At 60.2% G+C, this 102,200-nt stretch carries 95 protein-coding genes (1 of these 95 only partly in view); 45 read left to right on the forward strand and 50 right to left on the reverse strand.

Annotated elements, in window-relative coordinates:
* Together ACFX4T_RS13615 and ACFX4T_RS13620 are read right to left on the reverse strand one after the other, a co-directional pair.
* A protein-coding gene (locus ACFX4T_RS13615) for a hypothetical protein (RefSeq protein WP_377652347.1) crosses the window boundary here: on the reverse strand, nucleotides 1-1,622 show its 5' portion. The gene continues 277 nt to the left of window position 1, outside the view; only the first 1,622 of its 1,899 coding nucleotides appear in the window; it begins with the start codon at nucleotides 1,620-1,622; its stop codon lies beyond the left edge, outside the window.
* On the reverse strand, nucleotides 1,622-3,646 hold the full coding sequence (locus ACFX4T_RS13620) for a CDP-glycerol glycerophosphotransferase family protein (RefSeq protein WP_377652348.1): 2,025 nt from the start codon (nucleotides 3,644-3,646) through the stop codon (nucleotides 1,622-1,624). The genes ACFX4T_RS13615 and ACFX4T_RS13620 overlap by 1 nt, the downstream gene beginning before the upstream one ends.
* 429 nt (nucleotides 3,647-4,075) lie before the next feature.
* On the opposite strand from ACFX4T_RS13620, the gene ACFX4T_RS13625 reads away from it, so the two are divergent.
* A complete protein-coding gene (locus tag ACFX4T_RS13625) occupies nucleotides 4,076-4,234 on the forward strand; it encodes a hypothetical protein (protein WP_377652349.1) in 159 nt (52 codons plus the stop codon).
* 116 nt (nucleotides 4,235-4,350) lie between these two features.
* Nucleotides 4,351-4,527, forward strand: a complete 177-nt coding sequence (locus ACFX4T_RS13630) for a hypothetical protein (RefSeq protein ID WP_377652350.1) — start codon at nucleotides 4,351-4,353, stop codon at nucleotides 4,525-4,527.
* Nucleotides 4,528-4,865: 338 nt separating this feature from the next.
* Here ACFX4T_RS13630 and ACFX4T_RS13635 read toward each other — a convergent pair whose 3' ends face one another.
* Nucleotides 4,866-5,009, reverse strand: coding sequence for a hypothetical protein (locus tag ACFX4T_RS13635; RefSeq protein ID WP_377652351.1), 144 nt, complete (start codon nucleotides 5,007-5,009; stop codon nucleotides 4,866-4,868).
* Between the two features lie 642 nt (nucleotides 5,010-5,651).
* On the opposite strand from ACFX4T_RS13635, the gene ACFX4T_RS13640 reads away from it, so the two are divergent.
* The 7 genes from ACFX4T_RS13640 to ACFX4T_RS13670 all read left to right on the forward strand — a co-directional run bounded on the left by ACFX4T_RS13640 (nucleotide 5,652) and on the right by ACFX4T_RS13670 (nucleotide 14,298).
* Nucleotides 5,652-7,115 carry a polysaccharide biosynthesis tyrosine autokinase gene (locus tag ACFX4T_RS13640; protein WP_377652352.1) on the forward strand — a complete coding sequence of 488 codons (1,464 nt, stop codon included), beginning with the start codon at nucleotides 5,652-5,654 and terminating at the stop codon, nucleotides 7,113-7,115.
* Between the two features lie 327 nt (nucleotides 7,116-7,442).
* Nucleotides 7,443-8,327: a glycosyltransferase family 4 protein gene (locus ACFX4T_RS13645; RefSeq protein ID WP_377652426.1), complete on the forward strand. Its 885-nt coding sequence runs from the start codon at nucleotides 7,443-7,445 to the stop codon at nucleotides 8,325-8,327.
* Nucleotides 8,324-9,370 (forward strand): polysaccharide pyruvyl transferase family protein, encoded by a 1,047-nt coding sequence (locus ACFX4T_RS13650; protein WP_377652353.1) that lies wholly within the window; start codon nucleotides 8,324-8,326, stop codon nucleotides 9,368-9,370. The genes ACFX4T_RS13645 and ACFX4T_RS13650 overlap by 4 nt, the downstream gene beginning before the upstream one ends.
* A gap of 8 nt (nucleotides 9,371-9,378) precedes the next feature.
* The gene (locus tag ACFX4T_RS13655; protein WP_377652354.1) at nucleotides 9,379-10,281 is read left to right on the forward strand and encodes a glycosyltransferase family 2 protein; all 903 of its coding nucleotides are present in this window, start codon (nucleotides 9,379-9,381) and stop codon (nucleotides 10,279-10,281) included.
* A gap of 302 nt (nucleotides 10,282-10,583) precedes the next feature.
* Nucleotides 10,584-11,423 (forward strand): polysaccharide pyruvyl transferase family protein, encoded by an 840-nt coding sequence (locus tag ACFX4T_RS13660; RefSeq protein ID WP_377652427.1) that lies wholly within the window; start codon nucleotides 10,584-10,586, stop codon nucleotides 11,421-11,423.
* Between the two features lie 32 nt (nucleotides 11,424-11,455).
* Nucleotides 11,456-12,943, forward strand: coding sequence for a lipopolysaccharide biosynthesis protein (locus ACFX4T_RS13665; protein ID WP_377652355.1), 1,488 nt, complete (start codon nucleotides 11,456-11,458; stop codon nucleotides 12,941-12,943).
* 668 nt (nucleotides 12,944-13,611) lie between these two features.
* Nucleotides 13,612-14,298: an O-antigen ligase family protein gene (locus ACFX4T_RS13670; protein WP_377652356.1), complete on the forward strand. Its 687-nt coding sequence runs from the start codon at nucleotides 13,612-13,614 to the stop codon at nucleotides 14,296-14,298.
* A gap of 343 nt (nucleotides 14,299-14,641) precedes the next feature.
* On the opposite strand, the gene ACFX4T_RS13675 is transcribed toward ACFX4T_RS13670, so the two are convergent.
* The 3 genes from ACFX4T_RS13675 to ACFX4T_RS13685 all read right to left on the reverse strand — a co-directional run bounded on the left by ACFX4T_RS13675 (nucleotide 14,642) and on the right by ACFX4T_RS13685 (nucleotide 17,877).
* Nucleotides 14,642-15,568, reverse strand: a complete 927-nt coding sequence (locus tag ACFX4T_RS13675) for a hypothetical protein (RefSeq protein ID WP_377652357.1) — start codon at nucleotides 15,566-15,568, stop codon at nucleotides 14,642-14,644.
* A gap of 442 nt (nucleotides 15,569-16,010) precedes the next feature.
* A complete protein-coding gene (locus tag ACFX4T_RS13680) occupies nucleotides 16,011-16,394 on the reverse strand; it encodes a thiol-disulfide oxidoreductase DCC family protein (protein ID WP_377652358.1) in 384 nt (127 codons plus the stop codon).
* Between the two features lie 313 nt (nucleotides 16,395-16,707).
* The gene (locus ACFX4T_RS13685; RefSeq protein ID WP_377652359.1) at nucleotides 16,708-17,877 is read right to left on the reverse strand and encodes a glycosyltransferase; all 1,170 of its coding nucleotides are present in this window, start codon (nucleotides 17,875-17,877) and stop codon (nucleotides 16,708-16,710) included.
* A 226-nt stretch (nucleotides 17,878-18,103) separates the two neighbouring features.
* Here ACFX4T_RS13685 and ACFX4T_RS13690 point away from each other — a divergent pair, with 226 nt between their 5' ends.
* From ACFX4T_RS13690 to ACFX4T_RS13710, 5 genes are all read left to right on the forward strand, one after another.
* Entirely contained in the window at nucleotides 18,104-19,546 is a 1,443-nt protein-coding gene (locus tag ACFX4T_RS13690; protein ID WP_377652360.1) for a sugar transferase, read from the forward strand.
* Between the two features lie 43 nt (nucleotides 19,547-19,589).
* The gene (locus ACFX4T_RS13695; protein WP_377652361.1) at nucleotides 19,590-20,903 is read left to right on the forward strand and encodes a UDP-glucose dehydrogenase family protein; all 1,314 of its coding nucleotides are present in this window, start codon (nucleotides 19,590-19,592) and stop codon (nucleotides 20,901-20,903) included.
* A gap of 69 nt (nucleotides 20,904-20,972) precedes the next feature.
* Nucleotides 20,973-22,766 (forward strand): DUF4012 domain-containing protein, encoded by a 1,794-nt coding sequence (locus tag ACFX4T_RS13700; protein WP_377652362.1) that lies wholly within the window; start codon nucleotides 20,973-20,975, stop codon nucleotides 22,764-22,766.
* A 176-nt stretch (nucleotides 22,767-22,942) separates the two neighbouring features.
* Entirely contained in the window at nucleotides 22,943-23,563 is a 621-nt protein-coding gene (locus tag ACFX4T_RS13705; RefSeq protein WP_377652363.1) for an LPXTG cell wall anchor domain-containing protein, read from the forward strand.
* A gap of 276 nt (nucleotides 23,564-23,839) precedes the next feature.
* Nucleotides 23,840-24,286, forward strand: a complete 447-nt coding sequence (locus tag ACFX4T_RS13710; protein ID WP_377652364.1) for a VanZ family protein — start codon at nucleotides 23,840-23,842, stop codon at nucleotides 24,284-24,286.
* Here ACFX4T_RS13710 and galU read toward each other — a convergent pair.
* The 7 genes from galU to ACFX4T_RS13745 all read right to left on the reverse strand — a co-directional run bounded on the left by galU (nucleotide 24,283) and on the right by ACFX4T_RS13745 (nucleotide 31,151).
* Complete coding sequence (galU, locus tag ACFX4T_RS13715) at nucleotides 24,283-25,176, reverse strand: UTP--glucose-1-phosphate uridylyltransferase GalU (protein WP_377652365.1); 894 nt, start codon at nucleotides 25,174-25,176, stop codon at nucleotides 24,283-24,285. The two genes, ACFX4T_RS13710 and galU, sit on opposite strands and share 4 nt — an antisense overlap.
* A gap of 185 nt (nucleotides 25,177-25,361) precedes the next feature.
* On the reverse strand, nucleotides 25,362-25,946 hold the full coding sequence (locus ACFX4T_RS13720; protein ID WP_377652366.1) for a hypothetical protein: 585 nt from the start codon (nucleotides 25,944-25,946) through the stop codon (nucleotides 25,362-25,364).
* A gap of 417 nt (nucleotides 25,947-26,363) precedes the next feature.
* Nucleotides 26,364-27,179 (reverse strand): alpha/beta fold hydrolase, encoded by an 816-nt coding sequence (locus ACFX4T_RS13725; protein ID WP_377652367.1) that lies wholly within the window; start codon nucleotides 27,177-27,179, stop codon nucleotides 26,364-26,366.
* Nucleotides 27,180-27,203: 24 nt separating this feature from the next.
* On the reverse strand, nucleotides 27,204-27,920 hold the full coding sequence (locus ACFX4T_RS13730; RefSeq protein WP_377652368.1) for a cation transporter: 717 nt from the start codon (nucleotides 27,918-27,920) through the stop codon (nucleotides 27,204-27,206).
* The gene (locus ACFX4T_RS13735) at nucleotides 27,917-28,243 is read right to left on the reverse strand and encodes an ArsR/SmtB family transcription factor (protein WP_377652369.1); all 327 of its coding nucleotides are present in this window, start codon (nucleotides 28,241-28,243) and stop codon (nucleotides 27,917-27,919) included. Before ACFX4T_RS13735 ends, ACFX4T_RS13730 begins: the two co-directional genes overlap by 4 nt.
* Nucleotides 28,244-28,526: 283 nt before the next feature.
* Nucleotides 28,527-29,975 (reverse strand): SLC13 family permease, encoded by a 1,449-nt coding sequence (locus tag ACFX4T_RS13740; protein WP_377652370.1) that lies wholly within the window; start codon nucleotides 29,973-29,975, stop codon nucleotides 28,527-28,529.
* Between the two features lie 30 nt (nucleotides 29,976-30,005).
* Nucleotides 30,006-31,151, reverse strand: coding sequence for a PrpF domain-containing protein (locus tag ACFX4T_RS13745; protein ID WP_377652371.1), 1,146 nt, complete (start codon nucleotides 31,149-31,151; stop codon nucleotides 30,006-30,008).
* 240 nt (nucleotides 31,152-31,391) lie between these two features.
* On the opposite strand from ACFX4T_RS13745, the gene ACFX4T_RS13750 reads away from it, so the two are divergent.
* From ACFX4T_RS13750 to ACFX4T_RS13760, 3 genes are all read left to right on the forward strand, one after another.
* A complete protein-coding gene (locus ACFX4T_RS13750; RefSeq protein WP_223946737.1) occupies nucleotides 31,392-32,330 on the forward strand; it encodes a LysR family transcriptional regulator in 939 nt (312 codons plus the stop codon).
* Nucleotides 32,331-32,390: 60 nt separating this feature from the next.
* Nucleotides 32,391-33,179 (forward strand): phosphatase PAP2 family protein, encoded by a 789-nt coding sequence (locus ACFX4T_RS13755; protein ID WP_377652372.1) that lies wholly within the window; start codon nucleotides 32,391-32,393, stop codon nucleotides 33,177-33,179.
* A 106-nt stretch (nucleotides 33,180-33,285) separates the two neighbouring features.
* On the forward strand, nucleotides 33,286-33,729 hold the full coding sequence (locus tag ACFX4T_RS13760) for an SRPBCC family protein (RefSeq protein WP_377652373.1): 444 nt from the start codon (nucleotides 33,286-33,288) through the stop codon (nucleotides 33,727-33,729).
* 49 nt (nucleotides 33,730-33,778) lie between these two features.
* Here ACFX4T_RS13760 and ACFX4T_RS13765 read toward each other — a convergent pair whose 3' ends face one another.
* Together ACFX4T_RS13765 and ACFX4T_RS13770 are read right to left on the reverse strand one after the other, a co-directional pair.
* Nucleotides 33,779-34,609: a hypothetical protein gene (locus ACFX4T_RS13765; protein WP_377652374.1), complete on the reverse strand. Its 831-nt coding sequence runs from the start codon at nucleotides 34,607-34,609 to the stop codon at nucleotides 33,779-33,781.
* Between the two features lie 378 nt (nucleotides 34,610-34,987).
* Entirely contained in the window at nucleotides 34,988-36,670 is a 1,683-nt protein-coding gene (locus ACFX4T_RS13770) for a sensor histidine kinase (RefSeq protein WP_377652375.1), read from the reverse strand.
* A 213-nt stretch (nucleotides 36,671-36,883) separates the two neighbouring features.
* On the opposite strand from ACFX4T_RS13770, the gene ACFX4T_RS13775 reads away from it, so the two are divergent.
* Entirely contained in the window at nucleotides 36,884-37,654 is a 771-nt protein-coding gene (locus tag ACFX4T_RS13775) for a response regulator transcription factor (RefSeq protein WP_377652376.1), read from the forward strand.
* On the opposite strand, the gene ACFX4T_RS13780 is transcribed toward ACFX4T_RS13775, so the two are convergent.
* The 10 genes from ACFX4T_RS13780 to ACFX4T_RS13825 form a co-directional block, all read right to left on the reverse strand.
* Entirely contained in the window at nucleotides 37,651-38,130 is a 480-nt protein-coding gene (locus tag ACFX4T_RS13780) for an Hpt domain-containing protein (RefSeq protein WP_377652377.1), read from the reverse strand. The genes ACFX4T_RS13775 and ACFX4T_RS13780 overlap by 4 nt on opposite strands.
* A 120-nt stretch (nucleotides 38,131-38,250) precedes the next feature.
* Nucleotides 38,251-39,132 carry a type II secretion system F family protein gene (locus ACFX4T_RS13785; RefSeq protein ID WP_377652378.1) on the reverse strand — a complete coding sequence of 294 codons (882 nt, stop codon included), beginning with the start codon at nucleotides 39,130-39,132 and terminating at the stop codon, nucleotides 38,251-38,253.
* Between the two features lie 8 nt (nucleotides 39,133-39,140).
* Nucleotides 39,141-40,073 carry a type II secretion system F family protein gene (locus tag ACFX4T_RS13790; RefSeq protein WP_377652379.1) on the reverse strand — a complete coding sequence of 311 codons (933 nt, stop codon included), beginning with the start codon at nucleotides 40,071-40,073 and terminating at the stop codon, nucleotides 39,141-39,143.
* 7 nt (nucleotides 40,074-40,080) lie between these two features.
* Nucleotides 40,081-41,586, reverse strand: coding sequence for a CpaF family protein (locus ACFX4T_RS13795; protein WP_377652380.1), 1,506 nt, complete (start codon nucleotides 41,584-41,586; stop codon nucleotides 40,081-40,083).
* Nucleotides 41,583-42,779, reverse strand: a complete 1,197-nt coding sequence (locus ACFX4T_RS13800; RefSeq protein WP_377652381.1) for a CpaE family protein — start codon at nucleotides 42,777-42,779, stop codon at nucleotides 41,583-41,585. Before ACFX4T_RS13800 ends, ACFX4T_RS13795 begins: the two co-directional genes overlap by 4 nt.
* Nucleotides 42,776-43,552: a Flp pilus assembly protein CpaB gene (locus tag ACFX4T_RS13805; RefSeq protein WP_377652382.1), complete on the reverse strand. Its 777-nt coding sequence runs from the start codon at nucleotides 43,550-43,552 to the stop codon at nucleotides 42,776-42,778. Before ACFX4T_RS13805 ends, ACFX4T_RS13800 begins: the two co-directional genes overlap by 4 nt.
* Before the next feature lie 31 nt (nucleotides 43,553-43,583).
* A complete protein-coding gene (locus ACFX4T_RS13810; RefSeq protein WP_377652383.1) occupies nucleotides 43,584-44,630 on the reverse strand; it encodes a pilus assembly protein TadG-related protein in 1,047 nt (348 codons plus the stop codon).
* Nucleotides 44,618-44,992, reverse strand: coding sequence for a TadE/TadG family type IV pilus assembly protein (locus ACFX4T_RS13815; RefSeq protein ID WP_377652384.1), 375 nt, complete (start codon nucleotides 44,990-44,992; stop codon nucleotides 44,618-44,620). Before ACFX4T_RS13815 ends, ACFX4T_RS13810 begins: the two co-directional genes overlap by 13 nt.
* Before the next feature lie 127 nt (nucleotides 44,993-45,119).
* Nucleotides 45,120-45,335 (reverse strand): Flp family type IVb pilin, encoded by a 216-nt coding sequence (locus ACFX4T_RS13820; RefSeq protein WP_377652385.1) that lies wholly within the window; start codon nucleotides 45,333-45,335, stop codon nucleotides 45,120-45,122.
* A 218-nt stretch (nucleotides 45,336-45,553) separates the two neighbouring features.
* Nucleotides 45,554-45,940: a hypothetical protein gene (locus ACFX4T_RS13825; RefSeq protein ID WP_377652386.1), complete on the reverse strand. Its 387-nt coding sequence runs from the start codon at nucleotides 45,938-45,940 to the stop codon at nucleotides 45,554-45,556.
* Between the two features lie 277 nt (nucleotides 45,941-46,217).
* On the opposite strand from ACFX4T_RS13825, the gene ACFX4T_RS13830 reads away from it, so the two are divergent.
* Nucleotides 46,218-47,822, forward strand: coding sequence for a cell wall metabolism sensor histidine kinase WalK (locus ACFX4T_RS13830; RefSeq protein ID WP_377652387.1), 1,605 nt, complete (start codon nucleotides 46,218-46,220; stop codon nucleotides 47,820-47,822).
* A 59-nt stretch (nucleotides 47,823-47,881) separates the two neighbouring features.
* On the forward strand, nucleotides 47,882-48,190 hold the full coding sequence (locus ACFX4T_RS13835) for a hypothetical protein (RefSeq protein WP_377652388.1): 309 nt from the start codon (nucleotides 47,882-47,884) through the stop codon (nucleotides 48,188-48,190).
* Between the two features lies 1 nt (nucleotide 48,191).
* On the opposite strand, the gene ACFX4T_RS13840 is transcribed toward ACFX4T_RS13835, so the two are convergent.
* The 4 genes from ACFX4T_RS13840 to ACFX4T_RS13855 all read right to left on the reverse strand — a co-directional run bounded on the left by ACFX4T_RS13840 (nucleotide 48,192) and on the right by ACFX4T_RS13855 (nucleotide 51,733).
* Nucleotides 48,192-49,190 carry an aldo/keto reductase family protein gene (locus ACFX4T_RS13840; protein WP_377652389.1) on the reverse strand — a complete coding sequence of 333 codons (999 nt, stop codon included), beginning with the start codon at nucleotides 49,188-49,190 and terminating at the stop codon, nucleotides 48,192-48,194.
* A 39-nt stretch (nucleotides 49,191-49,229) separates the two neighbouring features.
* Nucleotides 49,230-50,276 (reverse strand): LacI family DNA-binding transcriptional regulator, encoded by a 1,047-nt coding sequence (locus ACFX4T_RS13845; RefSeq protein WP_377652390.1) that lies wholly within the window; start codon nucleotides 50,274-50,276, stop codon nucleotides 49,230-49,232.
* Between the two features lie 67 nt (nucleotides 50,277-50,343).
* Nucleotides 50,344-51,222, reverse strand: a complete 879-nt coding sequence (locus tag ACFX4T_RS13850) for a hypothetical protein (protein ID WP_377652391.1) — start codon at nucleotides 51,220-51,222, stop codon at nucleotides 50,344-50,346.
* Nucleotides 51,223-51,259: 37 nt separating this feature from the next.
* Nucleotides 51,260-51,733, reverse strand: coding sequence for an SRPBCC family protein (locus ACFX4T_RS13855; protein WP_377652392.1), 474 nt, complete (start codon nucleotides 51,731-51,733; stop codon nucleotides 51,260-51,262).
* Nucleotides 51,734-52,169: 436 nt separating this feature from the next.
* On the opposite strand from ACFX4T_RS13855, the gene ACFX4T_RS13860 reads away from it, so the two are divergent.
* Entirely contained in the window at nucleotides 52,170-52,736 is a 567-nt protein-coding gene (locus tag ACFX4T_RS13860; RefSeq protein ID WP_377652428.1) for an NADPH-dependent FMN reductase, read from the forward strand.
* 31 nt (nucleotides 52,737-52,767) lie between these two features.
* Here ACFX4T_RS13860 and ACFX4T_RS13865 read toward each other — a convergent pair whose 3' ends face one another.
* From ACFX4T_RS13865 to paaA, 7 genes are all read right to left on the reverse strand, one after another.
* Nucleotides 52,768-54,231, reverse strand: coding sequence for a YdiU family protein (locus tag ACFX4T_RS13865; RefSeq protein WP_377652429.1), 1,464 nt, complete (start codon nucleotides 54,229-54,231; stop codon nucleotides 52,768-52,770).
* A gap of 104 nt (nucleotides 54,232-54,335) precedes the next feature.
* Nucleotides 54,336-55,115 carry an enoyl-CoA hydratase/isomerase family protein gene (locus ACFX4T_RS13870; protein ID WP_377652393.1) on the reverse strand — a complete coding sequence of 260 codons (780 nt, stop codon included), beginning with the start codon at nucleotides 55,113-55,115 and terminating at the stop codon, nucleotides 54,336-54,338.
* Between the two features lie 8 nt (nucleotides 55,116-55,123).
* Entirely contained in the window at nucleotides 55,124-56,329 is a 1,206-nt protein-coding gene (paaE, locus tag ACFX4T_RS13875; protein WP_377652394.1) for a 1,2-phenylacetyl-CoA epoxidase subunit PaaE, read from the reverse strand.
* Nucleotides 56,330-56,337: 8 nt separating this feature from the next.
* Entirely contained in the window at nucleotides 56,338-56,916 is a 579-nt protein-coding gene (gene paaD, locus ACFX4T_RS13880) for a 1,2-phenylacetyl-CoA epoxidase subunit PaaD (protein WP_377652395.1), read from the reverse strand.
* 5 nt (nucleotides 56,917-56,921) lie between these two features.
* The gene (paaC, locus tag ACFX4T_RS13885) at nucleotides 56,922-57,839 is read right to left on the reverse strand and encodes a 1,2-phenylacetyl-CoA epoxidase subunit PaaC (protein ID WP_377652396.1); all 918 of its coding nucleotides are present in this window, start codon (nucleotides 57,837-57,839) and stop codon (nucleotides 56,922-56,924) included.
* The gene (gene paaB / locus ACFX4T_RS13890; protein ID WP_377652397.1) at nucleotides 57,839-58,225 is read right to left on the reverse strand and encodes a 1,2-phenylacetyl-CoA epoxidase subunit PaaB; all 387 of its coding nucleotides are present in this window, start codon (nucleotides 58,223-58,225) and stop codon (nucleotides 57,839-57,841) included. The genes paaC and paaB overlap by 1 nt, the downstream gene beginning before the upstream one ends.
* Nucleotides 58,222-59,217, reverse strand: coding sequence for a 1,2-phenylacetyl-CoA epoxidase subunit PaaA (gene paaA, locus ACFX4T_RS13895; RefSeq protein ID WP_216926377.1), 996 nt, complete (start codon nucleotides 59,215-59,217; stop codon nucleotides 58,222-58,224). Before paaA ends, paaB begins: the two co-directional genes overlap by 4 nt.
* 200 nt (nucleotides 59,218-59,417) lie before the next feature.
* On the opposite strand from paaA, the gene ACFX4T_RS13900 reads away from it, so the two are divergent.
* A complete protein-coding gene (locus ACFX4T_RS13900; RefSeq protein WP_223946764.1) occupies nucleotides 59,418-60,014 on the forward strand; it encodes a low molecular weight phosphatase family protein in 597 nt (198 codons plus the stop codon).
* 12 nt (nucleotides 60,015-60,026) lie between these two features.
* Here the strand turns inward: ACFX4T_RS13900 and ACFX4T_RS13905 are convergent, their stop codons facing one another.
* Complete coding sequence (locus tag ACFX4T_RS13905) at nucleotides 60,027-60,971, reverse strand: LysM domain-containing protein (protein WP_223946765.1); 945 nt, start codon at nucleotides 60,969-60,971, stop codon at nucleotides 60,027-60,029.
* Nucleotides 60,972-61,324: 353 nt separating this feature from the next.
* On the opposite strand from ACFX4T_RS13905, the gene ACFX4T_RS13910 reads away from it, so the two are divergent.
* The 5 genes from ACFX4T_RS13910 (at nucleotide 61,325) to ACFX4T_RS13930 (ending at nucleotide 70,139) form a co-directional block, all read left to right on the forward strand.
* Nucleotides 61,325-62,974 carry an alkaline phosphatase gene (locus tag ACFX4T_RS13910; RefSeq protein ID WP_223946766.1) on the forward strand — a complete coding sequence of 550 codons (1,650 nt, stop codon included), beginning with the start codon at nucleotides 61,325-61,327 and terminating at the stop codon, nucleotides 62,972-62,974.
* A gap of 249 nt (nucleotides 62,975-63,223) precedes the next feature.
* Complete coding sequence (locus ACFX4T_RS13915; protein WP_377652398.1) at nucleotides 63,224-66,595, forward strand: response regulator; 3,372 nt, start codon at nucleotides 63,224-63,226, stop codon at nucleotides 66,593-66,595.
* Nucleotides 66,592-67,521, forward strand: a complete 930-nt coding sequence (locus ACFX4T_RS13920; RefSeq protein ID WP_377652399.1) for a GGDEF domain-containing protein — start codon at nucleotides 66,592-66,594, stop codon at nucleotides 67,519-67,521. Before ACFX4T_RS13915 ends, ACFX4T_RS13920 begins: the two co-directional genes overlap by 4 nt.
* 63 nt (nucleotides 67,522-67,584) lie before the next feature.
* Nucleotides 67,585-69,810, forward strand: coding sequence for a S9 family peptidase (locus tag ACFX4T_RS13925; RefSeq protein WP_377652400.1), 2,226 nt, complete (start codon nucleotides 67,585-67,587; stop codon nucleotides 69,808-69,810).
* Between the two features lie 2 nt (nucleotides 69,811-69,812).
* A complete protein-coding gene (locus ACFX4T_RS13930; RefSeq protein WP_377652401.1) occupies nucleotides 69,813-70,139 on the forward strand; it encodes a hypothetical protein in 327 nt (108 codons plus the stop codon).
* A 77-nt stretch (nucleotides 70,140-70,216) separates the two neighbouring features.
* On the opposite strand, the gene ACFX4T_RS13935 is transcribed toward ACFX4T_RS13930, so the two are convergent.
* Entirely contained in the window at nucleotides 70,217-70,855 is a 639-nt protein-coding gene (locus ACFX4T_RS13935; protein WP_377652402.1) for a TetR/AcrR family transcriptional regulator, read from the reverse strand.
* Between the two features lie 51 nt (nucleotides 70,856-70,906).
* Here ACFX4T_RS13935 and ACFX4T_RS13940 point away from each other — a divergent pair, with 51 nt between their 5' ends.
* Nucleotides 70,907-71,779: a nuclear transport factor 2 family protein gene (locus ACFX4T_RS13940; RefSeq protein ID WP_377652403.1), complete on the forward strand. Its 873-nt coding sequence runs from the start codon at nucleotides 70,907-70,909 to the stop codon at nucleotides 71,777-71,779.
* Between the two features lie 77 nt (nucleotides 71,780-71,856).
* Here the strand turns inward: ACFX4T_RS13940 and ACFX4T_RS13945 are convergent, their stop codons facing one another.
* Both ACFX4T_RS13945 and ACFX4T_RS13950 read right to left on the reverse strand, forming a co-directional pair.
* Nucleotides 71,857-72,660, reverse strand: coding sequence for a class I SAM-dependent methyltransferase (locus ACFX4T_RS13945; RefSeq protein WP_377652404.1), 804 nt, complete (start codon nucleotides 72,658-72,660; stop codon nucleotides 71,857-71,859).
* Between the two features lie 19 nt (nucleotides 72,661-72,679).
* The gene (locus ACFX4T_RS13950) at nucleotides 72,680-73,063 is read right to left on the reverse strand and encodes an STAS/SEC14 domain-containing protein (protein WP_216926369.1); all 384 of its coding nucleotides are present in this window, start codon (nucleotides 73,061-73,063) and stop codon (nucleotides 72,680-72,682) included.
* 239 nt (nucleotides 73,064-73,302) lie between these two features.
* Between ACFX4T_RS13950 and ACFX4T_RS13955 the strand changes: the two genes are divergently transcribed.
* On the forward strand, nucleotides 73,303-74,946 hold the full coding sequence (locus ACFX4T_RS13955) for an ATP-binding protein (RefSeq protein WP_377652405.1): 1,644 nt from the start codon (nucleotides 73,303-73,305) through the stop codon (nucleotides 74,944-74,946).
* 244 nt (nucleotides 74,947-75,190) lie between these two features.
* On the opposite strand, the gene ACFX4T_RS13960 is transcribed toward ACFX4T_RS13955, so the two are convergent.
* Nucleotides 75,191-75,364 carry a hypothetical protein gene (locus tag ACFX4T_RS13960; protein ID WP_216926367.1) on the reverse strand — a complete coding sequence of 58 codons (174 nt, stop codon included), beginning with the start codon at nucleotides 75,362-75,364 and terminating at the stop codon, nucleotides 75,191-75,193.
* 104 nt (nucleotides 75,365-75,468) lie between these two features.
* On the opposite strand from ACFX4T_RS13960, the gene ACFX4T_RS13965 reads away from it, so the two are divergent.
* Nucleotides 75,469-76,521 carry a hypothetical protein gene (locus ACFX4T_RS13965; RefSeq protein WP_377652406.1) on the forward strand — a complete coding sequence of 351 codons (1,053 nt, stop codon included), beginning with the start codon at nucleotides 75,469-75,471 and terminating at the stop codon, nucleotides 76,519-76,521.
* Nucleotides 76,522-76,523: 2 nt separating this feature from the next.
* Nucleotides 76,524-78,080: a putative bifunctional diguanylate cyclase/phosphodiesterase gene (locus tag ACFX4T_RS13970; protein ID WP_377652407.1), complete on the forward strand. Its 1,557-nt coding sequence runs from the start codon at nucleotides 76,524-76,526 to the stop codon at nucleotides 78,078-78,080.
* A 56-nt stretch (nucleotides 78,081-78,136) separates the two neighbouring features.
* Here ACFX4T_RS13970 and ACFX4T_RS13975 read toward each other — a convergent pair whose 3' ends face one another.
* Nucleotides 78,137-78,700, reverse strand: coding sequence for a GNAT family N-acetyltransferase (locus ACFX4T_RS13975; RefSeq protein WP_377652408.1), 564 nt, complete (start codon nucleotides 78,698-78,700; stop codon nucleotides 78,137-78,139).
* 119 nt (nucleotides 78,701-78,819) lie between these two features.
* Between ACFX4T_RS13975 and ACFX4T_RS13980 the strand changes: the two genes are divergently transcribed.
* From ACFX4T_RS13980 to ACFX4T_RS13990, 3 genes are read left to right on the forward strand one after another with little or no spacing between them, the layout of a single operon-like run.
* Nucleotides 78,820-79,287 carry a hotdog fold thioesterase gene (locus tag ACFX4T_RS13980; RefSeq protein WP_216926363.1) on the forward strand — a complete coding sequence of 156 codons (468 nt, stop codon included), beginning with the start codon at nucleotides 78,820-78,822 and terminating at the stop codon, nucleotides 79,285-79,287.
* A gap of 9 nt (nucleotides 79,288-79,296) precedes the next feature.
* Entirely contained in the window at nucleotides 79,297-80,637 is a 1,341-nt protein-coding gene (gene paaK / locus ACFX4T_RS13985; RefSeq protein ID WP_377652409.1) for a phenylacetate--CoA ligase PaaK, read from the forward strand.
* Nucleotides 80,638-80,690: 53 nt separating this feature from the next.
* Nucleotides 80,691-81,293 (forward strand): TetR/AcrR family transcriptional regulator, encoded by a 603-nt coding sequence (locus ACFX4T_RS13990; protein ID WP_377652410.1) that lies wholly within the window; start codon nucleotides 80,691-80,693, stop codon nucleotides 81,291-81,293.
* Nucleotides 81,294-81,549: 256 nt separating this feature from the next.
* On the opposite strand, the gene ACFX4T_RS13995 is transcribed toward ACFX4T_RS13990, so the two are convergent.
* Nucleotides 81,550-81,957: a VOC family protein gene (locus ACFX4T_RS13995; RefSeq protein WP_216926360.1), complete on the reverse strand. Its 408-nt coding sequence runs from the start codon at nucleotides 81,955-81,957 to the stop codon at nucleotides 81,550-81,552.
* A 318-nt stretch (nucleotides 81,958-82,275) separates the two neighbouring features.
* Here ACFX4T_RS13995 and ACFX4T_RS14000 point away from each other — a divergent pair, with 318 nt between their 5' ends.
* From ACFX4T_RS14000 to ACFX4T_RS14015, 4 genes are read left to right on the forward strand one after another with little or no spacing between them, the layout of a single operon-like run.
* Entirely contained in the window at nucleotides 82,276-83,631 is a 1,356-nt protein-coding gene (locus ACFX4T_RS14000) for an MFS transporter (protein WP_223946779.1), read from the forward strand.
* A gap of 36 nt (nucleotides 83,632-83,667) precedes the next feature.
* Nucleotides 83,668-85,884 carry an arylsulfatase gene (locus tag ACFX4T_RS14005; protein WP_377652411.1) on the forward strand — a complete coding sequence of 739 codons (2,217 nt, stop codon included), beginning with the start codon at nucleotides 83,668-83,670 and terminating at the stop codon, nucleotides 85,882-85,884.
* Nucleotides 85,885-85,888: 4 nt separating this feature from the next.
* Nucleotides 85,889-86,860 (forward strand): nucleoside hydrolase, encoded by a 972-nt coding sequence (locus ACFX4T_RS14010; RefSeq protein ID WP_377652412.1) that lies wholly within the window; start codon nucleotides 85,889-85,891, stop codon nucleotides 86,858-86,860.
* Complete coding sequence (locus ACFX4T_RS14015; RefSeq protein WP_377652413.1) at nucleotides 86,847-87,872, forward strand: LacI family DNA-binding transcriptional regulator; 1,026 nt, start codon at nucleotides 86,847-86,849, stop codon at nucleotides 87,870-87,872. Before ACFX4T_RS14010 ends, ACFX4T_RS14015 begins: the two co-directional genes overlap by 14 nt.
* An 81-nt stretch (nucleotides 87,873-87,953) precedes the next feature.
* Here the strand turns inward: ACFX4T_RS14015 and paaZ are convergent, their stop codons facing one another.
* The gene (gene paaZ / locus ACFX4T_RS14020) at nucleotides 87,954-90,053 is read right to left on the reverse strand and encodes a phenylacetic acid degradation bifunctional protein PaaZ (RefSeq protein ID WP_377652414.1); all 2,100 of its coding nucleotides are present in this window, start codon (nucleotides 90,051-90,053) and stop codon (nucleotides 87,954-87,956) included.
* Nucleotides 90,054-90,267: 214 nt separating this feature from the next.
* Nucleotides 90,268-90,972: a tyrosine-protein phosphatase gene (locus ACFX4T_RS14025; RefSeq protein WP_377652415.1), complete on the reverse strand. Its 705-nt coding sequence runs from the start codon at nucleotides 90,970-90,972 to the stop codon at nucleotides 90,268-90,270.
* Between the two features lie 229 nt (nucleotides 90,973-91,201).
* Here ACFX4T_RS14025 and ACFX4T_RS14030 point away from each other — a divergent pair, with 229 nt between their 5' ends.
* From ACFX4T_RS14030 to ACFX4T_RS14060, 7 genes are all read left to right on the forward strand, one after another.
* The gene (locus ACFX4T_RS14030; RefSeq protein WP_216926874.1) at nucleotides 91,202-92,224 is read left to right on the forward strand and encodes a LacI family DNA-binding transcriptional regulator; all 1,023 of its coding nucleotides are present in this window, start codon (nucleotides 91,202-91,204) and stop codon (nucleotides 92,222-92,224) included.
* Nucleotides 92,225-92,331: 107 nt separating this feature from the next.
* Nucleotides 92,332-93,570, forward strand: a complete 1,239-nt coding sequence (locus tag ACFX4T_RS14035; protein ID WP_377652416.1) for an extracellular solute-binding protein — start codon at nucleotides 92,332-92,334, stop codon at nucleotides 93,568-93,570.
* 10 nt (nucleotides 93,571-93,580) lie between these two features.
* Nucleotides 93,581-94,582 carry a carbohydrate ABC transporter permease gene (locus ACFX4T_RS14040; RefSeq protein ID WP_377652417.1) on the forward strand — a complete coding sequence of 334 codons (1,002 nt, stop codon included), beginning with the start codon at nucleotides 93,581-93,583 and terminating at the stop codon, nucleotides 94,580-94,582.
* Between the two features lie 7 nt (nucleotides 94,583-94,589).
* Nucleotides 94,590-95,447, forward strand: coding sequence for a carbohydrate ABC transporter permease (locus ACFX4T_RS14045; RefSeq protein WP_377652418.1), 858 nt, complete (start codon nucleotides 94,590-94,592; stop codon nucleotides 95,445-95,447).
* Between the two features lie 27 nt (nucleotides 95,448-95,474).
* Entirely contained in the window at nucleotides 95,475-96,251 is a 777-nt protein-coding gene (locus ACFX4T_RS14050; RefSeq protein WP_377652419.1) for a ThuA domain-containing protein, read from the forward strand.
* Nucleotides 96,248-97,396 carry a Gfo/Idh/MocA family protein gene (locus ACFX4T_RS14055; RefSeq protein WP_377652420.1) on the forward strand — a complete coding sequence of 383 codons (1,149 nt, stop codon included), beginning with the start codon at nucleotides 96,248-96,250 and terminating at the stop codon, nucleotides 97,394-97,396. Before ACFX4T_RS14050 ends, ACFX4T_RS14055 begins: the two co-directional genes overlap by 4 nt.
* 20 nt (nucleotides 97,397-97,416) lie before the next feature.
* Nucleotides 97,417-98,589, forward strand: coding sequence for a Gfo/Idh/MocA family protein (locus ACFX4T_RS14060; protein WP_377652430.1), 1,173 nt, complete (start codon nucleotides 97,417-97,419; stop codon nucleotides 98,587-98,589).
* An 88-nt stretch (nucleotides 98,590-98,677) separates the two neighbouring features.
* On the opposite strand, the gene ACFX4T_RS14065 is transcribed toward ACFX4T_RS14060, so the two are convergent.
* From ACFX4T_RS14065 to ACFX4T_RS14085, 5 genes are all read right to left on the reverse strand, one after another.
* Nucleotides 98,678-99,580 carry an SGNH/GDSL hydrolase family protein gene (locus ACFX4T_RS14065; RefSeq protein WP_377652421.1) on the reverse strand — a complete coding sequence of 301 codons (903 nt, stop codon included), beginning with the start codon at nucleotides 99,578-99,580 and terminating at the stop codon, nucleotides 98,678-98,680.
* A gap of 148 nt (nucleotides 99,581-99,728) precedes the next feature.
* Complete coding sequence (locus ACFX4T_RS14070; RefSeq protein ID WP_377652422.1) at nucleotides 99,729-100,109, reverse strand: hypothetical protein; 381 nt, start codon at nucleotides 100,107-100,109, stop codon at nucleotides 99,729-99,731.
* Nucleotides 100,110-100,196: 87 nt separating this feature from the next.
* Nucleotides 100,197-100,793, reverse strand: a complete 597-nt coding sequence (locus ACFX4T_RS14075; protein ID WP_377652423.1) for a GNAT family N-acetyltransferase — start codon at nucleotides 100,791-100,793, stop codon at nucleotides 100,197-100,199.
* 22 nt (nucleotides 100,794-100,815) lie between these two features.
* The gene (locus ACFX4T_RS14080; protein WP_223946791.1) at nucleotides 100,816-101,679 is read right to left on the reverse strand and encodes a 3-hydroxyacyl-CoA dehydrogenase family protein; all 864 of its coding nucleotides are present in this window, start codon (nucleotides 101,677-101,679) and stop codon (nucleotides 100,816-100,818) included.
* Nucleotides 101,676-102,200: enoyl-CoA hydratase/isomerase family protein (locus tag ACFX4T_RS14085; RefSeq protein ID WP_377652424.1), on the reverse strand; the 525-nt coding region annotated here is incomplete at its 5' end. The genes ACFX4T_RS14085 and ACFX4T_RS14080, both read right to left, overlap by 4 nt.

Consider the following 102,200-nt stretch of genomic DNA (forward strand, 5'->3'; position numbering starts at 1 on the left):
TCGGCGTCGCTCACGAAGTGGACCTCCATCGTGTCGCCCTCGGTGTCTGCGCCGTAGCTGCGATACCGAAAACGGGCGAAACGGTCACCGTCCAGGATCACATACGTCTCTGGGTGCTTTGCATGGAGGCTCAGAGCAGATGCACTCATTGAGCGCTGCACTTCCTGGTTCGAATCCTGCGTCAAGGAACCGGGCAGAGTGCCAGTCCACTGAGTTCCGTTGGCGTCGATCGCTACAACCGCTGAAAGATGCTGGATCGGGTCGTAGGCCGGATAGAGCTGTTGTTTATCGGAAGTGAACTTCAGGAATTCGTAGGAATGCTCGGACATCGACTGCAGGAATCGGGTAGGGCCCAGCCAGCCTTCAATGAACCAGTTGGCGCGGGCAATCTTGGAACCGGCAGAATCAACTCGAACCTGCACTTGAATGCCGTTCTCTTGGGGGAAAGAACGTACTTCCTCGGCATCAATGTCCCGATGCTGCTGGCCGCCGCCCAGGAACCCACGGATAATGCCTAGCATGGCAGGCAACGCGGCCCTTGCCACGTCAGAGTGGACACCATCGATGCGGTATTTCGTGAGGTTCGGAACGTCTTGAACAAGCTCGATGAGCGAGTGGTTGCTGAGTTCATCGGAGTTCGTATAGAAATAATCGATTCTTCGTTCCTCGGCGAAGTATTCGCGAAGGCTGTCCTCGGGCTGCTGCACGTCGTGGAGTGCCCGGTTCCGGAACAGGTTGTCTCGAAAGAACGGTTTATTGAAGTAATACGGCAAATTCATTTGCGGCACAGCCAGCAGGAGCTGGGCAGCCGGGAAGTCCCTTGCATAGTGGATGGCTATGCTGCCACCTTTGGACGCTCCGAAGAACAGCATCTGTGCTGGGTCGATAGCGAAGCGGGTCCGCAGATCTTCGATGGCCTGCCAAACCCGGCCGTACAAAGGCCTGCCCGCGTTGTCCACCATCATGTACGAGCCTGCGGCAAGGTAGCGGTCCTGAAAGCACACCATAAGGGTGTCCTTCAGGTCTGCATTGGTAATGGCTTTGAGGTAACTGACGGCGTACGAGATCCGTGAAGTTGACGGCCCGAATCCCGGGAAAGTTATGAAGAGCTTCTTGGGGTTGGTGGTGTTGCCCCGTAGCGAATAGTAGGTGTCCCCGTGCTGCTCCACGCCGTATTGGTGATCGTATTTCAGCTGCTGGGGAGTAGTGAAAGCACCGCGACCGATCTTCAGTTCATAGGGTGCGTCGATGTCCAAGGTAAATCGCTTCGGGTCCTTCGACGTGACGATGATGTTGCGATATTCAAGCGGGAATCCGCGAGCTGGGGGTTCTATCTTGTTCCCATAGACCACTTCGCCATCTTGGAGCAGTCTGAAACCCCTGCCCTTATGCACGTGCCACTTTGCAATAGTGAGTTTTGCAAAGTACGTTCCTTGCGGCAGGTTTTCGGACGCCAACCTGCGGATGCTGCCCTCCAGGCCTTTTGCGTTGATAAATCGCCGCGCTGGTCCGTTGGTTGAGGATGCCATCAGTTTGCGGGCGATGCCGGTGCCGGCTTGCGAGTAGGCAGCATCGACGGCGATTCCGGTGATGGTGCGTTTTATGGCTCGTATCTTTCTCACTAAAGACTCAGCATCCTCTCAACGATTTTGGCATTGATTCCTTGGGGGTCCACTCCCTGGAAGAAACGTTCGCGACGGGCATTGAATAGTTCGCGTGGCCGGAGGTACTGCTCATGAACGATGTGGTTGATAAGCTCTGCATGCTCCTCAAAGACCGGACCCAAGCCATCATCGCGGTAGTCCACTCGGCCCTCGTAGGGTTGCTCATGGAAGAAGTCCGCCGCGTCCCAGTGGTAGTAGGCAATCGGCGTCCCAATGAACGCCGCATCCAGGACTGCCGAGCTGTAGTCCGTGAAGACCATCTCAGCCGAGGCGATAGCTTCGCGATAACTCAAATCAGTCCTGACGACGTTCCTGGAGAACCTGAATTGGCCGGCTCTCTTTTCCACGTTTGGATGGAGTTTTACGTGGAGAGTCCTGCCAGTTTCTTCGAGGAATGCCAGCAGCTCTGGATCCGTGAGGACGGCGTCGATTGCACGGAAGTACTCCGATTGGGCGAACTGTTCGGTGGACACTTGGTGCAGGTTGAAACGCCACGTTGGCATGAAGAGCAGGTGCTGTGGCTCATGTGGCGTTCTGGTCAGGGCCTCGAAGCGGGGCAGCCCTGAGTTCAAGGTTTCGACGGGAGCAAGCTTGCGCAGATAATCGGCTTCGAGTTGGCCGGTGGCAACGAACACGTCGAAGTATTTGGAGAGGATCCAGTCGGTCATATCGTTCAACTGGATGCCGTGTTGTAGATACACAAAGCGGGAGTTCGCGAAGGACTTGCCCCGGTATCGGATGTTGTAGATCTGGGACGAAACTACCAGGTCCGAGATGAGGAACTTCTCGTAGAACTCAGTAGTGAAGATTGGGATCAGTTTGAAGCCCTTTGCTTGCAGCCTTTCCCAGTCCGGCGATTTTGGGTTCAACGCAAAGTACGCCTCTGTGTACTCCCCATGGTTCGCCCTGAAATATTCGTACAGGTGCTCAGCATTGTCGTCTGCCTGTAGCGGCCGATCAAAGAAGATCATGGTTGACGAGGGACTGATAGGTCGGCTGTAGAAGTCGTAGCTGGCAGCCCGTGAATAGCCAGGCCGTAGATCTCGCGGGCGATACGACTTCTCGATGACTACAGTGTCCCCGCCGAAATGCAATTCGTAGAGGGACGGCTGCGTCCCTTCCGTGGGCTGGCCTTCTCTGAAAGACAAATATGAGTCACTGGCGCTCAGTTGCTTGTAGAGGTGGGTGTCGGATTCCGGGTCAGAGAGCCAGCGAATCCAGGCCGCCTCCACCGGCTGCAACGGTTCAACGAACCGGAGCAGCTCCACGAGACGGTACGACCCAACCACATCACGGAGATTGGCCAAGGCAACCTGTGTCACCTTCCCAGCACGCATGCCGCGGAGGAACAGCGCAACATATCGCACCAGATGGAGACGGACCTCCTTCGAAGCCGTTGGAATCACTGGGACCAGCCGCGTGACATCCTCAGCTATTTGCAGGCCAATGGCGGATTTGGTGTCAGATGCAACTGAGAAGCCTGTAGCGACAGGCTTTACCGTTCCGATGGACCAGTACAGACGGTAACTGAGATACAGAGCCGAGCGGTCGACGTCGCCAATTGCTTCCAACGCGTCAGCCAGCCTGCGAGTGTTGAAAGCAACACCGAAAACGTCAGTGTCCCGGGCGTAGCGATGCGCGTCATCGATTTTGGTGGCTGCCACGTTTTTGGAGATCACGCCTGTGTACATGACCGGCTCAGCGAGATAGACCGTGCGCGGACGTAGGTAATCCAACATGGTGGTCATGTAGGTGGGGGCAAGCTGATGCGACGTCCTCATGAACACTATGTATTTGGTTTCGACAATTTCACTAAGCCGTGTGATTTTCTCCGTTGTGAGAGGTTCATCAACCTGGAGTATCAAGAACTGCGCTTCATACCGCAGCCTTGCGGCGATGAGTCTCCGGTACATCACGGACTCTCGGTCAACACCTCCGGGGGCCTCGAGGACGATGGTGACCAGGGGGATTGAGTCGGGCATTTGAGTCCTAGGGAATCGATGGCACGGAAGATCCCTTGGGCGCAGATCCCTCATGCCTACTTGTAGTTCAGATACACAGTGCGGACTCAAGCAGGATCGTGACGCGGATTGCTGGATTTCTGGACCGGCATGGACCGTGGTCTGTCGTGGAAAAGAGCCCTCGCTAGCAGTTGCCAGCCAATCCAAGGAACACATGTCCTTCCCGCTGACCAAGAAACGACCGCGGCCGAGCGACCACGTCGCGGCGGGAAGGGTCCGCAGAAGACCGCACGGAGTGTGCTTCTCGGCTTCGGGCAACGGTGCTCGTGGCCTGCCGCATTCGCGGAGCCTAGATTTTCAATCTGGCCCAAACGTTCAAGCTGGGACCACCAAGATCGAGTCCGCATTCCCTGATGCGTCCACCCGGCCGCCGAAACGGCAATGGGGGCGATGAACATCCTGGTCATGGGCAAGGCCAAGAGCCCGGACAGCGACCTGGATACCGAGGACACCGCAGCGACTGACCTGCGCAGGGACACGCTGATGCTGGCCCATATTCCTGCCGACCGGAAGAACGTGTTCGTGATTTACATCATGCGCGATCCCTGAGTGAACATCCCGGGTAAGAGTGAGGCCAAGATCAACGCACGAATGGCCTACGGCGGAGTTGCCCTGACGGTGCAAACTATCGAGTCGCCTTCCAGCAGCGCATCGATCAGGTGGCAATGGTGGACTTCGAAGGTTTCAAGGGGTTGACCCCCGCCCTTGGCAGGATTGAGGTCAACGGCAAAGCCCCGTTCTCCCCAGCAGACATGGCAGCGATTTCGGAGATCGGCGCGGCCATCGGGAAGGTTCAATTGGGCGCCTACGCAACGGCTAACAATCTCGGCAGCGGAAAATAACAGACTCCACACCGGCTCACTACCACGCTGGAAGATTTCTGAGACGTCGTCGTCGCGGGGCCTCCTGGCATAGCGACAGGACTCGTATTAAGGTTAGCCCGGTGGCTACGCGCGCTTGCCCTGTTTGGCTTCGACCTGATCCGGCACCTCACGGGTCTGTCGCAACGGGGTCGGGCCGCTGTTATCGGCCGCCGGACGGGAGTCGAACAAGTTTTCATTGGATTTACGACCGGTATTGGTCTTATGGCTCCCCCATACAAGTCTGTGACCGGGGCGCCAAGCACGCACTTGCCCCCTCACAAACAAAGTCATCCGCGAGACAACATGAGCCGCTGCGACTAACGTGCGATCGCCCACGTTACGACAAGTGCTGTGGTCACGGTGAGCAGCACAAAACCACTCAGCACAACGGCGCGGAGTCTCCGCTGGAAGGCGTCTTGCCGCAACTCTCTGGCGTCTCCAACTATGTGACCTTTGCTCATAGCGGCAAGACTACGTTCATCAGTGTTATGCGAGTGGTCGTAACGGCACCGCCGACGTTACGAGAACGAAAATTGTTCGTTTCATAAATCTCACTAGAGTCCCCCGAAACGGATCGGTCGGCGTTTTTCGCGCTGGCAACCACCTGCACATTGAGCACGAAGCTTCCTTCGCGTTACTTCAGTCGTGGCGAGCAACCTGATCTTGATTCGATGCCGAAGCTCAAACAGCGGCGCACCTGACCGTGGATGCGCGTTGGGATCACACCAACTCGATGAGTTCTGTTCATGCAGATGAAATACTTCGAGGCTTAGTATCCATACATGGTGATCAAACTACACACCACGTTCTGCGAAACGTGCGGCGTTGCGACACCCCATGTGACAACATTTACAGAGCAAATGACCGCTTCTCAACCAAACAGCACCGTAGTAGTAGCGGAGAGCTGCGTGCGTCACTTGGGTTCGCTCGACCGGAACGCACCGTGACATCACCGCCCACGGACCTGCATGTGTCGCTCCATTACGAACAAGAGAGCGAAGGCAGTCCGAGGTCTGACGGTATGATGTGACCAACCAAAGGAATATATTGCCGTTCTGGTGCATGCCGCTAGCAGAATCCAGGCATCTACAGGGGGAACCGGCTTGGATCTTCACGACTATCTCCGCATCCTGAGGAGAAACTGGGTTTTGGTCGTTGCAACGACTATGGCCGGTTTACTAATCGGTGGTGCTGCTTCAATCTTGGTGCAACCTACGTATAAGGCACATACGCAGCTATTTGTAGCAATACAAAGCTCCGGCTCTGTACAGGAAATGCAGCAAGGTAATACCTTCAGTCAGGCTCGTGTTCAGTCGTACGTCAAGACAATTCGTACTCCTGTAGTTCTCCAGCCTGCAATTGATGCCTTGGGACTCAGTCTCACAACCGACGAACTGGCAAAGAAGGTTGAAGCGGAGACTGAACTCAACACGGTACTTATCTCCATTTCCGTAACAGACACCTCCCCCGTCCAAGCCGCAGCAATCGCCGAGGCGGTGTCAAACAGTCTCATTAAGGCCGTCGAAACACTCGAAAAGCCAAAGACCGGCGGAGCTTCCCCCATCGGGCTTTCTATCATTACGCCTGCGCAGGCTCCCACGTCACCATCAGCTCCGAACACGCGGCTGAATCTCATTGCAGGGCTCCTCGGCGGAGCCATACTCGGCCTAGGTGGCGCTCTTCTACGAACGAAGCTCGACGATCGTGTCCGCGGCGAGGCGGACTTTAGGGATATCACGGACGTTCCTCTCCTTGGCGGCATCACGTTCGACCAGGACGCAACTAAGAAACCACTCCTCACTCAGGCACGGCACCAGAGCCCCCGGGCTGAGTCTTTCCGACAGCTCCGAACAAATCTTCAATTTGCCAACGTTTCCGGTTCGGCCAAGACAGTGTTGGTCACCTCGTCTCTTCCGGGCGAGGGCAAGACAACGACTTCAACCAACTTGGCTATCGCCCTTGCGCAGGCCGGCCAGTCAGTATGTCTTGTAGATGGCGACCTACGGCGACCCATGGTCGGCGAATATTTGGGGCTGGACCGAAACGCGGGGCTCACAACGGCTCTGCTCGGCCAAACCGATGTTGGCGATCTGCTGCAGCCTTGGGGAGATGACAACCTCTATGTCCTGACATCGGGGCAAATTCCACCCAACCCAAGCGAGTTGCTCGGTTCCACCGAAATGAGTCACGTGCTGACGCGTTTGGAGGAAACTTTCGACACAGTCATTATCGACGCCCCGCCACTTCTGCCAGTAACCGATGCTGCCGTCCTCTCACAGCACGTTGGTGGTGTATTGCTGGTTGTCGGAGCTCAGAAAGTTCAACGAAGCGACCTGGCAAAGTCCCTGAATGCGCTGGAGATGGTGGGAGCCAACCTTCTGGGCGTCGTGCTGAACCGGTTGCCCGTCAAGGGGCCGGATGCCTACGCATACAGCTACTACTCTCATGACGAAAACGTGCTCAGTAATGCCGAAAACGGCGTACAGCGCATGCCGGTGTCCAAGGAGACACGCCGCGGGCAGAAGGAGCATCCTGCAACATACGAACTTTCGCAACGCAGCTCTTAGCCGATCACACGGAAATGTCTGAAGTGGGCAAGTCCTAACAGTTGCCACTTCTCATTATTCAGCCCTCAGAGCCCGCGATACATGCCTCGACTCAGAACGGCATGTTTGCTCGCTGATCCAAGTGAGTAAAGGAACCGGGGGCTCTACGTTGGCGTCGTTCTCACTCACACCCCGGGGGAATCAATGAAAATTCTGTTCCCAGACAGAATCGTAAATCGCCATGTTGGCGGAAATACAACTTACGCGCGGCAACTGAGAACTGGTCTGGCCGAGCGTGGAATTGATACAGGCGTAATTCCAAGTGGACCACATGCTGTCGCAACCATGATGTTGGAGAGTGTTTGGGCAGTTCTCCCGCGCTCTGCCTCGGTCCTCCACTACTCGGCGGATACCGGACCACTCATACGTACGGTAGGGCCATCCGTAGTAACCGTGCACGGAGTTGCGAGTCGGTGGACTGCTGTAGCCAGAAGCCCAAGACAAGAGGCCCAGTGGCGCTACAGGGTTAAGAAGGCCATCCAGTGTACAAACGAAGTGATCACAGTCTCCGAGTCCTCGGCCGACGACATTGCTGAAGTCTTCTCCGTCGACCGGGATTTGATCAAGGTTATTCACCACGGAATTGACAGCGCAGCATTCAGTATGCCTGCCACGCTATCTGAGGAAACAGGCGCCAAGATTCCGGAGCGCTTTGTGCTCTACCTTGGAAATATTGAACCCCGCAAGAACATCATCGAGCTTGTGCGGGCTTTCGAGACCCCGGAAATCCGAGCCCTTGGGCTCCAGCTGGTAATAGCGGGACGTCCTGCCTGGAACTTCGACTCAGCAATGCAGATCATCATGTCGTCGCCTGCGGTTAACTATGTGGGCTTCGTGAGCGACGAGGACAGAATTGCACTCATGCAGAAATGCGCTTTGTTTGTCTTTCCAAGTCTCTATGAAGGGTTTGGCTTCCCTGTTCTGGAAGCCATGGCAGCAGGAGCTCCAGTAGCTACGTCTCGGCGAGGTTCCTTGGCGGAAGTGGCGGGACCCGCATGGGAGCTAGCCTCTCTTGACGCGGAAGGAATTGCATCCAGCCTGGTTCAAGCGTTGTCCAACGATAGCTGGCAGGCAGACGTCCGTGCACAAGGTCGGACCTGGGCATCAAAATTCACTTGGTCTAGAAGCATCGACAGCCACCTTCAAACTTATGAACGATTGGTGCAAAATTGAAAGTTCTCGTGCTTCACGCGTATAGCGCGACAAACGCTGGTGACGGGTTGCTGGTCGAGGAAACCATCGGTTTGTTGAGAGAAGCGTTCGTCGCATGCGATATTACGGTCGCGGCACTGCATCCAGGTACTTTCGACCTTCCAAGCGTCACGGTTATCGACGCCGCGCCAAGCTGGAAGGGCTTCTCAAGGGACTTCCGAAGGACACTCAAGTCACTGTCCAGCTTCGATCTTGTCGTTGGCGTAGGCGGGGGATACATTCGCGCCGGGCATCCGGTCGAGGCATTGAAAATGGCGGTTACGCATGGCTATCAACTGATGAAAGCCAGTCGAACCTCCGTCCCCGTCGTCTACCTGCCGCAAAGTATCGGGCCTTTGCGTTTTGGCGTTCTTCCTTGGGCGCAATACTTCCTGAGACGAATCAACAGAGTCTACCTTCGGGACGACCGCAGTATCACCGAGCTTAAACTGGATAATGCCGTGAGGATCCAGGATCTGGCGACCATGACCGGGGAGTACGTGGATCGCGCCGATCATTCTGTAAATCCAAAGCCGGTCCTAAGTGTTCGTGCTGTACGTGGAAATATCAGCAACCCTGTCAAAGACTTGGCGGTAGCTATCGGTAGCTTTGACGGCTACGTTCAGAGCCGGGGCGCGGGTAACGACGATACAGCCGCCATGTCTTCCCTCGGTCCCGAAACAACACTCTCACGTGAACAGCTGCTCAGCTCAAGAGGCCAACGCAGAGTGGTTATTGCAGTAAGACTTCATGCTGCCCTGATGGCAATAAACGCAGGGCATTGGGTCGTGCACCTTGCCTATGAGCGTAAAGGCTTCGGCGCATTTGACGATCTTGGTTTGCCTGATTACGTGTTCAACGTCAATTCATTCGATGTCGATGAAGTCCGGTCTCTTGTCGAAGGCCTGCTACACGATCCGGACCGCCGACTGGAATACGACAAACGGCTTAAGGCATCGCGCTCAGGCGCTACAGCGGCCCGTTCGCGGCTAATCGGTGAGATCCAACAGCTCGCAAAAGCATAGGGGGCAAAATGTCGAATGAAGATACAGACTCTTCCGTTGAGGGGTTGGTGTCTGGGACCTTGGCTGTGGTCATCCCTGCATTCCGTGCTCGGGCAACCATAGGTACTGCGATCTCGTCGGCGTTCGCCAGCGGCGCCCGCGAGGTAATTGTTGTTGACGATGGCTCTGACGATGGCACGGACGTAGCAGCCGAACAAGCGGGCGCCGTTTGTATTCGACAAAAGAATTCAGGTGCAGCGCAAGCTAGAAGTGCAGGCGCACGCGCCGTGTCGGCAAAATACATCGTCTTTTTGGACGCGGACGACCAGCTTATCCCCGACGGCGTGCGCCGATCAGTCGAAGCCATGGAGCAGGACTCTCAGCTCGCTGTTGCGGCCGGCACAGTCGTGGGCTTAACCACGCAAGGCGCGGAGCGCCAGTTCCCCGTACGATTTAGCCCGGTGACGACCGAAACCCTCCTGACCGTCGGTCACGGCCCATGGCCACCCTGCGCCGCAGTCGTACGTCGATCGGCGTATGAAGAGTCCCAAGAAATTCTCCCCGCGGCACTGAAGCCTCGGTTCGCCGAGGACTATGAAATGCTGATCCGGCTATCCATGGTGGGCGGCATAGATGTGAGGAGCGACCCTACCTGCCGCTATAGCTTGGCTGGCGGGAAGTCTGTGGTGTCCGCGATCGATGCCATCGAGTCCAAAGAGGACATCCGTCGACACTACGCGTCTCACCTAGGACTCAAGATCCAGGAAATGTCTCCCAAAGATCGAGAAATGGCCGCTCTGGTCCGCGTCGCGCGCGCGCAGTGGTCGTCAGGGAAACGGCTTTCTGCCGGAATTACAATACTTGCTTGGATCCTGAAAGATCCTGGCACGGCCTTGAAGAAACTGAAGGGACGTCCATGGAAGCGGAACTGAGCCAGGACAGCGGTGTGCGTCCGATGGCGGCGCCCACCGAGAGCACGACTCAAGCAACAGCGTCGGCCAAAGTTTTCGTCTGGGCGACGGGTCAAGACGACAACATCGGTGATTCGCTCCTTCGCCGCGCATATCTGGATTCGCTCCGTCGACTCGGATCTCTGCAAGTGTGGACGGGTCCGGCATCCAGCGGCTTTCTATCGGGGTTGGGATTGATCCCCGCTGATAAACCGTTTAGGTCCTTTGGAGATTGGTACCGGGCCGCCCTTGGGAGCGCACTTTCCCAGCCCACGTTTGTAGCCATGAACGCTGGCGAGGTACCGGTCTCCCGGAAGGGCGCGGCCAGGCTTTCGGCGCTGACGCTATTGGCATTCGTCTGTCGCGTGCGCGGCGGTGGGGGCCTGTGGGTCGGTGCCGGAGTGCCGTCCAGCAGGCCAGGCCTCGTTCTGGCCTACAAGGCCGCAGCATCAGCTTGCGCCTTCGTTCGTTGGCGTGAGGAGGGCTCAGAATCGATAGTTTCAAGTCGGGGCACCTCACCCGACTGGGCTTTCGCTCTGGGCTCCAACATTTCAGATTGGCTGCCGCCCGACTCCAGAAAAGAACTGGCCGTGGTTCTTCGTGGTGATCGTCAAATGCCCTCGCCCGAATGGATAGCTTGGATCCAATGTCTCATCAATACAACGGGGCTCCATGCAACGCTAGTCGTTCAAGTGAAGCGAGACGAGGCCAGGGCTGCGCACCTCGCGGCGCTCTTAGGTGCCGATGTTCTGGCTTGGAACCATGAAGATCACGCCGCTCAAGAAGATGCCGTACGGAGCCTTTACTCGCGGTGCCGGCTGGTAGTTGGCGACAGGCTCCACGGCCTTATCGTCGCGGCAACTGAAGGCGCAGTTCCCCTCGGATGGGTTGAATCTTCCAAAGGAAAGGTGGGCCGGCATTTTCACGTCGTTGGCCTTGACTGGGTGGGAGAGCACGAGGGCGTCCCGGCTGCAGCGCTACCTATTCCTACCCTGGAGGAACTAGACCGTCTCGCCAAGCAGCTCGCGGGCGCAGTGCAAACTGCACGCGAAAATCTGGCGGAAACTTCAAATGGTATTCGGCAGACCCTTCCGGCGAACACTAGAGCGTCCAGCAAAATTTGACACAGGGGTTTGCCGGAGACAGGACCGACCAAATGACAACCGACGAAATAGCATCGCGCAACTCGAGACGCAACCAGCAACTCGGGCAGCAGGCCGTCCGAGGGGCGTCCGCGACCATCGCGGGGCAGCTCGTTCGCCTCGTTGTCCTACTCGCCTCCACGGTCATACTTGCCCGGCTTCTCTCACCCGCCGACTTTGGCCTCGTAGCCATTGTGATGAGCCTAGTGGCGCTGGGAGAGCTCTTCCGGGACTTCGGTCTCTCCATGGCTGCGGCACGGACTGCACGCCTAACGCACCGTCAGATGTCCAACCTCTTCTGGATCAATACAGTCTTCGGCTTACTTTTGGCGGTGGCTGCATACCTTCTATCAGGGCCGATCGCGCTGCTTTTTTCACAACCCGAACTAAAGAACATCGTCATCGGGCTGTCGTTTACGTTCGTATTCTCAGGATTCTCGACGCAATTTCGCGCACGCATCAACCAGAAATTAAGGTTTAAGCGGCTCGCGATTGTCGACACGGCTCCAGCTTTGGCGGGCCTCATGGGCGCGATCGTATATGCACTGCTTTTCACTCCGGACTACTGGGTCCTCGTCGTCCAGCAGCTCGTCGTTGGTGTCGTTGGCATGCTGCTCGCTGTAGCTCTCTCGGGGTGGTGGCCAGGATGGCCGTCACGTCGAACCTCAATCCGCGATGTACTCAGTTTCGGACTCGGAGTTTTCGGTTCGCAAGCAGTGGCGTACGTAACAAAGAATGTCGACAACTTGTCACTGGGCTATTTCTGGGGACCCAGTGTTCTGGGTGTCTATGGGCGGGCGTATCAGTTGCTTATGTTGCCACTGAGCCAACTGGCTGCTCCACTCACACGGGTGGCCGTCCCGGTGCTGACTCGCGTGGCAAATGACAGGGTCCGGTTCAATCGATTCCTCCTCGAAGGACAGCTGGTCGGCGGAGTCGGCTTAGGAATCATCTATGGCATTGCTTGCGGGTTGGCTTTTCCGCTCGTGTTTCTCGTTTTCGGCGAAAATTGGATGGGAATGGTTCCGATCCTCCAGGCTCTGGCGGTGGGTGGCGTCTTCCGCGGACTGAATCAAATAACTTTTTGGATCTTCCTTGCGAAGGACAAGACTGGAGCTCAGTTTCGGTTCTTCCTCGTCTCGCAGCCGATCATCATCGCCTTCATGCTTGGAGGCATGCCATGGGGCGCCTTGGGAGTGGCAATTGGTCATTCGATAGGGTACTTCTTCAACTGGATAATATCGCTCTGGTGGTGCGGGAGAGTGACTGACACAGAGATGGGACCCCTTCTAAGAAACGGCCTCAAGTCCATTTCGATTTGCGTCGCACCGATAACCGTCATCGGCATCCTGAGCTCAGCATTCATCCAGAGCCCTTGGCTCGCACTCACCGTGGGCGTGCTCGGAATGATTCTGTACGGATCACTCGCATATCTCGTGTTTCCTTTCGTGCGGGCCGTCGCCCAATCCGGACGAATGGTCGCAAGAAAGGCTCGTCGATGAAATCAGGAAGAAACACGCCTCATCCGGGCTATAGCCACTCAACGTATGTACGCCGTAGCACTAACACGTTCGGGATTGCCAAGGTCGGCAAAGGCGAAGCACCCAGCAAAGCTAGAAGTTCGCTGGGCAGTGTGGTCTGGATTGCCATCGGCGGGATTATCCCCGTCTATCGGTTCGTCGCGGAGGCCGGCTTTAGCTGGCTTCCACAGGCAATTATCCTGCTTCTTCTGCTTCTTCTTTTGGTTGGTCGAGTCCGCGCGTTACCTCACACGATTGCGTGGGTGGCTTGCGCCGTCGCCATTCTAGCGGCAGGTGCTATTTCAGGAACTTCCAGCGACCTTTCCGCCAGCCTTCGCGCCGCCGTCGGCTTAGCCGTCTTGGTCGGCGTAGCCCCTTTCGTGCTGAATTACTACTTTCAGTCGTCCCGGTCCTTTGGCCCGCGCATCGCGAACGCCTTCTTGTGCGTTCAATCCGTATCTGCGGTTGCAGCCCTCGCTCAAGTTGCAGGACTAAGCGTATTTGGCGCTGCGGCAAATAGTGGACGGGCAAACGGACTTGCCGGACATCCAAATGTTCAGGGACTAATGTGCGTCATTGCATTAGTGCTATTGGTGGCAATGTTTCGATCGACGCAAGGAACGCTCAGAGCGGCTGTTATTCTCGCGGCAATGGTCAATGCTGGAGCGCTGGTAGCCACCGGAAGCCTCAGCTCCTTGTTGTCGCTCGCAGCGGCGACCGTGGTGCTGATTGTTGTGTATCGCGCTGCCATCCGAAGCATCGTTTTGGGCGTCATAGTCCTGGCGGGCACCGCCGTTGTGCTCATGGCGGCCGGCTTCGATCCGACGGCGGTCTTGGCTCCTGTGAATCACCGCATCGACGTCGTTACTGGCGAATCCGTGGGAGTAGCATCTCTCGGCATACGCCAGCAGACGTATGCTTTTGCGTGGGAATACATCCAGAACGACCCGCTAGTGGGCGTAGGAATGGACTCTACCAATCAGGGCACATTCAACGGTGTGACGGTGGTGCACAACTACGTTTTGCATGCGTGGTATCAAGGCGGCCTCGCGTTGCTCTTGGCCATGGCCGGAGTGACACTGCTTGTCATCGGGCGGGTGGTTCGAACAATGATGACCGGCGCTAAGGGGCCAGAATCAGCCATTATGGCAGCCGTCATCGTATATGCCCTGGGATCGGCTTTCTTCGATCAGCAGCAATATTGGATCCCTCTGATCCTGGCCTTTGTGGCTTCGTACTACAACGGCAGGGCTGCCATACCAGCAACAACGAATGACAACCGCCTCAACCAGCAAGCACGGATCCGTAGAGGCCGTTTTGCCGGGACCGGAGCCTGACGGCAGACCGTTGGCGGCACTTTGCGAAGCTCGGCACTGGATCGAAGCTCACAGGTCTCTCGCGAGTTGATTCGAGTTTCCCGTTCCTCACCACACGAAGAAACCCATGGACATCCGTCGATCGGAAACTCATCCTGAACGGCGCGCAAGGCATTCACGATGAGCGCCCTTGGTGCCCCAGAACCCTGCGAATATCAAAGAAACAATTGGAGGAAATGCCGGTGATCCATGCGGGGGCCTTCACAGCAGAGTTTTACCTGGGCGTACGATCCATACGGGCCGCAATAACAGACATTCTGGCAGCGGAGTTCGGGATTGTTTAGCCAGCAAGAAGCGCAGGGCCCTACGTAACATTGGGGAGCTCCTGCTCTTTCTGTTTACGCGTTTTGGGCGCTCTGCGTCGCGCTGACTGGCGCCTCTTCTTCAGCCAAACAACAACAGGCGAGAAGAACACCAGATACAGAAGCACGTACTGGCTGAAATCAATTCCAAGGGAGAGATAAACGCCCATATGGAATGCAAGCAGCGCCACGAGTCCGAGACGGAAAAGCGTCGGAAACAGCACTGCGACAATGAGCCAGCCCTCCGCGAGGATCGTCGCATAGTCCATGAATTTCCAGAAGACATGACTGTCAAACGCGAAGACAACGTCTACCATCGGTCCCAATTTTTCGCCCTCAGCCAGGTCTCGAGCGATGAATCCACGGCTAGCTTCTTTGGCCGGATCAAGCCAACCGGCAACAGCCTTTGGGAGCGCCGCCGTGAACAGCGCGTACGCCACAGTGACTGCCCACAGTAACATGGGGAATCCTTGGGAGTCTCGAGCCCGCCCCCTTCTGGCGTCGAGCGAAAGCGCGGCCCCCCAGCCAGCGAAAGCCATGAACACCGGGAAGAGCTCATACAAGATGAAGTGGTCTAGCTTCCCGAAGGAGTGCGTCACCCCCGCGCCCACAACCATCACTATGGTTAGGGCGATGGAGGCTGGGAACGTTTTGAAGCCGAGCAGGACGACCGCAGCGAGAACGGCCCGTGCAACCTCTAGAGCGACCATGAACCATAGGTCGGGCGCTGCCGTCATCCAGGAGAACAGCCCGGGCCGAGGCTGGAACAATGCCGCTGGAACCTCCGCCGTCCACGTGTAGTTCACAGGGAAGATCAGCACGTGCAGCGCGAACAGTATGCGGATGATGCCTAGGTAGAGCGGCTGGGCGCGGTAGGACTCTGCGCTCCGGTTCACCCATTTGGCCGCGAAGTCTGTGACCCTACTCAAAATGACACCACGGTTGTCACGCAGGGCTTAGCGTTGACTACTTCCGCATTACGAACATCAACGGAGGCATCTTGCCAGCAAATCTCGACGAACGCAGGTTCCCTCCCCGTTCCAATGGCTTTAGCGTTGTCACGTAGCCATCCACGGGTGACCTCATCGATGGGCTTACCTGGCTTGAATGCAAAAGTGAGGGACGGGCGTGTAGCTGAGAACCGGACACCGTCCATGATCTCGGAGACTTTGGGGGTGCGAATTGTACCGTCCTTATAAGTCACCGTGATATGGACCATCTGGCTCGGAAATAGGCCAGATCGTGAGGGTGCAGCACCAAACGAAGGCATCCGAACGGCCGGATATGGTTCCGGCTCAATGGCGAAGGAGTAGGCTCCCTGGGCCACCAGCAGCGTGCAGAAGACTGCGAGTGCGGTCAGTTTTCTTTTGGCTAGTTCGGGAGCCGGCATGCATCCGTCCCCCCTGGCATTGCGTGACGGTTCTTTGCAATGACCTTGTACACGCGAGCAGCAACAAAATGCACGCCCGGGAGCAGAATAAATCGACCTGCCAGTTGCCAGCCGGAGCCCTTGGTAATAAGTGCTTGGGCGATGGCCGACTCAGCCCCGGCCGTCACGACACCATCGTCCGCCCAGTAGGCGGCTGCTTCCACCATCTCCTCGGTAAGCCCGAGGGCTTCAAGATCTCGGATACTCTGCCATGACTTGATGCTGACTTTACCCTCGCCTGCCAGCCATTTGGCTGAGCGGGTACAGAAGCCACAGTCGGCGTCATAGATTAGCGTGCGCTCCAGCGCGACATCCCCCATAGTCATGCCCTTATGATAGGCGATATAGATGACACGCCAAGTTCCGATACGTAACAGCAGCGTTTCACCGGTGAGTTACGCCCTTATGCACGCCGACTCCATTCCATGCACATTTAGCACCGTTGGCTACACTTGAACACTTTGCGGGGGAACGCGAGCGGCACTGATCCCATTTCAATACTCGGATCGGACGTCTTGTGCTCCTAACGAGTCGGATCATATGCCTCATAGTCAAAGACCTCCAACAAGCGTTGACCATGACCAATCGATGGGGTGCTTACTTGGCCACATTAATTTGATCGGTCAAAGACTCCGGACTCTACGTCGTTACGGGAACCCTTGAGTCGTAAAGGCCGCGTAGTGCTTTCGCTTGCTCAACATCATTGCAATGCTCCAAAGCTGACGCAACAGAACGGACCATTGCATGGCGAACTGACGCCGACTGCAGTTCCGGCCAAGCCCTGACTAGATCGTCGGGCGAATTAATAAGCAACGGGATGTCGACACCCGTGAAAGCAGAAATGTCCCGAGCCACAATCGGTACACCCATGGTAGAGGCCTCCAACACAGCGATCGGGAAGCCCTCCCACTTTGCTGAATGAATGTAAACGTCTGCAACTTTAAAATTGTCCAAGACGCCGCTCCGTGTCAGCCATCCTGTCGTGGCGATTCCTGCAGTCGCAAGCATGAGCTCCATATCAGGCTCGCCACCGCCAATCCAGGTCGCCTCAACGTCGTAACCCGCATCTCTGAGGGCAACAACACAGTCGCGGAAGAACATGGGATCTTTCTGAGGTCCCAAGCGTCCAGCGCCAACCACGCGCATGATCCGGCCCGACGGAATGTGCACGTCGCGGACGGGGATATCGCTGGAAACGACATTGGGTACGTGTACGGTCTTTGCCGATGTCAAGGGCCAGTTTGAAAGCTCTTCCTCGCGCTGCGAGCAAGCCGCAAATGCCGTCGTATTGAATGCAAACATCCACTCCAGCGCCCAGAAAGCAGATCTTTGAACGATGCCAGTGTCGCGCCGCTCAAAGCCGTAGCAATGGGGCGTGTACACGATGGGGCGTCGAGGACTCTTTGCTATTGCCGCGCGAACGTAAGCGCCGGCGAAACTTGAGTGAGCATGAACTACAGCATCTGGGTGATTCCGCAGGAAACGCCGCAAGTCCGCGATCCTCCGAAGATGACCTGACACTAGCCGGGTCACCGATGCAAATTCACTAATATCCGATGCCTCAATCGGCGCATCTGTCCGAGGTGCATACACCAGGTGGTGCTCAGCAAAAGGATAATTGCGGCAGTAGTCCCGTATGGCAGCCGCCACACCCCCGCCGAAACTTTCTGTCACATGCACTACTGGGCGCACGCGTGCGTCACCGATCGATTCAATCTTTGTCCCCAGCCCCATATCACCAATATAGAGCATCCACATAACTTTTAGACCACTGTACAGCCAAGGAACATTGAATGACTTTGTTGTCACATGACCGACACATGTTGTTCACAAGGTCACGCCCTGGCAGGAACCGCCCCGGACTTATTTGCACACGTTGGCATAGATCAGCGATTATTACCCCAAGAGCCTGCTTACTTGTAGCCAGGGCTCCGCTTTGTATGGCAGTTTGCCGTCGAGGATGCTAAAGCAACGTGTTCACCTAGAGAGCCCGAGCTGAAAACCGCGACCTTGGCCAAAGACTATTGGGGACTAGATGACATCGAGTCAAGACACGGACTGGCGGGGCAGGGCCTCGCGCGTTCTCGCCGTCGTAGATGCGGTTGTCGTAGCTTGGGCTGTTACCGGAGCTTTTGTTCTTCGCTTCGGAATCGACAACGGTTTGAGCACTTCGGGCAACGACGCAGCCTATGTCTGGATTTCTGCGGTTCTGGCAGTCGCTTGGTGGGTGATGTTAGGAGCATGGACGAGCCGCCATCATCGGGTTCTAGGATCCGGCGCTGAGGAATACAAGCGTGTTGCAGCCGCCTCACTTTGGCTCTTTGGTGCCATTGCCATATTTTCATACGCTTTCGGGATTGATACCGCCAGAGGGTACGTAGGTGTGGCCCTCCCTGTCGGTCTCGGTGGACTGCTAGTGGCCCGTTGGCTCGTTCGCCAGCATTTACACTTGGACCGTCAACGCGGCAACAGCATGAACCGCCTTTTGCTGGTCGGCGGGCAGGGCGCTGTTGCTCACCTTGCGGCCTCGCTCATGAAGTCGAAGCACGCCGGCTACCTTCCTGTGGCAGCATATTCCCCGGGCACGGTTGAGCTACAAACCCACGAGGCATCGTCGGGATTGCCAATTCTGGGCACTAAGCCCGATCCAGAACTCATTCTGAAGGCAATCGAATCTTGCAAGGCCGACGCAGTCGCCGTGTCCGCGGGCGTTCAGCTAAATCCCCAATCGCTTAGGCACCTTGGATGGGAATTGGCATCCAGGAACATCGGACTCATCATGGCTCCAGCTCTCACCGATATCGCAGGGCCCCGCATCCACACCCAGCAAGTCGCCGGACTGCCTCTGATACACGTTACGACCCCAACGCTTGAAGGCGGGCAGCAGGTAGCTAAACGACTATTCGACATTGTGGTCTCCGGAATGCTCATCGTTCTGGCGTCTCCACTCATGCTCGTAATCACATTGCTAGTGAAGATCAGTAGCAAGGGTCCTGTCCTGTTCAGGCAGGACCGCGTGGGCATGGAAGGTGCTCAGTTCCAAATGCTGAAATTCCGATCAATGATCGTTGATGCAGAGGCACGCCTTGCGGAGCTCCAGGATCAGAATGAGGGTAGCGGTCTGCTTTTTAAAATCAAGGACGACCCCCGGATCACCCGAGTTGGACGCTTTCTCCGTCGGTACAGTTTGGATGAGCTACCGCAGTTGTTCAACATACTTGGCGGGTCCATGAGCTTGGTAGGACCTCGTCCACCTTTGCCTCGCGAAGTGGAAGCCTACGAGCACGACGTGCGTCGACGCCTCCTAGTTAAACCAGGGCTAACAGGGCTCTGGCAAGTCAGTGGCAGATCCAATTTGTCTTGGCAAGATTCAATTCGTCTCGATCTTTACTACGTCGAAAATTGGTCCCTTGCCGGAGACTTGGTGATCATTCTCCGCACAGTCCGCGCCGTATTCCGTAGTACTGGCGCCTATTAATCTCTCCCGCACAACGCAGTCACTGCGAAAGGAACTAATTCACATGCGTATTTCAGTTATCGGCTGCGGTTATCTGGGTGCTGTGCATGCCGCTTGCATGGCAAAACTCGGCCACGACGTCATCGGTATAGACGTTGACGAACGGAAGATTGCGGAACTGTCATCCGCTAACGCGCCCTTTTACGAACCTGGGCTGGACGCACTCCTCAAGGATGTCCAGGAAACGGGCAGGCTTGTCTTCACCACCGACTTGGCGGCATCGGCCGGAAGCGATGTCCACTTCATTTGCGTCGGCACACCGCAGAAGAAGGGTGAGAATGGCGCCGATCTCACCTACGTCGATGCCGCAGTTCGGGGACTTGTTCCATATCTCGCGCCCGGCCAAGTCATAGTGGGCAAGTCGACTGTTCCGGTTGGAACCGCTGCCCGCCTGGCAGATTTGGTAACCGAGCACGAATCCGAAGCGCATCTGGTTTGGAACCCGGAGTTCCTCCGCGAGGGCCACGCAGTGTCCGATACGCTACAGCCGGATCGATTTGTTTATGGGGTTTCGGACGGCTCCGAGGATCACCCATCTATTGCTGTTCTGGACGAGGTATATGCAGCTTCTCTCGCAGCAGGTACACCAAGACTGGTCACAGACTTACCGACTGCCGAGTTAGTGAAGACTGCTGCAAATTCTTTCCTTGCAACGAAAATTTCCTTCATTAATGCCATGGCAGAACTCTGCGAAGCTGCTGGTGCGGACGTGACGCGTCTCGCCGACGCCATCGGCATGGACGATCGCATTGGCCGTAAATTCCTCAATGCAGGCATCGGCTTCGGCGGTGGTTGCCTGCCCAAGGACATCCGTGCCTTTATGGCGCGGGCGGGAGAGCTCGGCGCCGACCAGGCGTTGACGTTCCTTCGTGAAGTAGACGCCATCAACATGCGGCGCCGCACGCGAGTGGTGGAGCTCACACGTGAGCTTTGCGGGGATGGACTACTTGGAAAGCGCATCACTGTTCTGGGTGCTGCCTTCAAACCTGAGAGCGACGATGTCCGCGATTCACCGGCTCTGAGTATCGCAGCCCAATTGCAGCTTCAGGGTTCTGTGGTGACGGTTACCGATCCGAAGGCACTTTCTAATGCTGCCCGACGATTCCCCGAGCTTCACTACGTAACGGACCTCGACACCGCCGTCCAGAGCGCAGACGTAATTCTGTTGCTGACGGAATGGCAACAGTATCGAGAACTGGACCCACACCAGCTCAGGCAAAGCGTGTCTACCCCACGAATACTCGACGGGCGGAACGTTCTGGACCCGGAAAAATGGCGAGCGGCGGGATGGCAATACCGCGGACTTGGAAGGCCGTAGTCCATGAAACGAGAAACAAAGGGAAAGCTCCCAAGCCGGGAACGCACAAAGACCTCGCGGTCCAAAGCCATGATCCGGCGGCGCCGGATGGTAGTTGGAATTTGGGTTGCCGGCATCTCAGTGATACTTATAGCGTCCGCCGCGTGGATCGGCTACAAAGCAACAATCGTCAGGAATGAACTGGCGACCGCCACACAGTTACTGCCGGATTTGAAGAAGGAGATCGCGGGCAACGACGCCGTAGCGGCGACGGCCAGCGTCAAGTCACTCGTAGAACACACCAGTGCCGCACGTGAAGCAGCCTCCGACCCGCTATGGAAAGCCGCTTCGGCTTTACCTTGGATTGGCCCGAACTTACAGGCAGCGGGCGAAGTCGCGATGACAGCTGACGACGTTGCGCGGTTGGGCGCTGTGCCATTGGTCAATGCTTTTCAGTCCCTGGACTGGGGGGCACTAACTCCCACGCCTTCCGGAATGGATTTGGAACCTTTGAGGTCGGCAACACCCCGAATTCAGGCTGCGGCTCATGCCGTCCGTGAGTCAACGCAGCGTTTGAATAACATCGAAGCTGAGACTCTTCTTCCGCAGATCGGCGAGCCGCTTGTAAAAGCTCGTGAGCAACTTGCCGGTCTCAGTAGGGACCTTGACTCCGCGTCTAACGCCTCCATCCTGGCGCCAGCAATGCTTGGGGCCGACTCTCCGCGCCGCTATCTCCTCCTTATGCAGAACAATGCGGAGTCCCGTGCAACGGGTGGCATTCCGGGCGCCTTGGCTGTTCTCAACGTGACCAAAGGAAACCTTCAGCTTGAGTCGCAAACTAGCGCTACGGCGCTAGGCGCTTTTGTTCCACCTGTAACCATAGACCTCGAAGAACAGGCTATCTATTCAGCTCGTGTCGGGAAGTACATGCAAGATGTCAATCTCACACCGGACTTCACGACTACAGCGGTGACCGCACGTGCCATGTGGGAGAAACACACCGGTGTACGCCTTGACGGTGTGCTATCCGTCGACCCAGTCGCCCTGAGCTTCATCCTTGAGGCCACTGGACCAGTACAAATCACCGATCCGGTAGTTCAGCGCGTTGGAAGTAAACTTCCAACGCAGTTGACTAGCAAGAATGTCGTTCAGACCCTCCTGTCTGATGTCTATGCGAAGATCGAGAACCCAGACTTACAGGACGTGTACTTTGCTGGGGCAGCTAAGGAGATCTTCGCTGCGCTCTCGACTGGCAATAGCGACCCTAAGAAGCTGATGGACGCAATCTCCAGAGGCGTGGGCGAACGGCGTATTCTCCTGTGGTCCGCCAACGACGAAGAGCAAGCCAAAATTGGGCAGTATCCACTCGGGGGAATGGTCTCCGGTACTGCCGTATCCCCTACACAATTCGGCATCTACTTCAATGACGGCACGGGCGCGAAAATGGACTACTGGGTCAAACGGACCGTTCAAGTTGTCAAAGACTGTACCCGAGACGGATACCGTGAAGTGACTGTCCGGGTTACGAACACAAACACCGCACCGATCGATGCTGCGAGCTCTCTGCCCAGGTATGTAACGGGCGGCGGGGTATATGGTGTCCCCGCTGGCTCGGTGCAAACCAACGTTGTCGCATACGGACCGGCACAGTCAAATATTGACACCGTTGTCAAAGACGGTGAAAAGATTCCATTCGCTGCGCAGCGTCATGGCCAACGAGCTGTCGGTACAGCGACGATTCAGCTTGCCCCCGGGCAAAGCACTAACGTTGACTTCAATTTTGGCCACATCGTCCAGCATGCTGAACCCGAAATAGTTGTCACGCCAACAACACAGCCGGTCAAGGAAGTCATCAAGGCCGCACCAGCCGCATCCTGTGAATAGAACAAGACCAGCTCGTTAATCTTTTGTAACGGGTTTGGATTTTCTTTGCTGAGAGTACCCCTGAAATGGTAAGTTCTACATGGGCAACACATGAGATTTCACCATAAGGTCACTCAGGGCCTCGGAAATCTCCAACATCACACGTGGTAACCAAATCGGGTCTCAGGGGGACACAAATGAAGAAATCTCTTGCAGCGCTTACGCTCGCAGGTTCCATTGCACTTGTCGGCGCAGTTCCGGCCGTCGCGACCAACTACCCAGCACCCAACTCCAGCGTTGCAGTTTCCGACGCATCCGTTGCACCGGGTGAAACATTTATCTTTAGCGGCACAGGTTTTACTCCGTTTGAAGGAATTACCATCACCGTCACACCGATCGGCACGCCTGCAGCTAGCGGCGGTAGCGTTTCTGCCGGTAGCCTGTCCGTCTCAGGTCGCATTCCGCTGGCACCTTCAACTTTGGGTGCTGTAGCTGACGCAAACGGGGCTTTCGCAGCTCCCGTCGCAATCGACACTCCGGGGACATACGCCCTGACTGCTAGGGGCAACTCGTCAGGCCACACTGTTGGTCCTGTCACCGTCGTAGTGGGTGGTACTGCCCTTTCCAACACAGGCGGAAATGCAGGCACAGGTACGGGTACAAGCCTGGCCAACACCGGTGGGGTTCCGCTGGCGAACACTGGCGCCGACTCCAGCCTGATCCTCTGGTCCATCGTGGGCGCAGGGGCACTGGCAGCCGGTACCGCATCCGTAGTGGTAGCCCGCCGCCGCGCAAAGAACTCTGGCGCTTCGGCCTAAAGCACGACGCTTCAAACCTCGGGTGGCTTGTCGACGAAGATGTTTCGTCGATAAGCCACCCTTTTCTGTTTTCGCGTTCCTGATCCAAGAGCTTCTGTGATATTCATATGATTATGGGGCGACATTGGCGTAGGCGACGGAGGCATTTCGAGCTACGTTTGCCCTCATACCGCTTACCGACGCTGCCCCAGGAATTTTCCCAATACGTTCTCCTGGCACTGCTGGCAGTTGCCGCCGCCAGCGTCAGCGCTTGGGCACTTATCCGAACTTCCTGAGGTGCAATTGAAAAACACACTCCCCTGGCGGGTAGCTTTAGTCGCATATTTGGGGAGCCTGGGTGTTATTGGTTTTTGGCCTACTCCGGTGGACCAACCTATCCATGAAACCCTCGCAACGCTGCTGAATTTCCTGCACCGGTACGGCGTACCGCGTTGGCTTGACTACCATGTGGTGGAATCCTCGGCAAACGTAGGGATGTTCATTCCCCTCGGAATCTTTGCAGCTATGGCCTTCCCAACACGAGCTTGGTGGGTCCTCACTGGGCTTGGAATCCTGGTTTCCACATGTATGGAGCTTGGTCAATTACTGTTTATTACAGCCCGCTTTTCAAACGTGGTTGATGTTGTCATGAACACCCTGGGGACTGTCATTGGCGTCGCAGCGATGCAGCTGCTTGCCCGGAGGAGGCGTACAAAGTTCGCCAGTCCGCAAGGCACTTCCTAACCAATGAAGCCCTTCATCCAAGTCTTCAGATCCTCGCCGAATTCGGGGCGCTCGGAGGCCAATGTGATCACGGCTTTCAGGTAGCTGAGCTTATCTCCAGTGTCGTAGCGTCGACCGCGGAAGACCACTCCGTAGACACCTGTGCCGTCGCCCTCCCCTACCGCGAGTGTCTGGAGCGCATCCGTGAGTTGGATTTCTCCGCCACGGCCAGGTTCGGTGTTTTCCAGAACCTCAAATACAGCCGGGTGGAGGACATAGCGGCCAATAATGGCCAAGTTCGACGGCGCATCTTCCGCCTTGGGTTTCTCCACCAAGTTATTCACTCGGACGTACACTTCCCCATCAACAGCGGAGACGTTGGCACAGCCGTAGGCGCTGATCTGTGCCGGCTCCACCTCAATCAGAGCGATCACCGAGCCGCCGGTCTTCTTCTGAACTTCCATCATTGTGGTTAGGAGTTCGTCGCGCTCATCGATGAGGTCGTCTCCCAAAAGAACCGCAAAAGGTTCATCGCCCACGTGCTGGCGACCGCAAAGTACAGCGTGTCCCAGCCCCTTCGGTTCACCCTGGCGAACGTAATGGATCGGCCCTAGCCCTGAGGCATGCTGGACGGCATCCAGGCGTGCTTGATCGCCCTTCAGCTCCAATGACCGTTCCAGCGCCGGTGTCCGGTCAAAGTGATCTTCCAGGGCCCGCTTGCTTTGGCCCGTAATCATGAGGATGTCGCTCAGGCCCGCATTGACGGCTTCCTCCACTACGTATTGGATGGCCGGGGCATCAACAACGGGCAACATCTCCTTTGGCATTGCCTTGGTGGCGGGCAAAAAACGCGTACCCAGTCCAGCAGCCGGAATTACAGCCTTGCGCACAATATTCCCCCATGTAGTCATGAGCAAACCCTATAAACCCTTGCGGGAATTACGAAATTTGATATACGTATATTAGTTAAGGGCTTACGGCGCGTCCACCCTTTTTGGTTCGGAAGCCGCTTCAACTTTGGTCAAGTTAGGGCAGGTGCTTTCCGGGTTCCCGGGAAGCACCTGCCCTCCTGTAAAGACGTATTACTTGCTGAAGCCTAGGCCTTTGCCTTAGCGCGACGAATCAGCGCTGCCGATGCTGCGCTGGCAGCGAGGGCGCCTCCGCCAACAAGCGACCACAGGACCAGGCTGGAATCAGCAGCGGTGTCGGCCTGGCCGTTTGCGCCAACGGCGGTAACGCTGGAAGCACCAGTGAATCCGGAACTGCCCTTGCCGCCGCCACCGTTGCCTCCGCCCTTGCCGGCGTTAACGGTGACGGCTGCCCAGCGAGTGTTGCCGGACGTGGCGCCGACGGCGCTGATCGTGTACCTACCACTATCCGTGAAGGTAATGGAGGTGGAGAAAGCGCCGGCGCCGTCAGCAATGACACTGAAGGTGGACGGAGCGGGCCGCTCGCCTTCAGAATCCTTCTTGCCGCCGGTCCTTTCGAACGTAACATTGATGGTTTCGCCGCCGATGTAGCCAGCGCCGGCGAAAGTGATGGATTCGCCGGCAGCTATGGTGCCGTCGGAAACGGTCCCCTGCTCGTTGCCCGGCGCCGGGTAGGTCGATGCCACGGCCGGAGCCGTCCCGGTCAGTGCGATTATGCCTGCAAGTGCAAGCGCTGCAATAGACTTCTTCAATTGTCCCCCCTGAGACTAATTACGAAATTCGTGTGATGTTGCGGATGCAGATCCCCCATGGAATAGCGTTCCGAAATCCCAAATGTCTATCCAAGGGACGACGATATCATTCGCGGCTTGCTCACAGCAGGGCTACTTCGCAGTAGTTACACAGGGTTAACCTGCCGTCTATCCGGCCGACTTGCACGCACGAAGTCACTGACTACCCGGTTTATCGACTATTTTTGACAGCGGACTTGTGGGAAATGACAACGGCGTGAGAGTGTCCGTCAGTAAGGTTGTACAGTCTTTGACCAGCCAATCTGCGCCTGAGTATCAATACAGTCCGTCGGCGGGCAGTGTCGTCTGTCGGCAGTGCGCGGGCCAGACCATGAGCTGGTCCCCCGTTGTTGCTGGCCCAGCAAAAGCGGCTACACCCTACCGCGTAGACCCAGACAGAAAAATGTCCACATCCTCAGCAACCCTTTCCGGGCACTCCCACAACACCAAGTGACCCGTCTTCTCGTAGATCTTCAGCTGAGCTCCCGGCATACGGCTGGCAAGGGTTGCTTGATGGTGCCGCGGGATCAGGTGGTCATGAGCGCCCCAAAGGATAAGCGTCGGGGCCGAGATGGTTCCGCCTTCCGTTGGCGGGACAGCCTCGTAGTAGCCGCGCAAGGACGCTTTCCAAACGGATGCGGGCATGGCCAAACCGTCCCGCACCCTACCCTCGATATACGCAGCGGGCACGGCGTGCAACATGCGGTACCAGGACAAGGACTCCCGAACCCAGTCCTCGGAAATCGGGTCAGTGAGCGCCTCCACGTCGCTCGCAAAGGGTGGTTTCCCCAGCAGACTCAAGGGAGATCCCACCAGAATCAGCGATGCCAAGAGCTCCGGATGAGTCACGGCCAGTTGTTGGGCGACGTATCCGCCGCTGGATGAACCCAATACGTGAGCCCGCGCTATACCCAAGGCATCCAACATGGCGGCAACATCTTCCGCAACCGCTGTCAGAGAGTAACCATCTTCAGGCTTGTCGGCCCCGCCATGGCCACGTAGGTCCGGCGCCACCAAAGTAAAGGATGGCAGCGAGGCAATGAGCCGCTCAAAACTCCGCCAGGATTCAACCCACGCGTGCAACAAGACCAAGGGCGTGGCGCCGTCGTCGTTCGCTTCACCAAGGTGACCCTGCACAAAACAGGGCACGCTGATCCCTGTACGCAAAGCGACGGTCCTAACCTCGGACTCCATACGGCCAGCGTACGCCCGCGCTGGCTACTGCACGACCGTCCTGACCGAATCCGTTGCCGTCTGGCATTCCGCGCAGCATCCCGAGTCTTCGGAGGATTCATCAATGACGGCCGCAGGGGGCACAGCACAACAAACGTCGCCACGCCACGCGTTGATTCCTTCGCGCACAGCGACGGCGGCAATCACCAGAGCTGCGCCGGCATCGGCCCACCACCAACCCAACGTGCTGTTCAGGACCAGACCTATGAGCAGCACAGCAGAGAGATACGTACACAACAGAGTCTGCTTGGAGTCAGCTACGGCCGTCTTGGAACCGAGTTCACGTCCGGCTCGGCGCTGGGCCCAAGACAAGACGGGCATGATCGCCAGGCTGAGGGCCGCTATGACGATGCCTTGCGTCGAGTGCTGGGCCGCTCCCCCACCGGTAAGGGACCTGATGGCATCGAACGTGACGAAGGCGGCCAAGGCGAAGAAGGAAATCGCGATAATCCGGAGGGTTAAGTGCTCGCGGCGCTCCGGGTCCTTTGCGGAGAACTGCCAGGATAATGCCACAGCGGAGGCTACCTCGATTACCGAATCCAGCCCAAAGCCAATCAAAGCCGAGGAATCCGCCGCGCCGCCAGCCCAGAGCGCCGCTGCCGCCTCGATCACGTTGTAGCTGATGGTGGCAGCAGCGAAAAGTCTTATCCGACGTGTCAGGACGGCTCGGCGTTCCGACGCTTCCAGCAGGGCGGTGCTCATGCCACGCATGTCCCGTCAGGAGCACAGCAGTTGGGATCCACAGCCAAGACCACACCGATCAAGTCCTCGATGGCGTGACCCAGGCGTGCATCGGCCAGTTCGTAGCGGGTCCTGCGCCCATCGGGAAGCCCGACCACCAGGCCGCACCCGCGCAGGCAGGTCAAATGGTTGGACATGCTCTGGCGGGAAACACCCAAGGAATCTGCAAGCTCCGAGGGGAAAGCCGGCGCATCAGCTAATGCCAGGAGTACGCGTGCCCTGGTGGCGTCTGAGATCGCATAGCCGAACCGGGCAAGCACCGGAGCGTGGGTGAGGGTTTCCATACCATTAAAGTACAGCGGACGATGTATTCACGCAATCGTGTACTGAATCTCCGCGCGAAACATCAAAGCCCCACCTCCCACACGCAGCGGCGGCAGCTCCGCCGTCGTACGCTTTGACGACATGGCAGAGGCGGAGCCACCCTGTTAGGTGGCCCCGCCTCTGGTGCGTTGGGATTATCCAGTCCTGCGCCCGTCTTTCGGGTTACCTGTTGCGTTGGTATGCAGGGTGGGTCCCTTCGCATGCCGACCTGGGAGTTGCCGGCAGTCATGTGAAAGTTGCGGTTTAGAGGATGCCTGTCGGAACCACGAGGGCCCAAGCCATGGCAGGCGCCACCAGGACCACTCCACCGGCGTACATCATCAGCTGCTTGTAGACGCGCTGACGGTCTGATTCCTGTGCGTTGGCCACGATCAGTGCGCCGTCGGTGGAGAAGGGCGAAACATCCACCACAGTTGCTGCGATTGCAAGAGCTGCGACCGTTCCTGATGCGCTCAACGTGCTGGAGGCCAGCAGCGGCCCGGCGAGCGGGATGAACGCGGTCAGCAGCGCGGTGGACGAGGCAAATGCCGAACCGACGCCGATGACGTAGCAGAGAACCAGCGCGATCAGCAGCGGTGCGCCGAGAGCCAACGCCATCTCTGCAAGGGTGTCGATAACGCCCACGTGCTGCAGCAGGGATACGTAGGTGATCATGCCGGCCACCAGGAGGACAGTGGACCACGAAACGCCGCCGATGAAGGTCCGGTGTTCCTTGATGTTGATCAGCGCCAGCAGCAGGCCAGCGGAAAGAGCAACAAAGCCAATCGGCATCCGGAAGCCCAGGGTGCAGACGAGCATTACAGCGATCAGTACGAGCGTCAGGATCTGCTGGCCGTGAGGCCGCGTGATACGGGGAGTTTCGAGGTCCACGTTCTGGACCCCTGCGCCGTCCTTCAGCTTTCCGAAGACTGCGAACAAAGCCAAGGATAGCGCCGAGAGAAGCAGGTTGATGGCGAAACTTGCCGCAAAGAGTCCGCCCTGGGAAATGGGGAAACCATTGTCGTGGGCGATGTTGTGGACCAGGACGCCGGCAACGGACAGCGGCGAGAACCCACCTGCGTGTGCGCCGTTGATGACGAAGGCGCCCATGAGGACAGGGTGGATACGCGACTCGTAAGCGAACCCCATGGCGGCGGGTGCCAGAAGTGCGACAGCGGCAGGCGAGAACGTGCCCAGCGAGGTCAGCGCGGCTGCGATGAGGAAGAAAACCCATGGCAGCAACATCGTCTTACCCCTGACGAGGCGCACGCAATTCTGCACGATGATGTCGATGGTTCCATTGCGGTTGGCCATGCTGAAGAAGTACGTCACGCCGATGATCGTCAGGACGATGCTGGCCGGGAAGTCCTCCAGGATCTCCTTATCGGACATTCCAAGCATGAAATACCCGACGCCGAACGAGGCTACCAGCCCCATCACACCGATGTTCAGGGGCCACTTGGTAGCGACAACGAACATGAGCACGAGGACGACCAAGGGAATGATCTGGGTAGCGGTCAAGGTCGACTCCGTTCCCGAGGTGGCCGCCGGGTTGAAGACGGCGCCTCCGAACATCAGAGCGACCAGACCCAGGACAGCAATCACGGCTGCTGTTATCAGCAGGATACGGCGGCTGCGGTTAGGACGTTTGGAACCAGCCTCCTGGACATCATCCACTGTTGTGGAGGGGGCTTGGAAATCGGTCTTAGTCATGATCTTTACTCCTCGTTGAGTGGGCTGATGTCACTGGGCTGCTGATGCAAAGGAAGGCTCGACGGCGCTGCCGAGGAGTTCCGGGAGATGCAGGGTGGTGGTGGCGATGGTGCGTGCCGTCCGGTCCACCCCGACCAACAGGGACCCGTGGCGCTCTTCGCTCCAGGTCTCGATCACGCCCGCAGGGGTTCGAAGCCGCAGGATGGATCGCGGTTCGCTGCCTGTGATGCTGTTGATGACAGTTCCTGGGGTGCTTGCTGCAAGCGTCAGGGCGATGCTTCCGGTAATTGCCAGGGCCGGGTGGGGCTTGCCCATGGAGAGCATCATGACGTTGACATCGGCGGAGTCCCCTGTACCGGCGTCCCCTGTACTGGTGTCCCCGGCTGCGGGGGCTCCGACAATTGCGAGCTTGGGGATTGCACGGGCAGCATCTTGGACCGTTGACGCCAGGCCCATGCGGACTGCGGACTGCCGCCGGATCTGGTCCAGGGTGTCCAACTGCAGCATCACTCCGGCCTGCCAGCTTCCGAAGCGGGCAGTGTCCAGGCCCAGTTCCTCAGCCTTGACGATCACAACTGGAGCTCCGGCGTCGACCATTGAAACTGTCCAGCGCGTACCGCCGGCACTTATCGTGTCCGTTGGTTCACCGGTGGGCAGCAACTTCCCGGTCGTCTTTCCGGCGGGATCCATGAAGCCCAGGCCCACCCGGTAGCCGGGAAATACGACGCCGGGCATCTGCGCATCCGGAACGATCGGCAAAGCGCCCGCTGGGGTACCAACGCGCTGGATAATGATCTGGCCGGTGTTGGTGTTGCGCGTGACGATCCGGGTGTTGTCGCCGTTGGGAGTCACCCAGCCCTTCTCGATCGCGTAAAGGCCAACAACCGCAGAGCAGTTTCCGCAGTTACTCCCCCAGTCCACGGCCGCTTCCTCGATGCCGACCTGAGCGAAGGTGAACTCGACGTCGACATCCGGGTCGGCCGGACGGCGCAGAATCATGGCCTTGCTGGTGGTGGAGGTTGATCCTCCGACGCCGTCGATCTGGCGGTGGTCCGGGCTTCCGAAAAGCCGGGGCAGCAAAGAGTCCAGGTCCTTGTGGGTTTCGTCCAGGTGTTCACCTTCGAAGACCCAGCACTTGCTGGTGCCTCCACGCATCCATTCCGCTTCAATCTTCATGGCAATCCGTCCATCTCCTCATGCCGCGCTGGGTTTCAGGGGCCTATAAGAAGAATGATCGGGATCACAAATGAAGACAATGTTGGATATTTGATGGGGGATGTAGAGATGCTTCATTTACTGTGGTTATCGCGGCTGGGTCTTGTCTAGTCTCGCGATTTTGGTTTTGGCTTGAGCGATAGATAGGGGAAATCGCGCAAGATTGCATAGAATGAACCAAAGTCAGAGGAGAGTTAACTGATGCTTAATGATCACGGCCAGGAATTATTCGACATTCGGCGGTTGGCTCTGCTGGTTGAGGTGGTGGAGCAGGGATCCATCACCGCTGCGGCCGATCTGATGCTGTACACGCCATCGGCGGTCTCCCAACAATTGCGGAAGCTCGAACAGGAAGTAGGGCAGCCCCTTCTTACCCGCCGCTCCCGCGGTGTGGTGCCGACAGAAGCCGGCCAAGTGCTTGCCGGGCACGCCCGCAAGATGGTGGGGCAGATGCGCGCCGCCCGGAACGACCTCGATCAGATCGCTGGGCTCCGCCGCGGCTCCCTGACGGTGGGCACGTTTCCCACCCTCGCCGGATCGTTCTTGCCGCTCGTGATCCGTGCCTTCAAAAAGCGGTACCCGGCCATCAGCCTCTCAGTCCGAAGCGCGCGCTTTGAGGAACTGGTATCAGACCTCGAATCCGGGGAGACCGGCCTCTGCCTGCTCTGGGACTACCCCTGGAATCGCTTCCATGACGACGCCATCCGGACAACCGAAGTCTTCCAGGAAAGCACGGTCATCCTCGTGGCCAAGGGACACCACCTCGCCGACCTCGACGAAGTAAAGATGGAGGACCTGAAAAAGGAATCCTGGATCGTCCGTGCGGATGCTCATCCCGTGGTGGAAGTGCTCCGGCGCTCCGCCAACGAAGCCGGCTTCGAGCCGACCATCGGATTCCTGGCCAACGACTACCAGGAAGCGCAGGCAATGGTCAGCGTCGGAATGGGCGTCGCCATGGTGCCCAAAACCGCCGTCGCTCTTCAACATCCGGACGTCAGGGTGCTTAGCCTCGGCGCTGCTGCCCCGCTGCGGCGGGTTCTCCTGGCCCAGCGCCAGGACAAGGTCTACGCCCCGGCCGAGGTCGCATTCCACACAACACTGTTGGAAATCGCCCGGGACCACGTTGGGGATTACCTCTAAGGCCGTCACTGGATCCCCAGCGAGACCATCCCTTGGCCGCTGCAACGGATATCCTTTGTTATGCCCATCCCGGACACACCGCCGTCGAACGCACCCGGAGACCCTGGAGACACATCCGGGGTCCTTCACGACAAGCTCACCATCCCGGAACGATACGTTGCACCGCGGAGTCAAAAGGTCCTCTACGTCATCGCGGTTGTCCTCGCGGTGGTTGGCGCCGGAACCTTTTTCCTCATCCTCGCCGAAGTACAGCAAAAAATAGATCTGGCCACGGTGGATAGCTCAGTCAGCTCGTGGTTCGTGAGCCAACGCTCACCGACGGCGACAACCGTGATGGGTGTCCTTGCCACCATTTTTGGGCCAATAGTCATGCCCATCATCGTGGCGGCCGTGACCGGAATTTGGATACTCAGGGCGCGTAAGCTCTGGCGACCCCTCTTGCTTGCCGGGGCCATGCTGACCGGCGTGATCCTCGCCCAGGTCATTACACGGTTGGTCGAACGGCCAAGACCGCCTGTGGATCTGATGGTACTTGGCGCTGACAGCACCTACTCTTTTCCGTCGGGCCACGTACTCGGCGCATCCGACTTCCTTCTTGTCGGAGCATTCCTCGTCTTTTCGCGCCGCCGGAAGATAGGTGCCGTCATTGCGGGCTTCAGCGCCGCCGTCGCGGGGATCGCCACCCAAGCCGTCAGCAGGCTCTACCTCGGCTACCACTGGCTGACGGATGTCCTCGCTTCCGTCTCTTTGTCATTGATTGTGCTGGCCGCAGTCATTGCCTTGGACACGTGGCGCACCACCAAGGCGCTGCCCGGGCCGGAAGAGATGGCTGCGAAAAAGCGCAGCTGATTGCAGCTTGATCACGTGGTCTTTCTTGGGCAAGTCCATAAGAGTTGAGTGATATTCGCCGGATCGAATTCGGTTGGGCTGAGAGACGATGGAGGAAGGAGGAGCCATGTCAGCACTCACGCACACCATAGAAATCGACCGCCCACCAGATGAGGTTTTTGCGTACGCGAGCGACCCGCTGCGTTTCCCGGAGTGGCAGGGCGACGTCCTGGAGGTGCACTTCGAGGGCGCGGGCGGCAGGAAGGTCGGATCGCGGTTCACCACCACCCGCCGGATCGGACCCAACAAGCGCACGATGACGCAGGAGATCACGGAGGACCAGCCGCCCCATCGGTTCGCCGCACATGGGGTTGACGGCCCGATTCGCCCTCACGCGAGCATCGACGTCGAACCGCTTGACGACGGCGCACGGTCCCGGGTGACGTTCGAGCTCGATTTCGAGGGGCACGGCCTCGGCAAGGCCCTCGTGCCCGCCGTACGTCAGCTCGCGGCACGGGGTGCCCCAGCGAGCCACAAGCGGCTCAAGGAACGGCTCGAGGCGGACGGATAGCAGCCCTCGGGGTTGAGTAGTCCGCGGACAAGCCGTTGCTGGGCAGAGCCTATTGCTTCGCCCAGCCTCCGCAGCCTTCGGTGATGAACCTCTGGCCCCGAACCAGTTTCACCACTGGGAATCCGCTAGTGACAGCTCCCTCGGAGCTGTCAATGCTGCCCGGGCGCGTGATTTGCCAGGAGCAGGAGCGTGAGACTTCATGCGTGGTTCGGTACGTTCCCGGGGCGATATCCTTCCCAACAATCCACGTCCCGTCTTGGACGGTCCCGTCTTGGATGCTTCCGCCTTGAATGGTGCTCGGAGCTTGTCGAGCAGCGGCAATGGCCGCATCACGAGCGGCTTCAGTCCCGGCCGCAACCACGCCCAGGAAAAGTGATACCGCTCCCGCGACGGCAACCACTATCGCGGCCCGTTTGCTTGGTAGCGCAGCCCAAGAGGGCCTCTTGAAAATGAGCGAATAGAGACCAGTGAGCGAAGCTCCCAGGCCGATGAAGATCAGGATCGATTCGCCATTCCCCGTTACAGCATTGGCCAGGGCAAGTAGGGCAAGCAATGCGCCCACGATCCAAAACGATGGGCTGAAGCGCTTCGTGGAACCGCTGGACCAATTCTCCCGCGGAGGGTTCTGCGGGAAAGGTGGAGGTCCGAAGCCCGGATGTTGGAATGGCTGCTGCTGATAGTAGGGCTGGTACGGCAAAGGTAGCTGCTGGAATGGTGGCTGCTGGTACTGGTGTGGCGCAGGCACTGCGGCTGGTGCTGCAAAGGGCCGCGGCGACCCGTATGGAGGCCCGCCCGGAGGCGCAAACGGCTGCGCCTGCTGTACCGGTATCTCCGGCACGTCCGCCTGACCGTATGCCGGACCATCCGTGTCATTCGTCATTGATTCCCCCACGTGAAAGTAACCGGCATCGCGCGTTCTTCAGCAACTGGCCCGGCTACGCATTACACTACGACACCGGGCCCGAACATCATGGGCTTTTCAGGACATCTTCCGGGCACGCCTGAACGCAATTTGGCCTACCGATGGAAAAGGCGCGCCGCCTAAACTGAGGGGACACCAAGCAATCACGGTTTGCGAGGTTGCCCGTGCTTAGGAACGGAGAGCGCCATGCTCAAGATGCTCATGTGCAAACTGAACTTGAGTCACGCCTGGCACGTGGAATCGGCAGAAGATGGCAGCGGCCGTTATAGAAGATGCACTCGGTGCGGTAAGTACGACCGCGACTGGGACGGTAGCGGCTTCATGCACTGATCGGGCCTATGCCTTCATGTTCTCCTCGGATGGCGTAGCCGGAAGCGACACCGTAAAGGTGCTGCCTCTGCCCGGTTTGCTTGTGCAGGTGATGCTGCCGCCATGCCGTTCCACGATGGACTTGGTGATGGACAGACCCAGGCCTACGCCTGGAATGGCAGCCTGCCGAGCAGCACCTGTCCGGAAGAACCGCGTGAAAATCTTCGACGTCTCCTCGGTGGTCATACCCATGCCGGTATCTTGAACTTCCAGCTGGATCCACCCGTCGTTCCGGGCGGCCCTCACGGTCACCCGTCCGCCACCCGGGGAGTACTTGATGGCATTGGACACGAGGTTATCCAGGGCCTGTCCCAACCTCAGAGGATCTGCATCGGCCCACAGCGGTGAAGGTACATCGGCCACGAGGCCCACATTGGCAAAATCGGCCTGTGCATGGGCTGAAACCAAGCTGTTTTCAACCAGGCCGGCGACGTCTGTACGCCGCAGGTGAATACTCTCCACTGCGGCGGCTGACATAAGCAGATCGTCCACCAGAACGCGGAGCCGCTCCGCATTGCGCTCGGCGACTTCCAAGCGGGTCCTCGCCCTATCCGAGAGCTCTTCATCCCCGCGGAGCACCAAATCCAGGTTGCCCAGGATCGAGGTTAGTGGGGATCCGAATTCGTGCGAAACGTTGGCAACCAGTTCATCCTTGGCCGCGAGGGCCTGGACAACGTCGGTCACGTCGCGAAACACGATCACAGCTCCGCCGAACCCTTCGTCGACGCCATATTTCATGCTGCGTGCGGCTGTGGAAATGGCCCGCTGTTCTGCCCCTGTACCGAACCACACAAGGTAATCCGAATACGTCTCCCCCTGCGCTGCCCTTTGAGTGGGGCTCTTTTCGGGCGGAAGCGGTGTCAGCCGATCCTGGCCAAAGATCAAAAGCTCGTCCCGGGTGTGGGCTGCTCCGGACAGGGCTGGAGTTGCCACGCGATGGAATTCTTTTTGTTGGTTGTTGGTCAAAAGCGTCTCGCCCTTGGAATCGACGGCGACAATTCCGACGTCGATTGTGTCCAGGATCGTTCCAAGCAACATTTCGCGATCCCTGCTCGCCGCCAGCAATTGCCGCAAAGCTTGGTCACGCTGCCTGACACGCTGTTGCTGGATCCTTGCATTCGAGCCGGAGAGCCGAATGGTGAGTGCAACAGCAAACATCACCAGGGGCAAGACGATAACCGAGAACATGTCCGACGATGGGGGCTTTGGCAAGTGCGAAATGAAGGGAGGGAGGGCAATTATGAGGGGACCCAGGAAGCTGATGATAAGGCTGGACCTGGTTCGCAGACCTGAGGCGGATAACCAGATCACAGGAAAAAGTGCGAGAACCACGAGGCCTGGCAGCGAGCCATAGGCACCGCTTCGCGTGAATGCGAGGGCAACCAGGTCCAGGACCGGAATGGCCAGGCTTGCGCTTGGCGCAAGGCGCTCCCACGGTACCAGGAAGCAGCTCACGAAAAGGATCCCGTGCATGATGATTCCGGTGACAAACAACCCGTTCTGCATGAGATTTGGCCAAAGGGCAGGGGCAGAGACGAACAATCCTCCGACTACCAGAGTCAAAGGCAATTCGCAGACGGCTACCCGAGCCCTGGGCGTAAGTTTTCTAAAGATGCGGGCGGCTGTGCGAAGCAAAGGCTGCTCAGTCAAGGCAGAATCCTTCGTTTGGGGGACACGGACCAAATATCGTTTCGCGCCGATTCCGGGAAGAGCGGGGGGCGGAGCGTAAAACCGGAACGTTGGGACGGCGCATATTGCACATATTAGGTGCTATAAAACATGAATGCTTGTATCGTACGTATTGGGTGACGCTTCCCGCTTTGCGCTGGGCTTGCGGGGATGTGCGCCGACTCGAGGGAATCAATGAGCGAGCCTGGGGTTGCTGTAGTCATTGAGGATGACGAAGACGTCCGGAACTTGGTGGGCGCCATCCTAAAAGAGGCGGGTTTTGTGGTCCATTCCGCCGCCACTGGACGCGAAGGCGTCGAAGTTGTCCGACATCATCACGCCGTGGCGGTGACACTGGACGTCGGGCTTCCAGACATGGACGGTCACGAGGTTTTGCGGCGAATCAGACAATTCAGCGATGCCTACGTTGTCATGCTCACCGCGCGCAAAGACGAACCGGACACTCTGACCGCTTTCCTGACGGGTGCGGACGACTACGTGAAAAAGCCGTTCCTGCCACGCGAGCTAAGGGCAAGGGTTACTGCGATGATGCGGCGGCCCCGTGTCGGCGTCGGGCTGTCGTTGCCTGAGTCCGTCTCCAGCGTAGATTCGGTTGAGCCGCGGCGGAATGACGCCGTGATCGAACACAATGGATTGACACTGAACTACAAGTCCCGCGCCGTTTCGCTCAGTGGTTCTCCCCTGACTTTGACGAGAAGCGAATTCGATATCCTCCTCGATTTGTTACGCAACCCTGGAGAGGTGCGGACGCGGGCTGACCTTGTTCGTGCTGCCCGCGGTGATTACTACGACGACGACACCTATATCAGCGAAGCCGACGAGCGGGCCGTTGAGACCCACATTGGTAATCTCCGTCGAAAGCTTCGCGAGGATTCGCAGGTTCCACGCTTCCTGCAGACCGTTCGGGGCGTCGGCTATATGCTGGCTCCGAAAAGACCGGATTAGACAGATGGATCCGGCTCTGGACTTGCATTCCTGAGTACGTAGCTTGCCTTCAGTTCCTGCACGGTGAGTTCACCGCATTCCGAGAGGTCGTTCAGGAGCGGCTGTGCACTGCGCAGGTCTCCATTGTTTACGTGCTCTTCCACTCGCGCTGCAAGAACCGCGAGGCGAGTGCCGCCCAGCATGGAGGACGATGTCCTCAGGCTCAGGATGGCGTCCAGGGCCGCAGCCACGTCACCGCGTTCGACGGCGGTCGCGAGAGTCTGGTACCTAACCCGCCAGAGTTTCGCGAAGTCGCTGGCGAAGGAACGTGCAATCCGGGGATTGTCCAGCTGATCCTCAAAAACCTGGAATTCTGCGAGGTCCAGTATCGGATGCCCAGCGAGCCGCGCGCTGTCCGCCCGGCCGGGCTCGACCGGCAGCCTGGCGTGGCCGGGGTCCGCGGCGTCGTTGATATCGCTGAAATCTGAACTGAACATAACTCGATGGTACTTCCTGAATTTGGACTTATACCGATCTTGCGCTGATCTTGAGCAAATCCTAACACCCACCTGATTTTCTGATCCTTTATTTATTACGGCAAATGCTAATTTCACTAATCAACCACTAAGGGTCATTATTGCGTTGATCGCAGCTGGCCCCAGGATGGCGATGAACAGGACGGGAAAGATGAAGAACAGCAGGGGAAAGAGAATTGTCACTGGCAGCTTCATCGCCTTCTCTTCGGCTCGTTGACGCCGCTTCACCCTCATAACCTTTGCCTGAACCCTCAACACCCGGCTGATGGCAATACCATACGTATCAGCCTGAATCACGGCCTGTACAAAGCTGCGGAGTTCAGGAACGTTGGTTCGTTGAGCCAAGGCCAGATAGGACTCCCTGCGGCTCCGTCCCATCTGCATGTCCTGGAGCGTTCGAACGATCTCCTCCGCCAGCGGGCCCTTGCCGTTTTCTCCAGCGCGGGCCATTGCCCCTTCGAAGCCCAGGCCGGCCTCGACCGAAATCAGCATTTGGTCCATGGTGTTGGCGAGTTCCAACTGGAGGGCTTTCTGCCTTTCCTGTCCTTTGCTGTAGAGCATCAGATCCGGAATGAAGTAGCCCAGCAGGACCACAAAGATTCCCACAAGCCTGATGAGTCCACTTGGGCTGCTGGTGGTGATGAACAAACCGAAAAGCGCACCCAAGAGTCCAAGCGCAGGCTTGGCCGCGAGGACACGTCCCAAAGGAAGCGACGGGGGCCGCCCTGCCAAGGACAGCAACCTGTCCAGCTTCTGGACGTAGCTCCCGGGAGTAAGCCTATAGCCAAGGCGCTCCAACAATCCGGTTCGCCTTTGCTCCTCCACTTCGGTAGCAATCTGACCGCGCGTGAGGAGCTCCCGGACGGCCCGGGGCGTCTTACGGTCGGCTGCGAGGATTGACCACGCGAAGTAGGCACTCGGTAGCGGGACCAAAAGCAGGGACATGAGCAGAAGGGGGTTCAAGATTCACCTCAAAACTTCAAGTCGATGATCTTGCGCATCCACAGACCGCCGATGGTCATGAGGATGGCTGATAGCACGATCAGACCCCAGCCGATCGGATGCGTGAACATCACGTTCATGTAGCCGGGGTTGACAACCATCAGCATGAGGACGATGCCCACAGGAAGCGCCATGAGGATGTAGGCCGAGAACTTCCCCTCGGCTGCCAAGGACTTGATGTGGCCCTTGATCTCCCCGCGTTCGCGAATAGTCTCGTTGACCTGGTCAAGCACTTCTGCGAGGTTTCCACCCACCTCCCGGTTAATCTGGATCGCTTGGGCTATCCACACGAAATCCTCGCTCCGCATTCTCTCGGCAGTGTCATTTAAGGAGGCCTGAAGGTCGCGGCCCAAACTTGTCTCGGTGATGATTCGGCGCATTTCCTCCGACGTCGGGCTCACGGACTCCGCCGCAGCAGCATCAATGGCGCGAAGTATGCTGTGGCCGGCCCGCAAGCCTCCGGAAAGAAGCTGGAGGGTATCCCCAAGCTGGTCTTCGAATTTGTCACGTCTCTTGCCTGCGCGGAACTTGATAACAAGGTGAGCCACGAACGGCGCCATGACGCTGAAGAGAATCGCCACGATGACGCCACCAACAATTAGTCCGATGAGAGCGCCCACGAACGCGCCGGCAATGACCATGATGACGAAATCCGCTTGGCTCATCCGGATGCCGGCATTCTCAAGTGCTTCGCGGTTGAACAGCCGGACATTGCGACGCGTCAGGAAGGCGTGAATTACATCGGTCGCGGACCCCGTAAAGCGAGCCAGTCCCGAGCCGGCGGCTACTTGGTAGGGCCGCCTCCGGTCCAGCGGAACCTCGGGGGCTTTTGGCAAGATCACTGCTATCCCGAAGGCAACAATTGCTGACAACATCAAGGTCAACCCGGCAAACAGCATCATGGCTTACTCAAGTCCTCGGGGTGGATGTCAGTGGAGCGGAGAAAAGCTCTGGAGGGACACGGATTCCCACGTCTTCGAAGCGATCGATGAATCGTGGACGGATGCCCGTAGCCACAGGCCGGCCGAGGAACATGCCATGCGCGTCGACCCCCGCGGAATAATCGAAGATAAAGGCGTCCTGGAGGGTGACGACGTCGCCTTCCATGCCTTGGACCTCGGTCACGTGAGTAATCCGTCGCGTACCGTCGCGAAGTCGTGAAATTTGGATAATGAGATTCACTGCGGAGGCAATCTGCTCACGGATGGCGCGCAGCGGCAGGTCCATCCCGGCCATGAGAACCAGCGTCTCCAGACGGGCTACGGCGTCCCTGGGAGAATTCGAGTGGACGGTGGAGAGCGAGCCGTCGTGGCCGGTATTCATCGCTTGCAGCATGTCCAGCGACTCTCCACCGCGGACCTCACCAACTACGATCCTGTCCGGGCGCATACGCAGTGAATTCCTGAGCAACTCCCGGATGGTGACTTCGCCTTTGCCCTCTGTGTTGGGTGGCCGGCTCTCCAGCCTGACCACGTGTTGCTGTTGGATCTGCAGTTCTACGGCATCCTCAATGGTCACAATTCGGTTGTCCTCGGGAATGAAGGAAGATAGGACATTCAAAAGCGTGGTTTTACCGGTTCCAGTACCTCCGGAAACAATGATGTTCAATTTCGCTTTGACACACGCATTAAGGAGTTCGGCTATTTCAGGGGTGAGCGTGCCGAAATCGATCAGATTCCTGATGGTCAAGGGCACTTTGCTGAATTTACGGATTGTCAGCGATGAACCACCAACAGCAAGGGGTGGAATCACGGCATTGACACGTGAGCCGTCTTCCAGTCGCGCGTCCACGAGCGGGGATGATTCGTCGATGCGACGCCCCACCCTGGAAACGATGCGTTCGATGACTCTTCTGAGATGGTCCTCCGAACTGAAGGCGGATTCGGTAAGGGTCAGTTTGCCTCGCCGTTCGACGTAAATCTGGTCCATTCTGTTGACCATGATTTCAGTGATATCCGGGTCATCCAGAAGGCGTTGAAGTGGGCCATAGCCCAGGACGTCGTCAGCCACGTCCGCCACCAGACGGCTGCGCTCCTCAGGAGAGAGCGGTACCTGCTCAGCGTCGATGATCTTGATGAGCTCTTCGCGGGCAGCAGTCCGCAGCTCCTGCTCACTCAACGATGAGTCATTGAACCTCGCGCCCAGCCGCTCGAACAACGCCGTCGCGGCCCGTCGTTTGAGCGCAGCGAAGGCATCCACCGGCTGCTGGGTCCGGAGCCTTGGCGAGTCCGGAAGATCGTTGAGTTTGGCTGAAGTGTGGTTTGCCGCAACCGATGCTTTGGCCTGCAGATTTGGCTTGGCCTGCAGCACGGCTTGGGTAAAAGTCGGTTTTGACCCGGCAACGACTGCCTGCACTTCTGGACCCGATGGCTGGGCCATTTCCTCGGCGTCGTGCAAACGCTCAGACAGCTTCACTGGACTACCACCCTCCTGTGGAGTTTCCGCTGGGTCGTGTTCCGCCACGCGGGGTTGAAGCGCTGGACAAGATGATTGAAGGCCTTGACTGCCGGATCCTTCGCCGCCTCCTGAAGTACAGGTATCCCCCGATTGGTGGAGAGCGCTACGGCTTTCGAGCGGGGAATGCTGATATCGACGGGGGCCCCGACTGTTGATTCAACGTCCTGGACGGACAACCCGGACTTGGAATCGGCCATGTTGATCACCACGTGGCGCGCTTCCGGAAGCAGGTTCAGCCTACGCAGGATATCCAAACCAGAGCGAAGGCCTCGAACGCCTGGAACGTCCATGCCGGTCACCCACACTGCATCGGTACAGTGTTCCAGCGCTGCGAGGCCAATTTCAGGAAGACCAGGAGCGGTGTCCACCACCACGTACTGAAATTCTTCGGCGAGCTGATCCAAGAGCCGGGCTACCTGGTCCGGAGTAATTTCATCCGCCTCTTCGGGATTCCTGGGTGCGCACAAAGCATAGATGCTGGCCGGATGGACGGTGAGGAAGGCCTTGAGAACCAGCGAATCCTGGCTGGCAGACGGAGTAACGGCGTCCGTGACGGTGTGCTCCGGATTGAGGTACAGTCCGGAGGCGACATCGCCGAACTGGAGATCCAGGTCGACGATCACTACGCCCATCGGTGCAATCTTCCCGAGTCCAACTGCGATGTTTGTGGCAATTGTCGTTTTACCCACGCCACCCTTGGGAGAAAAGACGCCGATCACCATGCCTCTGGGTGCGCCGGCTGGTTTAGGTTCCACGGTTCGCTGACGGGTCGCGAAAGACTGGCACGCACGCTCCAGGGTCACCCGGATGTCGGCCACATCCGCGGTTGGGCTCAGAATGTCCCGGATCCCGGACCGCATGGCCTGGAGGATGAAGTCCGGCCCCGGATCGGTAACAAGGAGGACGCTCAATTCCGGCACCTGCACATTTAGTACCGTGGTCAAGCGCAGCGCGTCCTCCACAGGTACGTCCGGTCCCAGAATGAGCACCTCCAGGGGTTCCTGGTTGAGTGCGCCGAACAGCTCAGCCGGGTCTGCCGGCAGAATGTTCGTAAAGAAAGTCTGCACGCTGCCGGGGAGTCCGCCGGCAACGGCTTGACGCAGCCGCTGGTCGAATTCGGCGCTCGGAGTGATGAGAACGAATCGGCTCACTTGTAGACCTCGCTCCTTTGGATGATCCTGGGGCCGTTCTCCTGGGCTTCCGTAGGCTCCTTGCTCAGCCAAATCTTGGCGAACTCCGATGCGAACACGATCTTGGCCGCATCCACATCGCTCACAGCCACCGTCAGCAGCAGGGATCCGGTGGGAAGGGCGGTGTCCTTGGGATCAGCTTCAGGCGAACCGGGGCTGGGACTTGGGTTCGGCTGCTTCTCGGCCGCCGCTTCCGGAGCACGTTGAACAGCAGTCACGAGGGCTTTGTGGACGGTCAACTCGGTGGTTTCCTTGTCCGGCTTTGCCTCGATTCCGCCCGTGGTCATGGAAATGAAGATTCCAACGTGCTCACCGGGGACCAACCGGCCACCCACTACTCGTTGGGGCTCCAGCTGGAAAGAGACCTCTTGAAGGCCGGCAGGCACTTTTACGTCTCCAGTGGTTTTCAAATCCTCCGGCGCAACCAAGCGTTCGGCCACCAATTGTTCTCCAGGAACCAGGTCCACTGCGGCGACTTTGCCTGCAGAATCGCCCAGCGTGTGGAGCGCAGACGCAGGGACAGCCGACGCCGGAACCTGCTGTACGGCCACGGAGCTCGTCATAGCTTCGACAGGCGTGCCCGCAGGAATCGGCGCCTTGACGAGCAAAACATCAACGGGCGCAAGATTTTGAACGGCCCTCTTATCGGCGCCCTGAGCGTAAGTGAAGACAAGGATCACCCCGACGACGGCCAGCAGGGCTGCTGCCGATCCTGCCAATAGGCGTGATTTCACTTCTTACTCCTGTGCTGATGAATGGAAAGTGCTAGTTGGTCAGTCGAACGATGGTGGCCCCGTAGGGGCTAACCGGTCCCAACGTGTAGCCGTCGGCCAGCGATACATACTTGACGAAAGTCCCGATGATTCCGCGACAGTTTCCTGTACAGGAAAGCGCTGAAGACACGTAGGGACTGGCGTTGCGGAACGTGTCCGGCAGGCTTGTGTTGCCGGTGAACTTCCACCCGATGACTTTGAAGGCCGCGAATGAGATCAGGTGGTAAATGGCCCCGCTTCCTGTGCCGGTTACGGCGTCGAAAATAGGAAGGAGAACAATAATGTCCTTGCCGGCGTTGATCGTGCTAGCCCACTTTTGGAGTGTGGTTGCACAGTTATTGGGGACGCTATTACCCGGTGCACTGCCGCCCTCGTTGACCGAGAGATCGATGTAGCCGCCGCAAGACCCTGGATTTTGGACGGTCCACCCGAATCCGCCCTCTACTGCCGCACCTGAAGGCCCGTAGTTGCAGCTGGGGTTGGCACCGGTGCCGTGAGCCTGCAGAAGCTGCGGGCTGCCGCCCACCTGTCCCTTCACCTGGCATATGGAAAACGTGAGAGGGAACGGCGTAGTACCGGTGAGGGGGCTACCCCACTGAACAGTCGACGAGGTCAAAACCTTCGCCGTACTGATGCCGAGGGCGCGAGCGAAGAAGAGCGAGACCGAGTTCGAACCTCCCCCGGTTTGCTTGGCCCCGGCAGACACAGTCACCTTCCGATTAGGCAGGTCCAGGTTGACTGAGTTGATGTTGCCTTGACCGTCCACTGCATTCTTGTTAGCCAGGTCCTTGGCGATCGCGGACGTTCCCGAGCAATTCGGGTCACTAGTGCTGATTGCGCATTTTTGTGCAACTGCCAGCGCCGCAGCATCGGATGCGTTCTGTTCTTGTGCCCGTTCGGAATACAGCATTCCCGCATCCACAGCAAGGGCGGCAAATCCGAGCAGCACCACCAGTATCAGGGCGATGACGACCGCGACGGCACCGCGTTCACCGTTGTCGCGGGGTTCATCGTTGTCGCGAGCTTTTATCCGCCACATACCATGGCTCCTACGCCCTTCATCGAGAACGGCCCGGCGATCCCCGTGAGGGTGCTGAGCGTGTACTTGATGGTTACTGACATCTGGGCGCCGGAGGTGCAGCTGGTTGTGCTGAAGGTGAAGTTCGAATCAAGCAGCTTGGGGTTCAGGGAAACGGCTGCGTTCTTGGCCGCAGTCCTGGCCGCCGATACGTCATTCGAGATTGCCATCACGCGCACGCCTTCGCGGGCTGCATTTGATAGCGAGACCTGAGCGTTGTAGGCCCTCCCGAATTCCATGATTCCGAGGACAAGGAGCACCAGCACGGGTGCCAACACCGCGAATTCCACTGCTACAGCCCCCCGTTCTGAAGCCCTTTCCATGGATGTTCCTTTCGTTTTGCACATTCGCGGAAGATTAATTGGAATCAGGAAAGGAAACCTGAAGGTAAGGAGATCGGGTGGGTGGGAGTTTTTCCCGCCCACCCACCCGATGCCTCCTGCGAACCAGCTAGGGCGTGCAAGACTTGGCGGTCGCGTCCCAGGTACCGCCGCTGACGCTACAAGCCGTGCTGTTGAACGTGTCAACGAGGGTGGTACCGAGCAGGCTGACCGCTACGATGATGACCACTGCGATGAGGGCAACCATGATGCCGTATTCGACGGCGGTGGCGCCGGTCTCGTCACGACGGCCACGGGATGCGATGTTGGAGAGGTAAACAAGCATTTCAAACTCCTGAGCGAGTTGGGGATTTGGGCTGGCCCGATACCAGCTCCCTAACAACGTAGCAACGGAAAATAGCCCATTGCGGAGTCCTTGGGACTTCCTGTGGAAAGCCTCTGGAACCTGCGCATTTCCTGCGCTAATCCTAGGAATTCCCGGGCTTTGCCCACACAAAAATAAGGCCGCGCCACCATCGGCACGGCCTCATTGTTGAGTTTTCGTCAGCCCATTGCAGGCGCAACCACGGGTGGTGGTGAGAGCTGCTTACGCGCCCAACGGGCCAACTTCTTGCCCTTGCCCTTCCACCAGTTATCTTCGTCTTTGTTGTAGTGCCAGCGGAAGATGATCATCACCAGCACGGCCATGCTCATGGCCACCTGAATCCAAGACCAGCTCACGGCTTGAGCGAGCGCGCAGATTCCCATGACCATGATGGAAGGCACCGCCAAGGTCCTGAAAATCGTGTTCGCCACGTACCGGGGGCGTGAACTGGGTATGGAAAGCGCACGCACCATATCGAAGCACAGGCACACCACTACCATTATTTGTCCCACGGACATGAGGAGAAGCCCGGGCAGCGACCCTGCGAACATTGCTGCCGATTCCATTCCTGTACTCAACGTAATCCCCTCCAACAAAACGTCATTTCAGATCCTCTGTGCTCCATTGAATCGGCTGCAGGAGGTACCCGTCACGAGTAGTGAGTACTCGTTTCCGGCAGGCCCGACTACTCGGTTGCTTGCCGGGTACTTGGTCTTGGAGGGCAGGACTTTCCACAAATTCCTGTGCTTACGTGCCGCCGCCTTGTCTCAGCTCATCTGTAAATCACTATGCTGGCAGCAGGGCTTGTTTTTTCAGATCCCGGGGGATGGAAGGTGCTTGGCTATGGGGGATAGCGTTTTCTTACCGCTGGAGGATTATTTCAGCAGAATCGGAGCGCGCAAGGCGATTGTCTTATGCCAGCTGCCATTGGTGGCCACGGTGGCCTTCATTGTTTTTCTGGCGGTTCTCTTTAATCCCGCAAGCCTCTTACACCCGGCCTTCTTCCCGGTCCTTCTCCTGCAGGTCGTGATCCTGGGGGCATGCGTCGTTCTTCCATGGAACCGTCTTCCCATGTGGAGCTTCGTTTTCATCCCGGTGCTGGATTGTCTCGCGGTGGGCCTCCTGCGCGAGGTCGGCGGTCCCGTGCTCAGCGTGGTGGGGCTTGCCATGGCTTTCCCTGTGATCTGGCTGTCAGTCAGTGCCAGCAAGATCCGCGTGGCCGTGGCTATCCTGGCACCCCTTTGCGCGACCGTTGCTTCACCATTCGTGCTGGGGCACGAGGTTGAACGGTCAGAGCTGATCCGCATGATTATCTTCCCCGCCATCATGGCCGGTCTGGCCCTCTCCGGGCATGCTGTTGCCCGCGGGCTGATCAAACATGGCGAGAGGCTGGACCGTAAGGATCGCGAACTGGTGCGTCTCCATGGTGCTACCAAAGAACACGCCCAACTCCTGGATACAGTCCTGGAAACGGTCAACGTTGGTGTCTGGGCCATGGACGCAAATGGTGCCGACATTCTTACCAACCGTCGCCTTCGGGCCGACCGTTCGTGGGTTCAAGAGTCGACGAACGCCGCGAACCCGTTCACTGTAGTGACTGAGCCGTCCGACGAAGAACGGAACAATCCTGCGGATCTGGCCGTTCGAGGGGCCAGCTTCACCAACAGACTTGTCCGGGTAGGCGATGGGGAGAAGCAACGGACTTTTTCGGCCGCCGCACGTCCCCTGCTCGGGGAAGCGGGCCAGTTGAAGGGTTCCATCATCGCTTTCACTGACGTCACAGCCCTGCTAAAGGCGCAAACGGCCCGCGATAAGTTCGTTGCCACGGTGTCCCATGAACTTCGAACGCCACTAACGTCCATCCTTGGTTACCTGGAAATGCTCGACAGTCAGCCAAATCCTGCGTTCATGGGCATCATCGAACGGAACGCGGAACGCCTATTAACACTTGTCAACGATCTGCTGCTTGTCGCCTCCGAAGACCTCGAACTGCGTCGCCGGCCCACCAACGTTTCCGAATTGCTTCAGGAGGCGGTGAGGAACGCCAAGCCAGCGGCTGCTGCAAGGGGCATCACCATTGCTATGAGAATCCACGGAAACGTAGCGGCAGATGTTGACCCTGGCCAGTTCTCCAAAGCCATTGACCAATTGCTATCCAACGCCATCAAGTTCTCTCCCGAAGGCACCCAGGTGGTCATCGGTCTGCGGGGAAATAACGGCGAGGTAGAACTCTCTGTCATGGATCACGGAATCGGCATGACCGAAGAAGAACAAGACGAGGCCTTCACCAAGTTTTTCAGGGCCGATCAGGCAATGGAATCAGCAATACCCGGGGCCGGCCTGGGGTTGCCCCTCAGCAAGGCAATCATCGAAGCCCACGGTGGAACGATCGGGTTGAACAGCCGGCCAGGGGCCGGCACCACCGTGACGGTCACAGTTCCGCGCTAGCTGCAGACTTGCTCCTGATCCGCAGGCTCCAGTGCAGACCGCGCGTTGGATAATCGAGTATGGGCGCTGAGTTGCTGACAATTCCTGAATGTCCGCATGCTGCGGCCGCTCAGCAGCTCTTCGAGCGGGCACTGAGGTTGGCCGGGATTCCCGGCATGGTGCACTTAGTGGTGGACTCCGAGGAGGAAGCAGCCTTGCTCGGTTTCCACGGCTCCCCCACGTTCCAGATCGACGATCAGGACCTCTTTCCGGTCCTCGGCGAGCCCGCGCTGAGCTGCCGGATCTATCCAACCCCCGACGGCCCCCGAAGCTTGCCGGATCTGGAATCGCTCCGAACGGCGATTCAAGAGAAGCTGAATGGCATGTAGTTTAGGGCCGGGTCAGGAACGATTCGACTTTGCCCGGGTTCCGCTCGATCACCGGCTCCAAAACCTGGTCAATCCTGTGAAGCAGTTCAGCATCAAGCTTCACGCCCACCGCCGTGACATTGTCCACCAATTGCTCTGGCTTGGATGCCCCGACGATCGCCGCGGCGACGTTGTTGTTCTGCAATACCCAGGCCACGGCCAAGGCTGCCATGGATAGTCCTGCTTCCTTGGCAATGGGTTGCAATTCCTGGACCTTCTCCAACACTTCCGGACGCATGAATTTGTGGTCGTCTTTCAGGGTCCCGTCCTCGGAGGTGAAGCGCGAGTCGGTGGGCGCACCCTTGCCGGGAATGTACTTGCCTGTAAGGACGCCCTGGGCCAATGGGGACCAGCAAATCTGTCCCAAGCCCAGCTCCTCGCTGGTGGGAACCACTTCCTCCTCGATAACCCGCCACAGCATTGAGTACTGGGGTTGATTCGAGATCAGGCCGATACCAAGCTCTTTCGCGAGTCTGGCGCCGGCCCGGATCTCGTCCGGAGTCCATTCGGAGACTCCGATGTAAAGTGCTTTGCCGGCCCGGACGATGTCAGCAAATGCCTGCATCGTCTCCTCAAGCGGTGTTTCATAGTCGTAGCGGTGGGCTTGGTAGAGGTCAACGTAATCCGTACCGAGCCTGCGCAACGAGCCGTTGATTGACTCCATCATGTGTTTACGCGAGAGCCCACGATCGTTCTTTCCCTCACCAGTGGGAAAGTAGACCTTGGTGAAGATCTCCAAGCCTTCACGGCGGACCCCCTTCAGGGCTTCGCCCAAGGCCGATTCTGCACGGGTTCCCGCGTAAGCGTCCGCAGTATCGAACGTGGTGATGCCAAGATCCAGTGCCTGCCGTACGCAGGATGTTGCCGCTTCCTGGTCGATCTGTTCGCCGTGGGTGACCCAGTTGCCGTAGGCCAGTTCGCTGATGTACATGCCGGAGGCGCCGAGCTTGCGATATTCCATGGGGTAGGTCCCTTTCAAAAAGTGTGATTGTGGTGTGATTTAGGCAGGTGGTGTGGCAGTGCGCCGGCCTCGCAAGGGAAATGGCGGCGCTGTAGTGCCGCGAACAATCAGTTGGGCGGACAGCACCAAATCCGGCTCCGCACCGGCGTCGGGCGTTATCAAAGCCAGCAAGCGACGCGCGGTTTCGGACCCCTGCAGGGCGACGGAGTGGTCCATGGTGGTCAGGTCGAGAATCTCGGAGAGTTCGTGGTTATCGAAGCCAATGACAGACATGTCGCCCGGAACATCGATTCCTCCTGCTTTGAGAGTGCGCAGCACGCCAAAGGCCATTTCGTCGGACGCTACGAAGACCGCGGTAGGGGCGACTTCCGCACACAACAACCGGGACATGGCCCTTGAGCCGCCAGCCATTGAATTCTCCTCGTGGACCTCAAGCTCCTGGCCGGGCTCCAGCCCAGCTTCAGCCAGGGCCTCGCGGTAGCCCTTCAAACGGTTTGCTGGCGGGACGCCACCCAAGGTGCTGTCCGCAGCCTCGCGAATTCCGATGAAGGCGATGCGTTCGTGCCCCAGATTGATAAGGTGCCGGGCTGCTGCCCGTCCCGCGGCGTGGTCGTCTACCCGGACACCAGACCTGCCAGGAGTTCCCGATCCCAAAAACGCGATCGGCAAGTTCTGGGCTTCAAGGGTAGCCAGCTCCTCCGGAGTTGGCTGCAAGGCAAAGATCAACACGCCATCGGCTCGCCCGGCAAGGCTCGACCCGGCGAAGAAGCGCTCCCGCGCGGCAGTGTCCGCGAGTTCGTACAACAGGACGTCAAAGCCTGCTTGGCGAAGCACCCGCCCCGCTGATGCCAGCACCTGCCCAAAGAACCATTTGGAGAGGTTGGGAGTGACAATCGCGATGGCTCCTGTGCGGCCAGTTGCCAAGCGGGAACCAGCCAGCGAGGGAACATAACCCAGCTCTTGGGCAATTCGTTGCACGCGCTTGCGCGTCTCTTGCGAAACACCTGGCATATCCCGCAGGGCACGCGAGACTGTTGATACCGACACATTTGCGCGTTGCGCAACCGCATCCACTGTTGACGACATGTGAACGACGGTAGACGCCACGCAAGATTAACGCAAGCGCTTGCGAACGCGATCTTAACTGGACGGTCTAACGAGATGTGCTTGGCGACGATGAGGAAGTAACGCTGCCCTCCGAGGTGTTCATGGTGGGTGTCGATGTCGACGGCGAACCCGTCATGCTGGTGGACGAAGTGGCCGTACTGGTCATGCTGCTGGACGAACCGGTCATCATTTCACTGGGAGTTTCGCTACCACCCTCGGCTTTCTCAAGCACCTTGTTGATCAAGTCTTCGAGTTCCTTCTGGTCGGGATCGCCCAAGCTTGCCCCACTCTTAGTGGCGACAACCAGCAACCTCCCCTCGGCCGCGGAGACCTGCATGAGCTTCTTCTGGCTCTCACCGGAACGGGTGCTGATTGTTCCGAACGTTTCGTTTGCCTTCGTCTTCGCGTCCAATTTCTCACTGGAGACTTCATATGCCTGGCCCACGGCTTTCACAGTGAACTTTGCGCATTTGTCCATTTTGCCGCTGATGTCCTTGAGAACTTTCTCTGCGTCTGGACCTTCGCTACCGGATTGCGCCGACAGGGACCTCGGCTGGTCACTGTCAGACAGGGCCAAAGCAACATCTCCGTGTTCAACCTTGTCTACCAGCCCCGCCGTGGCGATGTCCTTGCAATCGCCGGGATCCACGCTGGCCGTGCTCAAAAGGAGGTCTGCGATCTTGCCACCCTGGTCTACCTGCGCCTTGGAATAGAGCTTGAACTCGTTGCCATCCCCATCCCTCATACCGGAGATTAGCTCGCGCAACTGATCCTCGCTGTAGACCTTTTCCTGGGCCGGCGTCGAGGCGGAGGCCGACGAGGTAGTGGCAGATGAAGGGCTTGCTGCACTGCCCCCGCCACCGCTACACCCCGCCAAAGCCACTGTGGCAACAGCAAATACTGCGAGCGCTGGAACTCTTCGCATCAGATACTGCCTTCCGGTGGACGTTGGAAGGTGATCTCTAAAGCTGCCCGCCCGGACCGCTATCCTCCACTTCACCGCGCCAAGCACCTGTTTCTGTTCCCCGGGACTCGATAAAGTCCTTGAATTTCCGCAGATCGGCTTTGACCTGCATCTCGTCGATCTTCAGGGCCGCACCTGCCTTCTCGGTGAACGTTTCCGGTGCCCACTCGAAATGGACGTTGACTTTGGTGTGGTTATCATCCATCCGGATGAACCGCACGACGCCGGCATGGGACTTCCCGTCGGTACTGCGCCACGCGATCCGGTCATCTGGCTCCTGATCCACGATTTCGGTATCGAATTCGCGCTCTACGCCAGCGATTTTGGTGACCCAGTGATTGGTGGTGTCACTCAGCTGGGTCACGGCCTCCACACCGGACATGAACTGGGGAAAGGACTCAAACTGGGTCCATTGGTTATAGGCAGTGTGCACTGGGACAGCGACATCAATGGTTTCTTCAACGGTTTCCATTTTTCCTCCTATTGTTGGGGCGGCCCGCAAACAGCGGACAGCGGTAGGCATCCGAGGCGCGCTGAAGTACGCGTCGGTTCAGAATGGCTGTGATCTCCGGAAAGTGGAGCACCTGAGGATAGTCGGATGGACTTCGTCCGGGCGATGGAAAATCGCCGGGAAGGTAGGGATCAGAGATGATCGACATCGACTGTTTCCTCGAGAAAGGGAGGCTGCTGCCCACCTCTGGACCGTGCTCCCGCTTTTAGGCTAAACCTCGACCTATTCACGGGGCAAGGACCCGACGAGGCCCGCTGCGCGCAGGCAGAAGTCCCTTCTTCGGCACAATTTTCAGTTCATTCCGGAACAGGTTTACAACTGCGGCTCCGGTGGATGAAAGAGGCCTGCCCCATTGTTGAGAACTTAAAAGTCCATTCAAAGTACCTTTTTGAAGGATGTGATCGAAATGGTCAAGATCGCGGTTGTTGTTGGGAGCACCCGTCCGGGGCGGCGAAGTAAGCAGGTGGCCGATTGGGTGCTTGAACGTGCGGCGGCCAAAGGCGGTGCCGAATACGAACTGCTTGACGTGGCCGATTACAAACTGCCGCTGCTTGATGAGCCAATGCCTCCATCAATGGGGAATTATCAACACGAGCACACCAAGACGTGGGCACGGGCCGTAGCCGAATTCGATGGCTATATCTTTGTCACGGCCGAATACAACCACTCCGTTCCCGGGGCATTGAAGAATGCACTCGACTTCCTCTACGCCGAATGGAACAACAAGGCGGCCGGCTTTGTCTCCTACGGAAGTGCCGGTGGCGTGCGCGCGGTGGAAAACCTCCGCCTGATATCCGGCGAACTCCAAATGGCAGACGTCCGGGCACAGGTGGCGCTGCCCTTTGCAACAGAATTTGAAGGTTTCACGACGTTCACCCCGAGTGCAACGGCGGAAGAAGACCTGGACGTCCTCATTGAGCAAGTCCTTGCGTGGTCAACGGCCCTAAAAACCATCCGTCACTGACACGTCCGGTTAGTAGGAGATGAATGCAGAACTAAGTGCCGCAGAACGTCCGGTAGGGCCCGAAGCTCTCCGGTGCCGGCGATGCATAGAGTTCCAGCCCCGGCCTTTCGCAGTACGGAGAACCCAGTGCTTCAAGCAAACGCTCGACTGGCCCTATATCCCCCTGCGTGGCGGCCGAAAGAGCTTCTTCCACCAAGTGGTTGCGAGGGATGTAAATCGGGTTGACCCGGTCCATGGCGTCAGCTTCCGGCGTCACAGCGCGCCAGCGTTCCAGCCAGGCATCGAACGCTGCCAGGTCCAGGATCTGGCCGCGCGCGGGTTCAACCTCCCCACGGGCTGCCTTGCCGAGGCTCCGGAAAAACGAGGAGTAATCCGCACGTGACTCTTGAACCAGCTCAAGCAGGTCATCCACCAAAGGTGAGGCAACGTCGTCGTCGATTCCCTCGGGTAGCCCAAGTTTGGCCTTCATGCAGTTGAACCAGGTAGCGCTGTACTGCTGCCGGAACCCGTTGAGTGCCTCGACGGCAAGCGCCACCGCCTGCTCTTCATCCTCATGGATAAGAGGGGCGAGTGATTCGGCGAAACGGGCAAGGTTCCACTCGGCAACCAGCGGCTGGTTGCGATAGGCGTAGCGTCCGGTTTCATCGATGGAGCTGTATACCGCTCCCGGATCGAAGCCGTCCATGAAGGCGCACGGCCCGTAATCGATGGTTTCGCCAGACACGGTCATGTTGTCGGTATTCATGACACCATGCACGAAACCGACGAGCATCCACTGGGCCACCAGTTTCGCTTGGACGGCAATGACGCCTTTTAGAAGCCCGAGGTAGCGGTTGACGTCCTCCGCCGCGGACGGGTGGTGGCGTTCGATCGCGTGATCGGCAAGACGGCGCAACAGATCCATGTCATTGGTGGCCCTGGCGTATTGGAAACTGCCCACTCGCAGGTGACTGCTGGCAACCCGGGTCAGAACGGCGCCCGGCAGGAGAGTCTCACGCTGAACCGGACGGCCCGTCGGGACGACTGCCAGGGACCTTGTGGTGGGAATGTTCAACGCATGCATCGCTTCGCTCACGATGTACTCGCGAAGCATGGGACCCACCACTGCCTGGCCGTCACCGTTGCGGGCAAAGGGCGTCCGCCCCGAGCCCTTAAGGTGGACGTCGCGGAGCGTCCCGTCAGCGCCGGCGATCTCCCCCAGCAAAAGGGCACGGCCATCCCCCAAACGGGGTGAGTACCAGCCGAACTGGTGGCCCGAATATGCCTGGGCCACCGGGGTTGCCTCTTCCGGGAGGGCATTACCGATCAGCAACCGAACGCCCTCCGGGCTGCGGAGAAAACCAAGGTCAAAACCGAGTTCGACGGCGAGGGGCTCGTTGAGTGCCAAAAGCTGCGGCTCAGGAGCCTCCTCCGCCCGCCAAGGAATAGCCATCTCCGGGAAGTCCCGGGCGAAATAGCCCTCAAGCGCGACGGTGGGATGCGCAATTTCGCTCATCATTCAAGGATACGGGGCTGACCGATGATGCCCTTGTTCGCCCTACTCCCCGTACAACGCTGAGTAGGGCGAACAAGAGCGGGATCCTTGGCATGGTCTCGCGATTACCCCTTGAAAACCGGCGCCCGCTTCTCCTGGAAAGCCCGGAAGCCCTCGGCGTAGTCGTCGGTCTTGCAGAGGCGGGCCTGCTCAGTGTTTTCCTCAGCCATTGATGCCCACAGGCCCAGGCGCTGATCGCGGATGTGTGCCACAAGTTCCTTGGAGGCAACGAAAGCACCCGTGGCACCGGTAGCCACGCGTTCGACGATCGACCGGGTCATGGCAAGCAACGAATCATCCGGCATCGCCCGGCTGAACATTCCCCGCTCCACAGCCTCCGAACCAGAGATTAGATCGGCCGTATAGATCAGGTCCAGTGTCCGGTGCATGCCCAGACGCTCGGTGAAGTACCAGTGCCCGCCGGAATCCAAGGTGGCGCCGAGCTTGGCAAAGGGCGAACCGAACTTGGCATTCTCCGCCACGTACACCACGTCAGTGGCCAGCAAGAGCCCTAAACCAACACCCAGGCAAGCTCCATGTGCGGCAGCAAAAGTAGGTGCCGGGAACGCGGCCATCTTCTTCAACAACGGTTCCACCAGCCCGCCGAGATAGGCCTGCGCGTCGTCGGTTTCGGGGGTAACGCCAGCAATGTCGCGGCCGGCGCAAAAGGCCCGTCCCTCTCCGCGAAGCAGCAGCGCCCGCACCTCACCGCGCGAGGCGGCGGCAGCAGCGTCGTCGTACGCCTTATCCAGTTCGGCAAGCGCGTCCTCGTTGAGCGAGTTCAGCTTTTCGGGGGCATTGAGGACAATTTCGGCAATGCCGTTGGCAATGGAGAGCTCGATCATGGGACTCCTTAGACGTCGAAGTCGACGGTAACTTCTTCGCTGGTGGGGTGGGACTGGCAGGTGAGGACGTAGCCCTTGTCCAGCTCGTCCTGCTCAAGGGCGTAGTTCTCATCCATGGAAACCGTACCGGTCACAAGCTTGGCGCGGCAGGTGCCGCAGACCCCGCCTGCACATGCGAACGGAACATCTGGGCGGACACGCAGCGCAGCGTTGAGGATGGACTCGCGGGCGTGCGTGGGACTGGCGACATCGCCGGTCAAACCATCCAGCTTGAACGTGATCTTGTAGGTTTCCTTCGACTCGTCCTCCACAACGGGACGGCCGGCATTACCCTCAGGGCGGTCCGGACGACCAGTAGTGAACAGCTCGAAGCGCACGTGCTCAGGCTTCACACCACGGGCTGCGAGCGTGTCGCGGCACAGTTGGACCAGCTCGAACGGTCCACAGAGGAACCATTCGTCCACGTCCTCGGCATGGATGGCGCTGCTCAGCAAAGCCTGCAGCTTCTCCGAATCGATGCGGCCGGTCATCAGCGGGGCGATCCGCTGCTCGCGGGACAAAACGTGGTGCAGCGCCAGGCGCGACGGGTATTTGTCCTTCAGGTCCGCGAGCTCCTCAAGGAACATGACGTCCATGGCGGCCTTGTTGGCGTAGATCAGGTCAAACGTGGTCTCCGGATTGGCGGCCAGCAGCGTCCGGGCAATCGCCATCACGGGCGTGATGCCTGAACCCGCGGCGATCGCAACGAAGTTCCCAGGCTCTCCCGCCAACTCCTCCGGGTGGTTCATGGAGTTCATGACGTTGTGCTGGACTGACGAGCCGTCCTTGCCGTGCCGTGAAATAAACGCGCCCTGCGGGCTCATGACGTCCAGGACGTCGCCGGCCTTCAGCTCGGCATTGGCCCACGTGGAGAAGACACCGCCAAGGTCCTTCTTGACGGCCACCCGGATCTCGCTGCTGCCATCCGCGAACGTGCGCGGCTCTGCGCAGATCGAGTAGCTGCGGCGGACCTCGTGCGGCTGGCCTTGCTCATCGGGCAGTGTGGTGCGCAGCGCGACGTACTGGCCAGGAAGGTAGTCATACTGACCGGCCAGCTCGGCAGGAACAGCGAACGTCACCTCGATTGCGTCGTCCGTAAGGCGCCGGACGTCCGAGACGGTCAGGGTATGGAAAGACGCACGACGGCGGCTGGCCGTCTGGGTTTCGGTGGTCATGGAATTCCTTAGAGGACTTTGAAGTAGTCGAACGGTTCCTTGCAGTCCTGGCAGACGAACAACGCCTTGCAGGACGTGGAACCAAAGCGGGTGAGCTCCTTGGTGTTCAGCGAAGAACACTGCGGGCATTTCACGGCCAGGTTCAAACGAACGGGACCGGAGTGGCCACCGGCAGCAGCACGGCCCGTGGGAGGCGCGATCCCGTATTCCTGCAGCTTGGCCTTGCCGGACTCCGTCATCCAGTCGGTGGTCCATGCCGGGGAGAGCACGAGGTTGATCTGGACGCTGGCGTAGCCTTCCTTTTCGAATGCCTTGCGCAGGTCATCGCCAATGGCGTCCATGGCCGGGCAACCCGAGTACGTGGGCGTGATGGTGACCTCGACGGCGGTACGTGAGGTGCCGCCGTCGTCCGCTTTGTCCGTGAGCTGCTGCGCGTCCGTCGCCTCGACGACGTGAACGCCGCGGAGGATGCCGAGGTCCTCGATGGTGAGGACCGGGATCTCCGGATCGCAGACCGTGGACGCAATGTCCCAGGCCCGCTGCTCTTGTGTCCTTGCCGTTTCTTCGGCGTGGCCAATGGTTGCCATGATGGTCACCAGCTCGCGCCGGGGTGCTCGCGGGCCAGGACCTGCATCTCAGCAAGGATGTAACCCAGGAATTCGGAATGCTTGCCGCGACGGCCGCCTCCCAGTGCTTGCGGAACGGCAGGGATGTCCAGTTCGGCTTCGGCCATGATCTGGCCGATGAGCCGGTCAAACCCAGCGCGAAGGCTTGAGGGCTGGACAGTAACGCCGGCCTCTGCCAGGCGGGTGGTGAGCTCATCGTCTTCGAAGAGTTCGTCCACGTACGGCCATACGAGCTTGAAGCCTTGGATGATGCGGGCGCGGGATTCGTCCGTGCCGCCAGCCAGGCGCAGTACCCACTGGGCACTGTGGTCGCGGTGGTAATCCACTTCCTTCACGGCCTTCGCGGAGATGGCTGCCAGGGTGGCGTCCTTGGATGCGGTGAGGGCCGTGTAGAGCTCGTACTGGTAGTAGCTCACGATGAACTGGCGGGCGATGGTCACCGCGAAGTCCCCGTTGGGCTGCTCGAACAGGTGCGCAGAACGGAACTCGTGCTCACGGCGGAAATAGGCCAGATCGTCCTCGGACCTGTCCCACGCGGCACCCGCATAGGTCAGGAACGAGCGCGCGTGGCCCAACTGGTCCAGCGCGATGTTGCCGAGCGCGATGTCTTCCTCAAGCTCAGGAGCACGGGAAATCCAGTGGCCCAGGCGCTGCGCCAGGATCAGTCCGTCGTCGCCGATCCTCAGGGCAAATTCCGCCACGTCCTCGCTTGGCTTGACCTGTCCACGCCGTACTTCGAGGGCGATGTCCTCCGGGCGGAGGGCATTGCCCGGCGTGATGCGGGTAGCGCTGGCTGAACCGTCACCGGAAGCTCCGGCTCCCTGGACGCCCACGGAGATGTCGCCGTGGCCTTCAATGGCGAAGTCAGTGTCTTTGTCAGTCATCACAGGTGCTTCACGCCTTCGCTCTTGGTGTAGTACGTTGCGTGGCGGTAGTCCTTGCCCTGGGGGGACTCGAAGAAGGAGCCCTTGGAATCGGGATCGCTGGAGGAGATAGCCTCGGCCGGGACAACCCAGATAGAGACGCCTTCATTACGACGCGTGTAAAGGTCGCGGGCATTCCTGAGGGCCATCGCGGCGTCAGGAGCGTGCAAGGACCCGGCGTGCACGTGGGACAGGCCACGGCTGGAACGCACGAAGACCTCCCACAAGGACCACGGGGCCTCGTGGTGCTGCTGTTCCGCCGGCGTAGTCGCCGCGACCTTGGGGGCCTCGCGCTTGATCTCGCTGGCCGAGCTTGCCGGTTCTTCCGGGTTACCGTGAGGACTCATGCTGCGTGTTCCTTCTGTGCTTGCTTGCGGGCGTAGGCAACGGCGGCTTCGCGAACCCAGGCACCGTTTTCGTGTGCCTCACGGCGGCGCTCGATGCGCTGCGAGTTGCAGGGGCCGCGGCCGGCCAGGACTTCCTTGAACTCGTTCCAGTCCAGGGGTCCGTGCTCCCACTTCTTGGTTTCTTCGTTGAAACGAATGTCCTTGTCAGGCAGGGTCAGGCCGAGGACCTTGACCTGCTCAACCATCATGCCGACGAACCGGCTGCGCAGTTCATCGTTGCTGAACCTCTTGATGTTCCAGGCCATGGATTGCTTGGAGTTGGGTGAGTCATCATCCGGCGGGCCAAACATCATCAGCGACGGCGCGTACCAGCGGTTTACGGCTTCCTGGGCCATCTGCTTCTGCTCAGGCGTGCCGTTGGACAGTTCCAGCAGGATCTCGAAACCCTGGCGCTGGTGGAAGGACTCTTCCTTGCAGATGCGCACCATCGCGCGTCCATAAGGACCGAACGAGGCCCGGCACAGCGGTACCTGGTTGCAGATCGCCGCGCCATCCACGAGCCAACCGATGGCTCCCATGTCCGCCCAGGAAATCGCCGGGTAGTTGAAGATCGACGAGTACCGGGCCTTGCCGGCAATGAGGTCTTCCATCATCTTGTCCCGGGTCTGGCCCAGGGTCTCAGCTGCCGAGTAGAGATACAGGCCGTGGCCTGCCTCGTCCTGGACCTTGGCCATAAGGATGGACTTGCGCTTCAGGCTGGGAGCGCGGGTGATCCAGTTGGCTTCCGGCTGCATGCCGATGATTTCCGAGTGCGCGTGCTGCGAGATCTGACGCAGCAAAGTCTTGCGGTAAGCCTCCGGCATCCAGTCGCGCGGTTCGATGCGCGAGTCTTCCGAAATGATGCGATCAAAGTACGCTTTCCCGGCTGCCTCCCGCTCCTGCTCTTCCGGGGACAGCTCAGCGGGCACTGATTGCAGATTCTGCGATGCCATGGTTGCTCCTAATAAATTACCGACCGTTCGTTCAGAATATGCGGAGCGGACGTTTTCAGTCAAGCGTTCAGTGAGACATCAAGGGCTGATGACGAGGGCATGGGTGCAGCTGGGCGTTGTGACAAGGCGGTCTTTGCTGCCCGTGTTAACTTGGGATGGGACCTGAGCCGTCCCAAGCCAACGCAAGAAAAGAGCCACACGTGGAATCGCCCCAGCCCTTTAGGATCCTCACCGTCTGCACAGGGAACATCTGCCGTTCCCCTGTGGCGGAACGGCTGCTTCAGGCGGGCCTCAACCACGCAAGCCCAGGATCATTCGAGGTTCGCAGCGCCGGCACACGCGCCATGGTCGGAGAGCCGATTCAACCCCTGTCGGCCAAGATGATCAGCACCTTCCGTGGCAGCCCCGACAACTTCGCGGCCAGGCAGCTCAACCAGAAGATCCTCCGGGAAACCGACCTTGTGCTGGCAATGACGTCCAGGCACCGGGGCGAAGTCCTTCAGCTCGATGCCTCCTTGTTGAAGCGAACGTTCACCATCCGTGAATTTGCGAGGATGCTTGCCGTCCTGGAGACGCGTGGTGATGTTGTTCCGGAGGGCGACATCGTGGAATTCTGGCGGGCTCTTCCCGCCCGTGCCGCTTCCGTCCGTCATCTTGCTCTCGCCGCCGATCCTGCCGACAACGACGTGGTAGACCCCTACCGCCGAGCGGAAGAGGTCTACCACCAGATGGAGGATGAGTTGGCCCCGGCCATCCTAGGCATCCTCCGCTTCGCACGCCTTACGGCGCCGGCCTAGTTGGCTGCATTACTAATTAAGTCCGATCACCAACATCTGGCTCGTGCCGGGGATGCACGTCTGCAGGACAACCGCGGGGAAGCCGCCGAAGACAGCCGCCACATTGTTGGTGGTTCCAGGGTTGGGGACTTGGCCCCTTCCGGTCACTGTGTACGTGCCGTAGCCCGGGATGTTCACCGTCTGTCCCACACCGATACCGGAGAAGCGTGCCCAACCTCCACAGAAGTCGTGCTCGGTGATGAACAGTGCGTAGGCGTCCGTGGGAGTGTAATGGATGGGCCCTATGCATGCGTCCACCAGGCTCTGGCCTCCCGATCCAGCCACGTAGATCGTCCAGCCCGCGGCTACGGGAGCAGGGGCTTGCGCCGGAGCGGCCTGCGCGGCGGCCTGGGCTGGGGCGGCAGCGGGCGCCGGTGCCGGCTCGATCAGTGGAACCGCTGGTCCAGTAAGCTTCAGGACTTGGCCGGGCACGATGACGGAGTAGCCGCTCAATCCATTGGCAGCCAACATCTCGTTCATGTTCACCCCGAACCGGGCAGCTATGGAGCCCACGGTATCTCCGGCGACAACCGTATAGAGGTTGGTATCCACCGCTGGCGGCGCGGGTGCGGCCGGTGCAGGTTCTGCAGCCGGCGCCGCGGCCACGGCCGGTTCGACGGCGGGAACCTTGGCTTCGGTTGCGGGTGTCGCTGCTGCTTCACTCGCAGCGGGCGTGGCCGGGCTGGAGTCTGAGGCCTGGGGGGTCGCCAGTTGTTCACTGGACACATTCTGGCCCGCATCGGCTGCGGGGTTGTTTGCCTGTGAAAGAACCCCAAAAATCAACGGAATTAGTCCTATAACAACAATGATGGCAATTGCGATCAGCAGGACTTTATTTTTGCGGGACCCCGGCAGCAAGGTACCGCGGGGCGCGTTCTTTGACAGAGTAGTTTGAAGCTCGTCATTGTAAATGTTCATTAGATGTCCCAGATCCGTGGCTGTTGTCTGAGCACGCAGAAGTCCCAAGGGAGGGGCGTATGCGATAGCACAGAAGTGTGATGGGAGCCCCACTCGTCACGTGCGAGGGGGCGAACCACCGCTGAGCCGGCGGAACAGAATTTCAGAAACCCTAGGGAACTTAATGCTAAGAATCGGCCATTGGCACCGCACGAGTAGCAGATACTCGTCTTTTTCTTTGATGTCCTGAATTAGCACTAGGTAGTACGCAATTTTCCGGGATAAGCCACTTGTTTAGGCGAGCACCGGTACTCGTTCCGTTTCCTTCACCTGAGGCTCACACTCTGTTCACGGCAGCCGTTAACAGTGGAGCCATGACTGATCTCTCACGCCGCACCCTCGTCAAAACATCCTTAACCGGCTTGGCATTGGCTGGCCTGGCGACCGGTACCGCCGCGCCTGCCCCCGCTGCTATCCCCTTGGTCCGCAACCGCCTCACACTCCCGACTGGAATCGCCACCGGGGATGTCACCACCGATTCCGCTGTCCTCTGGTCACGTGCTTCGGGCCCGGGCCGCTTGAGCGCCCGGCTGCAGGCAGTGGATAGCGCGGGCGAAATCCTCCGTGGACGCTACGGATTCAGCCGCACCATCCAAGGCCCCCTCGCTACCGAAGCCAGCGACTTCACCGCCAAGATCCACGCCAAAGGACTTCCTGCGGGGACCCGCTTCGCCCTGGAACTGAACTTCGAGGACGAGAACGGCCTCGGCGACTCAGTCAAGGGAACGTTCACTACGGCGCCGGACTCATCCGGGAACGGCGGCCCCGAAGACCCGCGCGGGGGCGGCAGGCCATCGTCGGCCTCCCAGTCCTTCGTGTGGACCGGCGACACTGCAGGGCAGGGCTGGGGCATCAACGAGGAGATCGGCGGCATGCGTGGCTACCAGGCAATGCACGCAACGCGCCCGGATTTCTTCATCCACTCCGGCGACACCATCTACGCCGACGGCCCCATTGCCGCCACGGTCACGGAGAAAGACGGCCAAGTGTGGGGGAACATCGTCACCGAGGAAGTCTCCAAGGTCGCCGAGACACTCACGGAATACCGGGGTCGTCACCGTTACAACTCACTGGACGTGAATATGCGCAGCATGTTCGCCGAGGTTCCCGTGATCGCCCAGTGGGATGACCACGAGACACACAACAACTGGTACCCCGGCCAGATCCTGGACGACTCCCGTTACACCGAACGCAACGTGAACGTCCTGGCCGCCCGCGGGCGCCAGGCCTGGCAGGAGAACATGCCGATCGCAGACTCCGCGGCGCTATGGCGCCCAGGAACGTTCGACGCCGGGCAGTACCAACCTGCGCGCATCTACCGGAAGATTGCGCGCGGCCCGCAGCTGGATATCTTCTGCCTGGACATGAGGACCTACAAGTCCCCCAACACAGACGGCAAGGAGCCGTACGCCACCAACATCCTGGGCCAGGAACAGGTGGACTGGCTCATCAAGGAAGTACGCCAATCCAAGGCAACGTGGAAGGTGATCGCAGCCGATCTGCCGCTGGGCATCATCGTTCCGGATGGGCCTGTGAACCAAGAGAGCCTCTCCAACCGGGACAACGGTGCTCCCCTCGGCCGCGAACTGGAAATCGCGGGCGTATTGAGTGCCTTCAAACGGTACGGCGTGAAGAACACGGTGTGGCTAACGGCGGACGTGCACTACTGCGCAGCCCATAACTACTCCCCCGAACGTGCATCCTTCACTGATTTCGATCCCTTCTGGGAGTTCGTGGCTGGCCCTATCAACGCGGGCTCGTTCGGTCCGAATGACATGGACGGAACGTTTGGACCCGAAGTCGTGTTCTCAAAGGCCGGGCGCTTCCCGGGTGAGTCCCCGAGGGATGGCGAGAACCAATATTTCGGGCACGTGGACCTCGCCGTAGACGGCACCTTCACCGCGAGCCTGCGCAACGCCAACGGAGCTGTGCTGTTCTCAAAGACCCTCACCCCGGAGCGCTGAGCCCAACCAGCTCGCAGTAGTGGTTGTTCGAAGCCCTCAGAACAACCACTACTGCCAATCAGATGGGGTTTCACGGGACGTCACCTTTGTGTGTTGCCGGTCACTTAAGCCCGCTTTCGGCGTATGCTCTCCTCAGCGCAAAGGCAAGATGCGTTGTTCGCTTTTGGTGGGGCCACTTTTGAAGGCAGGGGTTCAGTGGCAGGAGTGAAGCACGAGGTTCTTCCGGTGCGCTCATGGTCAAGGCAGGGAATGCCGCTTTTCCTCGTAGCAGTCGGAGTGTGCGCGGTCCTTTTGGCCGCAGGGCTCGGCAGCGGGATCGGGACACCCACAGCTCAGCTGGCCGGCGACTTGGCGATACTTACCGCCGCACTGACTGCGCTGATGACACACACCAGCGCGGCTTTGCGGGGCCACGGAAACACAACCGCCCGATGGTTCGTTGTTGCTGGGTTGGCTCTTTGGTCCTGTGGCCAAGCATTTTGGACCTTCAACGGCATAGTGCTGGACCACGCCTACCCCTTCCCATCGGCTTCCGACATTGGGTTCGTCGGTTATGCGCTGCCAGTCGCCGTCGGGCTTGTCCTGCTCTCCAAGGGCGGCAGTGTCCGCATATCAGTCATCCGGACCATCCTGGACGTCGGAACGGTGGCCAGCGCCGTTCTCTTCATCGCATGGGGCGCAGTCTTGGGGCCGGTGATCGAGGCGGGCAACGAGGACGCCCTTGCCTTCCTGACCACGTTGGCTTACCCGTTCGTGGACGTGGTGATGGTCTCCCTGCTCATCGTCCTGACAATGCGGGCCGCCCGGGGCAGGCGCCTTCCCTGGTTGTGCCTTGGCTTGGGCTTCCTGGTGCTCGCTTTGACCGACCTCACGTACGTGCGGCTCACCACCGAAGGCGTCACAGGTGTGACGGGCTCCCCCTTGGCTCTCGGCTGGGTAGCAGCCTTCCTCCTCGTCGGATTCAGCCCTCTGGCTCCCGAGACCAGCAGCAGCAAGAAGGACGGACGCACGTATGCTGCCGCACTGGAGCTCCTTCCATACGTTCCCGTCTTCGGCGCAGTCCTGTTCAACCGCAGCCGAGCCATCAACATGACAGACCCGATCCTGCTGGTCACGGGCCTGACTGTCCTGGTCTTCGTGATCGTGCGGCAGGTGCTGATCGTCGTCGAGAATGTGACGCTTACGCGGAACCTCGAGTCCAAGGTGGCCGCCCGCACGGTGGAGCTGGAGGGCTTGGGCGCAATCGTCAACTCCTCGGGCGACGCAATCATTGGCAAGACGCCTGAGGGAGAGATCCTCAGTTGGAATCCGGGGGCGGAACGGATTTTTGGCTTCACGGCGGCGGAGGCCATAGGCAGGAACAGCGACTTCTTTATCCCCGAGGAGTTTCGGGAGGACGAACACGAGGCTCTCAGAACGACGGCCGAAAGTGGTGCCATACAGAACTTTGAGACCCTTCGCCAACGTGGAGACGGCACCATCATTCCGGTTTCCGTAACGCTTTCCCCCGTCCGGGGCGAATCAGGCATCAGGGGCGTGGCCACGATTTCCCGGGACATCACCGAACGCAAAGCGTCTGAGGCCGAACTCCTGGCTGCCCGGGAAGCAGCGCTGGAATCAAGTAGGCTCAAGTCCGAGTTCCTGGCGACCATGAGCCACGAGATCCGGACCCCTCTCAATGCCGTGATCGGCCTGACGTCGCTCATGATGGACACACGCCTGAACGATGTCCAGCGGCAGTACGCCCAGGGAGTCAAGGGCGCCGGCGAGGTCCTCCTGACGCTCATCAACGACATCCTGGACTTCTCCAAGCTGGAAGCCGGGAAAGTGGACCTGGACATTACAGCCTTCGATCCCCGGGTGCTCGTGGAAGAGGTAGCTGGACTGGTTGCTGAGCAAGCCCAAAGCAAGGAACTGGAGCTGATCTCCTACTGCCACCCGAATGTGCCGGAACGGCTCATGGGAGATTCCGGGCGGATTCGCCAGATCCTGCTGAACCTGTCATCCAACGCGGTCAAGTTCACTCCAGCCGGCGAGGTGGAAATACAGGTTTCAGTGGTCAGCCAGGATTCGAACAATGCTTCCTTGCGCTTTGAAGTCCGTGACACGGGCATCGGCATTAGCGCCGAAGACCACCACAGGTTGTTCGAATCCTTCGCCCAGGCAGACGCTTCCACCACACGCCGTTACGGCGGAACAGGCCTCGGCCTGGCTATCTCGCGGCGCCTGACCGAAGTCATGGGCGGCGAGATCGGACTCGACAGCGAAGTGGGAGTGGGCAGCAAATTCTGGTTTGTCCTGGAACTACCCGTCGCCCCACCAGCCACGGACACCGGAATCCTGCCCGCCTCCCTCGCCGGCCGCAAAGTACTCGTGGTGGACGACAACGCCACCAACCGTTTGGTACTGGAGACCCAGCTTGCAAGCTGGGGAATGCAGCCCGTGGCAGTCGCAGATGCGCACACTGCAATGGACGAGTACCGTTTGGCCGTTTCGGAGCGCCACCCCTACGACATCGCTGTGGTGGACATGTGCATGCCCGACGTCGACGGCTTGGAATTGGCCCGCCAAATCAAGGAAGAGAGCAACGGCTCGGGCGGCCCGGGGATCATTCTCCTGACCTCCACCATGCAAGTGGACAAGGCCGATCTCACCTCCGCAGGAATCCGCGAATACCTCACCAAGCCCGTGCGGAGCTCCGAGTTCTACAACCGGCTCCTACGGCTCGTGGCAACAAAAACGATGGGTAAGCCAACGCCCCTTGGAACCCAGCCCGAGCTGCCGCCCCGGGACCCGGAACTCCTGTTGGGCAAGCTTCTGGTGGCTGAAGACAATGAAGTCAACCAGCTGGTGGCGCGCGGGATGGCGAACAGGCTCGGCTACGAAGTAGACATCGTCGACGACGGCGCGCAAGCCGTTGCCGCGACACTCACCGGAAACTATGCTGCCGTTCTTATGGACTGCCACATGCCTGTGATGGACGGTTTTGAGGCGACGAAAATCATTCGATTGCGTGACTCCAAAACCGTGAGGATCCCCATCATTGCCATGACGGCCGGGGCCCTGAACGAGGACCGCGAGCGTTGTTTCGCAGCTGGCATGGACGACTACATCAGCAAGCCCGTGGATCTGGACAAGCTCCGTGACATCCTGGCTCGGTGGGTGCCCCAGGAGCAGCGGGCGGAAGCACCGCCGTCGAACGTTGTTGTTCTGGCCGCTGCCGGCCCCGGCAACGCTGACGCTGCTGACCCTGACGCAACCGTCCTCGATGAGGACAGGCTGCAGATCCTGCGCGACCTTGGACCGGCGGACGGTATGGGCCTGTTGCCTGACGCCGTCAGGGCGTTCCGCGAGGAAGCCCAGCGCGCCCAGGAGAAGCTGCGTTCGGCCCTGGAGAGCGGACAGGCCAACGCGCTGGAGGCGGCCGCGCACAAGCTGGCGGGCGCCGCAGCCAATATCGGCGCTACAGGTGCCGCAGCCCTGGCCAGGGACTTGGAACGGCTGGGCCGTGAGGCGGGCCCAGGTGTTGCAGCGCATGGAACGCAGGTACTCGATCAACTAAATTCGGAACTCGCACGGGTGGATGGGGCACTCGAGCGCACATTAATGGGAGCCCCATGAAAGTACTCATCGCCGACGACGACCAGATCTCACGCATGATCACCAAGGCCGCCGTCGAGCAATCCGGTCATGATTGCATCGTGGCAGTGGATGGCGATTCGGCCTGGGATCTATACCAGGAACATGCCCCCGCAGCGGTGGTGACGGACCTGATGATGCCGGGCCTGAACGGCTTGGATCTTTGCCGGGCCATCCGCGAGCGCGAGCAGGACACCTATACGTACGTCATCCTGGTGACCTCCCACGGTTCGCGAAAGGACGTCCTGGCGGGCATGGAGGCCGGCGCGGACGATTACGTCACTAAACCGTTGGACCCCTTCAACCTGCACATCCGATTGCTTGCCGCGCAACGCATCACTTCGCTGCACGCTGACCTCGCAAAGTACCGGACAGCGCTGACCAAACAGGCTCGCACAGATCCCCTGACCAAGCTGCACAACAGGCTTAAGCTGACGGAAGATCTGGGCCAGCTGCACAGCAGGAGTGACCGCTACTCGCGGGATTACTGTCTGGCGATGGTGGATGTGGACAACTTCAAGAGGTACAACGACATTTACGGCCATCAGGCGGGAGACGCCGCCTTGGTGGCCATCGCCTCGACCCTTGCCGGTGAGGTCCGTCAGTCCGACGGCGTGTACAGGTTCGGTGGCGAGGAGTTCCTCCTGGTCCTTCGGGAGCAAACAGCTGCCGGGGCCGAAGTTGTCATGGAACGGGTCCGGGCAGCTGTGCATGCGCTGCAGATCGAGCACTCGGGCGACCCCGATGGGATACTCACGATCAGCGCGGGCGTCTCGGCTTTTGCTGAGGGGCACCGCGCGGGGACGGAGCAGTTGCTGCGCGAAGCGGACCTGGCCCTGTACGCGGCAAAGGCTTCAGGCCGGAACCGTGTGACGCTGGCCAGCACGCTTTCGCAGGGCGTGGACTGAGCGTCTGGGCGCTCTGAGCGAAATCGCTGGTTCCGTGTCAGAGCCCGTCTATAGAGTTGCCATATGAGCCACACTTCCTCCGCGCCTGCCGCTGCCCCTGCCAACGGTTCAGCACCCCGGCCGCCTGTTGCCAAACATGTCCCCAGCCGCCGCGAACACCACGGCGATGTCTTCGTGGACAACTACGAGTGGCTCCGGGACAAGGAATCCGCAGAGGTAGTGGATCACCTCAAGGCAGAGAACGCCTACCAGGAAGCTGTGACGGCTCACCAGGAACCGCTCCGTGAAGCAATCTTCCAGGAGATCAAGGGCCGCACCCAGGAAACCGACCTGTCAGTACCCAACCGCAAGGATGGCTGGTGGTATTACAGCCGTTCGGTGGAGGGCAAGGAATACAGCATCCACTGCCGCGTGGTGGCACAGAATACGGGTGACCCCGTAGCCGACTGGACTCCGCCTTCCGTTGAGCCGGGCGTGGAGATCCCGGGTGAGCAGGTGCTTCTGGACGGAAACGTGGAAGCCGAGGGCCAGCCGTTCTTCAGCGTCGGTGGCGCTGCCGTGACCATCGACGGCAACCTCTACGCATACGCGGTCGATAACTCCGGCGACGAACGCTTTACCCTGCGCATCAAGGACCTCCGGACGGGCGAACTGCTGCCGGACGTCATCGAGAACATCTTCTATGGCGTGGCGTTCTCCCCGGACGGCACCCGCCTCTTCTACACCGTGGTGGACGATTCCTGGCGCCCTTACCAGGTCAAGGCCCACGTATTAGGCACGCCGGTTGCCGAGGATGAGGTTCTTTACCAGGAGGACGACGTCGCCATGTGGCTGGGCTTCGATCTCGCCTCGGACCGCCGGCACCTTGTGCTCAGCATCGGCTGCTCGGAGTTCAGCGAGACCCGGCTGCTCCGCTTTGACGATTACGCCGCCGGTCTCAGCACAGTCATTCCTCGCGAGGAGCACATTCTTTACGAGGCCGAGCCTTTCCTCCTGGATGGCCAGGAAACCCTGCTCCTGACCCACAACAAGGACGCCATCAATTCAATGGTGAGCCTGGTCGACCCGTCCGAGCTCACAAAGCCGCTGGCAGAGCAGCAGTGGCGGACCGTCGTCGAGCATTCCGACGACGTGAGGGTCAATGGCGCAGGTGTCACTTCCACGCACCTGGTGCTGTCCATCCGGAAGGACACCATCGAGCGTGTTCAAGTGCTGCCGCTCGCGGGCCTGGGCACGCCGGAGCAGCAGGCGCCGGTGGAGCCGGCCTTCGACGAAGAGCTCTACACCGCCGGCGTTTCTAGTTCCGACTACGAAGCCCCCGTGATTCGCATGGGCTACACCTCCTACTTCACACCGTCCCGCGTCTACGACTTCGTTCTGCCCACCGCCGGGCAGCCCGCAGGCCAGCTGTTGCTGCGCAAGGAAAGCCCGGTCCTGGGCGGCTACTCCGCGCAAGATTATGTGGCGGCCCGTGAGTGGGCAACCGCCGACGACGGCACCAGGATTCCGCTGTCGGTGCTGCGCCACGCTTCGGTACAGCAGGACGGCACGGCCGCTGGCTTGGTGTACGGCTATGGCTCGTACGAGTTGAGCATGGACCCGAGCTTCGGGGTTGCGCGGTTGTCGCTGCTGGACCGCGGCATCGTCATGGTCATTGCGCACATTCGGGGTGGCGGGGAGCTGGGTCGCCATTGGTACGAGGATGGGAAGAAGCTCACCAAGAAGAACACCTTCACCGACTTCATCGCGGCCACCGACTGGCTTGCTGGCTCGGTCTGGGTGGATCCTTCCCGGATTGCTGCCATGGGTGGTTCTGCTGGCGGCCTGCTCATGGGTGCCATTGCCAACATGGCTCCGGAAAAGTATGCGGCAGTGGTGGCCCAGGTTCCCTTCGTGGACCCACTGACCAGCATCCTGGATCCAGAGCTTCCCCTGTCCGCCTTGGAATGGGAGGAGTGGGGCAACCCGATTACCGATCCCGAAGCCTATGCCTACATGAAGTCCTATGCACCGTACGAGAACGTGCGGAGCGTGCCCTACCCCAAGATCGCCGCGGTGACGTCCTTCAACGACACCCGCGTGCTGTACGTGGAACCGGCCAAGTGGGTGCAGGCACTGCGCTCGGCATCCACTGGCTCGGAACCGATCGTCATGAAGATTGAGATGGACGGCGGCCACGGCGGAGCATCTGGCCGGTACGTTCAGTGGCGGGAGCGGGCTTGGGACTACGCGTTCGTTGCCGACTCCCTGGGCGCCACGGAACTTCTTTCTGGGGCGGGGCTCAAGTAGCAGTGGAACGGGAACATGAGGCGCTGCGCTTGGCAGCGAGCCTCGTTGCCGCATCCCTTGCCCCTGGCGCTTTGAGTTTCGCTGAAAGGCTCCTCGTTCCGTTCCCTTGGCTGGGTTTCCTGCCGCATAGCCAGCGAGAGCAATTTGCAACTGAAATTGTGGAAGTAGCTCGCGCCTGTGCTGCTATTTCGAGCTTTGAAAGGTTGTTCGTCGTTCTGGCTGAGTGGAGGTCAACGGCTGAGGCTGTCGCTTCCGGATACACGCCCGATGACCAGCTTGACTGGCTGGACGAGTCCGAAGCCGTCGACGATCCCCGAGCCAGCGAGTGACGCCGGGGAAGGAAGCAGTCCCTCGCCCACTGCGCCGCTCCGAACGCCACGAAGTAGAACACCTGAGGGATTAGTTGCTACTCCCGGACGAGCATGCTGATCCACATCGCAGCAAGCCAGTCCGCGAACCGTTCATCGGTCCAGCCGCGCTGCCCTACGAACCGGCTCCAGAGCGTGCCGTCCATGGTCGCGAACAGGACGTCGCGGCATTCCTCTTCCGCAACGCCAAGCTGCCCGGTGGCGGCCGCAGCGTGTGCGTAACGCGTCGCCACATCCAAGCGGCGGTCGGCCCATTCGGTGAGCATTGCGACGGCGTCGGGCTCGCTCGCCGCTGCTCCCGTGAGGGCCTCAAGGAGTGGGGCAATCCGCCGATTGCTCGCTGCCACGAATGCGGCGTGGCGTCGGATCCTGGCGGGCAGGTCCGGCTCGGTCAGGATGGCTTGCATCTCCGCCCTGTCGTATAGGGTCACGTCGGCCTCGTCGCCGCGGAAATCGACGTACCAAACGTGCCTGAGCAGCGCAGCTTTAGTGCGAAACGCCGCATAGACGGTTTCGACGGCGACGCCCGCCCGTTCAGCCACCTGCTTCATAGTGGTCTGCCCGTATCCCTGCGAGATAAACAGCTCGTTCGCCGCCGTGATGATGCTTCGCCGAGTCTCCGCAGCCTGCTGCTGGCGGCGGGTGGAATCGTACGGCCTCTTGATTTTTGCGCCCATTGGATGCATTCTAACAGTATTCAAAACAGTCTCACTGTAATGGAGTTGGTCATGTCTACTGAGACCGATGTTTTCCTCGCCGAAATGGTTCCGAAGCAGCGAGCCGCGGACGGCGCAATCCACGATGGCGACGCCGGTCCACGCCTCGCGCTGTGGTCACAGAACGATCCGCTGACGCTCTTCGGTGCGAGCCTCAGCGGCAGCGGCCGGGCAGAGCTTGAGCCCATGTTCCACAACGTCGCCTCGTGGTTCTCGCACTCGGATTCGTTCGATCTTGAGATCATCGCAGCCGGTGCTAGCGCGGACCTCGCCTACACGGTCGGCTACGAGCACACCACCACCACTGTCGATGGCACACCGAGGAAATACAACTTGCGGGTGACCCACGTCTATCGTCGTGAAGACGGCACTTGGCGGATTGTGCATCGTCACGCGGATTTTCCGGCTGAAGAGGCCAGCGTTCCGTTGTCCTCTGGCCGGACTGGCCCCATGATGGGCGAGCGACAGGCCATGGGAAAGGAGACCAAGGCCTTCCTCGCCGAGATCCTGCCGAAGCAGCGGGACATGACGGTTGCCCTGCACAAGGGCGACGTAACAGCACGCATCGCTCTGTGGTCGCACACGGACCCCACCACCCTGTTCGGTGCGCACATCTCCGGAGTGGGCTGGACCGATCTCGAGCCCAAGTTCCGCCAGGAGGCCACCCGGTTCGCCGGCGCCACCGGGTTCGAGTTCGAGGTTGTCGCGGCCGGTACCAGCGGAAGCCTCGCCTACACCGTTGGGTTGGAGCACAGCCACGCCGTTGTTGATGGCGTTCCGGCCGACTACACGATGCGGACGACGCACGTCTACCGCCGCGAGGACGGCGCCTGGCGGATCGTTCACCGGCACTCGGATCTTATTCCAGTGCAACAGCCCGCGTGACCAAGTGCCGCTCCTTGCGGTGGCGCGCGATGCGCGCGGGAGCGTTGTTAGCGGGCGTGGTGCCCAAGCGCCCGGTGCTACCGGGCCCGGAGCAAGGCGAAGTATCCCGGAATGAGCTCCGGGTCTGAAGGGTTGCTCAGCGGCCGGGTCTCGATGCTTGTCGCGCCCTCCTCCAGAAGGTTCCAATCCGCCGTCGGGAACGCCTTGGCTCGCTGGGCGGCGCCGAAACGGCCCGGCATCGGCAAGCCCTTGATGGCCCACTCTAAGGGGGCAGGAATGGAGTCGCGCGTGGCACCGAGGTGGCTAACGTAATCCACGGGGGTGCCGGGAAAGTTGGTTTCTGCCAGGAACACGCTGCCGCGGGATCCGACGACGGGCAACAGGTTTGCTGCCAGGGCCGCCCTCGCTTTGGAGTCCAGGACGTGCAGTACGCCGCGGATGAACACGTTGGCATCGCCTGTCCAGCCCACAGCTTCTAGGGCCGTCAGGACAGTCCGCGCAGCGTCAGGTGCCGTCATATCGCACACGGCGAATGACGCCGTCGTGATGTCCCCTGACTCTTGACGTGCACGGTCTACGGCGTTCGCGGAGTAATCGAGCCCAAGGGCGTGGGGGAAATGCTGGGCCAGGAGGCGTGAGAAGCTGCCGTTGCCACACCCCACGTCCACCATCGGGAGGGACTGATCCATCCGGGCAAATTTGGGCAGGTAACCCTCAAGTTCATGAGAGCTGCCGGAGTCCCACAACACATCCCCGGTTGCCCCGGTGGACCGGACGTTGCCCCAATAGCGATCCCATGCTGTGAGTGGGTCCTTGGGCGCGGCCGAGGAAAGCCTGATCAGGCGAGGAATAAGCAGGTATTTCCGGAGCGCGGAGAGCATGCTCCAAATATAGGTGGCGCTACTGCTCTTTCAACCAAAGCAGGGCTTCTGTTTCGGACGTGAAGAATCTGGTGGGGCACGGCGGTTTCATGATCCCAATGAAGAAATTGGCGATGACCCTGTCCACGGGAGACGAACCCCAGAGGGCGATCCGTGAGGCCTGGCAGGGTTTGGCGAACACGGAACGGGCGCCCCTGGTGACGTCTGCCGTTGTGGCCATGTCCACAATCATCGGGTGGCGCGCCTCACCGCAGATCTCGTTGACCCGGTCCATCGCCCGTTGCGCGTCCGCCTGCTGGATCCTGGAACCGCGTGGCCACGTTAGCCGGAGGATTCCTGAGTCTTCGAGTTCCAGCTCGAACGTCACCTCTTGGTGGTCTTGCGGTGCTGCTGGCTGGCTCACTGATCTCCTTGGCGTTTCCTCGCGGACGGCAGGAGGACGAAGCCTCCCCCTGGGCTTTCACCCTCTAGGCTGCCGAATCCGGCTCCGAATGTAAAGGCTCTCTTCCCCGACGCAATACCCCATGCGGCGACGTAAATGAGCACGAATTGCCCCTACTGGGCCGCAGCCCGCGGTGGCGCTGATAGTGTGTTGCCAAATCTGGAATTACGGTGAACGAACGTTGTAACGGAGGGGGCTCAGTGGGTAAGAACGGGGCCGATGTGCAGCACGTTTCCCGCTCCGCCGTCGTGGCGGATTCAGACGCTGATCGCTTGGCCTTAACGACGGTTGCGCTCAAGGCCGCAGGGTTCAAAGTTTTCACCGCTGCAGATGCCGCGTCTATGGCCGCACGGCTGGAAACCGGCAGTCCCGCTGTACTGGTGCTGGAGAACTCCCTGGCACATGGCCTTCGCAGTCCTGGCGTTCCAGTGCTGCTGCTCCTCGATGCCGGCGAATCCCTGGACCTCGAAGAAGCCCAGGCGTGGGGCGTCGTGGACTATGTGATCAACCCGGTGCGTGCCGATGAACTTGTCTACCGCGTAGAAACCTTGATTGGCAGATCCCGGGAGCGTGCCCGGTCCCGGGGAGAAGTAGAAGCACTCCGCGAAAGCCTCCGGAACGTGTCATCCGCCATCCGGCAAACCAACGATCCCCAGCTCATTGCTGACCACGTGGTGAGGGGTTTCGGCGAAGCCCTCGGCGTGGACCACGTCTGGTTTGCGACCTTCCGGGACGAACGCGTTCCCTCGATCCGCGCCCAATGGAACCGCCCCGGCACGCCGATGCTCCCCGCCAGATTGGGCGACAGCGAGAAGCTGATCGTCGAGGCAGCCAACAGGCTATGGGCCGAAGCTGACGTTCTTGCTGTGACCGACCACCGAACCCAGCCGGAATCCAGGATCACCCAGGCGCTGAAGGAATGGTCCTGCGAGCTCAACCCGGTCTCGTCCGTGCTCCTACCTGTGGGCGAAGGTGGGGCAGCTTTGGGAATCATCCTTCTCACCACGGTGGAGGAACGGCACGAGTGGACCCGGCCTGAGATCGCATTGATGCAGCACGTCGCCGGCAATGTGGCGCACGGACTCATTCAGGGTCACCTCATCAGCGCCCAGCAACGCGTGCTGCACCAGCTCAGGCAGTTGGACAAGGCCAAGACGGACTTCCTGGCGACGGTGAACCATGAACTCCGGACGCCCCTGACCTCGATCACGGCCTATCTGGACATGATCAGGGACGGTTCGGGCGGCCCTGTTCCTGAGGGCATCAGCAAGATGCTGGATGTGATCGCCAGGAACTCCGACAGGCTCCGCCGGCTCATCGAGGACATGTTGACGGTGTCCATGCAGGACGGCAGCAACCTGGACCTCAAACCTGTGGACATTGCCAAGCTCCTCCAGGTGGTGGTGGCCACCCTGCGGCCTCTGGCAGAGTCCCGGCACGTGGCTGTGTCCTTCACTGAGGGAACCGAGGACGTGGAGGTCACCGCCGATGAAGCCAAGCTGGAACAGGTCTTCACCAACATCGTGGCCAATGCCATCAAGTTCACCCCGGCAGGTGGGCGGGTTGGCATCACGAGTTCGACGTTTGCATCGGCAGATGGTGGCCGTGCAGCGTTGGTCAAAGTGGCGGATACAGGCTTGGGCATCCCCGAACACGATCTTCCCCACATCTTCACGCGGTTCTACCGTGCCTCCAACGCCACGGCAGCTGCTGTTCCCGGAAGTGGCCTGGGGCTGGCGATCGCCCAGGACATCATCAGCCGGCATATGGGGCGGATGGTCTTCGACTCAACCTTGGGCTCCGGGACTACGGTGTCGGTCGAGTTGCCGGTAGGCGGTCCCTAGGGGCCCTGAACGGTCCCCGAAGGGCCCTTGACGCCCTCAAATTGCCAGTTGACTGGCCGTTCCTTGTCACTTGACGCCGTCGTGACGCCATGAACCCTGCCATGACAGCCCGGTCAACCGTTCGCCTGAACCTGACCCGCAAAGTCACTAATCCGCGACACATTCCGCAACAAAACTGATGCCCCGGAGCAAAGGTCCGAGGCATCAGTTTGAGTCATGTGGCCTTGAAAGGCGCTCCCCCAATTTAGTTCGGCCACCAACCTATGGTGGTGGTTTCCGTCTTGGTGGTAGTGCTGTTCGGCCACCAGCCGATTGCCGTGCTGTTGCTATCCTGCGAAGGCTCGGCATTAGCCGGAGCAGCGAGCCCCGTTACTGCCAGGACTGCTGCCATGAGCAGTGTTGCCGCAAATTTCTTCATCCGCTATGCCCTTTCATACTGATGCGAATTACGGTGTGACTTGAATAAAGTCACGAGACAAACTATACGAGCTTTTCTTCTCCAAGGACATGGATAATGGGCACATGCAGAGTCCACAATTAACGCCCCATCTTGTAGCCGGACTCAATGCGCGCACAAAATGGAAAGAACGTCACTTTGACGAGGCCTTTCGCTTAGCAGGTGAAGCTGCAGAGCTTGCAGCTGATGCCGGGGATGAAGTGGCCTGGTGGAACATGCGTTACTTGCAGGCGGAATGCCTCCGGGACCAAGGCCGGATCGATGAATACCTGGCATTGGCACTGGAACTGAACGAGCACGAGCTCACGGCGTCCTCACCTGAGCTCGGGGCCAAAGCCGGGACCATGGTTGCCGTCGCCCTGCAGGGGCTGGGGCGTCTGGCGGAGGCCGCTGCCATGGCCGCGGACGCCGCCAAACTGGCGGCCCGGGACGCGGACCTGGTGTACGTGCAGATCCTCGCACAGCGTGCACTCATTGCCTCCCTTGCCGAAAGCCGCTTGCTGGACGATGCCTGGCGTGAGTGCTTGGAGCTGGAATCCCTACTGACCGAAGACATCGACGAAGACACCGCGGGCAAGGGCTACTGGGTGATCGGCAATGTCGCCTTCCTGGCAAACCGGGTTGAAGATGGCAGCCGGTACCACGATCTTGCTTCCGAACGGCTGTCTCCATCCAAGGACGTGGACTTGTGGGCCCGCTTCAATCGCGCCTCGGCGGAAATGCGGCTCCAGGCCCGGCTGAGTGACGCCGCCACCCTCCGCTGCATTGAGAGGGCCGAGCTCGCCACAGACATCGTGGGGGGTTCCGAGCGGGACCATTTGGAAATGTCCCTGGTCCGCGCCCACTGGAACTATCTCAACGGTGACATGCAGGAAGCCCTCACTATCCTTGAGCCCTTGTGCGCGCGGTCTTCCATCCTCGCCACCCAAACCTCCGCGGAGTCGCACTTCCTTCTGGCCAGAACCTTGCTTGCCTTGGGCCGTAGGGAAGAAGCCGTGGCGACCTTCAGCGAAACCGCAAGCCTTTTCGATCAGGCAGCGCTGCCTGATCGAAGCTCGGCCGTTCGCGAGTACCTCCGGGATATGGTTGATCAGCGAGGCGAACCGCACGGGGAGTAACCATGTCCGAGGAAAAGTCGAATGCCGCATCAGATCCACGCCTGGGGTGGCTGCTTGATGGCATCGTCAGGCTTGCCGCGGGAGACCTGAACACCAGGATTGAAATTTCTGATGCCCGCGACGAGATCGACGCCGTGATCATGGGTACCAACCTCCTTGCCGAGGACCTCCAGATTGTCTACGAAGAGCTGGAGCAGCGGGTGGCGGCCCGCACCCGGCAGCTGCACGAAGCCCACCGCGAAATGCAGCGCATGGCCATGACCGATCCCCTCACAGGCCTTCACAACCGCTCCGCCTTCGCCGCCGCGCTAGCCGAATCCCTCAACCGGGACCCCAATGGCAACCAACGGCCAGGCATCTTGCTGATGGACATGAACGGCTTCAAGGGCGTCAATGACTCCCTTGGCCACAGCATCGGAGACAAAGTGCTGGAAACGGTGGCAGCCCGCATCAGCGCTGCCGTCCGCGAGGAGGACATGGTGGCCCGCATGGGGGGCGACGAATTCGCGGTCCTGCTGCAGGACGTTACCCCGGCCAAGGCGGCTTCCATCGGCAATCGCATCCTCGCTGCCATGGACGATCCGATGGAGATCGACGGCCAGCACGTACGATGCGGCGCCAGCATGGGCCTTCGGATGGCAGATCCCGGCAAGAACGCCGAGGAACTGATGATGGAAGCGGACATCGCCATGTATGAATCCAAGGCGGATGGGCGCGGCAAACTGAAGGTTTTTGACGCGGACATGCTCCTTGCCCGGCAACTGCGCAACCAACTCGTGGGTGAGCTCAAGGAAGCGATCGCCGGTTCGCAGCTGGTGCTTTACTACCAGCCCATCATCCGCTTGGACACCCGCGGAATTGAAGGCGTCGAGGCCCTGGTCCGTTGGAACCACCCCACCCGCGGCATGATCATGCCCGACGAATTCATCCCAATAGCCGAGGAAACGGGGATGATTTCCGATCTGGGCGGCTGGGTGCTGCGTACCGCCGTCGAGCAGTTGCAGCGGTGGCGCAGCGACCCCCTGACGGGGCGCCACGACTTCAACATGCGCATCAACGTGTCCGCCGCAGACCTCCAGCGGCTGGAGTTCGTGGAGGACGTACGCGAAGCCCTGACCTCGGCCGGGCTGGACCCCTCGCTGCTGGTTCTGGAGCTGACCGAAAGCGCTGTCATTCAAGGCAACGACCTTGACCGCTACACGCTGAACAGCCTCCGGCGGCTGGGCATCGAGATGGAGATCGACGACTTCGGCACCGGCTACTCCTCCATTGACTACCTCCGCCGCTTGCCCGTGCACGCCGTCAAGGTGGACCGAACGCTCCTCTCGGCACTCGGTAGCGACCCCGCGCAGCCCGCCCTCCTCGCGGCAGTCCTGCAACTCATTCGTGCGTGCGGCCTCGGTGCTGTGTGGGAGGGAATCGAAACCGCCGAACAGGCAGACTTCCTGCTCAGCATTGGGTGCACCAGCGGGCAAGGCTACTACTTCAGCCGGCCGTTGCCGGAGGCACAACTCACCGAACAGCTGAAGCACCACAAGACCTGGCCGATCCAGGACTAACGCACGACGGCGGCGGGCTGGCTTTAATCTGCGGCTTGGTGGCTGTTTCGGCCGTGTCAGGCGCCCTTTTGGCGCGCCCGCCATTCGGAGTCGAGGATCGCATAAATGTTCTCGGTGGCCCACTGGCCTTTGTAGTGCCAGTTGTCCACAAGGGTGGCCTCCAGCCGCATCCCCAAGCGTTTGCATATGCCGGCGGAGCCAGTGTTTAGTGCATCGAGTTTCGCGTCTATGCGGTGGAAGTTCAACTGGCCGAACGCCAACTTCATGACGGCCTCCGCCGCCTCAGTGGCGATTCCCTGCCCCCTGCCCTCGGGGTGGAGAATCCAGCCAAGCTCAGCCTGGCCTGTTCCCTCCAGCCATTTCAGGACGATCTCGCCCATGAGTCCCGGGCGGTCCTGGCGTTCAATGGCGAGGCACGCCCAGTCGCCTTCCTGCATGAACTTGGCATTCGCGTAGCGGCCCAGGACCTCCATGGATTGCGTCTTGGTCAGTTCGTTTCGGAACAGGTACCGGGCGGTTTCCGGCAGCGACTGATAGGCGTGGAACCGCTCAAGGTCCTCGGCCTCGAAACGCCGCAGAATGAGTCGTTCGGTCGTGATCGGAAGCTCAATTTCGGGCATGTCTACGAGGCTACTAGCCGCGTCCAAATCCTCGTCCCGAGCTTGTCCAGTCTTGACAGTTGGGCCGATCTGGGATTACCTAATGAACATTCGGTAAATAAAGCTGGAGGCAATGACGCATGGTTGAAACAACCCTCTCCGGTGCAACGCACCACATCCTGACGAACGACTACGCGTCTGAATGGATGGGCATTGAGGTCCTCAAGATCGACGACGGCCATGCCACCATCCGCATGCACCTCCGCCAGGAAATGCTCAATGGATTCGGAATGGCCCATGGCGGAATGATCTTCGCCTTCGCGGACACAGCCTTCGCACTGGCCTGTAACCCGGCCAACCCCACGCCAAAGCAAGCCGCCAACATCACGGTGGCGTCCGGCGTCGACATCAACTTCATCAAGCCCGCGTTCGAAGGCCAGGTGATTACCGCCGTCGCAAACCGTCGCGCGAGTACCGGCCGCAGCGGCCTCTACGACATCCAGATCTACGCGGCTTCACCCGGCGCCGCGGGCGCCACCCCCGATCAAGATCCCGGAGAACTCATTGCAGAGTTCCGGGGCCGTAGCCGCACCATCTCCAAGAAGTAGGAACTCCAGATGACCCAAAACACCGTCGCCGCGCCCGCCTCCCCCATCTTGGACCGCGAAGAAACGATGTCCCGCGACGAGCTTGAAGCACTACAGCTCAGCCGCCTGCAGCATACGGTGGCCTACGCCTACGATCGCGTGCCGCTGTACAAGCGCAAGTTCGATGAAGCCGGCGTGCACCCGACTGACCTCCGCGAGCTGAGCGACCTCGGCAAGTTCCCGTACACCACTAAAGAAGACCTCCGCCTGGAGTACCCGTTTGGCATGTTCGCCGTCCCGCAGGACCAGGTGGCGCGCATCCACGCGAGCTCCGGCACCACCGGGCGTCCCACCGTGGTGGGCTACACCAAGAACGACCTCGCCAACTGGGCAACCCTGGTGGCCCGTTCCCTGCGCGCCTCCGGCGTCCGCCCGGGCATGAAGGTCCACAACGCCTACGGCTACGGCCTCTTCACCGGCGGCCTGGGCGCACACGCTGGCGCTGAAGCGCTCGGCTGCACGGTCATCCCGATGTCCGGCGGCCAGACCGAACGCCAGATCCAGCTCATCCAGGACTTCAAGCCTGACGCCATCCTGGCCACGCCCACCTACTTGCTGACCATTGCCGACGCCATGGCGCACCAGGGCATCGACCCCACCTCCACCTCACTCAAATTCGCCGTGCTAGGCGCCGAGCCGTGGACCGAAGAGATGCGCCACGAACTCGAAACCACCATGAACATCAAGGCCTCGGACATCTACGGCCTATCTGAAGTCATGGGCCCGGGAGTGGCTGGCGAAGCTGTTGAAACGCAAGATGGCTGCCACATCTGGGAGGATCATTTCCGGCCCGAAATCATCGATCCGTTCGATCCCTCCCGGGGGGAAAGCGCGGTCCTGGGCGATGGCGAACCGGGCGAACTGGTCTTCACGTCCCTCACCAAGGAAGCGCTGCCGATCATCCGCTACCGCACCAAGGACCTCACCCGCCTGCTCCCCGGAACCGCCCGCCCGGCCCACCGTCGGATGGGCCGCATCACCGGCCGCAGCGACGACATGATCATCCTGCGCGGCGTGAACCTTTTCCCCTCCCAGATCGAGGAAATCGCCCTGCGCATTCCCGAGCTCAGCCCGCACTTCCAGCTCGAAATCACCCGCCCCGAGGGCAAGCGCATGGATTCGCTGACCGTGAAAATCGAGCGGCGCGAAAACGTCCCCGCAGAGACAAGCACGACGGCGGCCCGCACCTTGCGCGAGCAGATCAAGATTCATGTGGGGTCTTCTTGCGTAGTTGAAGTTGTAGACCCCGGTTCCCTTGAGCGTTCCAACGGGAAGCTCCGCCGGATCTACGATCTGCGGCCAAAGGGCTGACATGCGGCGTCGCTGAACGTCAGTCCGTCTAGAGATCGTGAGAAAATGCCACCATGCCTACTGAGACAACCACCAAGCGCGGACGGCCCGGTTACGACCAGCAGTCGGTGCTCCGCATCGCCGTCGACGTCTTCAACCGCCACGGGTACGATGCAACGTCCATGGGCATCCTGGCGGAGAACCTCGGGATCTCCAAGTCGGCCATCTACCACCACGTGCCGTCCAAGGGCGATCTGCTGAAGCTCGCCCTGGACCACGCGCTGGGCGGTTTGGAGGCCATCCTGGACGAGCCTGCCGCCACCTCCGGGCCGGCCGATGCGAGGCTCGAGTTCGTGCTCCGGCAGACCATCGCGGTGCTGGTGGACAGGCTGCCGTTCGTCACCTTGCTGCTGCGCTTGCGGGGGAATACCGAGATCGAACGCGACGCCCTTGAACGCCGGCGCGCCTTCGACCACAAGGTTGCCGCACTCATCGCCGCTGCCCGGCAAGACGGCTCCCTGCGACAGGACATCGATCCCCGCACGGTCACCCGGCTCTTGTTCGGCACGATCAACTCGATCGTGGAGTGGTACAAGCCAGGCGGCTCACTCTCCCCCGAGAAACTAGCCGACGACGTCATCAGCATGGCATTCGACGGCCTCCACACCGCCGCCTGACCCTCTCCGGGTCTTCTCTCACATCCCGCGGGTCTTTTTGCGGTTCCTCTCTCACATCCCGACGCCTTTTCCCGGTTCTTCTCTCACATCCCGACGCCTTTTCCCGGTTCTTCTCTCACATCCCTACGCCTTTTCCCGGTTCTCCTCTCACATCCCGACGCCCTTTTCCCGGTTCTTCTCTCACATCCACGCCCATAGACGCGAAACGCTTCCCCGCGCGATGCGGGAAAGCGTTTCGCGTTTGTTGACTTGACGTTCAGAGCTGATATTCGGCCTGCTGGCCAAGAGTTTCATGGATGCAGAGCACGTTGTTCTCGGTATCCATGAACCAGGCACACTTTTCGGCGTCCGTGGTGCAGATATGGTTCTCCGTTTTGATGTCGGCTTCGTCGTAGTCCTGGAAAACTACGCCTTTTCCTTCCATCTCCTGAACCAGACGCTCGATGTCGTGTACCTCGAAACTGAGGGCGGTGTGACCGGAGTGCTTACCGTCCGTAACTGGCAACAACTGCAGCATGGGACCGCCGTCGTAGCCGAACAAATCATTTCCATCCCAGGTTCTGCCGCGGTGCGGCAAGCCGAGCTTCTCCGCATAGAACATGCGGGCACGGCTCATGTCATCGACGGGCAGGACAGTAGTGGCTGTGTTGAGGGCTAGATGCATTTGGGCCACCTCCTACGCAGAAAATTTTACGCCTGGAAGGACCCCTGGGACCTTACAGAACCGGGATGTGAGAGAGGAACCGCCAAAACGCGTCGGGATGTGAGAGAAGAAGCGCCGGAACACATCGGGAGGTGAGAGAGGAACCGGGAAAAACCCGCAGGATGTGAGAGAGGACCGGTTTTAAGCCTCACGCACGCCCCTTGACACGCGTGACGGGCGTCACCTATCTTTATGAGATCGATCCCATCCATACATTGCTTTCGTTGGGGACATGAATGAGATCGATCCCAAAGATACTGTTAATCGACGAGGACTAACATGAACGCCCCACATTCGAAGCACCCGTCCACGGCTCCACGCAAGACATCGCCGTGGACCGCCGCCACCGCCAGCACTATCGGTTCGGTGCTGGAGTACTACGACTTTTTCGTCTACGGCCCTATGGCTGCGCTCGTCTTCGGAGCAGTCTTCTTCCCCAGTGGCGATCCCGGCCTTGCCTCAGTCCTCTCACTGAGCACGTTCGCCGTCGGATTCGTTGCAAGGCCGCTTGGCGGCATCGTCATCGGCCACCTGGGCGATCGCGTTGGTCGTAAGAAGATGCTCCTCTTCACCTTCTTCCTCACCGGCCTGGTTACTGTAGGCATCGGATTCCTGCCCACTTACGCGCAAGTGGGCGTGTGGGCACCGATCATGCTGGTCTCGCTCCGTTTCCTCCAAGGAATTGGCCTCGGCGGTGAGTGGGGCGGTGCAGCACTGCTCGCCGTCGAGCATGCACCCGAAGCCAAGCGCGGCTTCTTTGGCAGCCTCGTCCAGGCGGGTGCTCCCATTGGCGTCATTCTCTCCAGCGGCGTCGTAGCCATCCTCACGGGCACACTATCCCGGGCAGACCTGCTCGCCTGGGGCTGGCGCATCCCGTTCCTGCTGAGCGTCGTTCTGGTGATTTTTGGACTCATCCTGCGTCTGAAGATCACGGAGACCCCGGACTTTGAGAAGACCGTGGCGGTTCCCGCCGCCAAGGAAAAGCTGCCACTGATTGTGGCGCTGCGCCGGTATCCCAAGCAGATCCTCGCCATGATCGGCGTGCACGTCAGCGATACAACACTCGGCTTCATGCAGGGCGTCTTCATCATCGGTTTCGCCACAACTACCCTGGGCATCAGTCCCACCGTGGCCTTGATGGCCAACATTGCGTCCTCCATTACCAATCTGATCATCACGCCAATTTCAGGCATCATTTCCGACCGTTTCGGCCCACGACGGGTCCTGGTCACCGCCACCGCGGCCTTGGCACTCTGGGCCTTCCCCATGTTCTGGCTCATGGAGACCAAGAGCGTCCTGGCACTGTTCCTGGTGATGTCCGCCAACGGCCTGATCGTTGGAATGCTCTTTAGCCAGCAGGCCACGCTCTTTGCCGCGGTGCTGGATCCGAAGGTCCGCTACACGGGCATGTCCATTGGATTCCAGGTAGCCACTGTGATCGGCGGCGGCTTTGGTCCGCTGATCGCCCAAGCCCTCCAGAACAACGCTGGCGGCGCCACCTGGAGCATCTCCGGATATCTCATGCTCGTGGCGCTGATCGCCCTCGGTTGTGCGCTGTACCTGACATCCCGCAAGACCCGGCTGGCCAACGTTTCCCAGCCGTCCCCCGAGTCCGTGGCTGCTTCCCAGCTCTAAAGCAATCTCGTCCCGAAACAGAACGGAACCGCAGTAATGCAGCACGAATTTCTCGGCCGCATCGGCACCACAGTTGCCGAATCCGAGGCTTGGTGGCCCGAGCAGCACGGAGCCAACAGCTCACAACCCAACATTCTCATGGTCATCCTTGATGACACGGGATGGTCCGATTTTGGCTGCTTCGGCTCGGAAATCAACACTCCCGCAATCGATGGACTGGCCGGGCAGGGACTCAGGTACACCAATTTCCACGTCACGCCGCTGTGCTCTCCCACAAGGGCCAGCCTGCTCACGGGCCGCAACAACCACTCCGTGGGCATGCGCTTCCTGGCCGATGCGGATACCGGCTTCCCCAACTCCCGTGGCTGCGTTCGTCCCGACGTGCCGATGCTCCCGGAGCTCCTCCGAAGCAACGGCTACGGCACCTTCCTTGCCGGCAAGTGGCACTTGGCGCCCCTGAACGAGCTCACCCCCGCCGGCCCTTTCCACAACTGGCCCCTGAGCCGCGGGTTCGACCGCTTCTACGGGTTCCTCGACGGCTGCACTGACCAATACTCCCCCGAACTGATTGCCGACAACCACAGCATCCAGCCGCCGGACCGGGACGGTTACCACCTCAGCGAGGACCTGGCCAAGCAATCAATCCGCTTCCTCAAGGACCACACCACCTACCGGCCACACGCTCCCTTCTACCTGCAGCTCGCGCTGGGGGCCACACACGCTCCTTTCCAGGCGCCCAGGGAGTACATCGAAAAGTACATCGACGTCTTCACCAAAGGCTGGGACGCCACCCGCAGCGATCGGCTGAAGCGGCAAGTGGAACTGGGCGTGGTGCCGGACGGTACAGCTCTGACGGAACGCTTGGCAGAGGTCCGGGCATGGGAGGACTTGGACAGCACCGAACAGGACGTCTTCACCCACTTACAGGCGGCTTTCGCTGGCTTCCTGGAGCACGCTGATGCCCAGATTGGGCGCGTTGTTGAGGCGCTGAAGGCCATGGACCTTTACCAGAACACCATCGTCCTGGTGATGTCGGACAACGGAGCTTCCCGCGAAGGCGGCCCCACCGGCGACGTCGATTGCAACGCGCCGTACTCGGGTGTCCGCAGGCCCGCCGTCGAGCAAGTCAGCTTGCTGCCGAAGCTCGGCGGTCCCCTGGGGGGCGCCCACTATCCCGAGGGTTGGGCCATGGCTGGCAACACGCCGTTCCGCCGCTACAAGCAGTTCGTTGACCTTGGCGGCGTGCGTTCGCCGCTGGTCGTTTCCTGGCCCGCGGGGATCAAGAAGGCCGGAGAAGTCAGAGGCCAGTTCCTGCACGCCATTGACATCATGCCCACCTTGCTGGAGGCCGCGGGCATAAAAACGGATACAACGTTCGACGGCGGATCGGCAGTTGCGACGTTCGTCGATGCCAAGGCGAAGGAACCCCGCGAAACGCAATTCTGGGAGATGCTCGGCCACCGGGCCATCCGCCAAGGCAACTGGAAAGCCGTCACAGCCCACGTTCATGGCGAGGACTACAGCCGGGACGACTGGCGCCTGTACAACGCCCGGGAAGACTTCGCCGAGGCGCACGACCTCGCAGCCAGTGAACCGGAACAGCTGAAGGCCTTGCAGGAACTGTGGTGGCAGCAAGCGGAGCGGGTGGGGGCCTTCCCCTTGGATGACCGTACCTTGGTGGAACTGCTCACCGCCCGGGGTCCCGCTGGCTTGGTCAATCGCAAGGAGATCGTCTTCCGGCCGGGGCAGAGCCACATTCCTTTGGCCAGCGCGATCACGGGCAGCGACCGCGCCCTTGAGTTCACGGTCCAGCTGCAGGACTTCAGCCCGGGCATGGAGGGAGTCCTGGTTTCCAGCGGCAATCAGCAAGGCGGCTACGTCCTCTACGTTCGCAACGATGTCCTGATCTTCGAGCACCATGCCTTGGGCGTCCGCGACGTAGTGAAGTCGGACGTCGTGCTGCCCACCGGACCGCAGACCGTGGGCCTACGCCTCACTCCAAGGGACGACAAAGCCGCGCTGGCGGAGCTGCTTCATGAGGACGAGGTTGTTGCTGCTACAACGATCAGCGCCACATCCAGCCACCTGTCGTTCTGGGGAATGGACATCGGCGCAGACCCGGTCAGTACGGTTTCCGCGGAGTACGAGGCACCGTTCGCCTTCCCCGAGGAAGCGATGGACCGCGTAGTGTTGCGGTTCAGGGACACCCCGGACCTCGAGGACCTCGCCGAACTCATTGAATCCACGGAGTAGAAATATGGGACAACTGATTCTTGATGTGGACACCGGAGTGGACGACGCCCTTGCCCTGATGCTGGCCGCTCGTCACCCGGGCTGGAACCTCCGGGCCGTCACCTGCGTGGCGGGTAACACCAGCCTGGAAGGCGTGGTCCGCAACACCCTGACGGTCCTCGAAGCCGTTGGCGCAACCAGTGTTCCAGTGGCAGCAGGGGCCGCCAGGCCCCTGCTCGAAGAACCCCGCGACGCCGGCCACGTCCACGGCGGGGACGGGCTGGCCGATCTTGGCTGGGTACCGTCGGCCAGAAAGCCCGAGGCGATTCACGCCGTCGAGCTTTTGCGCCGTGAGATCCTGGCGAGTCCTGAGCCTGTTGTTTTGGTACCGCTGGCCCCGATGACGAACATCGCGCTGTTGCTGCGGACGTACCCCGAAGTTGCGGCGAACATCGGGCAGATCGTTTTCATGGGCGGCTCGGCGGCCGTGGGCAACGCGTCGCCGGTGGCCGAGTTCAACGTGTGGCACGATCCCGAGGCTGCCCAAATCGTGATCAGCAGCGGCCTGCCGATCACCATGTATGGGCTGGACGTGTTCTATTCCGTGGCGATCGAGGCACCCGACATTGAGCTGCTGAGGGAATCGGACGACGCCGGAAGCCGGCTAAGCGGTCACCTTCTGACCCATCTGGCGAAGGTCAATGCGGATGACTTCCGGCTGACCTCGCCCGGATCGGCGGGCATCGGCGACGCTGGCGCTGTGTGCGCCGTGATTGATCCGGAAGGATTGGTGGCCCATCGCCACCGGGTTGAGGTCAGCCTTTCGAACCCCCTGACCCGGGGGCAGACCGTGGTGGACCGCAGGACGAAGGCCTCGGAGGCAACGCTCGCGCACGGCTACCTAAGCCGGGACAGCATTGACGTCGCTCTCGGTGTTGACGGACGTCGCTACGCCTCGCTGTTTCTCGATACCATCAGATCCCATGACGGTAAGTAGCGCGGCACCAGCAACCATGCTCGATGTGGCGCGGGCGGCCGGCGTCTCCCGCGCCACGGTTTCGCGTGTTTTTACAGCGCCATCTTCTGTCGCCGAGGAGACGCGCACCAAGGTGATGGACGCCGTCGCGCAGCTGAACTATGTGCTGAACAGCGCGGCCCGCAGCCTGCGCAGCGGTCGTTCCAACACCATCGCGCTGTTGGTGGGCGACATCGCCCAGCCCTTCCACAGCCAGCTCGCCAAGGCTGTGGCCCACGCCGCTGAAGGGCGCGGATACAGCGTCCTTCTCTGCGACCTGGACCACAGCATCACCCGTCTGGAGCGGCTTCTCGAATCCCTGCCTCTGCAGGGTGTTGACGGGGTCATTCTGGCAACGGGTGACGACATCGATACCGACGCCGTGCGGGCTGCGATCCGCGAAGCCGAAGAGCGCGATACGAAGGTCCTGCTCGGCACTCCCCAGCTGGCAGGGATCGCGACCTTGGTCATGACCACGGATTACGAATCCGTGGCCTATCAAGCCACCAAGCACCTGCTGGACCAGGAACGATGGCCGGTTGCCCTGCTGGGCGGGGGTGCGTCGTCGGTCCTTTCTCCGCTCCTGAAGCAGGGCTATCTGCGGGCCTGTTCAGAAGCCGGGCACTCAGCGGCCGACGCCATGCTCGCCGTGACGGAGTACAGCACAGACGCCGCCCGCGCAGCGACACAGGGCTTGCTCTCCGGCCCCGTCCGCCCGGAAGGCATTGTGGCCTCCAGCGTATCCGTAGCTTTGGGGGCAATGTCCGCACTGGCCGACGCCGGTTTGGGAACCCCGGGGCAAATTGGCTTGGTGGCCTGCGAAGAAGTCCTGCTGGCTGAGCAATTGCGGCCCAGGCTGACGACTGTGGGGACCAAACTCGATCTTCAGGGCGCTGCGATGGCGGACGCGTTGATCGATGCTATTCAAGGCAATTCCGCCGAGAGCCAGGATTGGGTGCCCCAGTTGAATCTCCGGGAATCCAGCGCCCGCTAAACAGCAACGCGGGGTCACTTAGGGCCCATGTTTGATGTGAACATGGGCCGCAAGTGACCCCGCGTTGCTTCTACGTTGGGGTCACTTTTCCACGAGGGTCAGGACGTCGTACGTTGCTACGATTTCATCGTTCTGGTTGGTGAGCACGGCGTCCCAGGCAACCTCGCCGTATTCGTCAGTCTCGCGCGGGGTGATCTTCTTAGCCGTCAACGTGACGCGGATGGAGTCGCCGGCAGCCACTGGGGTTATGAAGCGCAGGTTCTCCAGGCCGTAGTTGGCCAGAACGGGACCCGGCGCGGGCTCAACGAACAACCCGGCAGCCCAGCTCAGGAGCAGGTAGCCATGCGCGACGATGCCCGGGAAGAACGGGTTGGCCTCGGCTGCTTCCTGGTTGGTGTGGGCGTAGAACGTATCGCCCGTGGAGTTGGCGAAGGCCGTGATGTCCTCGAGGGTCACATGGCGCAGATCGGAACGAACGGCGTCGCCGATCCTCAGCGTCGAGAGGTGCTTCCGGAAAGGGTGCTCGCCTTCGGTTTCCACCGTGAAGTTGCGGTCGGCGCCCGTGTGCCATTGACCGGTGACGGCGGTGAGCATGTTCGGCGAGCCCTGGATGGCAGTGCGCTGCATGTGGTGCAGGACCGAGCGGATACCGCCCAATTCTTCGCCGCCACCTGCGCGGCCGGGACCACCATGGACCAGGTGCGGCACGGGCGAACCGTGGCCGGTGGAGGACCGGGCGTCCTCGCGGTTGAGCATGTGGACGCGGCCGTGGTGCGCTGCGATTCCGAGTACCAGTTCCTCCGCCACCGAAGGATCGTTGGTGCACACGGACGCCACCAACGAGCCCGAGCCCTTGGCAGCGAGGCGGATGGCGTCAGCGAGATCCGAGTATCCGATCACAGAGGAGACGGGGCCGAAAGCTTCAAGCGAGTGGACTTCTTCGGCTTCGGCGTTGGCCCAGTTGAGGAGCACTGGAGACATGAACGCCCCGTCTTCCACGACCCCCACGGCACCGCCAACCGAGGTGACCGACGGCGAATCGAGGGATCCGTACGCAAGCTCACCACCGGCGTCGAGCATTGACTGAACAGCCGCGCGGACGTCCGCGAGTTGCTCCAACGAAGCCAGGGCGCCCATGGTGACGCCCTCGGCACGAGGATCACCAACCACCACGCGCTCGTTGATGCGCGCTCCGATGGCTGCGGCGACCTCGGAGGTGAGTTCCTTGGGGACGAGCACGCGGCGGATGGCGGTGCACTTCTGGCCGGCTTTGACGGTCATTTCGGTGACGACAGCCCGGACAAACGCGTCGAACTCCGGAGTGCCGGGAACGGCGTCGGGGCCAAGGATCGCGGCGTTCAGCGAGTCGGTTTCGCACGTGAAACGGACGCCACCCTGGACCACGTTGCGATGGCCCTTCAAGGAGTTGGCAGTAGACGCCGAGCCCGTGAAGGAGACGAGGTCGCGGTAATCCAGTTCGTCCAGGATGGTCCGGGCAGACCCGGAAATCAGCTGAAGGGAGCCCGCGGGCAGGATGCCGGACTCGACGATCGCCTTGACGGCGGCAGCTGCAACGTAACCCGTCGGCGTGGCCGGCTTGACGATGGTTGGAACGCCGGCCAGGAAGGCGGGCGCGAACTTCTCCAACATGCCCCAGACCGGGAAATTGAAGGCGTTGATCTGGACCGCAACACCAGGAATACGCGTGTAGATGTGCTCACCGGCGAATGATCCATCCTTGGACAGCACCTCCATTGGGCCGTCCACCACAACCTGCGAGTTGGGCAGTTCACGGCGCCCCTTGGATCCGAAGGTAAAGAGCACACCGATGCCGCCGTCGATGTCGATCATGTTGTCGATCTTGGTGGCGCCGGACTGCGACGAGGACTCATACAGCTCTTCACGCCGGCCGTTGAGGTACATGGCAAGCTCTTTGAGCTTGAGCGCGCGCTGGTGGAAAGTCAGCTTGCCAAGTTCCGCTTGGCCCGTGGTGCGGCCATGATTTACGACGGCGGCAAAGTCCAGTCCGTCGGTGCTGACGTTGACCAGGACTTCTCCGGTGCTGGCATCACGGACCGGGACGGTTTTGGCATCAGGAGCGGGCGTCCACCAGGCATCCTGGACATAGCTGGGGACGGTTGCAACGGCTGTGGTTTCCGGGGCGACTGCGGTAGTGGTCATCGTCGACGGGTCCTTCCAAGGCACGTGAAATCGGCTCGGTCATTGGGTCTGCGGGACCGCAAACATTACTGACCGGCCGTTCGGTAATATATACAGGGTACATGAATGCCCGGAGGAGTACAGCAGCAATTTTCGCGACGCTCTCTCACATACCGCCCGGTTCGCGTCATCCTTCTCTCACATACCGCCCGATTTGGGCCATCCTTCTCTCACATCACCGCAGCTTGGCGCGGATCGCCGCCACTTCTGCGTCCGTGACTCCATTCCGCGCCAGGAACGATTCGACATCCAGCGAACCCAAGAATGTCCGCACGCCCGCACGTTTGTGCTCCAACCAGGCCTCAAACTCATCGTCCGAAAGGTAGGGATCGTGCGCATGCGGTGCCCCGTGAGTTCGGTGCCGTTCATTAATCCCCCGGGCCGCAAGTTCGTAGCCGCGCAGGATTTCGTCATCACCTATACCGGCTAAACGTTGCAACATGAGTGCGATCACCCCGCTGCGATCCCTGCCGGCCGAGCAGTGAATCACAACCTTGCCAGGCGCGGCCGCGATGGCTTTGAAGACGGCCGCAATCTTTCCCGCAAACAGCCTCACATACTCGCCGTACTGCGCCGGATCCTTTAGATACGGTCCGAAGAGCTCGCCGAAATCGCCATGATCGGGGTCCTCCGTGGGGCAATGTACGACGTCGATCCGAGCCTTCACGTCGTCCGGCACCTCGGGATCGGTGTCGCGTTGCCACCGCTCGCCCGAGGCGCGCAAATCGATGACAGTGCGGATGCCGTCGTCGTACATTTGGCGCCAGCCGACTTCGGTAACCCACTCGTGGCGACCCATCCTGTACACGTCCCCCGCGATCCGCCAAGCGTTCACAGCGCCATCCCAGTGGACGCCTAACTGCGGAGCTGTCCCATCCATAGGAGCCAGCTAAGCACATTCGTCCGCAGTGATGTGAGAGAAGAACCGCCCAAAAGCCGCTGGACGTGAGAGAAGAACCGCCCAAAAGCCGTCGGATGTGAGAGAGGAACGGATTGGGGGTATTGCGCGGGGCAAGTGACTCATGTCATACTCATTCTCGATGCGCATCGACGATACGTATCGACGATTAGCAGACACCGTTCAGCAGGGAGCGCAAGGAGGCCAGGACATGCCCACCAGCAAGGACGTTGCCCAGGCCGCCGGCGTTGCGCAGAGCACGGTTTCCTATGTTCTTAGCGGCAAGCGACCCATCTCCGAGAAGACGCGGAAAAAGGTAGAGGACGCCATCCAGCAGCTGACCTACCAGCCAAATGCCGGAGCCCGCGCGCTTGCCAGCCGCCGGACTCGCGTGATCGGCCTCGTCATCCCGTTCATCCCGGAGCTGCACATGGCATCGATCATGGAGTTCGTCTCCGTGATCGCCAACACCGCCCGCCTCTATGACCACGACATCCTGCTGGTCACCGAGGACGAGGGCGCACCGGGGCTGCAGCGTGTTGTGGGACAGCAAATCTGCGACGGCCTGATCCTTATGCAAGTGGAAGGCGACGACGAACGCCTCCCGGTAGTCCGCAGCCTTCACGTTCCAGTGGTGCTGATCGGCATCCCGCATGATCCTTCCGGGTTGGTTTGCATTGATGCCGACTTTGAAATGGCCGGCGAACAGTGCGTGCAGGACCTGGCAGCCGCTGGCCACACCGTAATTTCCGTTCTGGATTGGCAGCCGGAAGTGGTCGACCGCCACGTGAACTACGTGGAGCGCTTCATGTCCGGCACCAACAAGGCCGCGGAGACCCTCGGCGTAAAAGTGCTGCACCTGCCCGGTGGAACTGATCGCGAGGTTATCGGCGAATCCGTGGACAAAGCCTTGGCGGAGACCACTGGAGTACCTGCCTTTATCGCTCCGGACGGCACCGTTCAGGACGTTCTTCGACGCGTCCTCACCAGCCGCGGCCTGACGCCCGGTACAGATGTCTCTGTCATCGGTAGTGCCTCCCCCACCCTGGCTGAGCTACAGCCCATCCCACTTTCCACCATTGACCTCCGCCCGGCCGAAGTATCCCGCCGTGCGGTGAAGATTATTTGCGATCTCCTCGAAGCCGAGAACCAGGGACCAACCGAATCCCTGGAATTGGTACCCACGGTCATTACGCACCGTGCCAGCACGCTCCGTCCACCCCACGGCAGCTAAACCCTCTCAAAGCACCCTGCATTACAGTTTCCGAATTTATCGATACGCATCGTCGATACGCATCGTCGATACGCATCGATAATCACACCCAGAAAAAGGAACAGACAATGAAGTCAGCACAAAGGACAACCCGTCGTCCTCTTGCCCTCGCCGTCGCTGCATTGGTCGGCCTTCCCTTGGCCCTCTCAGCCTGCGGGACCTCCACTGCGGCTTCGTCGTCGGAGGCTGTCACGGAAATCTCCGTGATGGACTACTACAACAACGAGCCGGATAAGTCCTTCATCGGCGACGCCCTGACCAAGTGCGGCACCCAGGCAGGTGTCACCATCAAGCGGGAGACCGTCCCAGGCAAGTCCCTGATCTCCAAGGTGCTCCAGCAGTCCTCCTCCAAGACGCTTCCGGACGTGCTCATGCTGGATAACCCGGACCTGCAGCAGATTGCCGCCACCGGCGCATTGGCTCCCTTGTCAGACTTCAAGATCAGCACTGACAACTTCGCCGAGGGTGTGCTGAGCGCAGGCACCTACAAAGACAAGGTGTACGGCCTGGCTCCAACCGTGAACACCATTGCCCTGTTCTACAACAAGGACATCCTGGACAAGGCTGGAGTAACCCCGCCCACCACCTGGGACGAACTGAAGGCAGCAGCCGCCAAGCTCACCGCCGGCGAGCAGTACGGACTCGCGTTCAATGCCAACCCCACGTATGAAGGCACCTGGCAGTTCCTCCCGATCATGTGGTCCAACGGCGGTGACGAGAAGAAGATCGACACCAAGGAGACCGAGCAGGCACTGCAGCTCTGGACCGACCTGGTAAAGAGCGGCTCCGTCTCTTCCTCGGCCCTGAACTGGACCCAGGCCGATGTCAAGGACCAGTTCATGGCCGGCAAAGCAGCCATGATGGTCAACGGCCCTTGGCAGATCCCGGCCCTGGATAAGCAGCCGACTCTGCAGTACGGCGTGGTCAAGATCCCCGTCCGTGAAGCCGGCCAGACATCCGTTGCCCCGCTGGGCGGCGAAGTATGGACGGTCCCCCAAACGGGCAACAAGGCACGCCAGGCCAAGGCCGCGGAAGTGGTCGCCTGCCTGAACAGCGACGAGAACCAGATGGCTATGGCCAAGGTCCGCAACACCATTCCTTCCAAGACCACGTTGGCGGAGAAGTTCGCGGCCGAAAACCCCAAGCTCGCTACGTTCACTGAGCTGATCAAGACTGCCCGTGCCCGCACCGGCGAGCTCGGTGCAGATTGGCCAGCCCAGGCAACCAAGATCTACACCGCTATCCAGACAGCCCTGACCGGTAACGCCTCTCCGGCCGATGCCCTCAAGCAAGCGCAAGGCCAGTAAGCAGCGAACCATGTCATTGACAACAGATTTGTCGCAAACAGCGGCTCCTTCCAGCGGAAAGGCCAGCCGCAAGCAGGGCCGCCCGGCAGGCCCGCCTACAGAGGCGCAAGCACCACGACGGCCCACCCGCCAACGCCGCGAGCGCATCTTCCAGTGGCTCTTCCTGGTTCCTGCCGTGGTCTACATGGCGTTGTTCTTTGGCTACCCGGTGGTCAAGAACGTCGTCATGAGTTTCCAGGACTACACCACGGCTACCTTCTTCACCGGAGAAACCCCATGGGTAGGGCTGGCCAACTACGTAACTGTATTGTCGTCGTCGTTGTTTTCCACCTCGCTGCTGAACACCGCGCTGTTCACGATAGGTTCCATCCTGGGCCAGTTCGTGATCGGGCTGGCGTTGGCGATCTTCTTCCAGCGCAAGTTCCCGCTCAACGGAATCCTGCGGTCGCTGCTACTGCTGCCTTGGCTTCTGCCGCTGATCGTTTCGAGTGCCGTGTGGCGTTGGATCCTGGACAAGGACAGCGGAGCCCTCAACCGTTTCCTGGGCGATCTGGGCGTCATCAACACTGGTGTTCCGTGGCTGACCAGTACCTCGTTGGCTTTGATCGCAGTGGTGGGCGTGAACATCTGGATTGGCATCCCGTTCAATCTGACCATCCTCTATGGCGGCCTGCAGGAGATCCCGGACGAGCTTTACGAGGCCGGGTCCTTGGATGGTGCCACGGGTTGGAAGGCGTTCCGGCACATCACGTGGCCGATGCTCCGTCCCGTGGTGAGCGTGGTGTTGGTGCTCGGCGTCGTCTACACCCTCAAAGTGCTGGACATCATCCTGGGCCTGACCAACGGTGGCCCGGCGAACTCGACCCAGACCATCGCCACCCAGTCCTACGATCTCTCCTTCCACGAATTCAAATTCGGCGAAGGCGCGGCCCTGGGCAACGTGCTGGTGATCATTTCCCTGGTGTTCGCAGTGTTGTACCTGCGGGCAAGCCGACGCGCTGTGGATGAGTGAGGAAACCATGACAACCGTACTGAAAGCTCCCACACTCCGGCTTGGCCGATCGAAGGCAACGGGACGCAAGAACTGGGGCTACACGTCGCTGGCTATCCTCTTCCTGGCCATCATGCTGTTTCCGGTTTACTGGATGATCAACGCCTCCCTGCAGCCAAACGGCACTACCTTGGAAACCTCGTGGCTGCCCTTGAAACCCGATTTCACAGGCTATGCCACAGCCATCAGTGAGCAAGCCGGGAACCTTGGCACCAGCCTGATCATCTCCCTGGGCAGCGTGGCATTGAGCCTGGCAATTGCAGCCCCGGCGGCCTATGCGCTTGCCTACTTCAAGGTCCGCGGCGCCGGCATTGTCCTCTTCGCCATCCTGATCAGCCAGATGATCCCGGGCATCGTGGTGGCCAACGCCCTGTACACGGCATACAACGACCTCGGACTGCTCAACTCCATTCCAGGCCTGATCCTCGCGGACTCGGCACACGGAATCCCCTTCGCCATCCTCATCATCCGGGCGTTCATGAACGGCATGCCGGCATCCGTGATCGAAGCAGCGCGGGTGGACGGGGCGGGGCACGTCCGGGCGTTCTGGTCGATCGTGATTCCGCTGAGCCGGAACTCGTTGATCACCGCAGGACTCTTTACGTTCCTGTTCGCCTGGAGCGACTTCCTCTTCGCCCTGACCTTGACCACCACGGAAGCGGTCCGTCCCGTCACCCTGGGCATCTTCCAGTACATCGGCGCTTACGTGAACGACTGGAGTTCAGTAATGGCGACGGCGGTACTCGCCTCCATCCCGGCCATCGTCCTGTTGGTCGCGGCCCAAAAATACATCGCCGCGGGCACCACCGGCGGCGCGGTCAAGTAGACCGTCACTCATCAGAAGGAAAGAATCATGTCTGAAACAAGCAAGCCCATTCGCGTCACCGTCTGGAGCGAAAACCGGCACGAGAAGCGGGACGAACTCGTGGCTCGCCTGTACCCGGAAGGAATGCACGGCGCCGTCAAGGCGGGCATCGAGGAGAACCTGGGTTCCGCCGTCGAGGTCCGCACCGCAACACTGGATGAACCCGAACATGGCCTCACCGAGGAAGTCCTCGCCAACACCGACGTCCTCACTTGGTGGGGACACATGTCCCACGCCGATGTTGAGGACGAAATCGTGGAGCGCGTCCACCGCCACGTTCTCGCGGGCATGGGCCTGATTGTGCTCCACTCCGGACACTGGTCCAAGATCTTCACAAAGCTCATGGGCACCACCTGCACCCTCCGCTGGCGCTCGGAACATGACCGCGAGCTCGTGTGGACAGTGGACCCCACCCACCCCATCGCCAAGGGTGTTCCCCACCCCATCGTGATCCCTGAGCAGGAAATGTACGGCGAATTTTTCGACATTCCCACGCCGGAAGAACTGGTGTTCATCAGCTCGTTCAGCGGAGGCGAAGTCTTCCGTTCGGGCTGCACGTTCCGGCGCGGTCACGGCAAGATCTTCTTCTTTAGCCCCGGCGACCAGGACTACCCCGTCTATCACCACAAAGACATCCGCCGGGTCATCGCCAATGCCGTGGAGTGGGCCGTCACAGACCGTCCCGAGCGCGCCGTCCCAGAGCTGCTCCGCTATGAAACCAACGACTTCTTCAACGGCAAGAGCTACCAAGGAGCAAACGCGTGAGCACACCTTTCGCCACAATCCCCGACGACGGCACTCCCCTTCGCGTCGTCGTGGTCGGCGCCGGGGGCATGGGCCGTGCCTGGCTTCGAACCGTTGAGTCGTCACCATTGGTTGAGCTTGCAGGCATCGTGGATCTGGACCTTGCCACGGCCTCTGAAGCGGCAGTCTCGCTCGGCCGTCCCGACCTTCCGGTAGGTGCCGGTACAGCGGCACTGGCGTCCGACGTCGGAGCCCAAGCGGTCATCAACGTCACGGTTCCTGCCGCGCATCATCCGGTCACTACCGAGGCGCTTGCTGCGGGCCTGCCGGTCCTTGGCGAAAAGCCCGTAGCCTCCAGTGTGGCTCAAGGGCTTTCTTTGGCAGCGGCTGCTGAGCTTCACGGCCAGCTGTTCATGGTCAGTCAATCCCGGCGCTACAACCGGCAGCTCTTTGAAGCCAAGCGGCTGTCCGGGTCCTTGGGTGCTGTGGGCATTGTCTCTGCCGAGTTCTTCAAGGCGCCCCACTTTGGCGGCTTCCGCGATGCCATGGACCATCCCCTGCTGTTGGACATGGCGATCCATCAATTCGACATGGCCCGGTTCCTGCTGGACGCCGATCCCGTCTCTGTTTTCTGCGAGGAGTACAACCCCTCGTGGAGTTGGTACCGCGGTGATGCCGGGGCCACGGCCGTGTTCGAAATGACCGGCGGCGAGCGCTTCGTGTTCAACGGAAGCTGGTGCAGCCCGGGCCAGGAAACATCATGGAACGCCTCGTGGCGCATCAGCGGCGAGCACGGCACGGTCATGTGGGACGGCGATAATGAACCTGTTTCCTCGGCAGCCATTCCGTTGGGATCCGGCGCTTCGGATCCGGGCCAGGAAATCGCTGGCTCCCTGCGCGACTTTGTATCCGCGGTCCGCACGGGAAGCACCCCAATGGGCCAGGTGCACCAAAACATCATGAGCCTTGCCATGGTGGAGTCGGCCATACTGAGTGCCTCGACCGGGGCCAGGGCTTCCGTAGACGCACTGCTTGAGGACTCGTACCAGCAAGCACTCCTTGCCGAGCGGGACCCCGCCGTGTTGGAGGTCTTGAAGTCCTGGACCTCGGTTCGCAGTGCGCTTTCGGGAGGCAGTGCGCTTGCGGGGGAAGGCATTCGGCGGTGACGCGGCAGCTGCGGGTAGGCATGGTGGGCTACTCCTTCATGGGCGCCGTCCACTCGCATGCCTGGCGAACGGCGCCACGCTTCTTCGATCTCCCACTTGCGCCCGAGCTGACGGCGCTGGCTGGCAGAAATGCTGCCGGTGTTCAGGTAGCCGCGGACAAGTTCGGTTGGGATTCCGTGGAGACGGATTGGCGTCGCCTGATCGAGCGCGATGACATTGACCTGATCGATATCTGTTCCCCCGGAAACACGCACGCCGAGATTGCGATTGCCGCCCTGGAAGCCGGCAAACACGTACTCTGCGAGAAGCCCTTGGCCAACAGTGTGGCTGAGGCCGAGAAGATGACCGCTGTCGCATCCTCGGCTGCCGAGCGGGGCGTGTACTCGATGTGCGGTTTCACGTATCGGCGAACTCCCGCACTGGCCCTGGCAAAGCGGATGGTGGACGACGGCCGGTTGGGCGAACTCCGACACGTCAGGGCCCAGTATCTCCAGGACTGGTTGTCCGACGCGGACGCTCCGCTGACGTGGCGGCTGGACAAGTCAAAGTCCGGCTCTGGTTCGCTGGGTGATATCGGTGCCCACAGTATCGACGCCGCCCAGTGGATCACCGGGTCCAGCATCACAGGGGTTTCGGCCCTCATGGAGACGTTCGTGAAGGAGCGGCCGATCGGCGGTGACTTCATAGGGCTCGGTGGGCATGGTGGTACCGACGGTCCGCGCGGTCCAGTAACGGTAGACGACGCAGCGATCTTCACGGCACGTTTCGGCGGAAAGACATCCGGCGCCGGAAGAACATCCGACGGCGGCCCGATCGGCGTGTTCGAGGCGACGCGGTTCGCCTTGGGACGGAAGAACGCCATGCGGCTGGAACTCAATGGCACGCTCGGATCGTTGGCTTTCGACTTCGAGGACATGAATTCGCTGTCCTTCTACGATGCCGCCCACGAGGACGCCGGTTTCCGGCGGATCATCGTGACGGAACCATCGCACCCCTACGTCGGAAACTGGTGGCCCACCGGACATGGCCTGGGCTATGAGCACGGATTCACGCATCAGGTGGTGGACCTCGTTAACGCCATCAGCGCCGGGGAGCAGCCCGCGCCGTCGTTCTCCGATGCCTTGCAGGTACAGAAGGTGCTGGCGGCAGTGGAGGCCAGCGCCGAGGCTGAGAGCCGTTGGCAGAAGGTGTGAGCGTGCAGCCGGCTTGCATGAACGTTGTGAACCCGCTGTTTCGTTGTTGGGCAACAACGAAACAGCGGGTTCGCAACGTCCTAGTGGTCTAACGCTTGGCGAGCTGCGCAGGTTTGACGGCGGACAGTAGGGCTGCGGCGTAGGCAAGATGCCCTGCCTCGTTCGGATGGAAGTTGGCGTCGGGCAGCCGATCAAACGGGGGTACGGGCGCCAGGATCATCACAAGCCACGGATCTGCAGAATTCGCTGCATGCCCGAGGAACTTCTTGGTGACATCGATGAACTTGGCGTTGGTCCGGCTGTCAGCCACCGCCTTGGCAATTGTCGCGTTGAGGGCATCGACGGCCAGATTCACCTGGGATTGGTTCGCCGGTGGGATCACCGGGAGACCATTGGCGGGATCAAAAAGCCGAGGATAGCCCATGACAGTGAGGGTCGCCTCCGGAGCCGAGGCTCGGATGTTTTGATAGATGATCTCAAGTCCGGACTCAATCACGGGAAGATTGGCGATGATCCCGCTTACGGTGCCCTCACAAAGCTGTGTGTCCGGCGTCGAGCAGTTCTGCAAAGCGAGCAAACTGCCGGCGTCTACGGCACCAGCGGTAATGCTCACCAACCCGGCATTCTGGAGCGCGGATTGCCCTACACTGCTGGTGATCTGTTGAAATACGGACGGCGTCACTCCGTCATAAAAGGGTCCGGCGGGGAACAGGACGGCTCCGTGACAGGCCAAATTGGCCACTAGAGCGACCCGCCCTGTCTCGGCGACATCATCGACATAGCCCGGACTACTCTGCCAACAGGCTACCGGTGGACGGTACAAGTCCCCGGCACCGGTCCCCGCCGTATACGAATCACCGAGGGCCACATAATTGACAGGTGATGGCGGTGCGGCGGTCGCCGGACTGGCCGTGAATCCTAACGTGAGCGCCAAGGCGGCAAGTCCGCCTGCAAGAGCCAAGTTCCGGCGTCGTGCTCGATGAGTTGCCATGATGCTTCCCCTTCGTACATCTGTTTGGGGCTCCGGTGGTCCGTCAAAAAGGATCACTTCGCGGCTCGCCCACCCGTCAGCCGCGTACGGGGCAATGTGTTGGCCAGATTACGCCCGGCAGCCAACGCGGTACAGACCCATGGCCAAGCTATTTTTGGGCTTTCACTTTCCGGCGGTAAAGGATGTTTCCCACCAGCGAGATTGTGCCGCCAATAAGCAGCGCGACGCCTATCAACGGAAGGAGCGCCACAGCCTTCTTAGATGATCCTTCCAAAGGAATCTCCAGCGTGCCGGCAACGTCATCAGGGTGGTAGGTGACATCGATGGAGTCGCCGATCCCGTACGCGCAGGGTTCATCGCTGGTCCCCGGAGGAGTTCGGTAAGTGGCACCATCGATCACGACGTCGGCTATAGGCTCGCAGAGGCCTTTTGTACTGATTTTTTGGTCAACCACGATTCCGTGCCCTGCCACAGTGCCCTCCCGCGGCGGTGCGTTATGGAAGAGGAGCAGCCAGAGAATTCCAAGCACGATTGCAATAATGGCCGTGCGAAGACTGAACCGGGGCTTGCGGGGTATTTCTTGGTTTGCCGGTGCGAGCGTCATCTTGTTGGCCAGCTACGCGCCGTACCTGGCCAGCCTGAACTCCAAGCCGTTCCGCACCGCTGGCCACTCGTGCTCCAGTATGGAGAACACAACGGTGTCGCGAAGCACTCCGTCCTTGGTGCGCGAGTGGTTCCGCAACACGCCGTCCTGCTTGGCGCCGAGGCGTGCGATCGCGTCGCGGGACTGGTGGTTGAGCCAGTGCGTGCGGAATTCGACGGCAGGGCAGCCCAGGGTTTCAAAGGCGTACTGAAGAAGCAGCAGCTTCGAGTCGGGGTTGGTGCCTGTGCCGTGCACGGACGCTGCGTTCCAGGTGGAGCCGATCTCCACGCGCGGGGTGGCTGCATCGATGTTCATGTACGTCGTCATTCCGATGACCTTGCCAGTGCTGTTGAGCCTGGTGGCGAAGGGCAGCATGGAACCTTGGGTTTGCAGGCCCAGCCTGCGCTCAATCTCGGCAGCCATACCCTCCGGCGTGGGTACGGAGGTGTACCAGAGCTTCCAGAGCTCGCCGTCCTTGGCCGCCTCCACAAGGTCGTCGTGGTGATCTGGCCGCAAGGGCTCCAGTGTCACGAATTTGCCGGTCAGGGTTATGGGTTCAATCGAGGTCACCCGGTTAGCCTAACCGGTGTGGTCAGTCGTTCCAGTCGAAGAAGCCCTTGCCTGTTTTGCGGCCAAGCTCCCCGCGTGCCACCTTGTCCCTCAGGATTTGCGGCGGAGCGAAGCGGTCACCCAGCGTGGAATGCAGGTACTCCGCGATGCCCAGACGAACATCCAAACCCACGATGTCGGTGGTCTTGAGCGGCCCGGTGGGGTGTTTGTACCCAAGGACCATGGCGGCGTCGATGTCCTCCGCTGATGCCACACCCTCCTCAACCATGCGCATTGCCTCCAAGGCAATAGCGACGCCCAGCCTTGAGGACGCAAAGCCGGGCGCGTCATTAACGACGACGGCAGTCTTGCCGAGTGCCTCGGTCCAGTTCTTCGCCGCTTGGGCGAGTTCGGGCGAGGTTTTTTTGGCCAGCACCACTTCGATGAGGGTGGAGGCGGGCACCGGGTTAAAGAAGTGCAGCCCGATGAAGTTGGCTGGCCTGCGAAGTTCATCCGCCAAGCCCGTCACGGACAAAGACGACGTGTTTGAGGCAAGGAATGCATCCGCGGAAAGGTGGTCCTCCACCGCTTTCAACGCAGCGACCTTGAGATCGTAATCCTCGGGCACAGCTTCTACCACCAGGCCGCAGTGGATGAAGGATTCGTAGTCTGTCGACGTGCTGAACCTGGCCATGGCTTCTTCAGGGGTTTCGCCCAGGGTGCCGCGGGCAGCGGACTTGGCCACCGCGTCTGCCACCCGGCCCTGCGCTCCGGCGGCTGCCTCATGATCCCTCTCCACCACGATCACGGTGGCCCCCTTGATCAGGAAAGCATGCGCGATTCCCGCCCCCATCCGGCCACCGCCAAGGACTCCAACAACGTGGGGAATCGCGGGAACTGCTGTCATTTCTGAATCCTGTCGTCGTTGGCAGTCGCGGATGAATTGCCTGTGTTCTTCTTGTCCAGGAAAGCCTGCATCCTGTCGAATTTGGCCTGGGATTCGAACAGAATCCCCTGGGCGAGGGTGTCGATCAGTGGGTGTGCTTCCGCTGGAGCGTGGAACACCGATTTGGTAATGCGGACAGCAAGGGGGTCCTGGCGGCCGATCCGGTCAGCCAGATTGTGCGCGGCCTCCATGAGCTCAGGGGCCTCGTGAATCTCGGTAATCAAGCTGATCCGTAGCGCTTCCTCGGCCCGCAACACAGCGCCGGCGAGGAGGATCTCCTTGGCTTTTGGTTCACCCACAAGCTCCTTGAGCCGCCAACTGGCACCGGCTGCAGCAAGGATTCCCAGTCCTGTTTCGGGGTTGCCGATCCGGACACTTGGGGTCCCGATGCGGAAATCTGCGGCATAGGCAAGCTCCGCACCGCCGCCCAGGCAATAGCCGTCCAAAGCTGCGATGACGGGCATCGGCAGCTTGGCGATGCG

This window comes from Paenarthrobacter sp. YIM B13468, from assembly GCF_042788025.1.
GTDB classification, from domain to species: domain Bacteria; phylum Actinomycetota; class Actinomycetes; order Actinomycetales; family Micrococcaceae; genus Arthrobacter; species Arthrobacter aromaticivorans.

Bases quoted from the DNA above. Each gene is read 5' to 3' on its own strand.
- ACFX4T_RS13635 (WP_377652351.1), bottom strand. From the start codon at position 5,009: ATGAGCAAAGGTCACATAGTTGGAGACGCCAGAGAGTTGCGGCAAGAC.
- paaA (WP_216926377.1), bottom strand. From the start codon at position 59,217: ATGGCATCGCAGAATCTGCAATCAGTGCCCGCTGAGCTGTCCCCGGAA.
- ACFX4T_RS13765 (WP_377652374.1), bottom strand. From the start codon at position 34,609: ATGACGAATGACACGGATGGTCCGGCATACGGTCAGGCGGACGTGCCG.
- ACFX4T_RS13835 (WP_377652388.1), top strand. From the start codon at position 47,882: ATGGGCGCTGAGTTGCTGACAATTCCTGAATGTCCGCATGCTGCGGCC.
- ACFX4T_RS13730 (WP_377652368.1), bottom strand. From the start codon at position 27,920: ATGAGCACCGCCCTGCTGGAAGCGTCGGAACGCCGAGCCGTCCTGACA.
- ACFX4T_RS13775 (WP_377652376.1), top strand. From the start codon at position 36,884: ATGAGCGAGCCTGGGGTTGCTGTAGTCATTGAGGATGACGAAGACGTC.
- ACFX4T_RS13990 (WP_377652410.1), top strand. From the start codon at position 80,691: ATGCCTACTGAGACAACCACCAAGCGCGGACGGCCCGGTTACGACCAG.
- paaD (WP_377652395.1), bottom strand. From the start codon at position 56,916: ATGGCAACCATTGGCCACGCCGAAGAAACGGCAAGGACACAAGAGCAG.
- ACFX4T_RS13945 (WP_377652404.1), bottom strand. From the start codon at position 72,660: ATGCTCTCCGCGCTCCGGAAATACCTGCTTATTCCTCGCCTGATCAGG.
- ACFX4T_RS13915 (WP_377652398.1), top strand. From the start codon at position 63,224: ATGCCGCTTTTCCTCGTAGCAGTCGGAGTGTGCGCGGTCCTTTTGGCC.
- ACFX4T_RS13790 (WP_377652379.1), bottom strand. From the start codon at position 40,073: ATGATGCTGTTTGCCGGGTTGACCTTGATGTTGTCAGCAATTGTTGCC.
- ACFX4T_RS14025 (WP_377652415.1), bottom strand. From the start codon at position 90,972: ATGGATGGGACAGCTCCGCAGTTAGGCGTCCACTGGGATGGCGCTGTG.
- ACFX4T_RS13680 (WP_377652358.1), bottom strand. From the start codon at position 16,394: ATGACTATGGGGGATGTCGCGCTGGAGCGCACGCTAATCTATGACGCC.
- ACFX4T_RS13705 (WP_377652363.1), top strand. From the start codon at position 22,943: ATGAAGAAATCTCTTGCAGCGCTTACGCTCGCAGGTTCCATTGCACTT.
- ACFX4T_RS13660 (WP_377652427.1), top strand. From the start codon at position 10,584: ATGAACGCTGGCGAGGTACCGGTCTCCCGGAAGGGCGCGGCCAGGCTT.
- ACFX4T_RS13920 (WP_377652399.1), top strand. From the start codon at position 66,592: ATGAAAGTACTCATCGCCGACGACGACCAGATCTCACGCATGATCACC.
- ACFX4T_RS13925 (WP_377652400.1), top strand. From the start codon at position 67,585: ATGAGCCACACTTCCTCCGCGCCTGCCGCTGCCCCTGCCAACGGTTCA.
- ACFX4T_RS13630 (WP_377652350.1), top strand. From the start codon at position 4,351: ATGGTGGACTTCGAAGGTTTCAAGGGGTTGACCCCCGCCCTTGGCAGG.
- ACFX4T_RS14000 (WP_223946779.1), top strand. From the start codon at position 82,276: ATGAACGCCCCACATTCGAAGCACCCGTCCACGGCTCCACGCAAGACA.
- ACFX4T_RS13840 (WP_377652389.1), bottom strand. From the start codon at position 49,190: ATGGAATATCGCAAGCTCGGCGCCTCCGGCATGTACATCAGCGAACTG.
- ACFX4T_RS13625 (WP_377652349.1), top strand. From the start codon at position 4,076: ATGAACATCCTGGTCATGGGCAAGGCCAAGAGCCCGGACAGCGACCTG.
- ACFX4T_RS13820 (WP_377652385.1), bottom strand. From the start codon at position 45,335: ATGCTTGTTTACCTCTCCAACATCGCATCCCGTGGCCGTCGTGACGAG.
- ACFX4T_RS14045 (WP_377652418.1), top strand. From the start codon at position 94,590: ATGACAACCGTACTGAAAGCTCCCACACTCCGGCTTGGCCGATCGAAG.
- ACFX4T_RS14030 (WP_216926874.1), top strand. From the start codon at position 91,202: ATGCCCACCAGCAAGGACGTTGCCCAGGCCGCCGGCGTTGCGCAGAGC.
- ACFX4T_RS13870 (WP_377652393.1), bottom strand. From the start codon at position 55,115: ATGATCGAGCTCTCCATTGCCAACGGCATTGCCGAAATTGTCCTCAAT.
- ACFX4T_RS13905 (WP_223946765.1), bottom strand. From the start codon at position 60,971: ATGAACATTTACAATGACGAGCTTCAAACTACTCTGTCAAAGAACGCG.
- paaC (WP_377652396.1), bottom strand. From the start codon at position 57,839: ATGACTGACAAAGACACTGACTTCGCCATTGAAGGCCACGGCGACATC.
- ACFX4T_RS13725 (WP_377652367.1), bottom strand. From the start codon at position 27,179: ATGGAGTCCGAGGTTAGGACCGTCGCTTTGCGTACAGGGATCAGCGTG.
- ACFX4T_RS14015 (WP_377652413.1), top strand. From the start codon at position 86,847: ATGACGGTAAGTAGCGCGGCACCAGCAACCATGCTCGATGTGGCGCGG.
- ACFX4T_RS13980 (WP_216926363.1), top strand. From the start codon at position 78,820: ATGGTTGAAACAACCCTCTCCGGTGCAACGCACCACATCCTGACGAAC.
- ACFX4T_RS13670 (WP_377652356.1), top strand. From the start codon at position 13,612: ATGGTCAATGCTGGAGCGCTGGTAGCCACCGGAAGCCTCAGCTCCTTG.
- ACFX4T_RS13735 (WP_377652369.1), bottom strand. From the start codon at position 28,243: ATGGAAACCCTCACCCACGCTCCGGTGCTTGCCCGGTTCGGCTATGCG.
- ACFX4T_RS13910 (WP_223946766.1), top strand. From the start codon at position 61,325: ATGACTGATCTCTCACGCCGCACCCTCGTCAAAACATCCTTAACCGGC.
- ACFX4T_RS13855 (WP_377652392.1), bottom strand. From the start codon at position 51,733: ATGGAAACCGTTGAAGAAACCATTGATGTCGCTGTCCCAGTGCACACT.
- ACFX4T_RS13970 (WP_377652407.1), top strand. From the start codon at position 76,524: ATGTCCGAGGAAAAGTCGAATGCCGCATCAGATCCACGCCTGGGGTGG.
- ACFX4T_RS13850 (WP_377652391.1), bottom strand. From the start codon at position 51,222: ATGCGAAGAGTTCCAGCGCTCGCAGTATTTGCTGTTGCCACAGTGGCT.
- ACFX4T_RS13745 (WP_377652371.1), bottom strand. From the start codon at position 31,151: ATGAAGATTGAAGCGGAATGGATGCGTGGAGGCACCAGCAAGTGCTGG.
- ACFX4T_RS13995 (WP_216926360.1), bottom strand. From the start codon at position 81,957: ATGCATCTAGCCCTCAACACAGCCACTACTGTCCTGCCCGTCGATGAC.
- ACFX4T_RS14050 (WP_377652419.1), top strand. From the start codon at position 95,475: ATGTCTGAAACAAGCAAGCCCATTCGCGTCACCGTCTGGAGCGAAAAC.
- ACFX4T_RS13830 (WP_377652387.1), top strand. From the start codon at position 46,218: ATGGGGGATAGCGTTTTCTTACCGCTGGAGGATTATTTCAGCAGAATC.
- ACFX4T_RS13690 (WP_377652360.1), top strand. From the start codon at position 18,104: ATGACATCGAGTCAAGACACGGACTGGCGGGGCAGGGCCTCGCGCGTT.
- ACFX4T_RS13975 (WP_377652408.1), bottom strand. From the start codon at position 78,700: ATGCCCGAAATTGAGCTTCCGATCACGACCGAACGACTCATTCTGCGG.
- ACFX4T_RS13620 (WP_377652348.1), bottom strand. From the start codon at position 3,646: ATGCCCGACTCAATCCCCCTGGTCACCATCGTCCTCGAGGCCCCCGGA.
- ACFX4T_RS14035 (WP_377652416.1), top strand. From the start codon at position 92,332: ATGAAGTCAGCACAAAGGACAACCCGTCGTCCTCTTGCCCTCGCCGTC.
- ACFX4T_RS14060 (WP_377652430.1), top strand. From the start codon at position 97,417: ATGGTGGGCTACTCCTTCATGGGCGCCGTCCACTCGCATGCCTGGCGA.
- ACFX4T_RS13755 (WP_377652372.1), top strand. From the start codon at position 32,391: ATGCCCATCCCGGACACACCGCCGTCGAACGCACCCGGAGACCCTGGA.
- paaB (WP_377652397.1), bottom strand. From the start codon at position 58,225: ATGAGTCCTCACGGTAACCCGGAAGAACCGGCAAGCTCGGCCAGCGAG.
- ACFX4T_RS13655 (WP_377652354.1), top strand. From the start codon at position 9,379: ATGTCGAATGAAGATACAGACTCTTCCGTTGAGGGGTTGGTGTCTGGG.
- ACFX4T_RS13760 (WP_377652373.1), top strand. From the start codon at position 33,286: ATGTCAGCACTCACGCACACCATAGAAATCGACCGCCCACCAGATGAG.
- ACFX4T_RS13865 (WP_377652429.1), bottom strand. From the start codon at position 54,231: ATGAGCGAAATTGCGCATCCCACCGTCGCGCTTGAGGGCTATTTCGCC.
- ACFX4T_RS14080 (WP_223946791.1), bottom strand. From the start codon at position 101,679: ATGACAGCAGTTCCCGCGATTCCCCACGTTGTTGGAGTCCTTGGCGGT.
- ACFX4T_RS13845 (WP_377652390.1), bottom strand. From the start codon at position 50,276: ATGTCGTCAACAGTGGATGCGGTTGCGCAACGCGCAAATGTGTCGGTA.
- galU (WP_377652365.1), bottom strand. From the start codon at position 25,176: ATGACTACATGGGGGAATATTGTGCGCAAGGCTGTAATTCCGGCTGCT.
- ACFX4T_RS13825 (WP_377652386.1), bottom strand. From the start codon at position 45,940: ATGGAATCGGCAGCAATGTTCGCAGGGTCGCTGCCCGGGCTTCTCCTC.
- ACFX4T_RS13780 (WP_377652377.1), bottom strand. From the start codon at position 38,130: ATGTTCAGTTCAGATTTCAGCGATATCAACGACGCCGCGGACCCCGGC.
- ACFX4T_RS13665 (WP_377652355.1), top strand. From the start codon at position 11,456: ATGACAACCGACGAAATAGCATCGCGCAACTCGAGACGCAACCAGCAA.
- ACFX4T_RS14040 (WP_377652417.1), top strand. From the start codon at position 93,581: ATGTCATTGACAACAGATTTGTCGCAAACAGCGGCTCCTTCCAGCGGA.
- paaZ (WP_377652414.1), bottom strand. From the start codon at position 90,053: ATGACCACTACCGCAGTCGCCCCGGAAACCACAGCCGTTGCAACCGTC.
- ACFX4T_RS13695 (WP_377652361.1), top strand. From the start codon at position 19,590: ATGCGTATTTCAGTTATCGGCTGCGGTTATCTGGGTGCTGTGCATGCC.
- ACFX4T_RS13750 (WP_223946737.1), top strand. From the start codon at position 31,392: ATGCTTAATGATCACGGCCAGGAATTATTCGACATTCGGCGGTTGGCT.
- ACFX4T_RS13645 (WP_377652426.1), top strand. From the start codon at position 7,443: ATGTTGGAGAGTGTTTGGGCAGTTCTCCCGCGCTCTGCCTCGGTCCTC.
- ACFX4T_RS13815 (WP_377652384.1), bottom strand. From the start codon at position 44,992: ATGGAAAGGGCTTCAGAACGGGGGGCTGTAGCAGTGGAATTCGCGGTG.
- ACFX4T_RS13700 (WP_377652362.1), top strand. From the start codon at position 20,973: ATGATCCGGCGGCGCCGGATGGTAGTTGGAATTTGGGTTGCCGGCATC.
- ACFX4T_RS13965 (WP_377652406.1), top strand. From the start codon at position 75,469: ATGCAGAGTCCACAATTAACGCCCCATCTTGTAGCCGGACTCAATGCG.
- ACFX4T_RS14005 (WP_377652411.1), top strand. From the start codon at position 83,668: ATGCAGCACGAATTTCTCGGCCGCATCGGCACCACAGTTGCCGAATCC.
- ACFX4T_RS14010 (WP_377652412.1), top strand. From the start codon at position 85,889: ATGGGACAACTGATTCTTGATGTGGACACCGGAGTGGACGACGCCCTT.
- ACFX4T_RS13960 (WP_216926367.1), bottom strand. From the start codon at position 75,364: ATGAAGAAATTTGCGGCAACACTGCTCATGGCAGCAGTCCTGGCAGTA.
- ACFX4T_RS14065 (WP_377652421.1), bottom strand. From the start codon at position 99,580: ATGGCAACTCATCGAGCACGACGCCGGAACTTGGCTCTTGCAGGCGGA.
- ACFX4T_RS13940 (WP_377652403.1), top strand. From the start codon at position 70,907: ATGTCTACTGAGACCGATGTTTTCCTCGCCGAAATGGTTCCGAAGCAG.
- paaE (WP_377652394.1), bottom strand. From the start codon at position 56,329: ATGACCACCGAAACCCAGACGGCCAGCCGCCGTCGTGCGTCTTTCCAT.
- ACFX4T_RS13935 (WP_377652402.1), bottom strand. From the start codon at position 70,855: ATGGGCGCAAAAATCAAGAGGCCGTACGATTCCACCCGCCGCCAGCAG.
- paaK (WP_377652409.1), top strand. From the start codon at position 79,297: ATGACCCAAAACACCGTCGCCGCGCCCGCCTCCCCCATCTTGGACCGC.
- ACFX4T_RS13740 (WP_377652370.1), bottom strand. From the start codon at position 29,975: ATGACTAAGACCGATTTCCAAGCCCCCTCCACAACAGTGGATGATGTC.
- ACFX4T_RS13810 (WP_377652383.1), bottom strand. From the start codon at position 44,630: ATGTGGCGGATAAAAGCTCGCGACAACGATGAACCCCGCGACAACGGT.